This is a genomic window from Streptomyces sp. PKU-EA00015 (genome assembly GCF_013387495.1).
Lineage (GTDB): Bacteria > Actinomycetota > Actinomycetes > Streptomycetales > Streptomycetaceae > Streptomyces.
Window position 1 is genome coordinate 57,238 of the sequence record NZ_JABZEE010000008.1, and the last position, 115,343, is coordinate 172,580.

Annotated in this window: 94 protein-coding genes and 1 tRNA gene (2 of these 95 only partly in view); 56 read left to right on the forward strand and 39 right to left on the reverse strand. The window is 71.7% G+C overall.

Annotation, left to right across the window (positions count from 1 at the left end; translation table 11 throughout):
* The 6 genes from HW130_RS08180 to HW130_RS08205 all read right to left on the reverse strand — a co-directional run.
* A protein-coding gene (locus HW130_RS08180; RefSeq protein ID WP_177148766.1) for a CaiB/BaiF CoA-transferase family protein crosses the window boundary here: on the reverse strand, positions 1–237 show its beginning. It extends 978 nt beyond the left edge of the window; the window shows 237 of its 1,215 coding nt (coding positions 1–237); it begins with the start codon at positions 235–237; its stop codon lies off the left edge, out of view.
* Positions 234–1,121, reverse strand: coding sequence for a ribokinase (rbsK, locus tag HW130_RS08185; RefSeq protein WP_177148767.1), 888 nt, complete (start codon positions 1,119–1,121; stop codon positions 234–236). Before rbsK ends, HW130_RS08180 begins: the two co-directional genes overlap by 4 nt.
* Positions 1,118–2,575: an ADP-ribosylglycohydrolase family protein gene (locus HW130_RS08190; RefSeq protein ID WP_177148768.1), complete on the reverse strand. Its 1,458-nt coding sequence runs from the start codon at positions 2,573–2,575 to the stop codon at positions 1,118–1,120. The genes rbsK and HW130_RS08190 overlap by 4 nt, the downstream gene beginning before the upstream one ends.
* Entirely contained in the window at positions 2,572–3,795 is a 1,224-nt protein-coding gene (locus HW130_RS08195) for an ADP-ribosylglycohydrolase family protein (RefSeq protein WP_177148769.1), read from the reverse strand. The genes HW130_RS08190 and HW130_RS08195 overlap by 4 nt, the downstream gene beginning before the upstream one ends.
* 75 nt (positions 3,796–3,870) lie before the next feature.
* Complete coding sequence (locus HW130_RS08200) at positions 3,871–5,004, reverse strand: ADP-ribosylglycohydrolase family protein (protein ID WP_177148770.1); 1,134 nt, start codon at positions 5,002–5,004, stop codon at positions 3,871–3,873.
* A 434-nt stretch (positions 5,005–5,438) separates the two neighbouring features.
* Positions 5,439–6,491, reverse strand: a complete 1,053-nt coding sequence (locus HW130_RS08205; protein WP_256355964.1) for an ADP-ribosylglycohydrolase family protein — start codon at positions 6,489–6,491, stop codon at positions 5,439–5,441.
* A gap of 219 nt (positions 6,492–6,710) precedes the next feature.
* Here HW130_RS08205 and HW130_RS08210 point away from each other — a divergent pair, with 219 nt between their 5' ends.
* The 7 genes from HW130_RS08210 to HW130_RS08240 all read left to right on the forward strand — a co-directional run bounded on the left by HW130_RS08210 (position 6,711) and on the right by HW130_RS08240 (position 16,914).
* The gene (locus HW130_RS08210) at positions 6,711–7,439 is read left to right on the forward strand and encodes a VIT1/CCC1 transporter family protein (RefSeq protein ID WP_177148771.1); all 729 of its coding nucleotides are present in this window, start codon (positions 6,711–6,713) and stop codon (positions 7,437–7,439) included.
* A 419-nt stretch (positions 7,440–7,858) separates the two neighbouring features.
* Complete coding sequence (gene gltB, locus HW130_RS08215; RefSeq protein ID WP_177148772.1) at positions 7,859–12,418, forward strand: glutamate synthase large subunit; 4,560 nt, start codon at positions 7,859–7,861, stop codon at positions 12,416–12,418.
* Entirely contained in the window at positions 12,411–13,871 is a 1,461-nt protein-coding gene (locus HW130_RS08220) for a glutamate synthase subunit beta (protein WP_177148773.1), read from the forward strand. The genes gltB and HW130_RS08220 overlap by 8 nt, the downstream gene beginning before the upstream one ends.
* Positions 13,872–14,229: 358 nt before the next feature.
* Complete coding sequence (locus tag HW130_RS08225) at positions 14,230–14,973, forward strand: VWA domain-containing protein (RefSeq protein WP_177148774.1); 744 nt, start codon at positions 14,230–14,232, stop codon at positions 14,971–14,973.
* A complete protein-coding gene (locus HW130_RS08230) occupies positions 14,970–15,551 on the forward strand; it encodes a HutD family protein (RefSeq protein ID WP_177148775.1) in 582 nt (193 codons plus the stop codon). Before HW130_RS08225 ends, HW130_RS08230 begins: the two co-directional genes overlap by 4 nt.
* 122 nt (positions 15,552–15,673) lie before the next feature.
* A complete protein-coding gene (locus HW130_RS08235; protein WP_177148776.1) occupies positions 15,674–16,147 on the forward strand; it encodes a pyridoxamine 5'-phosphate oxidase family protein in 474 nt (157 codons plus the stop codon).
* Between the two features lie 152 nt (positions 16,148–16,299).
* Entirely contained in the window at positions 16,300–16,914 is a 615-nt protein-coding gene (locus HW130_RS08240; protein ID WP_177148777.1) for a TetR family transcriptional regulator, read from the forward strand.
* 255 nt (positions 16,915–17,169) lie between these two features.
* Here the strand turns inward: HW130_RS08240 and HW130_RS08245 are convergent, their stop codons facing one another.
* Positions 17,170–18,012 (reverse strand): hypothetical protein, encoded by an 843-nt coding sequence (locus HW130_RS08245; protein ID WP_177148778.1) that lies wholly within the window; start codon positions 18,010–18,012, stop codon positions 17,170–17,172.
* Positions 18,013–18,227: 215 nt separating this feature from the next.
* On the opposite strand from HW130_RS08245, the gene HW130_RS08250 reads away from it, so the two are divergent.
* From HW130_RS08250 to HW130_RS08265, 4 genes are all read left to right on the forward strand, one after another.
* Entirely contained in the window at positions 18,228–18,431 is a 204-nt protein-coding gene (locus tag HW130_RS08250; RefSeq protein ID WP_020871138.1) for a cold-shock protein, read from the forward strand.
* A gap of 88 nt (positions 18,432–18,519) precedes the next feature.
* The gene (locus tag HW130_RS08255; protein ID WP_177148779.1) at positions 18,520–20,136 is read left to right on the forward strand and encodes a DEAD/DEAH box helicase; all 1,617 of its coding nucleotides are present in this window, start codon (positions 18,520–18,522) and stop codon (positions 20,134–20,136) included.
* A gap of 473 nt (positions 20,137–20,609) precedes the next feature.
* A complete protein-coding gene (locus HW130_RS08260; protein ID WP_177148780.1) occupies positions 20,610–21,002 on the forward strand; it encodes a ribonuclease domain-containing protein in 393 nt (130 codons plus the stop codon).
* 38 nt (positions 21,003–21,040) lie between these two features.
* Positions 21,041–21,427, forward strand: coding sequence for a barstar family protein (locus HW130_RS08265; protein ID WP_177148781.1), 387 nt, complete (start codon positions 21,041–21,043; stop codon positions 21,425–21,427).
* 24 nt (positions 21,428–21,451) lie between these two features.
* On the opposite strand, the gene HW130_RS08270 is transcribed toward HW130_RS08265, so the two are convergent.
* Both HW130_RS08270 and HW130_RS08275 read right to left on the reverse strand, forming a co-directional pair.
* On the reverse strand, positions 21,452–23,080 hold the full coding sequence (locus tag HW130_RS08270; RefSeq protein WP_177148782.1) for an ankyrin repeat domain-containing protein: 1,629 nt from the start codon (positions 23,078–23,080) through the stop codon (positions 21,452–21,454).
* A 23-nt stretch (positions 23,081–23,103) separates the two neighbouring features.
* Positions 23,104–24,012 (reverse strand): hypothetical protein, encoded by a 909-nt coding sequence (locus tag HW130_RS08275; protein WP_177148783.1) that lies wholly within the window; start codon positions 24,010–24,012, stop codon positions 23,104–23,106.
* 258 nt (positions 24,013–24,270) lie between these two features.
* Here HW130_RS08275 and HW130_RS08280 point away from each other — a divergent pair, with 258 nt between their 5' ends.
* Positions 24,271–24,990: a trypsin-like serine protease gene (locus HW130_RS08280; RefSeq protein WP_256355974.1), complete on the forward strand. Its 720-nt coding sequence runs from the start codon at positions 24,271–24,273 to the stop codon at positions 24,988–24,990.
* Positions 24,991–25,129: 139 nt separating this feature from the next.
* Here HW130_RS08280 and HW130_RS08285 read toward each other — a convergent pair whose 3' ends face one another.
* On the reverse strand, positions 25,130–26,884 hold the full coding sequence (locus tag HW130_RS08285) for a beta-galactosidase family protein (RefSeq protein WP_177148914.1): 1,755 nt from the start codon (positions 26,882–26,884) through the stop codon (positions 25,130–25,132).
* Between the two features lie 165 nt (positions 26,885–27,049).
* Between HW130_RS08285 and HW130_RS08290 the strand changes: the two genes are divergently transcribed.
* From HW130_RS08290 to HW130_RS08310, 5 genes are all read left to right on the forward strand, one after another.
* Positions 27,050–27,937, forward strand: a complete 888-nt coding sequence (locus HW130_RS08290) for an AraC family transcriptional regulator (protein ID WP_177148784.1) — start codon at positions 27,050–27,052, stop codon at positions 27,935–27,937.
* A gap of 11 nt (positions 27,938–27,948) precedes the next feature.
* A complete protein-coding gene (locus HW130_RS08295; protein WP_177148785.1) occupies positions 27,949–28,275 on the forward strand; it encodes a chorismate mutase in 327 nt (108 codons plus the stop codon).
* Between the two features lie 115 nt (positions 28,276–28,390).
* Entirely contained in the window at positions 28,391–30,880 is a 2,490-nt protein-coding gene (pepN, locus tag HW130_RS08300) for an aminopeptidase N (protein ID WP_177148786.1), read from the forward strand.
* A 274-nt stretch (positions 30,881–31,154) separates the two neighbouring features.
* Positions 31,155–32,528, forward strand: a complete 1,374-nt coding sequence (locus tag HW130_RS08305) for an aminotransferase class V-fold PLP-dependent enzyme (RefSeq protein WP_177148787.1) — start codon at positions 31,155–31,157, stop codon at positions 32,526–32,528.
* A complete protein-coding gene (locus HW130_RS08310; protein ID WP_177148788.1) occupies positions 32,525–33,958 on the forward strand; it encodes a lysine N(6)-hydroxylase/L-ornithine N(5)-oxygenase family protein in 1,434 nt (477 codons plus the stop codon). Before HW130_RS08305 ends, HW130_RS08310 begins: the two co-directional genes overlap by 4 nt.
* 24 nt (positions 33,959–33,982) lie before the next feature.
* On the opposite strand, the gene HW130_RS08315 is transcribed toward HW130_RS08310, so the two are convergent.
* A complete protein-coding gene (locus HW130_RS08315) occupies positions 33,983–35,794 on the reverse strand; it encodes a bifunctional UDP-sugar hydrolase/5'-nucleotidase (protein ID WP_177148789.1) in 1,812 nt (603 codons plus the stop codon).
* 94 nt (positions 35,795–35,888) lie between these two features.
* Here HW130_RS08315 and HW130_RS08320 point away from each other — a divergent pair, with 94 nt between their 5' ends.
* Together HW130_RS08320 and pyk are read left to right on the forward strand one after the other, a co-directional pair.
* Positions 35,889–36,590, forward strand: a complete 702-nt coding sequence (locus HW130_RS08320; RefSeq protein ID WP_177148790.1) for an SIMPL domain-containing protein — start codon at positions 35,889–35,891, stop codon at positions 36,588–36,590.
* 146 nt (positions 36,591–36,736) lie between these two features.
* A complete protein-coding gene (pyk, locus tag HW130_RS08325; protein WP_177148791.1) occupies positions 36,737–38,164 on the forward strand; it encodes a pyruvate kinase in 1,428 nt (475 codons plus the stop codon).
* Between the two features lie 3 nt (positions 38,165–38,167).
* Here pyk and HW130_RS08330 read toward each other — a convergent pair whose 3' ends face one another.
* A complete protein-coding gene (locus HW130_RS08330) occupies positions 38,168–38,953 on the reverse strand; it encodes a helix-turn-helix domain-containing protein (protein WP_177148792.1) in 786 nt (261 codons plus the stop codon).
* Positions 38,954–39,035: 82 nt separating this feature from the next.
* Positions 39,036–39,118: transfer RNA gene (locus tag HW130_RS08335), tRNA-Leu, on the reverse strand.
* A gap of 93 nt (positions 39,119–39,211) precedes the next feature.
* Between HW130_RS08335 and HW130_RS08340 the strand changes: the two genes are divergently transcribed.
* On the forward strand, positions 39,212–39,868 hold the full coding sequence (locus HW130_RS08340; protein WP_177148793.1) for an ANTAR domain-containing response regulator: 657 nt from the start codon (positions 39,212–39,214) through the stop codon (positions 39,866–39,868).
* Between the two features lie 62 nt (positions 39,869–39,930).
* On the opposite strand, the gene HW130_RS08345 is transcribed toward HW130_RS08340, so the two are convergent.
* From HW130_RS08345 to HW130_RS08380, 8 genes are all read right to left on the reverse strand, one after another.
* The gene (locus tag HW130_RS08345; RefSeq protein ID WP_177148794.1) at positions 39,931–40,647 is read right to left on the reverse strand and encodes an ABC transporter ATP-binding protein; all 717 of its coding nucleotides are present in this window, start codon (positions 40,645–40,647) and stop codon (positions 39,931–39,933) included.
* Positions 40,644–41,681 carry an ABC transporter ATP-binding protein gene (locus HW130_RS08350; protein ID WP_177148795.1) on the reverse strand — a complete coding sequence of 346 codons (1,038 nt, stop codon included), beginning with the start codon at positions 41,679–41,681 and terminating at the stop codon, positions 40,644–40,646. The genes HW130_RS08345 and HW130_RS08350 overlap by 4 nt, the downstream gene beginning before the upstream one ends.
* Before the next feature lie 5 nt (positions 41,682–41,686).
* Positions 41,687–43,417 (reverse strand): branched-chain amino acid ABC transporter permease, encoded by a 1,731-nt coding sequence (locus HW130_RS08355; protein ID WP_177148915.1) that lies wholly within the window; start codon positions 43,415–43,417, stop codon positions 41,687–41,689.
* 5 nt (positions 43,418–43,422) lie between these two features.
* The gene (locus HW130_RS08360) at positions 43,423–44,355 is read right to left on the reverse strand and encodes a branched-chain amino acid ABC transporter permease (protein WP_177148796.1); all 933 of its coding nucleotides are present in this window, start codon (positions 44,353–44,355) and stop codon (positions 43,423–43,425) included.
* 134 nt (positions 44,356–44,489) lie between these two features.
* Positions 44,490–45,722: a branched-chain amino acid ABC transporter substrate-binding protein gene (locus HW130_RS08365; RefSeq protein ID WP_177148797.1), complete on the reverse strand. Its 1,233-nt coding sequence runs from the start codon at positions 45,720–45,722 to the stop codon at positions 44,490–44,492.
* 525 nt (positions 45,723–46,247) lie between these two features.
* Positions 46,248–46,649, reverse strand: coding sequence for a hypothetical protein (locus HW130_RS08370; protein ID WP_177148798.1), 402 nt, complete (start codon positions 46,647–46,649; stop codon positions 46,248–46,250).
* Positions 46,650–46,823: 174 nt separating this feature from the next.
* Positions 46,824–47,282, reverse strand: coding sequence for a PaaI family thioesterase (locus tag HW130_RS08375; RefSeq protein ID WP_177148799.1), 459 nt, complete (start codon positions 47,280–47,282; stop codon positions 46,824–46,826).
* A gap of 51 nt (positions 47,283–47,333) precedes the next feature.
* Positions 47,334–49,613, reverse strand: a complete 2,280-nt coding sequence (locus HW130_RS08380) for an FdhF/YdeP family oxidoreductase (protein WP_177148800.1) — start codon at positions 49,611–49,613, stop codon at positions 47,334–47,336.
* 138 nt (positions 49,614–49,751) lie between these two features.
* Here HW130_RS08380 and polA point away from each other — a divergent pair, with 138 nt between their 5' ends.
* Positions 49,752–52,460 carry a DNA polymerase I gene (gene polA / locus HW130_RS08385; RefSeq protein WP_177148801.1) on the forward strand — a complete coding sequence of 903 codons (2,709 nt, stop codon included), beginning with the start codon at positions 49,752–49,754 and terminating at the stop codon, positions 52,458–52,460.
* Between the two features lie 51 nt (positions 52,461–52,511).
* On the opposite strand, the gene HW130_RS08390 is transcribed toward polA, so the two are convergent.
* Positions 52,512–53,315: a DUF4184 family protein gene (locus HW130_RS08390; RefSeq protein WP_177148802.1), complete on the reverse strand. Its 804-nt coding sequence runs from the start codon at positions 53,313–53,315 to the stop codon at positions 52,512–52,514.
* A gap of 227 nt (positions 53,316–53,542) precedes the next feature.
* On the opposite strand from HW130_RS08390, the gene HW130_RS08395 reads away from it, so the two are divergent.
* From HW130_RS08395 to HW130_RS08405, 3 genes are all read left to right on the forward strand, one after another.
* Positions 53,543–55,249, forward strand: coding sequence for a lytic transglycosylase domain-containing protein (locus HW130_RS08395; RefSeq protein ID WP_177148803.1), 1,707 nt, complete (start codon positions 53,543–53,545; stop codon positions 55,247–55,249).
* A gap of 165 nt (positions 55,250–55,414) precedes the next feature.
* On the forward strand, positions 55,415–55,552 hold the full coding sequence (locus HW130_RS08400; RefSeq protein ID WP_177148804.1) for an SPW_0924 family protein: 138 nt from the start codon (positions 55,415–55,417) through the stop codon (positions 55,550–55,552).
* Positions 55,553–55,562: 10 nt separating this feature from the next.
* Positions 55,563–56,564 carry a DUF3068 domain-containing protein gene (locus HW130_RS08405; protein ID WP_177148805.1) on the forward strand — a complete coding sequence of 334 codons (1,002 nt, stop codon included), beginning with the start codon at positions 55,563–55,565 and terminating at the stop codon, positions 56,562–56,564.
* Positions 56,565–56,621: 57 nt separating this feature from the next.
* Here HW130_RS08405 and hrpB read toward each other — a convergent pair whose 3' ends face one another.
* Positions 56,622–59,273, reverse strand: a complete 2,652-nt coding sequence (gene hrpB / locus HW130_RS08410; RefSeq protein WP_177148806.1) for an ATP-dependent helicase HrpB — start codon at positions 59,271–59,273, stop codon at positions 56,622–56,624.
* 140 nt (positions 59,274–59,413) lie between these two features.
* The gene (locus HW130_RS08415) at positions 59,414–60,244 is read right to left on the reverse strand and encodes a class I SAM-dependent methyltransferase (protein WP_177148807.1); all 831 of its coding nucleotides are present in this window, start codon (positions 60,242–60,244) and stop codon (positions 59,414–59,416) included.
* A gap of 353 nt (positions 60,245–60,597) precedes the next feature.
* On the opposite strand from HW130_RS08415, the gene rpsA reads away from it, so the two are divergent.
* A complete protein-coding gene (rpsA, locus tag HW130_RS08420) occupies positions 60,598–62,091 on the forward strand; it encodes a 30S ribosomal protein S1 (protein WP_031072721.1) in 1,494 nt (497 codons plus the stop codon).
* Between the two features lie 106 nt (positions 62,092–62,197).
* Here rpsA and HW130_RS08425 read toward each other — a convergent pair whose 3' ends face one another.
* Positions 62,198–63,157 carry a nitrous oxide reductase family maturation protein NosD gene (locus HW130_RS08425; protein ID WP_177148808.1) on the reverse strand — a complete coding sequence of 320 codons (960 nt, stop codon included), beginning with the start codon at positions 63,155–63,157 and terminating at the stop codon, positions 62,198–62,200.
* A 247-nt stretch (positions 63,158–63,404) separates the two neighbouring features.
* On the opposite strand from HW130_RS08425, the gene HW130_RS08430 reads away from it, so the two are divergent.
* The 3 genes from HW130_RS08430 (at position 63,405) to HW130_RS08440 (ending at position 65,446) form a co-directional block, all read left to right on the forward strand.
* Complete coding sequence (locus HW130_RS08430; protein ID WP_177148809.1) at positions 63,405–64,343, forward strand: PAC2 family protein; 939 nt, start codon at positions 63,405–63,407, stop codon at positions 64,341–64,343.
* 52 nt (positions 64,344–64,395) lie between these two features.
* Entirely contained in the window at positions 64,396–65,001 is a 606-nt protein-coding gene (gene coaE, locus HW130_RS08435; RefSeq protein WP_177148810.1) for a dephospho-CoA kinase, read from the forward strand.
* A gap of 76 nt (positions 65,002–65,077) precedes the next feature.
* Entirely contained in the window at positions 65,078–65,446 is a 369-nt protein-coding gene (locus HW130_RS08440) for a tetratricopeptide repeat protein (protein ID WP_177148811.1), read from the forward strand.
* A gap of 52 nt (positions 65,447–65,498) precedes the next feature.
* On the opposite strand, the gene HW130_RS08445 is transcribed toward HW130_RS08440, so the two are convergent.
* Positions 65,499–65,756, reverse strand: a complete 258-nt coding sequence (locus tag HW130_RS08445; RefSeq protein WP_177148812.1) for a DUF6343 family protein — start codon at positions 65,754–65,756, stop codon at positions 65,499–65,501.
* Between the two features lie 207 nt (positions 65,757–65,963).
* Here HW130_RS08445 and HW130_RS08450 point away from each other — a divergent pair, with 207 nt between their 5' ends.
* The 3 genes from HW130_RS08450 to HW130_RS08460 all read left to right on the forward strand — a co-directional run bounded on the left by HW130_RS08450 (position 65,964) and on the right by HW130_RS08460 (position 71,378).
* The gene (locus HW130_RS08450) at positions 65,964–67,025 is read left to right on the forward strand and encodes a slipin family protein (protein ID WP_177148813.1); all 1,062 of its coding nucleotides are present in this window, start codon (positions 65,964–65,966) and stop codon (positions 67,023–67,025) included.
* 196 nt (positions 67,026–67,221) lie between these two features.
* Positions 67,222–70,098, forward strand: a complete 2,877-nt coding sequence (locus tag HW130_RS08455) for a DEAD/DEAH box helicase (RefSeq protein ID WP_177148814.1) — start codon at positions 67,222–67,224, stop codon at positions 70,096–70,098.
* A complete protein-coding gene (locus HW130_RS08460; RefSeq protein ID WP_177148815.1) occupies positions 70,095–71,378 on the forward strand; it encodes an SWIM zinc finger family protein in 1,284 nt (427 codons plus the stop codon). The genes HW130_RS08455 and HW130_RS08460 overlap by 4 nt, the downstream gene beginning before the upstream one ends.
* A 30-nt stretch (positions 71,379–71,408) precedes the next feature.
* On the opposite strand, the gene HW130_RS08465 is transcribed toward HW130_RS08460, so the two are convergent.
* A complete protein-coding gene (locus HW130_RS08465) occupies positions 71,409–71,918 on the reverse strand; it encodes a DUF3574 domain-containing protein (protein WP_256355968.1) in 510 nt (169 codons plus the stop codon).
* Positions 71,919–72,541: 623 nt separating this feature from the next.
* On the opposite strand from HW130_RS08465, the gene HW130_RS36575 reads away from it, so the two are divergent.
* On the forward strand, positions 72,542–73,189 hold the full coding sequence (locus tag HW130_RS36575) for a chaplin (protein ID WP_177148816.1): 648 nt from the start codon (positions 72,542–72,544) through the stop codon (positions 73,187–73,189).
* Here the strand turns inward: HW130_RS36575 and HW130_RS08475 are convergent.
* Positions 73,159–73,878 (reverse strand): DUF2293 domain-containing protein, encoded by a 720-nt coding sequence (locus tag HW130_RS08475; protein ID WP_177148817.1) that lies wholly within the window; start codon positions 73,876–73,878, stop codon positions 73,159–73,161. The two genes, HW130_RS36575 and HW130_RS08475, sit on opposite strands and share 31 nt — an antisense overlap.
* Positions 73,879–73,913: 35 nt before the next feature.
* On the opposite strand from HW130_RS08475, the gene HW130_RS08480 reads away from it, so the two are divergent.
* A complete protein-coding gene (locus HW130_RS08480; protein WP_177148818.1) occupies positions 73,914–74,891 on the forward strand; it encodes a D-2-hydroxyacid dehydrogenase family protein in 978 nt (325 codons plus the stop codon).
* 48 nt (positions 74,892–74,939) lie between these two features.
* On the opposite strand, the gene HW130_RS08485 is transcribed toward HW130_RS08480, so the two are convergent.
* Positions 74,940–75,398: a hypothetical protein gene (locus HW130_RS08485; protein ID WP_177148819.1), complete on the reverse strand. Its 459-nt coding sequence runs from the start codon at positions 75,396–75,398 to the stop codon at positions 74,940–74,942.
* A gap of 151 nt (positions 75,399–75,549) precedes the next feature.
* On the reverse strand, positions 75,550–76,761 hold the full coding sequence (locus HW130_RS08490) for a pyridoxal phosphate-dependent aminotransferase (protein WP_177148820.1): 1,212 nt from the start codon (positions 76,759–76,761) through the stop codon (positions 75,550–75,552).
* A gap of 83 nt (positions 76,762–76,844) precedes the next feature.
* On the opposite strand from HW130_RS08490, the gene HW130_RS08495 reads away from it, so the two are divergent.
* Together HW130_RS08495 and HW130_RS08500 are read left to right on the forward strand one after the other, a co-directional pair.
* Positions 76,845–77,483 (forward strand): winged helix-turn-helix transcriptional regulator, encoded by a 639-nt coding sequence (locus HW130_RS08495; protein ID WP_177148821.1) that lies wholly within the window; start codon positions 76,845–76,847, stop codon positions 77,481–77,483.
* A gap of 89 nt (positions 77,484–77,572) precedes the next feature.
* The gene (locus HW130_RS08500) at positions 77,573–78,211 is read left to right on the forward strand and encodes a uridine kinase (RefSeq protein WP_177148822.1); all 639 of its coding nucleotides are present in this window, start codon (positions 77,573–77,575) and stop codon (positions 78,209–78,211) included.
* Between the two features lie 10 nt (positions 78,212–78,221).
* Here the strand turns inward: HW130_RS08500 and HW130_RS08505 are convergent, their stop codons facing one another.
* The 5 genes from HW130_RS08505 to HW130_RS08525 all read right to left on the reverse strand — a co-directional run bounded on the left by HW130_RS08505 (position 78,222) and on the right by HW130_RS08525 (position 83,279).
* On the reverse strand, positions 78,222–79,100 hold the full coding sequence (locus HW130_RS08505) for a PfkB family carbohydrate kinase (protein ID WP_309140363.1): 879 nt from the start codon (positions 79,098–79,100) through the stop codon (positions 78,222–78,224).
* 53 nt (positions 79,101–79,153) lie between these two features.
* On the reverse strand, positions 79,154–80,065 hold the full coding sequence (locus HW130_RS08510) for a pseudouridine-5'-phosphate glycosidase (RefSeq protein WP_177148823.1): 912 nt from the start codon (positions 80,063–80,065) through the stop codon (positions 79,154–79,156).
* 416 nt (positions 80,066–80,481) lie between these two features.
* Entirely contained in the window at positions 80,482–81,714 is a 1,233-nt protein-coding gene (locus HW130_RS08515; protein ID WP_309140364.1) for an MFS transporter, read from the reverse strand.
* A 93-nt stretch (positions 81,715–81,807) separates the two neighbouring features.
* Positions 81,808–82,353 carry a methylated-DNA--[protein]-cysteine S-methyltransferase gene (locus tag HW130_RS08520; RefSeq protein ID WP_177148824.1) on the reverse strand — a complete coding sequence of 182 codons (546 nt, stop codon included), beginning with the start codon at positions 82,351–82,353 and terminating at the stop codon, positions 81,808–81,810.
* Between the two features lie 47 nt (positions 82,354–82,400).
* Positions 82,401–83,279, reverse strand: coding sequence for a glycerophosphodiester phosphodiesterase family protein (locus tag HW130_RS08525; RefSeq protein ID WP_177148825.1), 879 nt, complete (start codon positions 83,277–83,279; stop codon positions 82,401–82,403).
* 285 nt (positions 83,280–83,564) lie between these two features.
* On the opposite strand from HW130_RS08525, the gene HW130_RS08530 reads away from it, so the two are divergent.
* The 6 genes from HW130_RS08530 to HW130_RS08555 all read left to right on the forward strand — a co-directional run bounded on the left by HW130_RS08530 (position 83,565) and on the right by HW130_RS08555 (position 91,825).
* On the forward strand, positions 83,565–84,443 hold the full coding sequence (locus tag HW130_RS08530; RefSeq protein WP_177148826.1) for an MHYT domain-containing protein: 879 nt from the start codon (positions 83,565–83,567) through the stop codon (positions 84,441–84,443).
* A 140-nt stretch (positions 84,444–84,583) separates the two neighbouring features.
* The gene (gene uvrB / locus HW130_RS08535) at positions 84,584–86,704 is read left to right on the forward strand and encodes an excinuclease ABC subunit UvrB (RefSeq protein WP_177148827.1); all 2,121 of its coding nucleotides are present in this window, start codon (positions 84,584–84,586) and stop codon (positions 86,702–86,704) included.
* Between the two features lie 132 nt (positions 86,705–86,836).
* The gene (locus tag HW130_RS08540; protein WP_124277026.1) at positions 86,837–87,415 is read left to right on the forward strand and encodes a TerD family protein; all 579 of its coding nucleotides are present in this window, start codon (positions 86,837–86,839) and stop codon (positions 87,413–87,415) included.
* Between the two features lie 178 nt (positions 87,416–87,593).
* The gene (locus tag HW130_RS08545; protein ID WP_177148828.1) at positions 87,594–89,567 is read left to right on the forward strand and encodes a TerD family protein; all 1,974 of its coding nucleotides are present in this window, start codon (positions 87,594–87,596) and stop codon (positions 89,565–89,567) included.
* Positions 89,568–89,796: 229 nt separating this feature from the next.
* Positions 89,797–90,810 carry a TerC family protein gene (locus HW130_RS08550; protein WP_177148829.1) on the forward strand — a complete coding sequence of 338 codons (1,014 nt, stop codon included), beginning with the start codon at positions 89,797–89,799 and terminating at the stop codon, positions 90,808–90,810.
* A gap of 223 nt (positions 90,811–91,033) precedes the next feature.
* Complete coding sequence (locus HW130_RS08555; RefSeq protein ID WP_375256515.1) at positions 91,034–91,825, forward strand: alpha/beta hydrolase; 792 nt, start codon at positions 91,034–91,036, stop codon at positions 91,823–91,825.
* 16 nt (positions 91,826–91,841) lie between these two features.
* Here the strand turns inward: HW130_RS08555 and HW130_RS08560 are convergent, their stop codons facing one another.
* Entirely contained in the window at positions 91,842–92,498 is a 657-nt protein-coding gene (locus HW130_RS08560) for an MBL fold metallo-hydrolase (protein ID WP_177148830.1), read from the reverse strand.
* A 10-nt stretch (positions 92,499–92,508) separates the two neighbouring features.
* Positions 92,509–93,192 carry a maleylpyruvate isomerase family mycothiol-dependent enzyme gene (locus HW130_RS08565; protein WP_177148831.1) on the reverse strand — a complete coding sequence of 228 codons (684 nt, stop codon included), beginning with the start codon at positions 93,190–93,192 and terminating at the stop codon, positions 92,509–92,511.
* 196 nt (positions 93,193–93,388) lie between these two features.
* Here HW130_RS08565 and uvrA point away from each other — a divergent pair, with 196 nt between their 5' ends.
* Positions 93,389–96,331: an excinuclease ABC subunit UvrA gene (gene uvrA, locus HW130_RS08570; RefSeq protein ID WP_309140365.1), complete on the forward strand. Its 2,943-nt coding sequence runs from the start codon at positions 93,389–93,391 to the stop codon at positions 96,329–96,331.
* A gap of 118 nt (positions 96,332–96,449) precedes the next feature.
* Here uvrA and HW130_RS08575 read toward each other — a convergent pair whose 3' ends face one another.
* Positions 96,450–97,394 carry a carbohydrate kinase gene (locus tag HW130_RS08575; protein ID WP_177148833.1) on the reverse strand — a complete coding sequence of 315 codons (945 nt, stop codon included), beginning with the start codon at positions 97,392–97,394 and terminating at the stop codon, positions 96,450–96,452.
* 137 nt (positions 97,395–97,531) lie between these two features.
* Between HW130_RS08575 and HW130_RS08580 the strand changes: the two genes are divergently transcribed.
* A complete protein-coding gene (locus HW130_RS08580) occupies positions 97,532–97,960 on the forward strand; it encodes a Rieske (2Fe-2S) protein (RefSeq protein ID WP_177148834.1) in 429 nt (142 codons plus the stop codon).
* Between the two features lie 108 nt (positions 97,961–98,068).
* On the opposite strand, the gene HW130_RS08585 is transcribed toward HW130_RS08580, so the two are convergent.
* Positions 98,069–99,001, reverse strand: coding sequence for a hypothetical protein (locus tag HW130_RS08585; protein WP_177148835.1), 933 nt, complete (start codon positions 98,999–99,001; stop codon positions 98,069–98,071).
* A 332-nt stretch (positions 99,002–99,333) separates the two neighbouring features.
* On the opposite strand from HW130_RS08585, the gene uvrC reads away from it, so the two are divergent.
* From uvrC to HW130_RS08650, 13 genes are all read left to right on the forward strand, one after another.
* A complete protein-coding gene (uvrC, locus tag HW130_RS08590; RefSeq protein ID WP_177148836.1) occupies positions 99,334–101,319 on the forward strand; it encodes an excinuclease ABC subunit UvrC in 1,986 nt (661 codons plus the stop codon).
* Complete coding sequence (gene rapZ / locus HW130_RS08595) at positions 101,316–102,257, forward strand: RNase adapter RapZ (protein WP_177148837.1); 942 nt, start codon at positions 101,316–101,318, stop codon at positions 102,255–102,257. Before uvrC ends, rapZ begins: the two co-directional genes overlap by 4 nt.
* Positions 102,254–103,318, forward strand: coding sequence for a uridine diphosphate-N-acetylglucosamine-binding protein YvcK (gene yvcK / locus HW130_RS08600; RefSeq protein WP_177148838.1), 1,065 nt, complete (start codon positions 102,254–102,256; stop codon positions 103,316–103,318). The genes rapZ and yvcK overlap by 4 nt, the downstream gene beginning before the upstream one ends.
* The gene (whiA, locus tag HW130_RS08605) at positions 103,309–104,298 is read left to right on the forward strand and encodes a DNA-binding protein WhiA (RefSeq protein ID WP_177148839.1); all 990 of its coding nucleotides are present in this window, start codon (positions 103,309–103,311) and stop codon (positions 104,296–104,298) included. The genes yvcK and whiA overlap by 10 nt, the downstream gene beginning before the upstream one ends.
* A 171-nt stretch (positions 104,299–104,469) precedes the next feature.
* On the forward strand, positions 104,470–107,418 hold the full coding sequence (locus HW130_RS08610; RefSeq protein WP_177148840.1) for a M14 family metallopeptidase: 2,949 nt from the start codon (positions 104,470–104,472) through the stop codon (positions 107,416–107,418).
* Between the two features lie 223 nt (positions 107,419–107,641).
* Entirely contained in the window at positions 107,642–108,646 is a 1,005-nt protein-coding gene (gene gap / locus HW130_RS08615; RefSeq protein ID WP_177148841.1) for a type I glyceraldehyde-3-phosphate dehydrogenase, read from the forward strand.
* A 124-nt stretch (positions 108,647–108,770) separates the two neighbouring features.
* The gene (locus HW130_RS08620) at positions 108,771–109,982 is read left to right on the forward strand and encodes a phosphoglycerate kinase (protein ID WP_177148842.1); all 1,212 of its coding nucleotides are present in this window, start codon (positions 108,771–108,773) and stop codon (positions 109,980–109,982) included.
* Between the two features lie 6 nt (positions 109,983–109,988).
* Positions 109,989–110,765 (forward strand): triose-phosphate isomerase, encoded by a 777-nt coding sequence (tpiA, locus tag HW130_RS08625; protein ID WP_177148843.1) that lies wholly within the window; start codon positions 109,989–109,991, stop codon positions 110,763–110,765.
* A gap of 170 nt (positions 110,766–110,935) precedes the next feature.
* Positions 110,936–111,166 (forward strand): preprotein translocase subunit SecG, encoded by a 231-nt coding sequence (secG, locus tag HW130_RS08630; RefSeq protein ID WP_177148920.1) that lies wholly within the window; start codon positions 110,936–110,938, stop codon positions 111,164–111,166.
* A gap of 135 nt (positions 111,167–111,301) precedes the next feature.
* Positions 111,302–111,637: an RNA polymerase-binding protein RbpA gene (locus tag HW130_RS08635; RefSeq protein ID WP_003957010.1), complete on the forward strand. Its 336-nt coding sequence runs from the start codon at positions 111,302–111,304 to the stop codon at positions 111,635–111,637.
* Between the two features lie 178 nt (positions 111,638–111,815).
* The gene (gene pgi / locus HW130_RS08640; protein WP_177148921.1) at positions 111,816–113,468 is read left to right on the forward strand and encodes a glucose-6-phosphate isomerase; all 1,653 of its coding nucleotides are present in this window, start codon (positions 111,816–111,818) and stop codon (positions 113,466–113,468) included.
* A gap of 4 nt (positions 113,469–113,472) precedes the next feature.
* Complete coding sequence (locus HW130_RS08645) at positions 113,473–113,973, forward strand: PH domain-containing protein (RefSeq protein WP_177148844.1); 501 nt, start codon at positions 113,473–113,475, stop codon at positions 113,971–113,973.
* Positions 113,970–115,343 carry the 5' portion of a PH domain-containing protein gene (locus HW130_RS08650; protein WP_177148845.1) on the forward strand. The gene runs 147 nt beyond the window's last position, so 1,374 of the gene's 1,521 nt are visible here — the first part of the coding sequence; its start codon is at positions 113,970–113,972; its stop codon lies beyond the right edge, outside the window. Before HW130_RS08645 ends, HW130_RS08650 begins: the two co-directional genes overlap by 4 nt.

A 115,343-nucleotide genomic window follows, 5' to 3' on the forward strand; every position in this document is an offset into this window, starting at 1 on the left:
GGTGACGTTGCGCTTGTTGCGGCCGAGGACCTTCCACCACAGCCCGACGCCGTCCTTGGCGGGACCGTGGCCACGGGACGGATCGGGGTGGGTGGGGTGCTCCACCTTGATGACCTCGGCGCCGAAGTCGCCGAGCAGCGTGGCGCACAGCGGACCGGCGAAGAGGGTGGCCAGGTCGAGGACGCGGAGGCCGGCCAGGGGAGCGGGCGGGGTGTCCGGTGTGGGGGGCGGGGTCATGAGGCGGCGTCGATCTCGGGACGGTACGGCATGGAGGTGGACGCTCCTGGGCGTTGGACGGACAGGGCGGCGGCGGTGGAGGCCCACGCCAGGGCCTCGGGGACCGGTTTGCCTTCCCCGAGGGCGACGGCGAGGGCCCCGACGAAGGTGTCGCCCGCCGCGGTGGTGTCCACGGCGGCGACCTGCGGTGCGGGGACGGCGACGGGTTCGGCGTCGCGGGCGGCGTACAGGCAGCCCGCCGGGCCGAGGGTGATGACGACCTCGGGGACCTGCCGCAGCAGGGCCTCGGCGGCCCCGTGCGGGTCCGCGACTCCGGTGAGCGTGGCCGCCTCGTGCTCGTTGGGCACCAGCAGATCGGTGACGGCGAGGAGTTCGGGCGGCAGCGGCTGTACGGGAGAGGGGGTGAGCACGGTGCGTACGGCATGCCGGTGAGCGGCCTCGGCGCCGTCGAGCACGGCGCTGAGCGGAAGTTCGAGTTGCAGGAGGAGGAAGCCGGCGGTGGCGATGAGGGCTTCGTCGCCGGGGGTGAGACCGGTCACGGTGCCGTTGGCGCCGGGGATGACGACGATGGAGTTCCCGCCCTCGTCGTCGACGACGATGTGCGCGGTGCCGGAGGGGCCCTCGGCGGTGCGCAGGAGGTCGATGTCGACGCCGGACGCGTCGAGCGTGTGGCGGAGCACGTCGCCGAACTCGTCGGAGCCCACGGCGCCGATCATGGTGACGTCGCCGCCCGCGCGGGCGGCGGCCACGGCCTGGTTCGCTCCCTTGCCGCCGGGGATCGTACGGAACTCCCGTCCCGTGACGGTCTCTCCCCGCTTCGGGGCCTGCGCGACGTAGGCGACGAGGTCCATGTTGGTGCTGCCGAGCACCACGATGCCGGTCATGGGCGGAGTGCCTCCTTCAGCGTGAGACGGGCGAGGGTGTCGAAGCCGGTGCCGTCGAATCCGGCGACGGACGTGGACAGCCGGTTCTTCAGCGGGGCAGACCAGCGGTCCGGCAGCCGGTCGGGGTGACCGGCGAGCAGCCCGGTGAGCGAGCCGGCCGTCGCACCGTTCGAGTCGGTGTCGAGTCCGCCGGAGACGGCACGGCAGATGGAGCCGGTGAAGTCGCCGTCGGCATGGGTGAGGGCGGCGGCGAGCAGAGCGGCGTTGGGCAGGGCGTGCACCCAGTGGTACGAGCCGTAGGCCGCGTGGACGAGGTCGACGGCACGGTCGAAGTCGGCTTCCGCACGGGCCGCCCGGACGCCGAACCGCACGGCGCGGGCGAGTCGGGAGCGGGGCGGGACGACGCTCAGGCCGACGGCGATCGCCTCGTGCACGCCGGCGGTGCCGCCGGCTGCCGCGGCGATGGCGGCGGCGGTGAACATCGCGCTGTACACGCCGTTCGCGGTGTGGGTGAGCACGGCGTCGCGGTACGCCTGCTCGGCCGCGGCCGCGGGATCGCCGGGATTGGTCCAGCCGTGCGCGTCGGCCCGGATCGCGGCGCCGATCCATTCGCGGAAGGGGTTGCGGAAGGTGGCGGTGAGCGGGGGCTCGATGCCGGAGAGGAGATTGCGGTAGGCGACGCGTTCGGCGGTGAAGGTCCGCCCGGCGGGCAGCTCGTCCAGCCACAGGGCGCCGAGCTGCGCCGTGGTGAACCCGCGGCCGTGGCGCCGGAGGAGCACAAGCGCGAGCAGGGGGTGGTTCAGGTCGTCGTCCTCGGGCATGCCGTCGATGTTCTCGGCCAGTGAGGTGGCGGCGCTGCGCCGGTTCCACGGGTGGGCGGCGGCGAGTTCGGCGGGCAGGCCCCTGGCGGTGAACCAGGTGGTGAGCGGCCAGTTGCCGGTGGCGCGGCCGATGTCGCGGATGGCGTGGAGGGGCAGCTTCTCGACGGGCTTTCCCAGCAGGCAACCGACCGCCCGGCCGAGCCAGGCGGCGTGCAGGGCGTGCTCGTTCACGGCCGGGCGCGCTGCCCCGCCCGACGGACGCCCGTCTGCGCCGAGGGCCGAAGGGCCTGCCGGACGGGGTGCGGTGCCCGCCGGACGGGATGCGGTGCCTGCCGGACGGGGTGCCGGCCAGTCCGGGCAGGCGGCGACGATCGACGGCCAGTCCGTCGGCTCGTCCTCCGACAACGGCGAGGGAAGTAGGGCCAGTTCGTCGAGCAGCGCTTCCGCGAGCGTCCTCAGTTCCGGGCGCGGGATCGGGGAGGCGCCCGCGCGGGGCGGGGCGAGCATGCCGCCGGCGGCCAGCCAGCGGGCGCGGACGGGCGTCGCGTCGCGGCCGTCCTCTTCCGCCTGCCGCAGCTCGTGCCCGACGAGGTCCTCGGGCTGCACCCAGGACAGACGCAGCAGACCGGTCATCGCGCGTCCGTCAGCTCGGCGAACGCCGCCTCGTGGGCACGCCGGCGTGCCAGGTCCCGGAGGTGGATCTCGCGGGCCACGGCCGTCAGCTCCAGGGCGGGCGCGTGCAGGTCCACGCGGCTTGCCTCGGCGACCCGCTCCGCCCACTCCCGGGGCACCGCCGCCTCGCCGTGCAGCGCGCCCGCGATCGCGCCCGCCATCGTCGCGATGGAGTCGCAGTCCCGGCCGTAGTTGACGCAGGACAGCACCGTACGGCGGAAGTCGCCGTCGCAGACCAGCAGCATGCCGAGGGCGATCGGCAGTTCCTCGACCGCGTGCAGACGGGACGGCCTCCGGGCCCCCAGGGAGGGGGAGCGGTAGTCGGGGCCGACGGTGTCGAACGGTGCCACCGCGGCCCGCAGGGGGCCGAGCGCCGACTCGAAGTCCGAGTGCCCGGCGGCCGTTTCGGCGACGGCCTCGATGGCGGCCTGGGTGCCGTCCTTGGCGAGGTCGAGCGCCGCGTCGACCACGGTGGCGGGTGTCGCCTCCGGCAGGCAGGCCGCGGCGACCGCCGCCGCGAAGACGCCCGCCGCCTCGCGGCCGTACGAGGACTGGTGCGCGCCGGCGATGTCGAGGGCCTCGTGGTAAGCCGCCGTCGGATCGGCGGCGTTGACGAGGCCGACCGGGGCCATGTACATCGCGGCACCACAGTTGACGATGTTGCCGACGCCCGCCTCGCGCGGGTCGTTGTGCCCGTAGTGCAGCCGGTGGACGATCCATTTCTCGGCGAGGAAGACCCGGTGCAGGGGGAGGGTCTCGGCTTCGAGTTCGGGAATCCAGCGGGTGTTGGTGATCAGGTCCGGTACGAGGTGGTCGGCGACGGCGTAGGCGTCGAGGTGGTCGCGGACGGTGGCGTAGACGCGGACCAGGGCGTGGGTCATCAACGTGTCGTCGGTGATGTGGCCGTTGCCCTTGTGGTACGGGGCCAGAGGGCGAGCGGTGCGCCACTCGTCGCCGTTCCAGGGCCCGACGATGCCGTCGATGCGGCCGCCGTGCCGTTCGACGATCTGCTCGGGGCTGTAACCCTCGACGGGGCCGCCGAGCGCGTCGCCGACGGCGGCGCCGACGAGGCTGCCCGTGAACCGGTCGTCGAGTGAGGGGGGCGGGGGAGTCGTCCGCTCTGCCGGGGTCGCGCTCGTTCCGCTCGTCGCGGTCGCCGTGTTCGCCGTCGCTGTCGTCATGTCCGGATTGTCTCCCCGGTGCGGCGGTTGGCGGAGCACCGCGCGCCCGTATTCGGCCGTGCCCCCTCGGCTGCCCTACAGCGCGTCGTCGAGCAGACCGGCGAGTTCGACGAGGTCGGTGCCGGCGAGGTGGGGCAGGGCGCAGCCCGCCAGGGTGCGGCAGGTGTCGCGCCACGTGCCGGGTACGCAGTCGCCGCCGCCGAGCACGCCGGTGAGCGCGCCGGCCAGCGCGGGGGCGGAGTCGGCCACGCGGGAGAGGCAGGCAGCGGCGGGCACGGCCTCGGCGACGCGGCCGCGGGCGGCGGTGGTGACGGCGAGCGCGACGGGGACGGTCTCGGCCGCGGCGATGCCGTAGCTGTAGACGTGGTCGACGATCTGATGCTCCAACAGGGGCACGAGCTCGAACGCGCCGCCGGCCTCGTGGGCGAGTCCGACCGCATGGCGCGCGTTGCGGCCGATCTCGGTGGACTCCGGGAGCTGGGCGAGGGCGGCCCCGACCATGGCGTCGACGGACGCGCCGCCGAGCGCCGCGGCGACGGCGGCGGCCATCGCGCGGGCGCCGTGCACGCCGTCGCCGTCCTGGGTGTAGCGGGCGTCGAACTCGGCGAGTTCGGCGGCCGCGGCCGGGTCGCCGGGGTACACGACGGCGAGTACGGCGGCCCGTACGCAGGCCGCGTCGTCGAAGTAGTGCGGGTTGTCGTGACCGGTGGCGGGCGGGCGCAGTCCGGTCGCGAGGTTGCCCAGTCCGGCGCGTACGGAGATCCGGGCGCGCAGGGGAAGTACGGCGGACTCGACCTCGGCGGCGCGGTCGGCGGCCGCGGCGACCTGGCTGGCGAGGGAGTTCCAGGCCAGGTCCACGGCGGCGCGCAGGCGGCGGCCGGGGGCGAGCCCGCGGAAGTGGTCCCCACGGGCGGTGAGCACGGTCCCGGCGGCGAAGGCGGCCCATTCGGCGTCGTCCGAGGGGCCGAGCCGCAGGGGCTCGGGGGGCTGGTTGAGGGCGATGGGGACGGGGAGGGTGGTGGTGGCGTTGTGCTCGGCGAAGGTGTCGAGCTCGCGGGTGAGCCGGCGGGTCCACTCGGGCATGCGGCCGGCGCGGTGCCGGGCGGCGGGCCAGCCGGCGGCATCACCGGCGGCGAGCCCGAGGAGCAGCCCTTCGACGGGGCGCGGGGAGGTGCGGGTGGCGGGCGGCGGCGCGTGGCTCTCCCCCACCCCGCCTTTTCCCGGAGCCGGGGTCGTGCCCCCGGACCCCCGTTGTCTCCCCGTCGGGCCCGCACCGAGCCGGCCCCCGGGCCCCGGGGAGTGCGTTGCGTGCGCTGCCGGCAGCGGGTCTTCGGGTGTGTGCGTGTCGAGGGGGCCGTCGGGCCTTTGACGGTCGTGGGCGGTGTGCGCCGTCGGCGCCGCGTCCGCGCCGAGCCGGCCTCGGGGCCCCGGGCGCCTGGCGTGCGTCGCCGACGGCGCGCCTCCGGACGCCCCCGCGAGCCGGCCCCCGGGCCCCGGGGGCTTCGCGTCCGCCGCCGACGCCGCGTCCGTGACGGGATGGTTCCCGGGGGCCCGGGGGTTGCGCGCCGGCGGCCCGTCCTCGCCCGGACCGTCCCCGGGGGCCCGGGCCCGTTGCGCGCCGTGTGGGCTGTCGGGCCGGGGTGTCATCGGGCCGGGGGCGGGGTCAGGAGCGTCGCCACGTCCAGGACGTGGTGGCCGCGCATCGACGGGAGGCAGGTGCCGCGGACCGGGCCGATCGCCGACGACCACGCGTCCGGGATCGCCCCCGCCCCGGACACCGCTCCCGCCAGCGCGCCCGCCACCGCCGCCGTCGTGTCTGCGTCGCGGCCCATGTTCACCGCCGTGAGCACCGAGCGGCGGAAGTCCCCGCGCGCCGCCGCGAACGCGCCGAAGGCCAGGCCCACCGCCTCGGGGGCCAGGTCGGTCCAGGGATAGCCGCCGATCACGACCGTCGAGCGGATCGCCCGTTCCATGGACAGCACATCCGGGTAGGTGCGGCCCGCCGCCACGACCGCGCGGCGCATCGAGCGGGCCGTCCACGAGTCCATGGGGACCACCGACAGCGCCGCCCCGATCACCCCGGCCGGGCCCGCCCCGCCCATCGCCGCCGCGACCCCGGCCGCGACCGCCCGGCCTCCGTAGATGCCCTCGCCGTCGTGGCTGACGCTGCCGTCGATCGTCACCAGCCGGGCCGCCTCCTCGGGCTGCCCGGCCGCGAAGACGCCGAACGGCGCCGCCCGCATCGCCAGGCCGTCGCTCCACGCGTGCCGGTGCTGCGCCGAGATCGGGGCGGCGAGACCGCGGCGCAGGTTCTCCAGCGTGCCCCGCTCGCTGAAGCCGGCTCCGCGGAAGGGGCCCTCGTCCAGGTCCGCGATCCACTCGTGCCAGGCCGACTCCACGTGTGCGACGGTCAGCTCCGAGCCGTGCCGGGCGAGCAGCAGGCCCGAGAAGATCGCGTACTCGGTGTCGTCCGTGCCCGCGGGGTCGTCGCAGACGAAGCCCTCGATCCGGCCCCAGCGGCGGCGGATCTCGGAGGGCCGCAGGTTCTCGGCGGGCGCGCCGAGCGCGTCGCCGACCGCGAGGCCGAGCAGCGCGCCGCGCGCGCGGTCGTGCAGGTCCGCGGCGGGAGGCGCGGCGGCGGCCGCCGCGCCCGTGACCGCCGGGGCGGCCGTGTACGAGTCGGTCAGCAACTCCATGGAAGGGGCCCTTTCGCGCGCGCGAGCCTGTTCCCGGATGTCTGCCACGCGTCGGCCGCGAGACAGCCAGAGAAACGTTTCTGTCACCCGGCTTGCCCCACCCTCCCGGTCCGGGTAAGTAAAGCCTGCCTTGCTGGCGCGCCCCTTACATCCTGCGTATTTTCGTGGGTGTTGAGGGGGCGCGGGCCCGTCGGGTCCGCTGTCGGAGAGGGGAGAGCTGTGTCCATCATCGAAACCGAGGCCACGCTTCACGAGGCGCACCGCGACAATCACACGCACCGTGACGTGAGCGGCGGCTGGCTGCGCCCGGCGGTGTTCGGCGCGATGGACGGGCTCGTGTCCAACCTCGCCCTGATGACCGGCGTCGCGGGCGGAGCGGTCTCGCAGCAGACGATCGTCATCACGGGACTGGCCGGACTCGCGGCGGGAGCGTTCTCGATGGCCGCGGGCGAGTACACCTCCGTGGCCTCGCAGCGAGAGCTGGTCCAGGCCGAACTCGACGTCGAGCGGCGGGAGTTGCGCAAGCACCCGGTCGACGAGATGGAGGAGCTCGCCGCGCTCTACGTCGCCCGCGGCGTCGAGCCCGCGCTCGCCCGCGAGGTGGCGATGCAGCTCTCCCGGGACCCCGACCAGGCGCTGGAGATACACGCCCGCGAGGAGCTGGGCATCGATCCCGACGACCTGCCCTCGCCCACCGTCGCCGCCGTCTCGTCCTTCGGGTCGTTCGCGCTCGGTGCGCTGCTGCCGGTCCTGCCGTATCTGCTCGGTGCGAGCGCCCTGTGGCCGGCCGTGCTGGTCGCCCTCGTCGGGCTCTTCGCCTGCGGCGCGCTGGTCGCCCAGGTCACCGCCCGCAACTGGTGGTACAGCGGGCTGCGCCAGCTCGCGCTGGGCGGGGCCGCCGCGGCCGTCACGTACGGTCTGGGCATGCTCATCGGCGGCGCGGTCTGACCCCGACCATGCGGAATCATCCCCACCGGCCCAAGTCAAGGGCCGGTGCGGTGGCATTTTCGGGCTCTATCACGGACCCTGTGACGTACGTCCTCTCCTCGAACAGGCCTCGGGATGAGACACTATGCACAGCGCTACATAAGTAGCCGTTACCCGGCGGTTTCAATGCCGTAATCGCGGGGCATGAGCCGTAGGCGCTGCAGGCAACGAAGCCCGCACCTGCGACGGTCCTCCGAATCCCGATCTGTCCGGTCCGTTCGGCTGTGACCCACCCTTCACCGCTTGGCGCGGTGTCCGCATGCTGGAATGAGCTATTCGCTTTCCGAGAAGCACTCCATCATGTAACCTGCACGAAATTTCGCGGAGGGCCAACGTCGTCCCTCGGCACTGCACATGCCACGACGACGACGGGAGAGCCGATGCGTTCCGACGCCTGGTCGCCCATGGACGGTCGCCCCGCCCCCCAGGGGATGTACGACCCCCGTAACGAACACGACGCCTGCGGTGTCGGGTTCGTGGCCACCCTCACCGGTGTAGCCAGCCATGAGCTGGTCGAGCAGGCGCTGACCGTACTGCGGAACCTCGAGCACCGAGGCGCCACCGGATCCGAGCCGGACTCCGGCGACGGCGCCGGCATCCTGATGCAGGTACCCGACGCCTTCCTGCGGGATGTCGCCGGATTCGACCTCCCCGAGGCCGGCTCCTACGCCGTCGGCATCGCCTTCCTTCCCGCCGACGGCTCCGCACAGGCCGTCTCGCGGATCGAGACGATCGCCGCCGAAGAGGGCCTGAACGTCCTCGGCTGGCGTGAGGTCCCCGTCACGCCCGACCTTCTCGGCAACGGCGCCCGCACCACCATGCCCGCCTTCCGTCAGCTCTTCGTCGCCGACGGCACGAGCAGCGGCATCGCGCTGGACCGCAAGGCCTTCGTCCTGCGCAAGCGCTCGGAGCGCGAGGCCGGGGTGTACTTCCCCTCCCTCTCCGCCCGCACGATCGTCTACAAGGGCATGCTGACCACCGGCCAGCTGGAGCCCTTCTTCCCGGACCTGTCCGACCGGCGCTGCGCCACCGCTGTCGCGCTCGTCCACTCCCGGTTCTCCACGAACACCTTCCCGAGCTGGCCGCTGGCCCACCCGTACCGCTTCGTCGCGCACAACGGCGAGATCAACACGGTCAAGGGCAACCGCAACTGGATGCGCGCCCGTGAGTCCCAGCTCGCGACCGGACTGTTCGGCGAGGGCGCCCTGGACCGGATCTTCCCGGTCTGCACCCCCGATGCCTCCGACTCCGCCTCGTTCGACGAGGTCCTGGAGCTGCTCCACCTCGGCGGGCGCTCGCTGCCGCACTCCGTGCTGATGATGGTCCCCGAGGCGTGGGAGAACCACGACTCCATGGACCCGGCCCGGCGCGCCTTCTACCAGTACCACTCCACGATGATGGAGCCCTGGGACGGCCCGGCCTGCGTCACCTTCACCGACGGCACGCAGGTGGGCGCCGTGCTGGACCGCAACGGTCTGCGCCCCGGCCGGTACTGGGTCACCGACGACGGACTCGTGGTCCTGTCGTCCGAGGTGGGCGTGCTGGACATCGACCCCGCGAAGGTCGTCCGCAAGGGCCGCCTGCAGCCCGGCAAGATGTTCCTCGTCGACACCGCCGAGCACCGCATCATCGAGGACGACGAGATCAAGTCCGCCCTCGCCGCCGAGGCGCCCTACGCCGAGTGGCTCGAGGCCGGCGAGATCGAGCTCGAGGACCTCCCCGAGCGCGAGCACATCGTCCACACCCACGCCTCGGTCACCCGCCGCCAGCAGACCTTCGGCTACACCGAGGAGGAGCTGCGCGTCATCCTGGCGCCGATGGCCCGCACCGGGGGCGAGCCGCTCGGCTCGATGGGCACCGACTCGCCGATCGCGGCCCTCTCCGAGCGCCCGCGGCTGCTGTTCGACTACTTCACCCAGCTGTTCGCGCAGGTCACCAACCCGCCGCTGGACGCCATCCGCGAGGAGCTCGTCACCTCGCTGTACTCCTCGCTCGGCCCCCAGGGCAACCTGCTGGAGCCGACCGCCGCGTCCTGTCGCAGCGTCACGCTGCCCTTCCCGGTGATCGACAACGACGAGCTGGCCAAGCTCATCCACATCAACGCCGACGGCGACATGCCGGGCATGACCGCCGCCACGCTCGCCGGCCTCTACCGGGTCTCCGGCGGCGGAGACGCGCTGGCCGCCCGGATCGAGGAGATCTGCGCCGAGGCGGACGCCGCCATCGAGAACGGCGCGCGCCTGATCGTGCTCTCCGACCGGCACTCGGACGCCGAGCACGCGCCGATCCCGTCGCTGCTGCTCACCTCCGCCGTGCACCACCACCTCATCCGCACCAAGCAGCGCACCCAGGTGGGTCTGCTGGTCGAGGCCGGCGACGTCCGCGAGGTGCACCACGTCGCGCTGCTCATCGGCTACGGCGCCGCCGCGGTCAACCCGTACCTGGCCATGGAGTCCGTCGAGGACCTGCTGCGCGCCGGTACGTTCATCGAGGGCATCGAGCCCGAGAAGGCCATCCGCAACCTGATCTACGCCCTCGGCAAGGGCGTCCTCAAGGTCATGTCCAAGATGGGCATCTCCACGGTCGCCTCCTACCGCGGCGCGCAGGTCTTCGAGGCCGTCGGCCTGGACGAGGCGTTCGTCGAGAAGTACTTCAACGGCACCGCCACCAAGATCGGCGGCGCCGGTCTCGACGTCGTCGCCAAGGAGGTCGCCGCCCGCCACGCCAAGGCGTACCCGGCCTCCGGCGTCCCCTCCGCGCACCGCGCGCTGGAGATCGGCGGCGAGTACCAGTGGCGCCGCGAGGGCGAGCCGCACCTGTTCGACCCCGAGACGGTCTTCCGCCTGCAGCACGCCACGCGCAACAAGCGGTACGACATCTTCAAGAAGTACACGGACCGTGTGAACGAGCAGTCCGAGCGGCTCATGACGCTGCGCGGCCTGTTCGGCTTCAGGAGCGACCGCGAGCCGATCTCCATCGACGAGGTCGAGCCGGTCAGCGAGATCGTCAAGCGCTTCTCCACCGGCGCCATGTCGTACGGCTCCATCTCCAAGGAGGCGCACGAGACCCTCGCCATCGCCATGAACCAGCTGGGCGGCAAGTCCAACACCGGTGAGGGCGGCGAGGACCCGGAGCGCCTGTACGACCCCGAGCGCCGCTCGTCCATCAAGCAGGTCGCCTCCGGCCGCTTCGGCGTGACCAGCGAGTACCTGGTCAACGCGGACGACATCCAGATCAAGATGGCCCAGGGCGCCAAGCCCGGCGAGGGCGGCCAGCTGCCCGGCCACAAGGTCTACCCCTGGGTCGCCAAGACCCGGCACTCCACACCGGGTGTCGGTCTGATCTCGCCGCCGCCGCACCACGACATCTACTCCATCGAGGATCTCGCCCAGCTGATCCACGACCTCAAGAACGCCAACCCGGCCGCGCGCATCCACGTGAAGCTGGTCTCCGAGGTCGGTGTCGGCACGGTCGCCGCGGGTGTCTCCAAGGCGCACGCGGACGTCGTCCTCATCTCCGGCCACGACGGCGGTACGGGCGCTTCCCCGCTCACCTCGCTGAAGCACGCGGGCGGCCCCTGGGAGCTCGGCCTCGCCGAGACCCAGCAGACGCTGCTGCTCAACGGCCTGCGCGACCGGATCGTCGTGCAGACCGACGGCCAGCTGAAGACCGGCCGCGACGTCGTCATCGCCGCGCTGCTCGGCGCCGAGGAGTTCGGTTTCGCGACCGCGCCCCTCGTCGTCTCCGGCTGCGTCATGATGCGCGTGTGCCACCTGGACACCTGCCCGGTCGGCATCGCCACGCAGAACCCGGTGCTGCGCGAGCGGTTCTCCGGCAAGGCCGAGTTCGTCGTGAACTTCTTCCAGTTCATCGCCGAAGAGGTCCGCGAGATCCTCGCCGAGCTGGGCTTCCGCAGCGTCGAGGAGGCCGTCGGCCACGCCGAACTGCTCGACACCACGCGCGCCGTGAACCACTGGAAGGCGCAGGGCCTCGACCTCGCCCCGCTCTTCCACGTGCCCGAGCTGCCCGAGGGCGCCGTGCGCCACCAGCTGATCGAGCAGGACCACGGCCTGGAGAAGGCCCTGGACAACGAGCTCATCGAGCTGGCCGCCGACGCGCTGAACGCGGCGAGCGCCGAGGATGCCCAGCCGGTGCGCGCGCAGGTCGCGATCCGCAACATCAACCGCACCGTCGGCACCATGCTCGGCCACGAGGTGACGAAGAGGTTCGGCGGCGCGGGTCTGCCCGACGACACCGTCGACATCACGTTCACGGGCTCCGCGGGCCAGTCCTTCGGCGCCTTCGTGCCGCGCGGCATCACGCTGCGCCTGGAGGGCGACGCCAACGACTACGTCGGCAAGGGCCTGTCCGGCGGCCGGATCGTCGTCCGTCCGGACCGCGGCGCCGACCACCTCGCCGAGTACTCGACCATCGCCGGCAACACCATCGCGTACGGCGCGACCAGCGGCGAGCTGTTCCTGCGCGGCCGCACCGGCGAGCGGTTCTGCGTCCGCAACTCGGGCGCGACCGTCGTCTCCGAGGGCGTGGGCGACCACGGCTGCGAGTACATGACCGGCGGCCACGCGGTGGTGCTCGGCGAGACGGGCCGCAACTTCGCGGCCGGTATGTCCGGCGGCATCGCGTACGTGATCGACCTCGACCGGGACAACGTCAACTCCGGGAACCTGGAGGCGATCGAGGCCCTGTCCGACGCCGACAAGCAGTGGCTGCACGACGTCGTGCGCCGCCACCACGAGGAGACGGGCTCAACCGTCGCCGAGAAGCTTCTCGCCGACTGGACCGCGAGCGCGGACCGGTTCAGCAAGATCATCCCGACCACGTACAAGGCAGTGCTCGCCGCCAAGGACGCCGCTGAGCTCGCCGGTCTCTCCGAGCAGGAGACCACCGAGAAGATGATGGAGGCGGCGACCAATGGCTGACCCCAAGGGCTTCCTGACCACCGGGCGCGAGGTCGCCAAGACCCGCCCCGCCGAGGAGCGCGTCAAGGACTGGAACGAGGTCTACGTCCCCGGCTCCCTGCTGCCGATCATCAGCAAGCAGGCCGGCCGCTGCATGGACTGCGGCATCCCGTTCTGCCACAACGGCTGTCCGCTCGGGAACCTCATCCCCGAGTGGAACGACTACGCCTACCGCGAGGACTGGTCCGCCGCGTCCGAGCGGCTGCACGCGACCAACAACTTCCCGGAGTTCACCGGCCGGCTGTGCCCCGCTCCCTGCGAGGCGGCGTGCGTGCTGGGCATCAACCAGCCCGCCGTCACCATCAAGAACGTCGAGGTCTCCATCATCGACAAGGCGTGGGACTCCGGTGACGTGACCCCGCAGCCACCGGAGCGCCTGTCCGGCAAGACCGTCGCGGTCATCGGCTCGGGCCCGGCGGGCCTGGCCGCCGCCCAGCAGCTGACCCGGGCCGGCCACACGGTCGCCGTGTACGAGCGCGCCGACCGCATCGGCGGCCTGCTGCGGTACGGCATCCCCGAGTTCAAGATGGAGAAGGTGCACATCAACCGGCGCATCGAGCAGATGCGCGCGGAGGGCACCAAGTTCCGCACCGAGATCGAGATCGGCCGTGACATCGACGCCGCGAAGCTGCGGCAGCGGTACGACGCGGTCGTCATCGCGGCCGGTGCGACCGTCTCGCGCGACCTGCCCGTCCCGGGCCGGGAGCTCAAGGGGATCCACTTCGCGATGGAGTACCTGCCGCTCGCCAACAAGGTGCAGGAGGGCGACTTCGTCGCTCCTCCGATCACCGCCGAGGGCAAGCACGTCGTCGTCATCGGCGGCGGCGACACCGGCGCGGACTGCGTCGGCACGGCCCACCGGCAGGGCGCGGCGTCCGTCACGCAGCTGGAGATCATGCCGAAGCCGGGCGAGGAGCGGTCGGCGGGGCAGCCGTGGCCGACCTTCCCCATGCTCTACAAGGTCACCTCGGCGCACGAGGAGGGCGGCGAGCGGGTCTACTCCGTCTCGACCACCCACTTCGAGGGCGACGAGGACGGCAACGTCCAGTTCCTCCACCTCGTCGAGGTCGAGTTCGTCGACGGCAAGCTGGAGCAGAAGCCGGGGACGGAGCGGAAGATCCCCGCGCAGCTGGTCACCCTCGCCATGGGCTTCACCGGCACGGACCGGGCCAACGGTCTGGTCGAGCAGTTCGGCCTGGAGCTCGACGAGCGCGGCAACATCGCGCGCGACGCCGACTTCGCGACGAACGTCGACGGTGTGTTCGTGGCGGGCGACGCGGGCCGCGGCCAGTCGCTGATCGTGTGGGCGATCGCCGAGGGCCGCTCGGCGGCACGCGGAGTCGACCGCTACCTGACGGGGGCGAGCGAACTGCCCGCCCCGATCCGCCCGACGGACCGTGCGCTCACGGTCTGACGCGGATCCCCTGATCGTCCCGTACAACGGCGTACGGAACTGATCGCGGCGCCTGCCCCTGTCCCCGACCGGACGGGCAGGCGCCGCGGTGCGTCCGGGCCCGGGGCGGTTGCCCCGGGCCCGCTGCGCGGGGGCGCTGCCCCCGCGGGCCCCACCTGCCGTGCTCGGCGCCCGGCCCGGTGCCGGCGGGGCCGTGTGCGCCTGCCGGGGCTCTGCCCCGGACCCCGCGCCTCAATAGCCGGCGGGGCTGGATCGTGCCGGTCGGCCGGGGGATTGGGCGCGGACGCCGGGAAGGTACCCTCGGCACGATCTCCCCGCGCACCTGCCCACTCGCACGGCACGACGAACGGAGCGCCGCATGGCCCTCGCCGGCACCACCCCGGGCCCGGCCATCAGCCTCCGCAAGGTCGAGGAGCGGGCTCCCGCGCTCGTGAGCCTCTACAAGTCCGCCGGCGTCAGTCTCCACAAGCACGGACTGCACGGGCAGCGCGCCGCCGTCTATCTCGTCCTCGACTACTCCGGGTCCATGAAGGAGTACTACCGGGACGGCAGCGTCCAGGCGCTCGCCGACCGGGTCCTCGGGCTCTCCGCCAACCTCGACGACGACGGCCGCGTCCCCGTCGTGCTCTTCTCCACGGACGTCGACGCCGTCACCGACATCGCCCTCGACCGCCACCACGGCCGGGTCGACGAGATCGTCGCCGGCCTCGGCCACATGGGCAGGACCAGCTACCACCTGGCCATGGACGCCGTGATCGACCACTACATCGACAGCGGGTCCACCGCCCCGGCGCTGGTCGTCTTCCAGACCGACGGCGGCCCGATCAACAAGCTCGCCGCCGAACGCTACCTGTGCAAGGCGGCACGGCTGCCCCTGTTCTGGCAGTTCATCGGCTTCGGCAACAAGCGCAGTTCGCAGTTCGACTTCCTGCGCAGGCTCGACGAACTCGCCGTCCCCGCCAGGCGTCCCGTCGACAACGCCGGCTTCTTCCACGCCGGGTCCGACCCGCGCCAGGTGCCGGACACCGAGCTGTACGACCGGCTGGTCGGGGAGTTCCCGCACTGGCTCGCCGCCGCCCGCGCCCAGGGCATCGTCCGGTGACCGTGCGCGTCCTGCGTGCCGCGGGCCGCACCGCCGTGCCGTGGAAGAACGGCGGCGGCGTGACCAGGGAGATCGCCGCCTCGCCCGAGGGTGCGCCGATGGACGCCTTCGACTGGCGCATCAGCCTCGCCGACGTCGCGGCAGACGGCCCCTTCTCCGCGTTCCCCGGAGTGGACCGCACCCTCACCGTCGTGGAGGGCCCGGGCATGGACCTCACCGTCGGGGGCGAGAGGCTGCTCGTCGACGAGCGGTTCGTGCCCCGGGACTTCCCCGGCGACCGCGCCACCGACGGCCGGCTCCTCGGCGGCCCGGTGGTCAACTTCAACGTCATGCACCGCCGCGACCGCGCCGACGTCGTCACCGCGGTCGTGCGGGGCAGCCTGCCCCTCGTCGTCCCGGACGGCTCGGTCGTCGTGGTCGTGGCCCTGTGGGGCACGACGGTGCTGGAGGCCGGGCGCCCCGCAGCCGGGCGCGTCACGCTCGGCCGGTACGACGCGGCCGTGGTGGACGGCCATGCGGGCGTCCTGCGGACGGACGGCGACGCGGCGGTGGTCACGATCCGCGTCCCGGCCGCCTGAGCCCCCACCCGGGCGACCGCTGCCCGCCCGGCGTTCCAGGCCGCCGGGCCGAACGCGGTCCGTCCGGATGACGCCGCCGAAACCCGACAGAAGATGTCCGGTTTCCCTGGTGGGATGAGGTCATGACCTTCGCCCCCTGGTCCGCCTTCCGGACCGCCGAGCCCGCCTTCGCCGAGACCGTCCAGCACCGCTTCGAGCGCTACAGGCACCATGTGCTCGCCACCCTGCGCAAGGACGGATCGCCCCGCCTGACCGGCCTGGAGGTGGACTTCCGCTTCGGTGAGCTGTGGCTCGGCATGATGCCCTACTCCCGCAAGGCGCAGGATCTCCAGCGCGATCCGCGCTTCGCCCTGCATGCCAATCCGGGGGCCGACGACTCCATGGACGGCGGTGACGTGCGCGTCTCCGGGCGGGCGGTCGAGGTGACCGACCCCGAGGAGGTGGCGCGCTTCGCCGCCGAGGCCGAGCCGCCCGAGCCCTTCCACCTCTTCCGGGCCGAGCTAGGCGAGGTGGTGCGCACCTGTGTCGAGGGCGACGAACTCGTCGTGCGGACCTGGCGGCCGGGCGCGGAGGTCAGGACGATGCGGCGTCGCTGACCGGCGTCTTCGCCGGACAGCACCCGCGTCCGGCGCACCGGCGGGCTGCCCCACGCGTCGATCCGGCTACGCGTCGTCCCTGACCGGCGAGGGCGTCTGAGTCAGCAGCCGGCATGTGTAACGGGACGGACGGGCGGGACGACAATGGACGCGTGCCCCCGACGAAGAAGAACCAGGTGAACCCGGCCCCGCCCGAGCGGCGCGCCGAACTCCTCGCCACGGCGGCCGAGGTGTTCGCCGCACACGGCTACAACGCGACCACCGTCCGCCGCATCGCCGACGAGGCCGGCATGCTCGCCGGCAGCCTCTACTACCACTTCGATTCCAAGGAGTCGATGCTCGACGAGATCCTCTCCACGTTCCTCGACGAGCTCTGGGCCGGGTACGACGCCGTGCTCGCCGCCGGCCTCGGACCGCGCGAGACCATCGAGGCGCTCGTCACCGAATCGTTCCGCGAGATCGACCGGCACCGGGCGGCCGTCGCCATCTACCAGAAGGAGTCCCGGCACCTGGCCGCGCAGCCGCGCTTCGGCTATCTCGCCGAATCCCAGGCCAAGTTCGAGAAGGCCTGGCTCGGAACGCTGGAGCGCGGCGTCGCGGAACGCGTCTTCCGCGCCGACCTCGACGTCCGGCTCACCTACCGCTTCGTGCGCGACACCGTATGGGTCGCCGCGTCCTGGTACCGGCCGGACGGACAGCACAGCCCCGAGGAGATCGCCCGCCAGTACCTGTCGATGGTGCTGGACGGTATCGCCGTACGCACCTGATGGAGGCGCGGGGGTCCGGGGGCGGAGTCTTCGGCAAGATCCGGAAGAGAGGGCCTAGTCTAGGGCCTCTCGTTTGGATCATGCCGGGCTCGCGGGCCCTGGCACGCACGCTCGCCGCGTTGTCGTCGGTCGCCATGGCTCCGCCATTGTCTCCCTCCTCCGCCTTGCGATCGCACGCACCAGACCCTCCCCCTACGCCCTGCGGGCGTGGGGGGACCCCCACTCACTGATCCGGCCTGATCCAAACGAAAGACCCTAGGTCCCGGCCGCCGGCAGGCCTATCGGGTTCGGGAAGCGCAGCGCATCCGCGCACGCCCGCGACAGCGGCGTCAGCGTCTTCAGCAGCTCATCGGCCGCCCCCGCCCCCACCGCCGCCCCGTCCGTCGCCGCCTCCACCGCGCGGTGGACCTCGCGGCCGGCGTCCGTCGCCGTACCGTCCGGTCCCAACAGCCCGCGGTCCGTCAGGCGTTGGCAGGCCGCCGACCACTGCTCGTCCGACCACCCGCGGTGCGGCTGGAGTTCGGAGCGCGGCAGGTCGATACCCGCCCGCAGCGCCAGGATCTCGCAGCCGTCGAGCCCCGCTGCCTCCAGCGCCGCCACATGCCCGTCCCCGCGGTGCTCGCGCAGGAGCGTGGCGCAGTGCCACAGCCGGTCGACCGGGTCGTCGGGCCAGGGCAGACCGGCGTTCGCCGCGGCCAGTGGACGGCCCCCGACGTCGAGGTCCCGGGCGTACGGGGTCAGGAGCTCCGCGGCCCGGGCGGTCTCCGTCTCCAGGCCGGCGAGCAGGCGGCGCAGCGCCGCCCGCGCCCCCGAGCGGCGCACGGCGAGCGCCTCCGCGGGGGAGACCCGGTCCCACACGGACGGCAGCGCGCGGGCCGCCATCGCGGGGGCGAACGAGAAGAACGCCGCCACCACCGGCCCCGGGCCGACCGGCCCCAGCGGCGCGGCGCGCCCGGCGAAATAGCCGCGCCAGAATCCGCGCAGCCCGGCCTCCTCGAAGGCGGCGTGGGACTCGGGCGCGAAGTAGGTGACGGCGTGGACGGGTTCGATGAGGGACCAGAGCGTACGGGGGGTGTTCTTGGTCGTGTCCATGTCCATGGAGAGATTCTGCCCGAGGGATCCCGACCTTCACCGCCGATACGTGCTACGGTGAAGGCGTTGCAGTTTTGGTACCCATGAACTTTGTGTGCGCCTGACGGGAATGCTTCCTCAGGCGCATGTTTTGTTTCCGGCACTCTCCGGATGGGGTCAATGCAGCGACAGGGAGTCCACGCAGTGTGGATTCTCGGCTTGCCCCGTTTTAGGAGAATGACATGGCAACTGGCACCGTGAAGTGGTTCAACGCGGAAAAGGGCTTCGGCTTCATCGAGCAGGACGGCGGCGGCGCCGACGTCTTCGCCCACTACTCGAACATCGCCACCTCGGGCTTCCGCGAGCTCCAGGAAGGCCAGAAGGTCACCTTCGACGTCACGCAGGGCCAGAAGGGCCCGCAGGCGGAGAACATCGTCCCGGCCTGATCGCTGGACGTACACCTCGGCCGGGGCCCGCACCGCACGGTGCGGGCCCCGGCTCGTTCTGTCCACAGGGACCAGGAAGGCACTGCCTATGAACCGCTCCGAACGTCCGGTACGCAAGCGACCGGCAGGCACCCGCGCCACCTCGCGTGCCAAGGCCCCGGCGAAGGGCGCCGCGAAGTCCGCCGCCCGCCGGCCGGTCGCGCCGCAGGAATTCACGCTGCCGGAAACCGTCACCCCGGCGCTGCCTGCCGTCCAGGCGTTCGGTGAGCTGGACATGCCGGCCGCCCTGCTCAAGACCCTGGACGCACAGGGCGTCACCGCTCCCTTCCCCATCCAGGCGGCGACTCTGCCGAACTCCCTGGCCGGACGGGACGTCCTCGGCCGCGGCCGCACCGGCTCGGGCAAGACGCTCGCCTTCGGGCTCGCGCTGCTCGCCCGCACCGCGGGCCGGCGCGCCGAGCCGAAGGCGCCGCTGGCCCTCGTCCTCGTTCCGACGCGCGAACTGGCGCAGCAGGTCACCGACGCGCTCGCCCCCTACGCGACCTCCGTGCAGCTGCGGCTCGCCACAGTCGTCGGCGGGCTGTCGATCAACAAGCAGGCGGGATCGCTGCGGCGCGGCGCCGAGGTGCTCGTGGCGACGCCCGGCCGGCTGATCGACCTCGTCGAACGCGGCGACTGCCGCCTCGACCAGGTGTCCGTCACGGTTCTCGACGAGGCCGACCAGATGGCCGACATGGGCTTCATGCCGCAGGTCACGGCGCTGATGAAGCAGGTCGAGCCGGACGGCCAGCGGATGCTGTTCTCCGCGACGCTGGACAAGAACATCGACCGGCTGGTGCGGCTGTACCTCAGCGACCCCGTCGTGCACTCCGTCGACCCGTCCGCCGGTGCGGTGACGACGATGGAGCACCACGTGCTGCACGTCGCCGACGAGACCGACAAGAAGGCCGTCGCCGTACGCATCGCAGCCCGCGACGGCCGGGTGATCCTCTTCGTCGACACCAAGCGGACCGCCGACCGATTCGCCAAGCGGCTACTGGCCAGCGGCGTGCCCGCGGCGGCCCTGCACGGCGGCCGTTCGCAGCCGCAGCGCAACCGCACCCTGGACCAGTTCAAGAACGGTCAGGTCACCGCGCTGGTCGCGACGAACGTGGCGGCCCGGGGCATCCACGTCGACGACCTCGACCTGGTCGTCAACGTGGACCCGCCCGTCGATCACAAGGACTATCTGCACCGCGGCGGTCGCACCGCCCGTGCGGGTGAGTCCGGCAGTGTCGTGACGCTGGTGCTGCCCGAGCAGCGCCGCGAGATGACGCGGCTGATGGCGGATGCGGGGATACAGCCCCGGACGGCCAGGATCAAGTCCAGCGACGAGGAGCTGGTGCGCCTCACCGGGGCGCGGGAGCCGTCGGGTGTGCCGGTCACGATCGAGGTCCCGCAGCCGCCCGCGCCGGCCGCGAAGCCGTCGTCGGCGTCCCGCCGACGCCGCCCCGCGCCGCGCCACCGCACGGACGCCCCACGGGCGTCGCGCGACGACTCCCCGACGACGCGGGCACGCGGCCGCGGACCTGCGCAGGGCGAGACGGGCGGCCACGGTCGTGCGCGTGCGCAGGGCGAGTCGGGTGGCCACGGTCGTGCGCGTGCGCAGGGCGAGGGGCGCGGGCGTGGGCGTGCGCGTCGCGGGGGCGGCGGCGCGGGGGCCTGACGGGACGTTTCCCCACCGCCCTCCCCCCACGGCCCGGCGGCCGTGGGAGGGCCCATCCCGAACCGGGGCTCCGCCCCGGGCTCCTGCACCGCTCTTCGCGCGGTGTCCTCGAAGTCCCCGCGGCCTGGCGCCCGTTGAGGGGAACCCCGGACGGGGCTGGAACATCCAGCCCCGTCGGCGTGTGCGGCGCGAGGTCCGGGACGGAGCCCCAACGGCAGGCGGCCGGGCCCGCCGCCTGCCGTTGGGGCCCGGTGGACGCCGGACGAGGCGGGCGGAGCCGTACGGAAGCTGCTCGCGCAGGCGGCCGAGCCGGCGCCGGAGTGCGGGGCGCGGTGATGCTGTGCGGGGTTCGCGACCGCCCCGCGGACGACGCGTGAAGGCTCGCGGGAGGATAGTCCGGAGCCGGTGAACTCGCGGGAAATTCGGCCCAGTTGTCGTTGACGGGGCCCGGTCTACGCGCATCAATGGTTGCCATGCGAATCCCCCCACGAATAGCCGCGGCCGGCGGTGTCGCCGCCCTCGTCTCGACCCTTCTCCTCGGCGGCCAGGCCGCCACCGCCGCTCCTGCGTCCTCGGCGGCGGTCGGCGAGATCTGCTACTCCGCCCTGCCCTCCCAAGCGCACGACACGCTCGACCTGATCGAGCAGGGCGGGCCGTTCCCCTACGAGCAGGACGGCACCGTCTTCCAGAACCGCGAGGGCATCCTGCCGTCGCAGTCGTCCGGCTACTACCACGAGTACACCGTCGTCACGCCGGGTTCCCCCACACGCGGCGCGCGGCGGATCGTCACCGGAGAGGCGGCACAGGAGGACTACTACACCGCCGACCACTACGAGTCCTTCGACCTCGTCGACCACGGCTGCTGACCGCTGAACGGCAGCCCGCCACCGGTATCCTCCGCCCTGTGACGACCACTTATGTGATCGACGGGGCGGAGGTCACCGACCTGGAGAGCTTCTGGACGGTGATCGGCGAAGCGGTGAACGGCCCCGGCGGATACTTCGGCCGCAGCCTGGACGCCCTGGCCGACTGCCTCGGCGGCGGCATGGGCACCCCCGACGACGGCGACTTCGTCGTCGAATGGCACGACCACGAGCTGTCCCGTCGCGCCCTCGGCCGGGAGGAGACCGTACGGCAGCTGGGACTGCGCGCCAGACGTGCGCATCCCGACAACCGCGCCGAGATCCTCGACCGGCTCGCGCGTGCCCGCGCCGGAGCGGGCCCCACCGTCTTCGACTGGATCGTCGCCGTCTTCGAGGAACGCGCGCCGGGCAGACTCCGGCTGTTGTGAGCCTGCGCGGGCGTCCGGCCGGCCCTACGGCCGCCGTGGCAGCGTCGCCTGCAGGCGCCGCCGCAGCCGGTCGTCCCTGATGTGGCGCACCGCGTCCGTCGCCGTACCGTGCGCGGGACTCTCCGGGTCCCCGTCGGCCAGCAGCCTCACCAGCGCACCTTCGGCGCGCGGATCCTGACGGATCGCCAGCCCGCGTGCCGCCTCCGCGGCGGTGTCCGCGTCGGGGTCGTCGATCCGGTCCGCCAGTGCCTCGCGGATCTCCGGGGTGTCGGTGTCCAGCTCGGCCAGCGCCGTCGTGGACCAGTCCCTGACCTCACGGGCCGCGTCCCTGCTGAGAGCGATCAGCGTCGCGACCGCCTCCGCGTGGTCGCCGGGAACCTGTCCGCACAGCGCCAGCGCCACCCGGTGGCGTACCGCCGCGTCCGGGTGCCCGGCGTGCCGCAGGATGTCGTCCAGCGCCGACGGGTCTGCGTGGTGCCCGAGTGCCGTGACCGCCGCCTGGATCAGCTCGGGGTCGCGCGCCTCCCGCGACAGCTCGCGCAGCAGGGGCAACGCCCGCGCCGCGAACGGCCGCACGATACCGTCCGCGTGCCGGGCGTCCCCGGAGCGGGGTGCGTCGCCGTCCTCCTCCTCCCGCACGCCGTCGCCGGCTCCGTCCGTACCGGTGTAGGCGAACCCCAGCTGGCCCAGCACGTCCGCGGCGAACGCCTGGTGCAGCGGGTCGTCGCTCCCGCACCACGCGGCCGCGGCCTGGAACGTCTCCTCGTCGCCGCGCCGCCACAGCGCCGTCACCGACTCGATCCAGTCGTCCCGGTCCGGGTAGCCCTCGCGCAGCGCCCGTTCGGCGAGAGTCGCGTACGGGGTGAGGATGCCGAGTTCCTCCTCCAGGAGGGTGGCGATGGCCCCGTGCCCGGTCTGCTGCTCATTGCCGGCCGCCGGCCTGCCGTCGCGCAGCACCTCCACCACGACCGTCGTCCCGCCGTCCTCGGTGACGCGCCGCGAGACGGTCTCCGCTCCCGGATCGTGGGCCAGCAGCCCCTCCCGCAGGTGCCGCTCCACGTCCAGCGTCAGCCACCGGCGCGCTTCCGCCAGCGCCTCGGCCCGCGCGCTCGCGCCGTACCGCAGCAGCGCCCGCACGGTCGACGGCGACCCCCGCCTGGCCGCCACGACCAGTGGCGGCTCACCGCTCGGACAGGCCAGATCGGGGTCGGCGCCGTGCTCCAGCAGCGCTTCCGCCGTCCCGGCGTGCCCCTGGGCGACCGCCCAGGTCAGCGCGGTGAAGCCGAGCAGTTCCCGCCGGTCCGGCGTGGCACCCGCGGCGAGCAGGGCCCGCACCACCTCGGTGTGCCCGCCGACCGCCGCCCCGCACAGCGGCAGGTCGTCGCTCTCGGGACCGCTCGCCCGGTCGGGGTCGGCGCCCGCGGTGAGCAGCAGCCGGACGATGCCCGCATCGCCCTCCACGGCCGCCAGGTACAGCGGCGTCTGCCCGTCCTCGTCCACGGTCTCGGCCGGTACGCCCGCGCGCAGCAGCCGCACCACGGCGTCGTCGGCGCCGTCGTACACCGCCGCGAAGAGGGCGCGTGCGTCCGCCGCCCGCTCCGCGTCCGCCGTGCCTCCACCCGTGCGGCCCTCGTCCACGTGACTCTCGTCCATGGCACGACCCTACGGAGGGCGGGTCAGGTGTCGCATTCGAGAATCGTCCGGCACAGGCCGCACCTTGCGCGTACCCGCCCCCGTACGGGCACCCGGATGCGCTGGTGGCACGTGGTGCACGGGAAGGAGACCCGCAGCCCTCCGGGGGCCGGCTCGAAGACGTACGCGCCCTCTCCGGCGTGCTGCCGCGAGGGGTCCTCCAGGGCGTGGCGGCGGTCCTTCGCATAGCGGTGGCGGGCGAGGCGGCCTGCCGTGGTGAGCGGCGGGCGGCGTGCGTCGCGCAGTGCCTCCGCGCGTCCGGCGGTGTAGGCGCGGTAGCCCTCGGCGCTGGTGAACCACGGCGAGGGGTCCTCGCCGAAGGCCAGGGCCCGTCCCGCGAGCACGTACCCGAACTCCTCCGGGGTGAGATAGCCGAGCTTCTGGCTGGACACGCCGTCCTCGCGGAACGCGTCCAGCAGCAGCCAGCCCGCGCCGAGGTAGGTCGTCACCGTGTCGGTGAGGATCTCGTTGTCGCGCAGGCCGGGGAAGGAGAGCCCGAGCCGGTGCAGCAGCACATGGGTGATCTCGTGGGCGAGGGCGGCGCCGATGTCGCGCCGGTGCGTGCGGAAGCGGTCGTTCAGTTCGATGAAGTACTCGGGCCCGGCCGCCAGTTCGACGCCGGCCGCGTGGTGCATCTCGCGGAAGCTCACGATCATGCGGGCGTCGGGGAGCCGCAGGTGCCGCACCAGGGCGCCGGCGACCCGCTGGGCGCCCAGATGCAGGTCGTCCCGGTCGTCGAAGGCCACGTCGGCCGGCAGCACGCTCGAGGCGTAGGAGTGCACGCCCTCCGGTGAGAGCCGGCGGTACAGGGCGGTGACCGCCGACCGCACCGTGTCGAGGTGCGGGAAGCCGTGCACCACCTCGCTGCCGTTCGCCACGTCCCGTACCCCCATGCACGACAGTCGACCGCCTTCAACTCTACGGCCGGGCCACGGTCCGCACGCGAGGGCCAGGGCGGATCAATGGCCGGAATGCACGCCTTGTGGGGTCCGCAACCGGGTGCCCATAATCCGGTCACGACTTGTCGGGCGCATGTCATCCCCGCACTGCCGCATGCGCCCGGATCCAGGGCGTACATCCAACCCCCCACGGAAGGCAGTCAGTTGAAGCTTCTGAGCGTGCTCAAGAGATGCGCCGCCGCCGGCGCCGTCATGCTCGCCGCGATCAGCCTCCAGCCCACCTCCGCGTCGGCCGCCACCCCGCCCGTCGTCGGCGGCACCCGTGCCGCGCAGGGCGAGTTCCCGTTCATGGTCCGGCTCTCCATGGGCTGCGGCGGTGCCCTCTACACCAAGGACATCGTCCTGACCGCCGCCCACTGCGTGAGCGGCTCCGGCAACAACACGAGCATCACCGCGACCGCGGGAGCCGTGGACCTGCAGAGCCCCAGCGCCATCAAGGTCCGCTCCACCAAGGTCCTGCAGGCCCCCGGCTACAACGGCTCCGGCAAGGACTGGGCGCTGATCAAGCTCGCCCGGCCGATCGACCTGCCGACCCTGAAGATCGCCGAGACGACGGCGTACAACAGCGGCACGTTCACCGTCGCCGGCTGGGGCGCGGCCCGTGAGGGCGGCCCGCAGCAGCGCTACCTGCTCAAGGCGCAGGTCCCGTTCGTCTCGGACGCCGACTGCGCGCAGGCGTACGACGAACTCATCCCGGGCGAGGAGATCTGCGCCGGCTACAACGAGGGCGGTGTCGACACCTGCCAGGGTGACTCCGGCGGCCCGATGTTCCGCCGGGACAGCGCGGGCGCCTGGATCCAGGTCGGCATCGTGAGCTGGGGCTACGGCTGCGCCAGGGCCGGCTACCCGGGTGTCTACACCGAGGTGTCGGCCTTCGCCTCGGCCATCAAGTCCGCGGCCGCCTCACTGTAGGCGAACCGCACACGGAGCACCGGGAGGGGCGGGCCGGCGGGCCCGCCCCTCTTCGTCCCCGTCCGTTCCCCGCGTCCGTCCGTACCCGCGGGCCGTGCTCCTGCGGGGCCGGGCCCGTGCACGCCCGCTCACGGGGCCGTCAGCGCAGCAGAACCCCGCGGCCGGCCGCGCAGCCCTCCAGCTCCAGCACCCATACCTCGTTCCCGCCCGCGCGCAGCACCGGGCCGGGCACGTACAGCGCCTGCTGCGGACCGTCCGACCGGTAACGGCCGAGGCCGAATCCGTTGACCCACACGAACCCGCGTGTCCAGCCGGGCAGTTCGAGCCAGGCGTCACCCGGCGACGCCACCTGGGCGACGCCCCGGAACAACCCTCTCGTCCCCTCGCCCGGGGGAGCGTCCCGCCACGGCAGCCGTTCGACCGCGTCCGCCGCCTCGAAGGCGTCCAGGCGCAGAGCTCGCGCCCGCACCCCGTGCAGATACTGCCGCTCGTGCAGCACCCCGCCCGTGACGCCCTTGGGCTCGCCGGTCCTGGGGCCGTAGTTCACCCGGCCCCAGGACTCCACCCACAGCTCGACCGCCGCCGGACCCGGCACCGGCTCGGGCAGCGTGGCGTCCTCCCCGTCCAGCACTGCGGCCCGCTCCCCGTCGACGTACGCCACGGCCCGGTCCCGCAGGCCCGACACCCGCAGTGGATACGGCCCGCGCGGCCCCGGGACGTCGAACCGGTAGCGCACCAGGCCGCGGTCCACGTCCAGCTCCTCGAACGTCGGCGGCAGCGGGCCCGACCACTCCGGGCCGCCGAGCGCGTCCAGCACGTCATCGGGCGACGCCCACGCGTCGAGCACCGCTCGCGCGGGCGCGCCGAGGGAGGCGGGCGGCGGCGGCAGATCCGGCAGCGGACCGTCGTGGTACGCGGCGAGCACCTCGCGGAAGCGCCAGAACTTCTCCGTCGGCCGGCCGGCCTCGTCGACCGGTGCGTCGTAGTCGTACGACGTCACGGTCGGCTGGAGCGCCTCGTCCTGCATCGGACCCGACCGGTTCGCACCCGCCCAGCCCGCGAAGTTCGTCCCCCCGTGCGCCATGTACACGTTCACCGAAGCGCCGGCCTCCAGGATCTCCCGCAGGGCCCCCGCCGCGTCCTTCGCGTCCCGGACGACATGCTCCTCGCCCCAGTGGTCGAACCAGCCGCACCAGAACTCCATGCACATCAGCGGCCCCCTCGGCCGATGACGGCGCAGTGCCGCGAACGCCTCGGCCGCCCCTGACCCGAAGTTCACCGTCGCCAGCACCCCCGGCACCGACCCGCCCGTCAGCATGTGGTCCTGCGGCCCGTCGGACGTGAACAGCGGGACCGTCACACCGCAGCCGCGCAGCAGCTCCACCAGGAACCGCAGGTGCTCGCCGTCCGAGCCGTAGCTGCCGTACTCGTTCTCGACCTGCACCATCACCACGGGGCCGCCCTCCGGGAGCTGGCGCCGCACCACCTGCGGCAGCAGCCGGGTGAACCAGCGCTCCACGTGGCCCTCGTACTCTGCGTCCGACGTGCGCACCCGGCGCCCCAGCCGCCCGGTCAGCCAGTGCGGCAGCCCGCCGTTCTCCCACTCGGCACAGATGTACGGCCCCGGGCGGACGATCGCCCACAGGCCCGCCTCCTGGGCCGCGTCCAGGAACCGGCCGAGCGCCCCCTCGTCCGCGCAGCGGCCCGGCTCCGGTTCGTGCAGGTTCCACGGGACATAGGTCTCGACGCAGTTGAGACCCATCGCGCGCAGCATCGCCAGCCGGTGCGCCCACTGCCCCTCGTGCACCCGGAAGTAGTGCAGCGCACCCGACAGCAGCCGCACCGGCCGGCCGTCCAGCAGGAAGTTGCTCTCACCCACCGTGAACTCGGGCACCGGCCCCCCGTTCGTCCTTCGCTCGTTCATCTCGGAACGATCGCCGTCTGGCGTGCGGCCGGTCCATGGACAAAGATCGGCCTTTCTTGGACTGGGGCCCGAGCGGCGGCCTTCCCGATCGGGCGATCCGGCGGAAGGGTCCTGGGGGAGGGAGCGGAAAAGGGCATGTACCACACCTGGATGCGATATTTCACCCCGAGGCCGGTCCATCACCGGCTGGGCCTCGTGTGCCTCGGCGTCGGCCTCCAGCACGGGCAGCTGCCCACCGTGGGCCCGCGCACCCTCGATCACCACGTCGCCGTCGTGATCAGCGCCGGCAGCGGCTGGTACCGCGGCGCCGACGGACGGCGCACCAGCGTCACCGCGCCCGCCCTGATCTGGCTCACGCCCGGGGTCCCGCACCATTACGGGCCCGACCCCGCCGCCGGCTGGGACGAGAGCTTCGTCGACTTCACCGGGCCCGCCACCGCCACCTACACCGAGCTCGGCTACATCGAACCCGACCGGCCCGTCGTGCCCCTGGCCGACGCCGCGGGCGCCCGCGCCGCCGTCGGCCGCATCACCCGCGCCGCCCGCCGCGGCAACCCCCTCCTGGAGGTCGAGACCGGCGCGGCCGTCCACGAACTCCTCGTCGCCCTGCGCCGCGCCCGCGCCGACACCAACGCCGACGGCGACCCCGTCCTCACCGCCCTCGCCCGCGACGCCTTCCAGCCCCTGTCCGTCGCCGAGCACGCGGCCCGCCACGGCATGACCCCCGCCGAGCTGCGCACCGCCGTCCGCCGCGGCGCCGGATGCAGCCCGAAGGACTACCTCCTCGCCATCCGCCTCGGCCACGCCAAGGAGCTCCTCGCGACCACCGACCTGCCCGTGGCGGCCGTGTCCCGCCGCGTCGGCTACGAGGACCCGGCCTACTTCTCCCGGCTGTTCACCCGCCGCGTCGGCCTCGCGCCCATCCGCTTCCGCGAACAGCAGGGACGCAACGTGCCCGGCGGCTGGAGCAACCGCGTCCCGGACCCTGAACACCCCCCGACCATCGTCGGCACCTGGACGTAAGCTCCATGACCATGACCACGAAGGACATCGACGAGAACGTGCGCGCCGAACTGACCCGCCTGCGCGAGAGCATCGACAACATCGACGCGGCGGTCGTGCACATGCTCGCCGAACGCTTCAAGTGCACCCAGCAGGTCGGCCACCTCAAGGCCGAGCACCATCTGCCGCCCGCCGATCCGGCCCGCGAGGCCCGCCAGATCGAGCGGCTGCGCCAGCTCGCGGAGAGCGCGAAGCTGGACCCCGCGTTCGCCGAGAAACTGCTGAATTTCATCATCGCCGAGGTGATCCGCCACCACGAGACCATCGCGGGCGGGCCGCCGCCGGCGCAGGACGAGTAGGGCCGGGGCCCCGCACCCGGGCGCGCGGTGTTCCGCGCACGGGGCGCACAGTGTGCGCTGACAGCGGAACACGCCCCCCTGTGCCCTCCCGGGGCCATCGGGCAGCATGGCCCCCATGTCCGTATTGACGCGCGACGAAGCGCAGACCCGAGCCCAGCTGATCGACGTACACCGCTACACGATCGACCTCGATCTGACGACCGGCGAGGAGACCTTCGACTCCCGCACCGTCATCCACTTCACCGCGCGCGCGGCCGGGGACACCTTCGTCGAGCTCAAGCCCGCGGAGCTGCGCTCCCTCACCCTCGACGGACAGCCGCTCGACCCCGCGGCGCTCGACGGCAACCGCTACGCGCTGACCGCCCTCGCCGCCGGGGACCACGAACTGCGCGTCGACGCGAGCATGCGCTACTCCCGCACCGGCGAAGGCATGCACCGCTTCACCGACCCCACCGACGGCGAGCGGTACGTCTACACGCAGCTGTTCATGGAGGACGTCCAGCGCGTCTTCGCCGCCTTCGACCAGCCCGACCTGAAGGCCGTCTTCGCCCTCACCGTCACCGCGCCCGAGGGCTGGACCGTCCTCGGCAACGGCATCGCGACCCACGACGGCAACGGCCGGTGGACCTGTGCCCCCACACCGCTGCTGTCCACCTACCTCGTCGCCGTGGCCGCCGGCCCCTGGCACTCCGTCCGCACCGAGCACGCCGGGCTGCCCTTCGGCCTCCATGTGCGCCGCTCGCTCGGCGCCCACCTCGACGCCGACGCGGACGAGCTGTTCGAGATCACCCGCCAGTGCTACGACCGGTACCACGAGAAGTTCGAGGAGCCGTACCCCTTCGACTCGTACGACCAGGCCTTCGTGCCCGAGTTCAACGCGGGCGCCATGGAGAACCCCGGGCTCGTCACCTTCCGTGACGAATTCGTCTACCGCTCCGCCGTCACCGACACCCAGCGCCAGACCCGCGCCATGGTCATCGCCCACGAGATGGCCCACATGTGGTTCGGCGACCTCGTCACCCTCAGGTGGTGGGACGACATCTGGCTCAACGAGTCCTTCGCCGAGTACATGGGCTACCAGACGCTCACCGAGGCCACCCGCTTCACAGACACCTGGGTCGACTTCGGCATCGCCCGCAAGGCATGGGGCTACGACGCCGACCAGCGGCCCTCCACCCACCCCGTCGCCCCCGACCCGGACGCCGTGCCCGACACCGCGTCCGCGATGCTGAACTTCGACGGCATCTCCTACGCCAAGGGCGCCTCCGCGCTGCGCCAGCTCGTGGCCTGGCTGGGGGAGAAGGACTTCCTCGCCGGCATCAACATCCACTTCAAGCGGCACAGGTTCGGCAACGCCACCCTCGCCGACTTCATCGACTCCCTCGCGCAGGCCACCGACCGGGACGTGCACGCCTGGGCCGACGTGTGGCTGCGCACCACCGGCGTCGACACGCTCACCCCGACCGTCACCGAGACCGGGGGCGGCTGGACGCTCGGCATCGACCGCGACGGCAGCCGCCCCCACCGCATCACCGTCGGCGCCTTCGACGCCGACCCGATCGAGCCGGACCGCCTGGTCCTGCGGGACCGCTTCGACGTGGACGTACCGCTCACCGAGCACGACGTCCACCCCGGGCGCCGCCCCTCGCTCGTCGTCCTCAACGACGGCGACACCACCTACGCCAAGGTCCGCCTCGACACCGCGTCCTGGGCCACCGCGCTCCGCTCCCTCTCCGGCATCCCCGACCCGCTGACCCGCGCCGTCGTGTGGAACGCGGCACGCGACATGGTCCGCGACGGCGAACTGGCGCCCACCGCCTACCTGGAGGCCGCCCGCGCCCACCTCCCCCGGGAGACCGACCTCGCCGTCGTCCAGGGCGTCCTGGCCTTCGCCGCCGGGCAGATCACCGACTGCTACCTGCCCGCGGAGCAGCGCCCCGCCGCGCTCGCCACGCTCACCGACACCTGCCGGGCCCTGCTGCGCCACACCGAGGACGGCAGCGACCCCGGCCTGCGCCTGACCGCCGTGCGCCACTTCATCGACGCCGCGTCCCAGCCCGCGTCGATCCAGGAGTGGCTCGCCGACGGCAGCGTCCCCGGCGGCCCCGAACTCGACCCCGAGCTGCGCTGGCGCATCCTCACCCGCCTCGCCGTCCTCGGCGCGGTCGGCGAGAAGGAGATCGCGGCCGAACTGGACCGCGACCCGAGCGCGACGGGCCAGGAGGGCGCGGCCCGCTGCCGCGCCGCCCTGCCGACGGCTCAGGCGAAGGCGGAGGCCTGGTCCCGGCTGTTCGCGTCGGACGACCTGTCGAACTACCTGTTCACAGCGACGGCCCAGGGCTTCTGGCAGCCCGAACAGGCCGCGCTCGTACGGGAGTACGTCCCCCGCTACTACCCCGACGCCGTCGCCCTCGCGGCCCGCCGCGGCCCGGCGATCGCGGAGGCCGCGGGCCGGTACGCCTTCCCGCTCCACGCGGTGGACGCGAAGGCGCTGGCCCTGGGCGAGGACTGCCTGCGCGAGGCGTCCCCGATCCCGGCTCTCCGCCGCAAGCTGGTGGACCAGCTGGACGACCTGTCGAGGGCCCTGCGGATCCGCGGCGCGTGACGCCCCGTCGGGGACTCCGCGCGCGCATGCGCCGGCGCCCCCGTCGGGCTCCGCCCCGAACCCCGCGCCTCAATCGCCGGCGAGGCTGCACTGCAGCCCGTCCGGGGGTTCCTCCCACGGCCGCCAGTCCGCAGGGGGAGTTCGAGGACACCGCGCGAAGCGCGGTACGGGTCCGGGCGGAGGCCCGGTTTCACCCAATACCCCTTCCGCTCCGGATCGTTGAGCCTCCCGGGCGCGCCCCCGCCCCGCCCTGATCCGTTGCGAAGGACCCCGCATGCCCACCCCGCCGCTTCCGCCCCTCGCCGGTGGGCCCGCCGGCCCCGACGCCCTGCGGCCGCTGGTCGGCGTCGTGCTCGGCGCCCTCCGGGAGGGCGCCGAGCAGCGCGGCGGGCCGCTGCCCGGCGGCGGTCCGGACGCCGTCGCCGAGCACGTCCGCGACGCGCTGAAGGACGCCCTGCCCGACCAGGGCCACGGCGCCGAAGAGGCCCTCCACGCCCTCGTCCGCGCCGTCGCCCACGGCTCGGCCGACCCGGCCGACCCCCTGTGCGCGGCCCATCTGCACACCCCGCCCCTCGCACTCGCCGTCGCCGCCGACCTCGCGGCCTCCGCGCTCAACCCGTCGATGGACTCGTGGGACCAGGCACCGGCCGCCTCCGCGCTGGAGAGCGCCGTCACCCGGGCCCTCGCCGCCGAGGTCTACCCGCACGCCCCCGCCCCCGACGCCCTCGTCACCACCGGCGGCACCGAGTCCAACCAGCTCGCCCTCCTCCTCGCCCGCGAACGCCACAGCGCCCCGCTCCAGGTCGTCTGCGCCGACTCCGCGCACCACTCCGTGCGCCGCGCCGCCTGGCTGCTGGGCCTGCCCGGCCCGGTCACCGTCCCGGTCCACGACACCGCCGCCCTGGACGCCGCCCTCACCGAACTGCCCGGTCCCGTCCTGGTCGTCGCCACCGCGGGCACCACCGACACCGGCCGCATCGACCCGCTCCCGGAGATCGCCGACATGACGGCACGGCATCGCGCCGAGCTGCACGTCGACGCGGCCTACGGCGGTCCCCTGCTGTTCAGCCGGACCCTGCGTCCTCTCGTCGCCGGCCTGGACCGCGCCCACTCGGTCACCCTCGACCTGCACAAACTCGGGTGGCAGCCCGTCGCGGCCGGACTCGTCGCGGTGTCCGACACGGCCCGCCTCGCCCCCCTCGCGCACACCGCCGAGTACCTCAACGCCGAGGACGACACGGACGCCGGCCTGCCCGACCTCCTCGGCCGCTCCCCGCGCACCACCCGACGCCCCGACGTCCTCAAGATCGCCGTCACCCTCAGGGCCCTCGGGCGCACCGGACTCGGCGCACTCGTGGACCGGGTCTGCGCCGCCGCGCAGGACCTCGCCGACATGGTCGAGAAGCATCCCGGTCTGAAGCTGTACGAGCGGCCCACCCTGTCGACGGTCCTGTTCCGCCCCGCCGGCGCCACCGACGAGCAGACCGCCGGTATCCGCCGCACCCTCCTCACCGGCGGCCGCGCCGTCCTCGGCCGGGCCCGCGCCGACGGCCGCGTCTGGCTCAAGGCGACCCTGCTCAACCCGCACGCCACCCCCGCCCACCTGCACGCCCTGCTCGCACTCGTGGAAGGCAGCACCCCCCGATGACCGCCACGCCCGCTCCCGAGGCCGCCACGGCGGCGGCCGCCCTCGACCGCCCCCACGACCTCGTGGGCATCGGCATCGGCCCGTTCAACCTCTCCCTCGCCGCGCTCGCCCACGGCGTACCGGGCGGCCTCGCCACCGCCTTCTACGAGCGGCGGCCCGCCTTCCACTGGCACCCCGGCCTGCTCATCGAGGGCGCCACCCTCCAGGTCCCGTTCCTCGCCGACCTGGTCACGCTCGCCGACCCGGCGAGCCCCTGGTCGTTCCTCAGCCATCTGCGCGCCCGCGAACGGCTCTTCCCCTTCTACTTCGCCGAGAGGTTCCACATCCAGCGCGCCGAGTACGACGCGTACTGCCGCTGGGTCGGCGAGAACCTGCCGGGACTCCACTTCGGCCACCAGGTCGACACCGTCCGCTGGAACCCCGAACGCGACCTGTTCGAGGTGGACTTCACCCAGCTCGACGCCGACGGCGAGGCCGCGGCCCTCGGCCGCGCGTACACGCGTGCCGTCGCGCTCGGCATCGGCACCGAGCCGTACGTCCCCGAACCGCTGCGGCCCCTCGCCGACGCGCCCGGTGTGCCCGTGATCCACTCCGCCGACTACCTCGACCACCGCGACGCCCTGATCGCCGCCGAACACGTCACCGTGATCGGCTCGGGCCAGTCCGGGGCCGAGGTCTTCCTCGACCTGCTGCGCGCCCGACCCGCCGGGGCCGAGAGGATCCACTGGCTGGCCCGCACGGAGGCGTTCGCGCCCATGGAGTACTCCAAGCTCGGCCTCGAACACTTCACGCCCGACTACACACGCTACTTCCACGCCCTGCCCGAGCAGGTCCGCAACGACCTCGTCCCGCGGCAGTGGCAGCTCCACAAGGGCATCGACGCCGACACCATCGCCGCCGTCCACGACGAGCTCTACCGCCGCACCCTGCACGGCGGCTGGCCCGAAACCGTCCTGACGCCCGGTGTCACCGTCCGCACCGCCGGCCGCGTCGCCACCACGAAGATCGAACTGCACCTCGAGCACCTCCAGCAGGGCATCCGCTCCCGGCTCACCACCGACGCCGTCGTCCTCGCCACCGGTTACCGCGAACGGCCGCTGGACCGGCTGCTCGCCGGTCTCGACCGGTACATGCGCCGCGACAGCGCCGGCCGTCCCGTCGTCGACGAGCAGTACCGGATGAAGCTCGACCCCTCCGTCACGGGAACGGTCTACGTGCAGAACGCCGAGCGCCACACCCACGGCGTCGGCGCCCCCGACCTCGGCCTCGCCGCCTGGCGCAGCGCGACCATCCTCAACTCGCTCACCGGCAAGGAGCCCTACCCCCTGCCACGCCGCACCGCCTTCACCAGCTTCGGCCTCGAACGGCGCGAGGCGCCCGGCATCCCCGGCCAGCAGCCGCAGCCGGCTCGCCTGGCCCAGGGACGCTGAGCGCCTCCCCCCGTCCCAAAGCGGCTAGAAGACCGGCGCGCCGTCCCGCGTCAGCTTCCACCCCACCGAGGCGAACGACGCCGGGTCGACCGTGCCCTGCGCCTGCACCCAGGAGATGATCGTGTTCCTGATCTCCTCGGAGTTCGCCCACAGCTGCTGGGCGCGGGCGATGTGCGGGAAGTTGCCTCCACCGCTCGCCCGGTAGTTGTTGACGGCCAGCACGAACCGGGCCGCCGGATCGATCGGACGGCCCTCGAAGGACAGGTTCACGATCCGCGAACCGGCCGGCTTCGCGATGTCGACCTCGTACGTCACCCCCGACACGGCGTCGTAGTTGTAGTCGGGCGTACCCCCCGCGTTCGTCAGCTTCGACGTGTCGACCGGAGCGCCCGCGGGCGTCTGCACGTAGTAGCGCGCGGAGAACTCCAGGTACTCCCGCAGCTGCGCACCCGTCACCAGCCGGGCCTCGAGGGTGTTCTCGAACGGATAGAGCCCGGCCGCGTCCCGGATCGTCACGTCACCCGCCGGGATGGCGGCCGTACGGGAGAAGCACGACGCCTGCGACAGCACCGGAAGCGCCGCCCACTGGCCGCCCGCCAGGGCCGCCTTCACCGTCTCGGCCTGCACGTGGTTGATCAGGTCGATGATCGGCTCGTCCTTCCAGGGCGCGTCGGCCGTCGACATCGCGACGGTGGACGTGCCGATGACCTGGTTGACGTACGCGACCACCTTCTCGTGCTCGTCGCCGAGCAGCCGGGTGATCTCCTCGTCCTCCGCGACCGTGTTCGAGTTCAGGACCTGCGCGCCCACCTTCTCGACGGTCCAGCGGCCCTTCTCCCACACCAGGTCGAAGTCGAACAGGGTGAGCCGCTGGCCCCACTTCAGCGGCTCGGAGAGCACGACCTGCTTGCCGGTCTCCTTGTTGGCGACGAAGTACTCGGCAATCTCGGTGTGCGCGTGGCCGACCAGGATCGCGTCGATGCCCGGCACCTGCTCGGCGACCAGACCCGCCGCGTTCTCGATGTACGGCAGCTGGTCACCGTACGAGGAGGTGCCGCTGGAGCCCGAGTGCGCGGAGACGATGACGACGTCGGCGCCCATCGACCGGAGCTTCGGCACCCACTTCGCCGCCTGCTCCTCCAGGCCGGGGAAGATCATCTTCCCGCTGACGTTCTGCTTGTCCCAGATCGCGATGCCGGGGTTGGTGAGCCCGAGGACCGCGACACGCACGTCACGGCCGTGCGGGGTGCGCAGCCGGTGCATGCTGTACGGCGCGAACGCCGGACGCAGCGTCTTCGCGTCCAGCGCGTTCGCACCGAGCAGCGGGAAGTCGCACTGCTCCTCGAACTTCCGCAGCACCGGGATGCCGTAGTTGAACTCGTGGTTGCCGAGCGCCGCGGCGTCGTAGCCGATGGCGTTCATCGCCTGCGCCATCGGGTGCACCGGTCCGCGCTCGGCGGTGATCGGGTCGACCTTGGCGTAGTAGTACGACAGCTGGGTGCCCTGAATGGTGTCGCCGGCGTCTATCAGGAGCGTGTTGCGGCGCCCCTTCTCCTCGCGGACGCGGTTCACCAGCGTCGAGATCTTCGCCAGGCCCACGTCGTTGTGGGCCTTGTCGTCGAACTCCTTGTCGGTGAAGTAGTCCCAGTTGAAGACATTGCCGTGCAGATCCGTCGTCCCCATCACGGTGAACGAGTACCGCTTCGGCGGACGTCCGTGGCCGTGCCCCCGTCCCGGCTCGTCGGCCGCGGCGGGTGCCGCGGCGCTGCCGGCGATCGCCACACCGGCCCCGGCGGCGGCCGACCGCTCCAGGAACGTCCTACGGTTCAGCGGCATTTCGTCTCCCTCGATCATGAGCACAACGCGCGTAGATTCTGGCGCAGGACCGTCCCGTGCGAAAGGGTTCGACCACAACAGTGAGGGAGACCGCATGACCAGCGACAGCGCAGTCCCGTACGGCACACCCGAGGCGCCGAGGGTCTCCGTGCGCGGCGAGGCCAGGCTCGAGTTCGACCCCGAGATCGCCAGGATCGGCGTCCAGGTCAGCGCCCGCGGCAAGGACCGGCGCACCGCCCTGGAGGACCTGACCCGGCGCAACAACGCCGTGCTCGAGCTGATCAAGTCCTACGGCGACGCCGTCGAGAAACTGGCCACCGGCGCCTTCTCCATCAGCCCCGAACTCGCCCAGCACGGCCGCGGCGAGAGGGTCCGCGCCTACCACGGCGGCGTGTACATCACCGCCACACTCACCGACTTCACCGCCCTCGGCGAACTCACCACCCGGCTCGCCGATATGGAGCTGACCCGGGTCAGCGGCCCCTGGTGGTCGCTGCGCCCCGACTCGCCCGCGCACGGCGAGGCCCGCCGCGAGGCCGTACGGGACGCGGTGCAGCGCGCCCGCGAATACGCCGCGGCGCTCGGCAGCCGGCTCTCGGCCCTGGTGGAACTCGCCGACATCGGCGCGGAGAACCCCGTGCCGTACGGCATGCCGGCCGCGTCCGGCGGAATGCGGGCGGCGGCATTCGAGGCGGCCCAGACCGAAATGGCGCCCGCCCTGGATCTCGAACCGCAGCGCCAGACGGTGAGCGCACAGGTGAACGCGCGTTTCACCATGACCCCGCCGGAGTTCTAGACGAGCACATTTTCATGAAGTGGCGAGCGCTCATCGGAGCACCCCTGCGCACAATTCAACACTTGTCAATAACGCTTCACGCAAAGGTTGTTGAGTAGTCATGCCCGGCCAATTCTCTACCGGCCGGTAAGCCATAGGCTCGAAGCATGCGCCGAGCAAAGATCGTCTGTACCCTGGGGCCCGCCACCGACACATACGACCAGATCAAAGCCCTGGTCGAAGCCGGAATGGACGTCGCCCGCTTCAACCTCAGCCACGGCACGTACGCCGACCACGAGGAACGTTACGGGCACGTGCGGAAGGCCTCCGACGAGACCGGCCGCAGCGTGGGCGTCCTCGCCGACCTTCAAGGTCCGAAGATCCGTCTCGGGCGTTTCCGGGAAGGCCCCGTACTGCTCGAACGCGGCGACGAATTCACCATCACCGTCGAGGACATCGAGGGCGACCGCCACATCTGCGGAACCACCTACAAAGGACTGGCGGCGGACGTCACGCGCGGCGAGCGCATCCTCGTCGACGACGGAAAGGTCGCCCTCGAGGTCACCGAGGTGGACGGCACCCGCGTGCGCACCGTCGTCGCCGAAGGCGGCATGGTCTCCGACCACAAGGGGCTCAACCTCCCCGGTGTCGCCGTCTCCGTCCCCGCGCTCTCCGAGAAGGACGTCGAGGACCTGCGCTGGGCCCTGCGCATCGGCGCGGACGTCATCGCCCTCTCCTTCGTCCGCAGCGGCCGCGACATCGACGACGTCCACCGCGTCATGGCGGAGGAAGGCCGGCGCATCCCGGTCATCGCCAAGGTCGAGAAGCCCCAGGCCGTGGAGAACATCGACGACATCGTCGCCGCCTTCGACGGCATCATGGTCGCCCGCGGCGACCTCGGCGTCGAAATGCCGCTGGAGCAGGTGCCCATCGTCCAGAAGAGGGCCGTCAAGCTCGCCAAGCGCAACGCCAAGCCGGTCATCGTCGCCACCCAGATGCTCGACTCGATGATCGACAACAGCCGTCCCACCCGCGCCGAGGCCTCCGACGTCGCCAACGCCGTCATGGACGGCACCGACGCCGTGATGCTCTCGGGCGAGACCAGCGTCGGCAAATACCCCGTCGAGACGGTCAGGACCATGAGCCGCATCGTCGAGGCGGCCGAGGAGGACGTCCTCGCCAAGGGCCTGCCGCCCCTGACCGAGCGCAACAAGCCCCGCACCCAGGGCGGCGCCGTCGCCCGCGCGGCCGCCGAGATGGGGGACTTCCTCGGCGCCAAGTTCCTGGTCGCCTTCACCCAGTCCGGCGACACGGTCCGCCGCCTGTCGCGCTACCGCTCCCCGATCCCGCTCCTCGCGTTCACCCCGGACCCCTCCACGCGCTCGCAGCTCAACCTCACGTGGGGCGTGGAGACTTTCCTCGGCCCGCACGTGGAGTCGACCGACGCGATGGTGGCGCAGGTGGACGAGGAACTGCTGAAGATCGGCCGCTGCCGGAAGGGCGACATCGTGGTCATCACGGCCGGCTCCCCGCCGGGCGTCCCGGGCTCGACGAACCTGGTCCGGGTGCACCGCATCGGCGAGGGCCTCGCGTAAGGCTCAGTGCTTCGGCCCGACGTGCGCGTCCATGAGGGCGACGGAAGCGCGTCGGGCGACGGAGATGTTGTACGGCCGGCCGCCGCGGGTGCAGTGCTTCCACTCGACGCCCAGCTTGTCGAGGGTGTCCGTGTACAGCTGCCGGATGTCGTCCGAGAGATTGGTGAAGAAGTACCGCGGGTACTCGTAGCGCTTGCGCTCACCGCCCACGATCCGGGTGGTCCAGTTAATGTTCCGGCAGCCGTCGGAGTGGATGAGCCCCCGGACGAACTCCCAGGGATAGGCGTCGATGATGTCCTGCTGCCAGGGCTCGAGGGCGATCTTTCGCTCGTGCTTCTTGCCGGGGCCGTGCTGGGGGAAAAGGCACCACAGGTGCTTGGAGTACATCTTCACTTCGCGGCACCCCTGCCGGCGCACTCTGCAAACGGAGTTGTGCGGGAACACCGAACGCATGGCTCTCTCGCATGCCTCCATGACCCCGGGCCACGACTCGTCACAGCTGATGGAGAGGCTCGGGGACCGCATGGCTCGGTTCTGGATGATGTGCCCATCGCCGAGGTACAAGCCGAGGAGATATGCGTAAGCCGGTTGATCCAGCTCTCCGTCGCACCGGGGGCATGCGGGCTGATGCGCGTTTGAGGGCTCTCCCCTCTTGGCGCGGTCAACGTGTTTCCAGTAGCTGATCGTGCCACTGGGTACCTGGAGCTTTCGAGCTACGTCAGTGTTCCTCGCGCCGTCCCGCAGCATCGTCAGGGCCTTCTGTCGCACTATTGTGCCGTGGAAGTTCATACGGCCACTTTGAGTGATGAATCATGGCCGTAAGTAGCACAAAGCGGATGTTCACGAGAACGTGAACATCCGCTTATTCGTGTGCCGGGTGCGGGATTCGAACCCGCACGCCCTTTCGGACAGATGTGTTTGAGACATCAGCGTCTGCCATTCCGCCAACCCGGCGAGGTCGCTTGTCGGAGTGTACCGGGTGATGGTCATCTCCATCAGCTAGGTAGGCTCTAAGGGCAGTGACCTGCCCCGCCCCGAGGAGCCCCCGTGACCGCCCCCGAGTCGCCCCAGCCGATCGCCGATGACGACGACAAGTCGCACGTACCGCCGCTGACGACCCGCGTCGTCATCGCCGAGGACGAGGCCCTCATCCGGCTCGACCTCAAAGAGATGCTCGAGGAAGAGGGGTACGCGGTCGTCGGCGAGGCCGGCGACGGTCAGCGAGCCGTCGAGCTGGCCCGGGAGCACCGCCCGGACCTCGTGATCCTCGATGTGAAGATGCCGGTCCTCGACGGGATCTCGGCGGCCGAGAAGATCGCCGAGGAGTCCATCGCCCCGGTCCTCATGCTCACGGCCTTCTCGCAGCGCGACCTCGTCGAGCGGGCGCGCGACGCCGGTGCCATGGCGTACCTCGTCAAGCCGTTCAGCAAGAGCGACGTCGTGCCGGCGATCGAGATGGCGGTCTCCCGCTTCACGGAGCTGAAGGCCCTGGAGAAGGAGGTTGCCGACCTCTCCCAGCGCCTGGAGACGCGCAAGCTGGTCGACCGCGCCAAGAGCATCCTGCAGACGCAGTACGGGCTGACGGAGCCGGCCGCGTTCCGGTGGATCCAGAAGACGTCGATGGACCGTCGCCTGTCGATGCAGCAGGTCGCGGAGGCGGTCATCGAGGACGCGGAGGAGAAGAAGGCGGCCAAGGGGCAGTAGCCGCCGGACGCGGGAAGGGCCCGCACCCCGTCGGGGGTGCGGGCCCTTCCGTCTGCCGGGAGTCAGTCCTCGCCGAGGTAGGCCTTGCGGACCGACTCGTCGTGGAGCAGGTCCTGGCCGGTGCCGGAGAGCACGACCTTGCCGACCTCCATCACGTAGGCCTGATCGGCCAGGGACAGCGCGGCCTGGGCGTTCTGCTCGACGAGGAGGATCGTCGTGCCCTGGGCCTTCAGCTCCGAGATGGTCGACATGATCTTCTGCATCATGATCGGGGAGAGGCCCATGGAGGGCTCGTCGAGCATGAGCAGTTTGGGCTGCGACATCAGCGCGCGTCCCATGGCGAGCATCTGCTGCTCACCGCCGGACAGCGTTCCCGCCGCCTGCTTGCGGCGCTCGCCGAGGATGGGGAAGAGATCGTAGGCACGCTGGATGTCCTTCTCGATCCCGTCCTTGTCGCTCCGCAGGAACGCTCCGAGGTGGAGGTTCTCGGCGATGGTGAGGCGGGGGAAGATGTGCCGCCCCTCGGGGGAGTGGGCCAGGCCCAGCGACACGATCTTGTGCGCGGGGATGCCGCTGAGCGGCTTCCCGTCGAACAGGATTCTTCCGCCGGACGGCTTGAGCAGTCCGGACAGCGTGCGCAGGGTCGTGGTCTTGCCGGCGCCGTTGGTGCCGATGAGGGTGACGACCTGTCCGGCCTCGACGGAGAAGGAGATGCCCTTGACGGCCTCGATCTTGCCGTAGGCGACCCTCAGGTCCTCGACTTCGAGGAGTGCGGTCACTTCGCCTCTCCTTCCTTGCCGGTGGTACGTGTTTCGTCGTCCGCGGAAGCGGCGGCGGAGCCGTCGCCGTCGGCGGGCGTGTCGTCGGCCAAGTCGTCCGACGCCCCGGGTTCGTCCGACGCGGAGTCGTCCGTCTCGGAGTCGTCCGACGCAGGCGCCGCATCCTTCGCGGCGGCGGAACCCGCCGGCTTGGTCTCCGCCTCGGCGGCGTCGACCTCGGCCGCTTCCGCCTCACCCGGCTCGCCCTCGAACGGCGTACCGAGGTACGCCGCCACGACGCGCTCGTCGCCCTGGACGACGGCCGGCGTGCCCTCGATGAGCTTCTCGCCCTGGACGAGACAGGCGACGCGGTCGCAGAGGTTGAAGATGAAGCGCATGTCGTGCTCGATGACGAGCACGGCGATGCCCATGTCCCGGATGGCGAAGATGAGTTCCTCGGCGGCCCGGGTCTCCTGGGGGTTCATGCCCGCGGTGGGCTCGTCGAGGAGCAGCAGACCGGGGTCGCTCGCGAGCGCGCGGGCGATCTCCAGCTTGCGCTGCTCGCCGTAGGGCAGGTTGCGGGCGAGGTGGTCGGCCTTGTGCTCCAGGCCGATGAACTCCAGGAGTTCCATGGCTCGTGCGTGGGACGCGGCCTCCGCCTTCTTGAAGCCCGGTCCGCGCAGGAGGGCGGACCAGAGACCTTCCTTGGTCCGGGTGTGCCGGCCGACCAGGACGTTCTCCAGGACGGTCATGTTGGCGAACAGCCGGATGTTCTGGAAGGTACGGGCGATGCCCGCCTTGGTGACCAGGTGCGGCTTGGGCGGCAGGACCGTGCCCTTGTAGGAGACGGTGCCCTCGGTCGGGATGTACAGGCCGGTGAGGCAGTTGAAGAACGTCGTCTTGCCGGCGCCGTTGGGGCCGATGAGGCCGACGATCTCGCCCGAACGGACGGTCAGATCCACGGACTTGACGGCCGTGAGACCGCCGAAGCGCATGGTGACACCGCTGGCCTCGAGGACCGTCTGCGTGGTGGTGCTGGTGTTGGTGGTGGTCATGTCCTTCACGCCCCCGCCTTGGCGACGCCGACGCCGGAGTCGGGGAGTCCCTTGTCCGGGACGTCGAGTTGATCGGTCTCGTGGTACTCGAGCTGGGCGCGCCGGTTGGCGATAAGCCCTTCGGGGCGGACACGCATCAGCACGATGAGGGCGACGCCGAAGCCGAGGAGCTGGTAGTCCTGGAGGAACTGCAGCTTGGCCGGGATCATGTAGAGGAGCGTGGCGCCCAGCAGCGGTCCGCTGATGGTGCCCATGCCGCCGAGGATGACGGCCGCCAGGAGGAAGGCCGAGTTGGGCGGTACGGGGCCGGCGAACTGGTACATCTCGGGGACCACGGTGTGCTGGACGTGCGCCTGTACGGTGCCGGCGAGGCCGGCGAGCGTGGCACCCAGGGCGAACGCGATGAGCTTGACGCGGAAGCCGTTGATGCCCATGGCGGTGGCGGCCGTCTCGTCCTCGCGGATGGCGACCCAGGCACGGCCGATGCGGGAGCTGCCGGCACGGCTGAAGACGAGGACCACGAGGACCGTCGCCAGCAGCATCAGCAGGTAGTAGTTGGCGTAGGCGCCGAGTTCGAATCCGAGCACCGTGTGGGCCTGCCCGAAGTTGAACCCGAAGAACTCCAGGTCCGGGATGTTCGGGATGCCGTTGGGGCCGTTGGTGACCTGCGGGCCGGAGGTGCCGTCGAGGTTCAGCATGACGATGCGGAAGATCTCACCGAAGCCGAGCGTCACGATGGCGAGGTAGTCGCCGCGCAGCCGCAGGGTCGGGGCACCGATGACGACGCCGAAGATCAGCGACACGACGGCGCCGGTGAGCACAGCCGCCCAGAAGGGGAAGTGCACGTCGAAGGCGGAGGCTGTCGATCCGGAGACGAGGGCGGCGGTGTAGGCGCCGACGCCGAGGAAGGCGACGTATCCGAGGTCGAGCAGGCCGGCGAGGCCGACGACGACGTTCAGACCGAGTGCCACGGTCGCGAAGATGAGGATGTTGACCGCGACGAGCGTGTACTGGTCCGTGCTCTGGGTGAAGGGGAAGGCCGCGGCGGCGACGAAGGCGGAGAGCATCGTGACCTGGCGGTACTTGGCCGTGACGGCCGAGAGCCGGCCGACGAGGCCGGCCTTGAAGAGCGCGGCGACGGCGAACCCGACGGTGATCAGGTAGCCGGTGAAGAGCTCGGCGTACTCGGTGTCGATGCCGTAGGTGATGACGTACAGCCCGACCGCGAACGCGGCGACGATGATCAGGATCTCGGCCCAGGAGGGCAGTTCCTTGGCCTTGGCGGCTTTGCGGGTGTCGTCGGGCAGCAGGAACGCCGTGACGACGGGGATCGCGGAGGCCAGCACGGCGACGTAGCCACCGGGCTCCAGGTTCACGAGGCCGCCGAGCTCGACGGCGATGGCGATCACGGTGAACCAGGTGGTGGCGAAGCCGCCGAGGGCGAGGAGCCTCAGGGCCTTGGTGGTTCCGGTCGGTGCCAGCCAGCCGAGCCCCTTGATGCCGAGGGACGCGAGTGCGTAGAGAGCGACGAGCAGGCCGGCGACCAGGGTGAGGACCTGCAGTCCGCCGGGGTAGCCGGTGACGGTGAGGTCGCCGGGGAACTCGGCGGTCCAGGTCCATGCCAGGAAGGTGCTGGCGATGGTCGCGGCGCCGCCGAGAGCGGTCGCCCAGCGCAGGGCGGTGGCGCGGGAGATCTCCTGAGCGGCGCCGGCCGTCTTGGTGGTGTCGGTGGTCATCGTTCTCACGCCCGATCCGCGACGCGCTCACCGAGCAGACCCTGAGGCCTGACGAGCAGCACGACGATGAGGAGTACGAAAGCCCAGACGTTGGACCAGGCGCCACCGCCGAGCTGCTGCATGCCGGGGATTTCCTCGATGTAGGCGATCGACAGCGCCTCGGCGAGGCCGAGCACCACGCCGCCGACCATGGCGCCGTAGATGTTGCCGATGCCGCCGAGGACGGCGGCGGTGAACGCCTTGAGGCCGAGGATGAAGCCCATCTCGAAGTTGATCTGGCCCCGGTCGAGGCCGTACGCGACCGCCGCCACCGCGGCGAACGCGGCGCCGATGGCGAACGCCATCACGATGATGCGGTCGGTGTTGATGCCCATCAGCTTCGCCGTGTCGGGGTCCTGGGCGGTGGCCTGCATGGCGCGTCCGCTGCGGCTCTTGGAGACGAAGAGGCCGAGGCCGAGCATGCACAGCGGCGCGAGGATCAGCACGAAGGCGTCGGCGCGCTGGATGGCGAGGTTGTCGAAGATCTTGAAGGATTCCCCGGTGAACTCCGGGAAGCTGCGGGCTTCCTTGGCGTCCGGGTAGAAGCCCCAGACCAGCTGCTGGAGTGCGATCGACAGGCCGATCGCGGTGATGAGGGGGGCGAGCCTGGGAGCGTTGCGGAGCGGCCGGTAGGCGAAGCGCTCCGCGGCCGTGGCGACGGCGACGGAGGCTATGGCGCCGCCGATGATCATGAGCGGTATCGCCACCAGCAGGCTCGTTCCGCTGGGGAGCCAGATGTAGGTGGTGAGGGCGCCGAAGCCCCCGATCATGAAGATCTCGCCGTGGGCGAAGTTGATGAGCTGGACGATGCCGTAGACCATGGTGTACCCGATGGCGATCAGACCATAAAGGGCGCCGAGGGCAAGGCCGTTGGCCAGCTGTTGCGGCAGTTCGTTCACCGCAGGGCCTCCGATGAGCGTGTCGGATATGAGTCCGCGCGAGGGCGCTGTTTGCGCCCTCGCGCGGCTGTGTTCAATTTCGGTGGGGGCTGGCGGAGCGGCTCGCGGCCGGTCCGTCCTGGGTCACTGCTCGGTCAGTCCTCGAAGGTCGCGGACTTGACGTCGGTCCACTTGCCGCCCTTGACCGAGTAGACGGTGAGCTGCTTGTTGGTGGTGTCGCCGAACTCGTCGAACGAGACCTTGCCGGTCACACCGTCGAACGAGACCTTGGACATGGCCTCGGTGACCTTCTTGCGGGCGTCGGCCGGCACCTTGCCGTCGTTGGCCGCGACGACGGCCTTGACCGCCTGGATGATGCTCCACGCGGCGTCGTAGGAGTAGCCGCCGTAGGCCGCGTACGGGTCCTTGTAGCTGCCGGCGTTGTAGTCCTCGATGAACTTCTTGGCCGTCGGGAGCTTCTCGACCGGGTATCCGACGGAGGTCGCGAGGTCGCCGTCGTTCGCCGTACCGGAAGCCGCGATGAACGCCGGGTCGTAGATGCCGTCGCCACCCATGGTCGGGACGTTGGCCCCGGCCTTCTTGACCTGGTCGGAGAGCAGGCCGCCCTCGGGGTACTGACCGCCGAAGTAGACGGAGTCGGCGCCCTTGGCCTTGACCTTGTCGGCGGTGGAGGAGAAGTCGGTCTCCTTCACGGTGACGTGGTCGGTGCCGACGACCTTGCCGCCGAGGCGCTCGAACTCCTCGGAGAAGATCGCGGCGAGGCCGGCGCCGTAGGTCTGCTTGTCGTCGACGACGAAGACCTTGCGCTTCTTGGCGTCGTTGTACAGGTACTGGGCGGCGAACTTGCCCTGGATGACGTCCGTGGTGGCGGTACGGAAGTAGGTGGCGAACGGCCGCTTCTTCTCGCCCTTGGCCCAGTTGTCGCCCTGGCTCAGCGCCGGGTTGGTGTTGGCCGGGGAGACCTGGGTCAGGTTCGCGGAGTTGAAGACGCCCTGCATCGACTGGGACACGCCGGAGTTCAGCGGGCCGACGACGCCGAGGACGTCCTTGTTGCCGACCAGTTTGGTGGCGTTGGCCTGACCGGAGGCGGGTACGGCCTGGTCGTCGAGGGCCTCGATCTTGAACTCGACGCCCGGGACCTCGTTGTTCTTGTTGGCGGTCTTGGCCGCGAGGTCCACGGAGTTCTTGATGCCCTGACCGAGCGCCGACAGGGAGCCGGTGAGCGGCGCGTCGACACCGATGACAACGGTGGTCTTGCCACCGCTCTCGCTGCCGCCCTTGTTGTCGTCGCGCGAGCCGCAGGCGGAGAGGGTGAGCGCTCCCGTGGTGACCACGGTGGTGAGGATGAGCAAGGAACGGTGTCGCACGATTAATCCTTTCCCTGGCGCGGCCCCCTCTGCTGAGGTGCCGTTTTGCCGCCGGGCCGTACTGGGGGATACACGGCCTTCTGAAGGCGCGCCCTTCGGCGCGGTGACTGGCGGTGACTCTAGGCGGAGGTGAGGGGGCCCGGGAGACGGGAACTCAGGATGTGACGCTCTTGTTATGCCGAGGCCAAAGATCTGTGGGGGGAGTATGGACAGATCGGGCTTTTGGATACGGCACGGAATGCCCACATGGTGAGAATATGCAGTTCCGCTCAGGGGCTTGGGTGGTTCTTGGTGCTGACAGCCGTCCGGAGTTTGCTTGGGTTACTCGGAGAACGGGACTGTGAGGGTGCGTGAGGGTGAAACCGAATTCCGGACACGATCTCCGTCACTCAGGGTGACGGACGGGGAGATGTTGATCATGTTGCGGCGGCGTGTCGGGGGCATGAATCGACCGGACATCGCCGCGCTGAGTAATCAGCCACCGTCCGAATTCCGGACGCTTCATCATGCCATGTGGCGCGGGGATCACCTCGGCGGTCGCCAGTTCTCGGAACTGCCCGTCAGGCCGTTCTGTTCCGCGCAGTCCCGCTCCGCCTGCCGGTCGATCAGTTCCAGCGCCTTCTGCCGCCCTTGGCGCCTTTGCTCGGTGCGGGCCGCGGCGACGATTTTCTCGTGGAGGGCGTACTGATCATTGGAGAGCCCCTTTTGTTCCCAGTCGATTCCGGCCCATTTGTCACCCTTGAGCGTCTCTTTGGCCCAGTACGAGACGAGACTTGTGCATATCTGGGCAGGAGAGCTGGGCTGTGGTGCGGGAGTTGGGGTCCGCGGGTGGCCGGGGGAGGGGGTGGTCGAGCAGGCGGCCGCGGCCAGGGAGAACAGGAGGGTGCCGGCGGCGTACATGGCCTGGCTGTGCGGCTTCATGCCCATGGGCAAACGCTAGGCCGTCACCATCGGTGACACAACGGTCCGGAACGCCGATGCATCCGCAAAGCGTGACCTTGGGCCGTAAAGCGGCGCAGGCGGGCACCGGCGGTGTGCGGCGCCCGCCCGGCGGCAGGGCGGAGAGGGTGGCGGCCCCGGGGCCGCGCGTGGTGCCGGCGATCAGCCCTGGGCGTCGCGCAGGAGGCACGTCAGTCGGGCCGTGCACACCCGCCTGTCCTGCTCGTCCGTGATCACGATCTCGTACGTGGCCGTCGAGCGCCCCCGGTGCACCGGCGTGGCCACGCCCGTGACCTGGCCCGAGCGCACTCCGCGGTGGTGCGTGCAGTTGAGGTCGACGCCCACGGCGATCTTGGAGGATCCGCCGTGCAGCATCGAGCCCACCGACCCCAGGGTCTCCGCCAGCACGGCGGAGGCGCCGCCGTGCAGCAGGCCGTACGGCTGGGTGTTGCCCTCCACGGGCATCGTGCCGACGACCCGCTCTGCCGACGCCTCGGCGATCTGCACGCCCATGCGGTTGCCGAGGCTCCCGGCGGAGAAGAGCGCGGGCAGGTCGATACCGAGCTCCGCGTACTCGTCGATGACCTCTTGCGGGAACTTCACGGTGGTCTGCTCGCCCATGGGCCGGCTCCGATCGTCGTACGGCGTTTCCCTGACTGCCTGAGCAAACGCTTAGGCGGACGGAGATTGTTCCAGACGCACGATCACGGACTTGCTGGCGGGGGTGTTGCTGGTGTCCGCCGTGGAGTCCAGCGGCACCAGCACGTTCGTCTCCGGGTAATAGGCGGCGGCGCAGCCGCGCGCCGTCGGATAGTGGATCACCCGGAAGCCGCGGGCCCGGCGCTCCACGCCGTCCTTCCACTCGCCGACCAGATCGGCGTACGAACCGTCCGCCAGGCCCAGCTCGCGCGCGTCCTGAGGGTGGACGAGCACCACGCGGCGGCCGCCCTTGATGCCGCGGTAGCGGTCGTCGAGACCGTAGATCGTGGTGTTGTACTGGTCGTGCGAGCGAAGGGTCTGCAGCAGCAGCCGGCCCTCGGGCACCTCGGGATACTCCACGGGGGCCGCGGTGAAGTGGGCCTTGCCCGTCGCCGTCGGGAAGCGGCGCTCGTCGCGGGGGCCGTGCGGGAGGGTGAAACCGCCCGGCCGGGCGATCTTCTCGTTGAAGTCCTCGAAGCCGGGAACGACCCGGGCGATCCGGTCGCGGATCGTCCCGTAGTCCTTCTCGAACTCCTCCCAGGGCGTCGTCGACGCCGGCCCCAGCACCGCGCGCGCCATCCGGGCGACGATCGCCGGCTCGGAGAGCAGATGCGGGCTCGCGGGCGGCAGATTCCCGCGGGAGGCGTGGACCATGCCCATCGAGTCCTCGACGGTGACCACCTGACGGCCGCCCGCCTGGACGTCCTTGTCGGTGCGGCCCAGCGTCGGCAGGATCAGCGCCCGCCGGCCGGTCACGGCGTGCGAGCGGTTCAGCTTCGTCGACACGTGCACGGTCAGCCGCGCCCGGCGCATCGCCGCCTCGGTGACCTCCGTGTCCGGCGTCGCCCCCACGAAATTGCCGCCCATGGCGAAGAAGACCTTGGCCCGGCCGTCGCGCAGCGCCTCGATCGAGCGGACCACGTCCAGCCCGTGGTGGCGCGGCGGCGCGAAACCGAACTCCCTCTCCAGCGCGTCCAGGAACGCCTCCGACGGGCGCTCGAAGATGCCCATCGTGCGGTCGCCCTGCACGTTCGAATGGCCGCGCACCGGGCACACGCCCGCGCCCGGACGGCCGATGTTGCCCCGCAGCAGCAGGAAGTTGACCACCTCGCGGATGGTCGCCACGGAGTGCTTGTGCTGGGTCAGACCCATCGCCCAGCACACGATGACGCGCTTCGACTCCAGCACCATGGCGAGCGCACGCTCGATCTCCTCGCGCCGCAGGCCGGTCGCGGCGAGGGTGTCCGCCCAGTCCGCCGCCCGCGCGGCGGCGGTGAACTCCTCGTAGCCGTGGGTGTGTTCGCGTACGAACTCCTCGTCGACCGCGCCCTCCGTCTCCAGGATCAGCTTGTTGAGCAGCCGGAAGAGCGCCTGGTCGCCGCCGATGCGGATCTGCAGGAACAGATCGGTCAGGGGGACGCCCTTGACCATGCCGCGCGGAGTCTGCGGGTTCTTGAACCGCTCCAGGCCCGCCTCGGGCAGCGGATTCACGGAGATGATCCTCGCGCCCGAGCCCTTGGCCTTCTCCAGGGCGGAGAGCATCCGGGGATGGTTCGTACCGGGATTCTGACCGGCCACGATGATCAGATCGGCCTGGTGCAGGTCCTCCAGCGAGACGCTGCCCTTGCCGATGCCGATCGTCTCGGTCAGCGCGGAGCCGGACGACTCGTGGCACATGTTCGAACAGTCGGGCAGGTTGTTCGTCCCGAATTCGCGGGCGAACAGCTGCAGCAGGAACGCCGCCTCGTTGCTCGTGCGCCCCGAGGTGTAGAAGAGCGCCTCGTCCGGGGACGACAGCGCGCCCAGCTCCTCGGCGATGATCGCGAACGCCCGCTCCCAGGTCACCGCCTCGTACCGGTCGGCACCCTCGGGGAGGTACATGGGCTGGGTGATACGGCCCTGCTGGCCCAGCCAGTAACCACTGCGGCTCGCGAGATCGGAGAGCGTGTGCGCAGCGAAGAAGTCCGGTGTCACCCGGCGCAGCGTCGCCTCCTCGGCGACGGCCTTCGCCCCGTTCTCGCAGAACTCGGCGACGTGGCGCTTGTCGCCCTCTGGCCAGGCGCAGCCGGGGCAGTCGAAGCCGTCCTTCTGATTGACCTGCAGCAGCGTCTGCGCCGTGCGGCGCACACCCATCTGCTGCCGGGCGATGCGCAGCGTGTGCCCGATGGCGGGCAGGCCCGCAGCCGCGTGCTGCGGCGCCGCGACCTCGGGCGCGTCCTGGACCGGGTCACCTGCGGGCGGCTTGCTGGGCATCGCGCTCTCCTTCGAGCGTCGTTCCTGCTGTACGGCCCGATCCTTTCACGTACCACCGACAGCGGCCCAGGCCCCGGCAGGACCGGGTGCGGCCGACGGCGGTCGGGATTGTCGGTGGTCCGTGGCAGGATCGGGTCCGTGGCTGAGACGGCATCGAAGAAGACGGCAGACAACCGACCGCGCCTGCTCCTCATGGACGGGCACTCCCTGGCGTACCGGGCGTTCTTCGCGCTGCCCGCGGAGAATTTCACGACCGCTGGTGGTCAGACGACGAACGCGATCTACGGCTTCGCCTCGATGCTGGCGAACACGCTGCGCGACGAGGCGCCCACGCATTTCGCTGTGGCCTTCGACGTGTCCCGCAAGACCTGGCGCTCGGCGGACTTCCCCGAGTACAAGGCGAACCGCTCGACGACCCCGGACGAGTTCAAGGGGCAGGTCGAGCTGATCGGCGAGCTGCTCGACACGATGAACGCAGTGCGCTTCGCCGTCGAGGGCTTCGAGGCGGACGACGTCATCGCCACCTTGGCCACCCAGGCGGAGGCCGCCGGCTTCGAGGTGCTGATCGTCACCGGTGACCGGGACTCGTTCCAGCTGGTCAGCGAGCACACCACCGTGCTGTACCCCACCAAGGGCGTCTCCGAGCTGACCCGGTTCACGCCCGCCAAGGTCGAGGAGAAGTACGGCCTCACCCCCCAGCAGTACCCGGACTTCGCCGCCCTGCGCGGCGACCCGTCGGACAACCTGCCCGGCATCCCCGGCGTCGGCGAGAAGACGGCCACGAAGTGGATCAACCAGTTCGGCTCGTTCGCCGAGCTGGTCGAGCGCGCCGACGAGGTCAAGGGCAAGGTCGGCCAGGCGCTGCGCGACCACCTGGAGTCGGTCAAGCTCAACCGCCACCTCACCGAGCTGGTGCGCGACGTGGAGCTGCCGAAGTCCGTCGCCGACCTGGAGCGCGCTCCCTACGACCGCACCGCGCTCAAGGGTTTCCTGGAGGTCCTGGAGATCCGCAACCCGAGCCTGCGCGACCGGCTGCTCGCCGTGGACCCGGGCGCCGAGGCGGAGGAGGCCCCCGCCCCCGCAGCCGGGGTCGAGCTCGACGGCAGCGTGCTGGGCACAGGTGAGCTGGCGTACTGGCTGGACCAGCACGGTCATCAGCCGCTCGGCGTGGCCACCGTCCACAGCTGGGCGCTGGGCGTCGGCAGCGTCAGCGAGATCGCCCTGGCCGCCGCCGACGGCAAGGCGGCCTGGTTCGACACGACGCAGCTGGACGAGTCCGACGAGAAGGCGTTCACCGCGTGGCTCGCCGACGCGTCCCGCCCCAAGATCATGCACAACGCGAAGGAGGCCCTGCGGGTCTTCCCGGAGCACGGATGGGAGCTCGCCGGCGTCACGATGGACACCGCGCTCGCGGCGTATCTCGTCAAGCCCGGACGCCGGTCCTTCGCGCTGGACGCGCTGTCGGTCGAGTACCTGCACCGTGAGCTCGCGCCCGCCGCGGCCGACGGGCAGCTGGCCTTCGGCGCCGACGAGCAGGCCGAGGCCGACGCGCTGATGGCACAGGCCAGGGCCGTCCTCGATCTGGGTGAGACGTTCGGCGAGAAGCTGACGGAGGTCGGAGCGGCCGACCTGCTCCACGAGGTGGAGCTGCCCACCTCCCTGCTGCTCGCGCGGATGGAGCGGCACGGCATCGCCGCCGACCGCGCGCATCTGGAGGCGATGGAGCAGCAGTTCGCCGGCGCCGTGCAGCAGGCGGTGAAGGAGGCGCACGCCGCGGTGGGCCACGAGTTCAACCTCGGCTCGCCCAAGCAGCTCCAGGAGGTCTTCTTCGGCGAGCTGAACCTGCCCAAGACCAAGAAGACCAAGACCGGTTACACCACCGACGCGGACGCGCTCGCCTGGCTCGCCGCCCAGACCGACCACGAGCTGCCGGTCATCATGCTGCGCCACCGTGAGCAGGCCCGGCTGCGGTCCACGGTCGAGGGCCTGATCAAGACCATCGCGTCCGACGGTCGCATCCACACCACCTTCAGCCAGACCGTCGCCGCGACGGGCCGCCTCTCGTCCACCGATCCGAACCTGCAGAACGTGCCGGTGCGGACGGACGAGGGTCGCGCGATCCGCCGCGGTTTCGTGGTCGGCGAGGGCTTCGAGTCCCTGATGACCGCGGACTACAGCCAGATCGAGCTGCGCGTGATGGCGCACCTGTCGGAGGACGAGGGCCTCATCGAGGCGTTCACCTCCGGCGAGGACCTGCACACCACGGTCGCCTCCCAGGTCTTCGCGGTGGAGCGGTCCGCCGTCGACGCGGAGATGCGCCGCAAGATCAAGGCCATGTCGTACGGGCTCGCCTACGGTCTCTCGGCGTTCGGTCTCTCCCAGCAGCTGAACATCGAGCCGGCCGAGGCGCGTGTCCTGATGGACACCTATTTCGAGCGGTTCGGCGGCGTCCGCGACTATCTGCGCCGCGTCGTCGACGAGGCGCGGGCGACCGGCTACACGGCCACGATGCTGGGCCGCCGCCGCTATCTGCCCGACCTGAACAGCGACAACAGGCAGCGCCGGGAGGCTGCCGAGCGGATGGCGCTGAACGCGCCGATCCAGGGCACGGCGGCGGACATCGTCAAGGTGGCCATGCTGAACGTGGACCGCGCGCTGACGGAGGCGAAGCTGAGCTCCCGCCTGCTGCTCCAGGTCCACGACGAAATCGTGCTGGAGGTCTCCCCGGGCGAGCGCGAGCAGGTCGAGGAGCTGGTCCGCCGGGAGATGGCCTCGGCGGTGTCGCTGCGGGCGCCGCTGGACGTCTCGGTGGGCGTCGGCCCGGACTGGGAGTCCGCCGCCCACTGAGCCTTCCGGGAGAGCTGCCCCGGGGCCTTCGGGCCTCCGGGGCGGCCGGCCTCACTCGCGGGTGCGGACGCGAATCGCCGCCCCGTAGAGCAGCAGACCCGCCGCAAGGCCGGCACCCGCACCGAAGCACGCCGTCGGGATCAGGTGGAGCGGTGTCTCGACGCGGCCCCCGTGCGCGTACCAGCGCACACAGCGGTGCACGATCCCCGCGAGCACGCACAGTCCCAGCACCGCCCCGGCGAGGCGGCGCTCGCGGCCGCCGAGTCGCGGCAGTCCGTGGCCGGGCGGCAGCGCCGGCTCCGCGCGGCGCAGGGCCGACACCATGAACCACGTCAGCGCGACAAGGGCCAGGGCCGAACTCCCGTACTGCGCGTACGTGTAGAGCGGGAGCCCGGCGACCACCTCGCCCAGCACGGGCACCTGCCGCACGCCCCACCGGTCGAAGTGGGTGAACGCGTCCCACACCACATGCGTCGTCGCACCGAGCACCGCCGAGACGTAGAACCAGAGCGCGGCGACCAGCGGAGGCCGGTCGCCCCAGGCGCGCCCCTGCAGCACCGTGTGCACCCTGGCCTGCCAGCTGTCCGGCAGGAGCGCGACCAGCGGATCGCGCACCATCAGCCAGGCCGCGAGCAGCACCGCGGTGATGGCGACGTCGATCGTGAGCACACCCACGGGCCTGTGTGTCATGTCCCCGAATGTCATCGCGCCCGGTACGAAACTGCCGGCGAAGTACGTCATGTCGGGCGCGAACGACCCCAGGACGAGTGCCGAGGCGAACAGCGGTCCGCGCGCCGTCCCGTCCGTCCGGATGCCCGGCAGCACTGCCGCGGCGTGGCTCAAGGTGAACGGCATGATGTCAGTCCCCTGTGACGACCGCTGTTGATCAATCCCGCCCATTATGCGTGATTTCCTTGCGCCGCCTTGCCCACACCGGATCCGACATTCGGAATATCGGTAGGTGGCGAACGGGTGAATACCGGTCAGGTGACGGTTTTACGGCGCGCGGAGTTGCACTAGGGTCGCGAGAGACTTCGCGCAGGGGAGCGCGAGCAGCCGCCGACGGGGAGGGGACCAGACGTATGGCAGCGCAATTCGGCCGCCGACTGCGCAGGGGGGCTACGACAACCGCCGTCGCCGCGGCCGCAGTGGCCGCACTCTCCGCCTCCCAGGCGCCGGGCGTCGCGCCCGCCACGTCGGGCGGAAGCCAGGAGGCGGCCGACGCCACCCCTCCGCCCGGGACGCCGGTGACCGGCAACTCCCCGTACTACACGGACCTCCCTCCCCTGAACACCCCTGACGGCCCGGGCACTTCGGGCGATGCTCTGGTGACCGGACCGGGTGAGGCGGGCATACCGGCGACCGTCCTCGCCGCCTACAAGCAGGCGGAGAAGACCCTCGCCGAGACCGATCCCGCGTGCCGTCTTCCGTGGCAGCTGCTGGCGGCCATCGGCAAGGTGGAGTCGGGTCAGGCGCGCGGCGGGCGGGTGGACGCGAACGGTACGACGCTGACCCCGATTCTGGGTCCGGTGCTGAACGGCGTCGGCTTCGCGAACATCTCCGACACCGACAACGGCGCCTTCGACGGCGACACCGTGCACGACCGGGCCGTCGGCCCCATGCAGTTCATCCCCTCCACCTGGGCCACCTGGGGCCAGGACGCGAACGGCGACGGCCGCAAGGACCCCAACAACATCTACGACGCCGCGCTCGCCGCCGGCCGCTACCTGTGCCACGGCGGCCGGGACCTGACGGTCCAGGACGACCTGGACAGGGCCATCCTCGGCTACAACCACTCGCGGGAGTACCTGCGCACGGTGATGTCGTGGTTCGAGTACTACAAGCGCGGCACCCACGAGGTCCCGGACGGCACCGGAGTGCTGCCTGTCGGCGACGGACCCGACAGCGCCGGCCCGCTGCCCACCCCCAAGCCGACTCCCAAGCCGACTCCCAAGCCGACTCCCCCACCGAAGCCCTCGGAGCCCGGGACGACGCCGCCCCCCGGACCCACGCCGCCCGGTGGGGGCACCGGCGGCACGCCCACGCCGACGCCGCCCCCCACCCCCGCGCCCGTCTCACACATCGAGGACGCCGGCACCGGACGGATGACGGCGACGGCCGGTCAGGACTTCGCCGCGCGTGCCAAGGTCCGGGTGGAGAACTCCCGTGGCGAAGGCGTGGCACGGGAGGCCGTACGGTTCTCCGTCATCGGTGACACCGACACCCGCTTCCCGGACGGCAGGACCAGCGTCGTCCTGCTCACCGCCGCGGACGGCACGGTCACCGCCCCGGCCTTGCGCGCGGGCGAGAAGACCGGCACCTTCACCGTCCGCGCCACGGTCGAGGGGCGCGACCTGACTCCCCGCGACTTCATCGCCACCGTGACCGAGCGGGTCGCGGACACGATCGTGAGGACCGGCAGCGAGGCCCAGACGGCCGAGCCCGGCGCCGAGTTCGCGCACGCCATCCAGGTCCAGGCCACCTGCAGGGGTGCGGCGGCCGCCGGCGTCGAGATGACCGCCACCATGATCAGGTCCGCCGACGACCCGGCCGAGAACGACAAGGGCCCCTACTTCAAGGACGCCCAGGGCAACACCCTGCGCACCCTCACCGGCCTGAAGGCCGATGCCAACGGCCTGCTGACGCTCCCGAAGATCTACGCGGACGGCAATCAGGGCACCTACCGCCTGCGCCTCACCAGCCCCGGCGGCGGGTCCCTCGACATCGAACTGCAGGTCGTCGCCCCGGCCGAGTCGTCTCCCTCCCCGTCCCCGACGCCCACCGGCTGATCCCGACGGTCGTCACCGCCCCGCCCCTCCGCCCCTCGGGCCGAGGGGCGGTCGCATGTGTTTCCTCCTGTTCTCCTGTCACCGGCTGTTCTCATCTCACGGCCGCGTTGCTACGGTGCCCCACCCCTGACGCTTCATCAGATCAGACCGCCCGGGAGGCCGAGCATGCGCGCCCTCGCCGCCGCCGCCATCGGACTGGCCGCCGCGTTCGCCCTGGTCCTCACCGTGACGGCGATCGGCGCACCCGCCGGTGAGACCTCGCCCAAGCCGCTGCTGACCACCGTCCCCGGCCCCAAGAAGTAGGGAGAGGGCCATGCGCCGCAGAGCCGGACTCGTACTCCTCGCCCTCGCCGTCTTCTTCGCCGCCCTCGCCCCCCTGCTGCGCTGGTACGCCTTTCCCCGGCTCGCCAAGATCCCCGCCGGGCAGTACCAGGAGATAGTGCTCGAGGCGAAGCCGGCGGCCCTCCTCGACTACGGCACCCTCACGGCCAAGGAGGTCGAGAAGGTCACCATCGTCCAGACCCTCAAGGGCAACGTGGAGGAGTCCGAGCGGATCGAACGCAGCGCGGGCCGCGACGTGGTGGTCTGGGACTCGCTCTCCTACGTCCAGGGCCCCGACGGCAAGATGGTCTCCCAGATCCCCGAGCGCTACATCTTCGACGCCCACAGCCAGGAACCCGTCCATGCCACCGGCGAGTCCGTCGACGGCGACGCGGTGCGACGCGAGGGCATCGAGTTCAAGTGGCCCTTCCTCACCGAGAAACGGGACTACACGTACTTCGACGCCCAGGCCCGGACCTCCGCTCCCATCCACTACAAGGGGACCCGCACCTTCCGCGGCCTCGAGGTCTACTACTTCGAGCAGACCATCCCGTGGACGAAGGTGCCCTACCCCAAGAAGATGCCCATCCCCGGCGTGGACGCCACCACCCTGGAGAAGCAGACCGGCACCACCCGCTGGTACACCACCAAGCGCATGTTCTGGGTGGAGCCGGTCACGGGCGCGCCCGTCAACGGCGAGGAGGTCCACAAGGAAGAACTGCGAGGCGGCACCCTCCTCGGCGGCCGCGAGAAGGTCACGGCCTTCGCCGGTCACGTGAAGATGCGCGACGACTACATCGACTACACGGTCGAGCTCGTGAGCTCCCAGCGCCGGCTCGTGCTCCTGATGACCTCCCGTCTTCCGTGGGGTCTTCTCACCTTGGGCGGCGGCCTGCTGACACTGGCTCTGATCCTCGAGGCCCGGGGCCGGCGTCCTCAGGGCCCCGCTCCGGCGACCTCGACAGCGGACACGGAGCCCGCCCGCACCTCCTGACCCGTCCTGGCCGCCCGCTCGGCCTGAGCGGCGGCCTCCGCCCGATCCGGTCCTGAATCACATCCGCGTCTCGGGCGACGAGCGCGCCGCCCGGGCCTTCGTGTGCCGGGTGGGCTCGGCCGTCGCCGGGTCCTCGGGCCACGGATGCTTGGGGTAGCGCCCCCGCAGCTCAGCCCGTACGGAGCGGTACCCGTCCCGCCAGAACGAGGCCAGGTCCGCCGTGACCGCGGCAGGCCGCCCTGCCGGGGACAGCAGGTGCGCCACCACGGGCACGCCCGCGACCTTCGGTGTCTCCCGCAGACCGAACAGCTCCTGGAGCTTCACGGCCAGCACCGGCTGCTCGCCGCCGTACTCGACCCGTATTCGTGACCCGCTCGGCACCTCGATCCGCTCCGGCGCCAGCTCCTCCAGTCGCACCGCGTCGCCTGTCGCCCACGGCAGCAGACGCTGTAGGGCCTCGCCGGCCCGGATGCGGCCGAGGTCCGCCCGCCGCGCGGCCCGGGACAACTCGGGCTCCAGCCAGTCCCCGGCCCGTGCCACCAGTGCGGCATCCGAGACGTCCGGCCACGGCTCCCCCAGTACGCGGTGCAGAAACGCGAGCCGCTCCCGCAGCCCGTGTGCCTCACGGGTCCAGTGCAGCAGTGCGGGCCCTTCCCGGCTCAGCCCGTCCAGCAGCGCCTGTCGCACGAGGCCCGGATCGGCGTCCCCCAGCGGCCGTACGGACAGCTCCACCGCCCCCAGACGCTCCACCCGCCGGGCGACGACGTCCCCGTCCTCCCAGTGCACCTCCTGCCGTTCCGACAGCAGATGAGAGGCGGCCGCACGCGCCGCCTCCTCGTCGACGACCGCCGCCAGCCGCACTCGCGCGGAGGCCGCATGCGCGGGCCGGTCGGCGACCGCGACGGCCAGCCACGGAGCCCGCCGCAGGCCCGAGGGCTCGCCGACCTCGGCCCCGGTGCCGGAGACCATGAGGAACGACCGCTCACCGCGCGCCCTCGCCACCCGCTCAGGGAAGGCGAGCGCAGCGACGAGCCCCGCGGCGGCGTCCTGCCCCATGGCTCCGGCTCGGTCTCCGGCCGCAGACTCGCCTCCGGCCGTGCCGAGGCCGACGAAGGTCTGCCCCGCTGCCCGCCTCTCGCCCGCCCGGCCTCCGGACCCTTCGGTCGCCTTCCCCGGCTCCGGGCGGTCCGCCGCCGACAGCGACGACATCAGCCGGTCCGCCTCGGCCCGCCAGCGTGCGCCGTAGGCGTCGCCGCCGCGCCGCGCCGTACGCCACGCCGCCGCGAGATCGTCGCCGTACTCGCGCGGCGGCTCCTCGCTCAGTACCGCCACGATCTCCGCCGCGCGCCGCGCGCCGACCTCCGGTGCACCGTCGAGCAGAGCGCGCGCCAGCCGGGGATGGACGCCGAGCCGTGCCATGCGCATCCCGCGCTGCGTCGCCCGGCCGCTGTCGTCGACGGCACCGATGGCATGCAGGACCGACCGCGCCGCGGCCATCGCGCCTGCCGGAGGCGCGTCCAGCAGGGCGAGGCCGCCCGCCTCGGGGTCGCCCCAGCAGGCCGTCCGGAGCGCGAAGGACGCGAGATCGGCGATCTTGATCTCGGGGGAGGGGTGGCGCGGTCGCCGGACGTCGTCCGCTTCCGACCAGCAGCGGTACACCGTGCCGAACGCCTCCCGGCCCGCCCGGCCCAGCCGCTGCGTCGCCCCGGCCACGGACACCGGCACCGTCGCCAGCGAGCCCAGCCCCCGTGCGTGATCGACCCGCGGCTCCCGGGCCAGGCCCGAGTCGACGACGATCCGCACACCGGGCACGGTCAGGCTGGACTCGGCGACCGAAGTCGCCAGCACCACCCGCCGCCGGTCGCCCCCGCGCAGCACCGCTTCCTGCACAGCCGCCGGCGCCCGTCCGTGCAGCTGAAGGACCTCGGCGTCCACTCCGTCGAGCATCCCGGCCGTGCGCGCGATCTCGCCCGTGCCCGGCAGGAAGCAGAGGACGTCACCCTCGTGACGGTCGAGCGCCTGCCGCACGGTGGCCGCCACATGGCGAAGCAGCTGCGGATCGACCCACGTGCCGTGCGCCGGGCGGACACCCGCGGGCGGCGGCGCGAAGCGGACCTCTGCCCCGTGTCCCTGACCCTCGCTGCGGACCACAGGCGCGGGCTCCGAGCCGTCGAGCCGGGTCAGCAGCTCGGACCACGCCTCCGCGTCGCTCGTCGCCGACGCCGCGATCAGACGCAGCTCCGGGCGCAGAGTCGCCCGCACGTCCACCAGGAAGGCGAGGGCGGTGTCCGCGTCCAGATGCCGCTCGTGGCACTCGTCGAGCAGGACCACGTCCACGCCCGGCAGTTCCGGGTCGCGCTGCAACCGCTGGAGCAGCACGCCCGTGGTGACCACCTCGATCCGCGAGTGGGGACCGGTCCTCCGCTCACCGCGGACCGAGAACCCGACGCCGTCGCCGAGCTCCTGCCCCAGCAGCCACGCCATACGGCGCGCCGCGGCCCGCACGGCCATCCTGCGCGGCTCGGCGACCAGCACCCGGCGCTGAGGGCCGTTCCCTATGAACCCCGCGAGGGCCAGCGGCACGAGCGTCGTCTTGCCGGTGCCGGGCGGGGCGTGCAGGACGGCCGTGCCGCGCTCGTCGAGCGCGGTCAGCAGCTCGGGCACGGCATGGCGGACAGGAAGGCGGTCGACAGCTTCGGTTCGGATCACGCCATCAGTCTCGTACGGACCGCCGCGCGCCGTTCCGGGGTTGTCCACAGGCAGCGCCACTCATGCGTTCATATGACAAAAATGGGCCCGCAGCCGCTCCGCCGTGCGCCCGCTGCCTCCCCGGCCGACCGCTCAGCCCCTCAGCCTGTGACCGGCGGGAGCTCCGCCTCGTTCCGCTCGCAGACGAAGATGGCGGTTCCCGGGATCAGGTTCCCCCGCAGAGGCGACCAGCCGCCCCATTCCTGGCTGTTCCATGCCGGCCACTCCGGCTCGACCAGGTCCACCAGCCGGAAGCCGCCCGCGACCACGTCGCGCACCCGGTCGCCGAGCGTGCGGTGGTGCTCGACGTAGACGGCGCGGCCCTCCTCGTCCTGCTCGACGTACGGAGTGCGGTCGAAGTACGAGGCGGCCACCGAAAGACCCTCGGGGCCGGGCTCGTCGGGGAAGGCCCACCGGATCGGGTGCGTCACCGAGAAGACCCAGCGCCCGCCCGGCCGCAGCACCCGCCTGACCTCGCGGAAGACCCGCACCGGGTCGGCCACGAAGGGCACCGCGCCGTAGGCGGAGCAGGCCAGGTCGAAAGCGCCGTCCCGGAAGGGCAGCGTCCCCGCGTCCGCCTCCACGAGCGGAACGTCCCCTCCGATACGCAGGGCGTGCTGCAGCTGGCGGTGGGAGAGGTCAACGGCCACGGGCCGCGCGCCCTGAGCGGCCAGCCAGCGCGAGCACTGCGCCGCGCCGGCCCCGATCTCCAGGACGTCGAGTCCCTTCAGCGACCCGGCGGGCCCGAGCAGTCCTGCCTCCGCCTCGTCGAGCCCCTCGGGGCCCCAGACGAAGCGGTCGTCGCCCAGGAAGGCGCCGTGGTCTTGCTGGTACTCGTCGGCGTTCCGGTCCCACCAGCCACGGTTTGCCCGGCTGCTCTCCGCGTCCCCGGCGTCACGGCGGGTGGCTTCCGGTTCGAATTCTTGGCTCATCGTCACCGTCGTTGTAGTTTGCGTATCGCGCCGTCGGAGGGCTCGATACGAGGCCATTGTGGCCTCGGCAAACATTAGTTGTGCCGGGTATGCGGCGTTCCGCCCCGGGTGTGCGGCTTCGCGCATTGACCGTGTCCGGCTGCCCCCGTATGCTACAAGTTGCGCTGCGGGCCTGCGCGCCTCAGACGGAGCAGGCCGCGCTCGCATCTGTATGTATGTCCCCTCGGTTCACGAGGCGCCTCCGGAATGCTGGTCGGCGCTTCCTAGGCTGTCCGGTCTTCTGCAGCTGCGATACGGGCTCTCGGCGTAGCAGTACCTACGACTTCAATGTCCGTACCGGAGCCCTTTCCCACATGACGAGCAGCACCGAGACCACCGCCACCACCCCGCAGGTTGCGGTCAACGACATCGGTAACGAGGAAGCCTTCCTCGCCGCGATCGACGAGACGATCAAGTACTTCAACGACGGCGACATCGTCGACGGCGTCATCGTGAAGGTCGACCGGGACGAGGTCCTGCTCGACATCGGTTACAAGACCGAAGGTGTCATCCCGAGCCGCGAGCTCTCGATCAAGCACGACGTCGACCCGAACGAGGTCGTCAAGGTCGGCGACGAGATCGAGGCCCTGGTTCTCCAGAAGGAGGACAAGGAAGGCCGCCTGATCCTCTCGAAGAAGCGCGCCCAGTACGAGCGTGCCTGGGGCACCATCGAGAAGATCAAGGAAGAGGACGGCATCGTCACCGGTACCGTCATCGAGGTCGTCAAGGGTGGTCTCATCCTCGACATCGGCCTCCGTGGCTTCCTGCCGGCCTCCCTCGTCGAGATGCGTCGTGTCCGCGACCTCCAGCCCTACGTGGGCAAGGAGCTCGAGGCCAAGATCATCGAGCTGGACAAGAACCGCAACAACGTGGTCCTGTCCCGCCGTGCCTGGCTCGAGCAGACCCAGTCCGAGGTTCGCCAGACCTTCCTCACCACCCTGCAGAAGGGGCAGGTCCGCTCCGGCGTCGTTTCCTCGATCGTCAACTTCGGTGCCTTCGTGGACCTGGGCGGCGTCGACGGTCTCGTCCACGTCTCCGAGCTGTCCTGGAAGCACATCGACCACCCGTCCGAGGTTGTCGAGGTCGGCCAGGAGGTCACCGTCGAGGTTCTCGACGTGGACATGGACCGCGAGCGCGTCTCCCTGTCGCTGAAGGCGACGCAGGAGGACCCGTGGCAGCAGTTCGCCCGGACCCACCAGATCGGTCAGGTCGTCCCGGGTAAGGTCACCAAGCTCGTTCCGTTCGGTGCGTTCGTCCGCGTCGACGAGGGCATCGAGGGTCTGGTCCACATCTCCGAGCTGGCCGAGCGCCACGTGGAGATCCCGGAGCAGGTCGTCCAGGTCAACGACGAGATCTTCGTCAAGGTCATCGACATCGACCTCGAGCGTCGTCGCATCAGCCTCTCGCTGAAGCAGGCCAACGAGTCCTTCGGTGCCGACCCGGCCTCGGTCGAGTTCGACCCGACCCTGTACGGCATGGCCGCGTCCTACGACGACCAGGGCAACTACATCTACCCCGAGGGCTTCGACCCGGAGACCAACGACTGGCTGCCGGGCTACGAGGCCCAGCGCGAGGCGTGGGAGACCCAGTACGCCGAGGCGCAGCAGCGCTTCGAGCAGCACCAGGCTCAGGTCATCAAGTCCCGCGAGGCCGACGAGGCCGCTGCTGCCGAGGGTGGCGCCGCCGCTCCGGCCGCCGCGCCGACCGGCGGTTCGTACTCCTCGGAGTCGGACGACAACTCCGGCGCCCTGGCGTCGGACGAGGCGCTGGCCGCCCTGCGCGAGAAGCTGGCCGGCGGCCAGAGCTGAGGCTCTGACCCCGCGCTGCTGAACAGCTGACGTAAGGCCCGCTCCCCAATGGGGGGCGGGCCTTGCCGCGTTCCCGGGACCACCCGGTTCGGACGAGCGGCGGAGCCTATGGGGTGACGGGGATGTTCGTCAGTCCCTTGCCGCCGGTGACGGTGTTGCTCGCGTGCACCGTGGTCGGACAGCTCGTGCTGCGGTTGGTGACGTTGATCGCCAGCTGCTTCGAGCCCGTGGCACCTGTCAGGTCGGAGCGGTTGCCGCGGAAGACCGTGCCGCACCCCCAGCCCGACTGCTGGGTGTGGGTCTCGAAGCCGTTGTTGGTGGTGTTCTTGCCGGTGTTGTTCTCGACCAGGACCTTGTTGCCCTTCACGTCGACCCAGGAGTCGTCGTAGTGGGCGCCCGTCAGACCCCGGCCGTCGAAGGTGTTGCCGATGATCCTCGCGCCGGTCGTGCCCTCCTTGATGTCGATGGCCTCGCCGCCGACGTCCGGGCCGATGGTGTTGTGGAGGATCTGGGCGTTGTCGCTCCTGTCCGAGGTGCCGCCCGCCGAGCCGACGTAGACGCCCTCGCCCATGCCCCGGCCGTCGTTGCCGGTGTCGTAGATCCGCGAGTTCCTGATCACGCAATTGCGGCTGGAACCGCGGAAGTGGACGCCCTCCATGTCCAGGCCGTGCACGGTCACGGAGTCGATGACCACGCCGTCCGCCGTGTCCGTCATGATGCCCTTCTGGCCGCCGGTGACGGTGATGCCCTTGACCGTCCAGTACGACGCGCCGTTGAGGTGCAGGCCATAGCCACCGCCGGCACTGAGCACGGCCCTGGAAGACCCGGTCAGGGTGATCCGGGCGCCGGAGGAGCCGTCCACGGTGGTCTTGAAGTTGCCGCTGTACGTGCCGTCGGCGAGCTGGATGGTGTCGCCCGGACGCGCGGAGGTCAGGGCAGCCTTGAGCTCGGCCGCCGTGTCCACGTTGATGACCGTGGCTGCCCCGGCGGGCGCGGCGAGCAGGGACAGACCCCCGGCGGCGATGGCGGAGGCCATCAGCGCGGGGAGGAGGTTTCGGGTACGCATGGGGGTGCCTTCCCGTGGGGGACTGGGTCAGAACGTTCTCGTACGTGGACTACGAACGTGTTCGTGAACAGTTGTTGCCCGCAGACGCTAGGGACGGCCACAGGGGGTGTCAAGGTCTGTACCAGAAGCGGAGGCGTTCTGGTGTTCCGTGAACTGACCGGCCGCAGAGCGCCGTTCGCAGGCGGAGCGGGAATGACCGGGCGCCAACAGACGTTCTTCCTCAGGGACACGAGGAGGAGCGGTAATCGTGCTTGATCCGCAAGGTTTGTACGAGTGGGAGCCGAAGGGCCTCGCGGTCGTCGACGTGGCGCTTGCGCAGGAGTCGGCCGGCCTGGTCATGCTCTACCACTTCGACGGCTACATCGACGCGGGCGAGACCGGCGAGCAGATCGTCGACAGCCTGCTCACATCGCTTCCCCACCAGGTGGTGGCGCGCTTCGACCACGACAGGCTGGTGGACTACCGTGCTCGCCGCCCGCTGCTGACCTTCCGCCGCGACCGCTGGAGCGGCTACGAGACGCCTTCCTTGGAGGTGCGGCTCGTCCAGGACGCCACGGGTGCGCCGTTCCTCCTGCTGTCGGGGCCCGAGCCGGACGTCGAGTGGGAGCGTTTCGCGGTGGCGGTGAGGCAGATCGTCGAACGGCTCGGCGTACGCCTCTCCGTCAACTTCCACGGCATCCCCATGGGCGTCCCGCACACCCGCCCCGTCGGCCTCACCCCGCACGGCAACCGCACGGATCTCATGCCGGGCCACCGCAGCCCCTTCGACGAGGCCCAGGTGCCGGGCAGTGCAGAGGCGCTCATCGAGTACCGCCTCATGGAGGCGGGCCACGACGTGCTCGGCGTCGCAGCCCACGTACCGCACTACGTCGCGCGCTCCGCCTATCCGGACGCCGCGCTCACCGCGCTCGAGGCGATCACCGCTGCCACGGGTCTCGTCCTCCCCGGAGTCGCGCATTCGCTGCGTACCGAGGCGCACCGCACACAGACGGAGATCGAGAGGCAGATCGGGGAGGGCGACGAGGAGCTCGTGGCGCTCGTCCAGGGACTTGAGCACCAGTACGACGCGATGGCCGGCGCGGAGACCAGGGGCAGCCTGGTCGCCGAGCCGGTCGAGCTGCCCTCCGCCGACGAGATCGGCCGCGAATTCGAGCGGTTCCTCGCCGAGCGGGAGGGGGACGCGTAGCCGGGGCGGGGGCCCGAGGGGGAGGAACACGAAGCTCGCGTAGGCTGCGCGCATGCTGAAAGTGGGCCTCACCGGTGGAATCGGCGCCGGAAAGAGCGAAGTGTCCCGGCTTCTCGCTTCGTACGGCGCGGTGCTCGTGGACGCCGACAAGATCGCACGCGAGGTGGTCGAGCCCGGCACTGAGGGGCTCGCCGCCGTCGTCGACGCCTTCGGGGCGGAGATCCTGACGCCCGAGGGCACGCTGGACCGGCCCCGGCTCGGGGCGATCGTCTTCAACGACCCCGAGCGGCTCGCCACCCTGAACGCGATCGTCCACCCGCTGGTCGGCGCACGCTCCCGTGAGCTGGAGGCCGCCGCAGGGCCGGACGCCGTGGTGGTCCACGACGTACCGCTGCTCACCGAGAACGGACTGGCGCCGCTGTACGACCTGGTCGTCGTGGTGGACGCGGCGCCCGAGACGCAGCTCGACCGGCTGGTACGGCTGCGGGGTATGAGCGAGGCCGATGTGCGGGCGCGGATGGCGGCGCAGGCGACCCGCGAACAGCGGAGGGAGATCGCCGACCTCGTGATCGAGAACGACGGGCCGCTCGAGGAGCTGGAACCGCAGGTCCGCAAGGTGTGGGACGACCTGAGCCGCAGGGCGTCCGCCGAGCGCTAGCCGCCGCCGCGCGCTGTCCGGAATACCGCTGTCTCAGGCGGTGTTGGAACCGGACAGCAAGGGGAAGGATCGCAGCGTGCCCAACAGCAACCCGGAGACGCACGTCATCGACTACCGCGCGGCCGAGCAGTTGCTGGCCGCGCGAGATCCGCGCGGCGCCGTGAAGCTCCTCGACTCCGTGATCGCCGCCCACCCGGAGAACACCGCCGCCCGGCTGCTGCGCGCAAGAGCCTTCTTCGCCGCGGCGCAACTGCGGCCCGCCGAGCTCGAATTCGAGCTCGTGCTGGAGCGGGAGCCGGACAACGCCTTCGCCCACTTCGCACTGGCCCGCACCTTCGAGCGCTCCGGACGGCCCGAGCAGGCGAAGCGGCATTTCCGTCTGGCGGCGGCGCTGGACCCCAATCCGGAGTACCTCCGGGCAGCCCGCTTCGCCGGCGATTCCTGACATCAGGTCGCTGATTGCCGACGCCTGTGCGCAGCGCCGCCGGCACTGTACGTCAGCCGTGGTCCGGTTCGTACGGAGGGACGTCCCGCCCGGGCTGATAGTGCGGTCCCTGCCGGATGTGCCGGATGATCATCACCACATCCACGGCGACGACCAGGAACAACACGCCGCACGCGGCCGCCCAGCCCGGACGGGCCGCCCAGGCGAAGACAGCGGTGCCGGAGGCCGTCCAGATCAGACCCCAGATGCCGAGCCAGAGCCGCAGACGCAGCGGGCTTCGCGCGGTGATCGGTTCGTTCCCAGTACGCATGGCAGTCGCATCTCCACCTCCAGGGTGCACCCGATCGGCGAAAAGCTGTCAACGCGACGGGCCGGCCGCCGTGACCGGACGGCGCGACTCGTCGCGACGGTGCTGCGCAGGCCGTCGGCCGACAACCTTGGATGAGGGCTCGTCCTCGGGGCATAACGGTCATACGGTGGTAATGCAGTCTGCGGCCCGACGACAGGGGGTGCCCCCATGGTCGAGGAGCTGGTGGTGGCCGGCATCGCCGCCCTGACGGGATGCGTCGCCTACGCGATGGCGGCCGCCCGGGTGGTCAAGCAGTACGAGCGGGGCGTGGTCCTCAGGCTCGGGCGGCTGCGCAGGGAAGTGCGGTCGCCGGGGTTCACCTTGATCGTTCCGGCGATCGACCGGATGTACAAAGTGAACATGCAGATCGTGACCATGCCGGTCCCCGCCCAGGAGGGCATCACCCGGGACAACGTGACAGTGCGCGTGGACGCGGTCGTCTACTTCCGGGTCGTCGACGCGGTCAACGCCGTCGTCGAGGTCGAGGACTACCGCTTCGCGGTGTCGCAGATGGCACAGACGTCACTGCGTTCCATCATCGGCAAGAGCGACCTCGACGATCTGCTCTCCAACCGCGAAAAGCTCAATCAGGGGCTCGAGTTGATGATCGACAGCCCCGCCGTCGGGTGGGGCGTCCAGATCGACCGCGTGGAGATCAAGGACGTGTCGCTGCCCGAGGCCATGAAGCGGTCGATGGCGCGGCAGGCCGAGGCCGACCGTGAGCGCAGGGCCCGGGTCATCAACGCGGACGCCGAGCTCCAGGCGTCGAAGAAGCTGGCCGAGGCCGCGGGGGAGATGTCGAAGCAGCCCGCCGCCCTCCAACTGCGACTGCTCCAGACCGTGGTCGCCGTCGCGGCGGAGAAGAACTCCACGCTGGTTCTGCCGTTCCCCGTGGAGCTGCTGCGCTTCCTGGAGCGTGCTCAGCAGCCCGGTCCGGCGGACCAGGCCGCTGCGCCGAAGCCGGAGGTGACGGCAGGCGGCACCGCGCCCGAGTCTGTCCCACCGGACGTGGTGAGCGGGTCGGGCGCGCCCGAGGACTCTGACGCCACCGACCTCTCTGCTTCCCCCGGCGTCTCCGGCGGGCTCCCCGTGCCGGGTGCGACCGAGGAGCCGACCGACGTGGCCGGCCCGGCGGATGGACAGGTCCAGGAGCAGCGTGGCGTTCCGCCGGCCGAGGAGCCGTTCGGCAGCGAGGCCCCGCCGCCCACGACGCACACCGCTGCCGGCTGAGCGCAGGCACGGGCTCCGGTGGGTGCGGCCCGTCGCGGAACCGGTTGCGGCCCCCGGCGCGCGGGGCACGGCCGCCCGCGCTTCAGGGTGAACGCGCAGGTCAGACCGGTAGCGGCGTCGATTGTCAGACCCCGCCCGTAAGGTCGTAGATCCAGTGACTCCTACGTCGCTGCCGACCTGCGGGAGGAGGTGACCCATGGCCCCGAACCTTGCGCTCTCCACCGAGACGCCCCCTGACCTGGCGCGCCCGCTGCTGCGCTGCGCGGCAGTCTTCCTGCCCGGGGCCCTGCCCCGCGACGGCCGGGTCGCCTTCTGGGATCCGGACGGTGCCGAAGTCCCCGGCGCCGACGGCGAGCTCACCGTCGTCGGAGTGGACAGGGAGGGCAGCCGCACGAACGACGCGGGCGGTGACGGGGTCCGGAGCCGCACCGTCCCCGCGCGGACGCTCTCCGTCGCGGATGCGGCCCCGTTGCTCATGCAGGCCCGCCACGACCCCCTCGCCCACCCCGGAGCCGCCTGCTGGGGTGCCGCCGTCCTGCACGCGCTCCACCTCGTGGCGCGCGGCCGCGTCATGCCGGGGCTGACCGCGACGGACCACGACGCGTGGCGGGCCGGTCCCCTCGACGCGGACGACATCGCCCAGCTGCGTGCCATCGCGGCCGCCATGCCGTATGAGGCGCATGCCACCCCTGTCCCGGGGGTGCGGCCGTTGTCCCTGCCCGAGCCCGAGGCACTGGTGCGGCAGTTCTTCGACGCCGTCGCCGACACCCTGCCGCGCACACCGGCTGCCGCGCACGCCGCGGGCGCGCCGTTCGCCGCAGCCGGGGCGCAGCATCTGCCCGGCGCGCGTGAGTGGGCGGCGGAGGCCGCCGCGGGCATGGACGCGGGCGTACGGGTGTCGCTGCGCCTCGACCTCTCCGCGTTCGAGCTCTTCGACCTGGCCGAGGAGGAGGGGGCCCGGCGCAGCGCCGGGGCCGCGCTGGTGCAGGTGCACAGCCTCGCCGACCCGACCCTCGTCATCGACGCGGCCCGGCTGTGGGCCGGAGGCGGGGACGAGCAGTTCGGGCCGCGGGCACGGATCGACGCGATGCTGGCGCTGCGCCGCGCCGCTCGTGTCTGGGCGCCGCTCACCCGGCTGCTGGAGATGGACGTACCGGACGTCCTGCCTCTCACCGAGGACGAGCTGTACGAACTGCTGGGACCCGGGGCCGCGAGTCTGGACGCGGCAGGTGTGGAAGTGCACTGGCCGAAGGAGCTCGCGCGGTCGCTCAGCGCGGCGGCCGTCGTGCGGCCCGCGCCCGGCTCGGCGACCGACGGCACACCGTTCTTCGACAGCGAGGAACTGCTCAGGTTCAACTGGCAGTTGGCCTTGGACGGCGACCCGCTGACCGAGGGCGAGATGGACGCGCTGGCCGAGTCCCACCGGCCCATCGTGCGGCTGCGCGACCGGTGGGTGGTGGTGGACCCCGACCTCGTCCGCAAGGCGCGCAAGCGCGAGTTGGGGCTGCTGGAGCCGGTCGACGCCCTGGCCGTGGCGCTGACCGGTACAGCAGAGGTGGAGGGGGAGACGGTCGAGGCCGTGCCGACCGGGGCACTCGCCGCACTGCGGGACCGGCTCACCGCGGCCTCGGATCCCGTGAGCCCACCGGACGGTCTCGCCGCCACCCTCCGCGACTACCAGCTGCGTGGCCTGGCCTGGCTGGACCTGATGACCTCGCTCGGCCTCGGCGGCTGCCTCGCCGACGACATGGGCCTCGGCAAGACCGTCACCGTCATCGCCCTGCACCTGCGAAGAGCGCGCAGAGAGGCGACCCTTGTCGTCTGCCCGGCCTCCCTCCTCGGCAACTGGCAGAGGGAGATCGCGCGGTTCGCGCCCGGCGTCCCCGTGCGCCGCTTCCACGGCGCCGACCGCACCCTGCCGGCCTCCGGCGGCGGCTTCGTCCTCACCACGTACGGCACGATGCGCACCAGCGCGGAGCTGCTCGCCGGCCACCCCTGGGGCATGGTCGTCGCCGACGAGGCCCAGCACGTGAAGAACCCCTTCTCCGCGACCGCCAAGGCGCTGCGCACGATTCCCGCGCCCGCGCGGGTCGCCCTCACCGGCACGCCCGTGGAGAACAACCTCTCCGAGCTGTGGGCGCTGCTGGACTGGACGACGCCCGGCCTGCTCGGACCGCTCAAGGCGTTCCGGGCACGGCACGCCCGCATCGTCGAGAACGGCGAGGACGCGGAGGCGGCCGAGCGCCTCGCCCGCCTGGTGCGGCCGTTCCTCCTGCGCCGCAGGAAGTCCGACCCGGGCATCGTGCCGGAGCTGCCGCCGAAGACCGAGACCGACCACCCCGTCCCGCTCACCCGCGAACAGGCATCGCTGTACGAGGCGGTGGTACGCGAGGCCATGGCGGCCATCGAGGGAGCGGAGGGCATGGCCCGCCGCGGCCTGGTGATGAAGCTGCTGACCGCGCTGAAGCAGATCTGCAACCACCCCGCACAGTTCCTCAAGGAACACGCCCCGGGGCACGGCACCGGGTTGCCCAGGCTCTCCGGCCGATCCGGCAAGCTCGCCCTCCTCGACGAGCTGCTCGAGACCATCCTGTCGGAGGACGGCTCCGTCCTCGTCTTCACCCAGTACGTCGCCATGGCCCGCCTGCTCTCGGACCATCTGGCGGCCCGGGCGATCCCGAGCCAGCTGCTGCACGGCGGCACCCCGGTGGCGGAGCGGGAGCGGATGGTCGACCGCTTCCAGTCGGGCGAGGCGCCGGTGTTCATCCTGTCCCTGAAAGCGGCGGGCACCGGGCTCAACCTCACGAGAGCGGGGCACGTCGTCCACTTCGACCGCTGGTGGAATCCGGCGGTCGAGGAGCAGGCGACCGACCGGGCCTACCGCATCGGCCAGACACAGCCCGTGCAGGTCCACCGGCTCATCGCCGAGGGCACCGTCGAGGACCGGATCGCCGAAATGCTCGCCTCCAAGCGGGCCCTGGCGGACGCGGTGCTCGGTTCCGGCGAGGCCGCGCTGACCGAGCTGACCGACCGCGAGCTCGCCGACCTCGTTTCGCTGAGGAGGCCCTCATGAGCCCGCCCATGCGGCCGCGCCCCGGCCACAGGTGCACTGCCCGCACCGACCCCCGCCACGACGACCTGCGCCGCACATTCCCCGCCCTCGATCCCGTTCAGGGCGAGGAGAACGCGTCCACATGGTGGGGCAACGCCTGGGTGGAGGCACTCGAGGACACGGCCCTCGACCGCGCCCGCCTGGAGCGCGGCCGCGCCTACGCCGGCCGGGGCAACGTCGCGTCGATCACCGTCACCCCCGGCCGGGTCACGGCGTACGTCCACGGCAGCAGACCGCGCCCGTACCGCACCGAGATCCGGCTGCGCACCCTCGCCGACGACGACTGGGACGACTTCCTCGCCGCCGCCTCGGCACGCCCGGACCACATCGCCGCACTGCTCGACAAGGACGTCCCCCACGCCCTCGCGGACGCCGCCGACCTGCTGCCCACACCCGGTGACCTGATCCCCGACTGCTCCTGCCCCGACAACGGCTACCCCTGCAAGCACGCTGCCGCCCTGTGCTACCAGACGGCCAGACTGCTCGACGAGGACCCGTTCGTCCTCTTCCTGATGCGCGGCCGGGGCGAGCGGGACATCCTCTCCGCCCTGTCCCACCGCAACGCGACCCGTTCCGCGGCAGAGCGCGCCGCTGCGGCGGCCGAGGTCCCCGTCACCACCGTGCCCGCCCACGAGGCGGTTGCCGAGCGGGCGCGGCCACCGCTCCCGGCCCCGTTCCCGCTCCCCGCCCGGCCCGGCCGTCCGCCCGCCTATCCACACGCTCCCGGCGCCCCCGACCCCCTCGCCCTCGACCTCCTCGCGGGTGAGGCGGCGGCCCGCGCCCACACCCTCCTCGCCACCGGCAAGGACCCCGTCGCCCGGCTCACACCGTGGCAGGACGCGGTCCGCCTGGCCGCCGCGCACCCCGGCTCCGGGCTGACCGCCTCCACCCGCGCGCTCTACCGCGACCTCGCCGCAGCCGCCGACCGCACCAACACCGACCTGGCCAGGGCCGTGGCCGCCTGGCGTCAGGGAGGACTGGCCGCGCTGCGCGTCCTGGAGGAGCCCTGGGACCCGCCCGCCGGACCCTTCGACCGGGCGAGGCCCGCCCTCGCCGCGGCCGACTTCCCGCACTTCCGCCCCTGGCGCAACCACCTCACCTCGCGCTCCCTCCAGCTCCGCCTCGGGCGCGACGGACTCTGGTACGGCTACGAGTCGGACCCCGACCGTGAGGACTGGTGGCCTCGCGGTACCCCCGACACGGACCCCGTCGGGGCTCTCACGACACTGGTGGGCGGATGATCGCCCTCCAGCCGTCACCCGGCCCCGCGCTCAGAAGTCCGCGAGCGTCGGTTCGTCGAGCCGCGCCACCGAATTCTGCGCGTACGCCTTCACGTACGCCTCGCGAACAGCCTCGATGAGCGGATCGCGCTGACGCGCCTCGGTGGCCGGATAGAGCAGGGTCAGTTCGTACGAACGCTCCCGCTCGATCGCGCCGTTGGAGTCGCGCCACTGCCCGCTGCCCTCCTGGATCGTGAGACCACCGGGGAAGCCCGGCGTCACATGGCGGTCGATGAAGGACATGAACTGCGCGTCCGTCACGGCCGGGCCGCCGTCGGGGCGCTCGGTGCCGAAGAACAGCCGTGTCTCGACGTAGCGTTCGCCGCGTTGCACCTGGGTCGTGGCGGAGGAGGCGATGGACACGGTCCGCTCGCCGTCGAGTCCGTCCCGGGCGGTGGGCGCGGCGACCGCGAGTACGGCAATGGCGGTGCCCAGGGCGGTGAGCAGCGTCCGGTGCTTCAGGGAGCGGGTGTGGGGGCGCGACGGGTTCGGGGAGGACAACGGATGATCCCTTCGTTCGGTTCGGACCGCGGCGACGCGGCCGCCGCCCCGTGGCCCGGAGCCGCGGGCGCGGCGCCGCACGGCCCGGCGGCGGACGGCCTCACTGTGGCAAGCGCGCCGGCTGCCGCGGCCGGTGGATCACCTGCCACGGCCGGAAACCACCCGCATGAGCGCAAGGGCCCCTCGACGGCGGGGCGCGACGTCAGGCTGAGGCCGCCGCCCCCATGTCGCGGAAGGAACACCGACGTCCGGAACAGCCGCTGCCGACCGGCAGCCTCGCCGGGATCGCCGGAGCGGCCGGACGATCTCGTGATCTCCGGATGCACCGCGATGACCCATGACGCGGCCGGGGGCTCGTGAGGGACCGCCGGCTGCCGGTGCTGGACGTTCTTGCCGTCGTCGCCGAACTCGCCGCAAAGCGGCAGGAGCTGACGCGTCGCAAGGAAGGACAGGGCATCCAGCGGTACGACACCTGTCGTCGGCGGGCCGTGGGGCATTGTGCGTTCGAAGCCTCACGCGCCCGAATGGGTGAATACCTCAAACGGCAGAACCGATGGGGCCTCGTGACGTTAATTCCGGTGCGGGCGAGTGCCCCGCGATTTTTTCCTGAAGGCAGGGAGCCCATGAGGCAGGTTCACCGAAAGGGCCTGGCCACCGTGATGCTCACGGGTGGCGCGCTGGCCATGGCCACCGGCTATGCGCACGCCGGCTCGAACGCGGACGGCGCCGCCGTCGGATCACCCGGCGTACTGTCCGGCAACGCGGTGCAACTGCCCGTCGACGTCCCGGTCAACGTCTGCGGCAACACCGTCGATGTCGTCGGGCTGCTCAACCCGGCGGCGGGCAATTCTTGTGCCAACGTCTCGTCCCCGGGCGGCGGGCAGTCCGGCGCCTCGCACAGCTCCGGCGGTGCCGTCGCCGACGGCGACGCCGCAGGCTCGCCGGGCATTCTGTCGGGCAACGCGGTGCAACTGCCCGTCGACGTCCCGGTCAACGTCACCGGCAACTCCGTGAACGTCGTCGGCATCGGCAACCCGGCCGACGGGAACACCTCGACGAACGTGTCCGGAAAGCCGCCCGCGAAGGCCGCAACGCCGCCGAAGGCCGCCCAGTCGCAGAAGCCGTCCGACCGCGCCTTCGCCCCGAAGGCGGCCGGCGGGTCGCTCGCCGAGACCGGCGCCGCCACGTCGGCGTTCGCCGCGTCGGCGGGCGCGGCCATGGTGCTCGGAGGTGTGGTGCTCTACCGCCGCTTCCGCCCCGCCCAGGTCTGACGCTCCGCACCACCGTCCGCAGTCCGGGGTGCCTCTCCCGATGAGGCCCGCCACGACTCCAGGACGGCATCGATGTCCGCCGCCACCCGGACCCGTGCCTGGTGGCGGTCGACCCCGGCTGCGAGCAGGGTGTCGTACTCGGTGTCGAGGTGCCGTACCGACGCCCTCACCGCGGCCGTGACCGCTCCTTCGTCCAGAGACCGGCCGGCCGCGGTCCTCCCCACCCGGCCGCTGCCGCGCACCGACGCGTGCGCCGCGATGCCGGCGGCCCGCTCGGGGGGACACAGGGGGAACAGCCGCAGGATCTCTGCCGTCAGGGCCGTCGTGAACCGCACGTCCTCAGCCGCCCGGCGCTCGGCGTCCCGGGCACGCCGACGGGCCCGCGCCTCCGCGTCGGCCAGACAGGCCGACTCCGCGCGGGCGAGCGCCGCCTCCTCGACCAGCAGTCCCTGGCGCTCGTAACGGCTGTGGCGGCGGTTGAGGCGGATCACGACCGCGAACAGCGAACTGCCTTCGCGCGCCCGGCGGGTGAGGGCCGCACTGCCCCGCGGCAGATACACCAGGTGCCCCAGATCGGCGCAGTCCAGGCAGACGGGGACACCGGACTCCAGCACATGCATCTCCAGCGGCCCTTGGCGGCACTCCCCGCAGTGCCGGCCCCTGAGCGGCTGGACGACGACCAGGTCCATATCGGCAGCGTACCCAGCAGGTACGCTCCGCTCCCATGACGCTTCGCTGTGCCGTGCTCGACGACTACCAGGACGTCGCGCTCACCCTGGCCGACTGGTCCTCACTCGCCGGCTCCGTCGAAGTCCGCTCCCTCCAGGAGCACTTCGCCTCGGAAGAGGCTCTCGCCGCCGAAGTGGGCGACTGCGAGATCCTCGTCGTGATGCGCGAGCGGACACCTGTCACCGCGTCGCTGCTCGCCCGGCTGCCGCGGCTGAAGCTCCTGATCACCTCGGGCATGCGCAACGCGTCCATCGACCTCGAAGCGGCGGCGCGCCACGGCGTCACCGTCTGCGGAACGGCCAGCAACTCCGAGCCGCCCGCCGAGCTGACCTGGGCGCTCATCCTGGGGCTCGCCCGGCATGTGACGGCGGAGAGCACGGCGCTGCGGGAGGGCGGACCGTGGCAGTCCACCCTCGGCACGGATCTGCACGGCAGCCGGCTCGCCCTGGTCGGTCTCGGGAAGATCGGCGCCAAGGTCGCCCGGGTCGGTCAGGCCTTCGGCATGGACGTCATGGCGTGGAGCCGCAATCTCACGGACGAGCGGGCAGCGGAACACGGCGTGGAGCGGGCGGCATCGCTCGAAGAGCTCCTCGAGGCGGGGGACTTCGTCTCGGTGCACCTGCAACTCTCCGGCCGCACACGCGGGCTGATCGGTGCCCGTGAACTCCGGCGGATGCGCCGCACCGCCTACCTGGTCAACACCTCGCGGGCCGCGATCGTCGACCAGGCGGCCCTGGTGCAGGCGCTGCGTGAGGGGTGGATCGCCGGCGCCGGCTCCGACGTCTTCGCCCAGGAGCCGCTGCCGGCCGACGACCCGCTGCGCACCGCGCCGAACTTCCTGGGCCTGCCCCACCTCGGATACGTCACACGGCGCAACTACGAGGGGTACTTCCGGCAGGCGGTCGAGGACATCGCCGCCTACCTCGCCGCCAGCCCCGTCCGAACGCTGGCGGAACCGGCGGCGCGGGTCTGAGAAGCGACCGGACGGGCCGCGTCGCCGCCCGCCGTCCGGGCGGGTCCTCTAGCGCACGCCGGGTGCCGCGGCGCCGATGAACTCGGACAGCGTCTCGCGAGCCTGCTCCGAACGCTGCGCGCGGTCCGCCTCGTCCGGCGCCTCGTGCATGCAGTTCGTGACCTCGAAGGCGGCGGCGGCCAGGTCCAGCGCCTGTGCGTCGTCGCACACCAACTGCACCCGGATCAGCGCCTGATGGGCGCTGGAACGCAGCCGGTACGAGTCGATGCGCGCCTCCTCGGCGGTGGCGCTGCCCGGGGCCTCCTTCGCCCGGTGCCAGCGGTCGTTCTGGCCGCGCCGGTAGTCGACGAGGGCGCCGGCGAAGGCGCTGTACGCCGTGATCCGTTCCTGGCGCAGCTGCTCCGCGCGGGCGAGAGCGGCGCTGCGCTCGGCCGTCTGGCGCTGGAACAGGTGCGTCGCCACCGATCCGAGCAGAGTGCCGATGACGGCGATGACGGCTGTCCACATGTGCGCGCTCCAGAGCTGCGGTGAATCGTGGGGCGGGCGCGGGCCGTGGTGGCCGGCTTCGCCCGGGGGCGGAGCCCATCAGATCATCGCAGTGGAGAGCGGCGTCAAGAGCGGGTCCGGCCGTCACGCCGCAGCAGTCGTCGCCCTCGGCCTACTGGCGGTAGCCGCTCAGGAAGCGGCCGATGCGACTGATCGCGGCGTCCAGGTCGTCGGCGTGCGGCAGGGTGAGGATCCGGAAGTGGTCGGGGCGGGGCCAGTTGAAGCCCGTGCCCTGGACGACCTGGATCTTCTCGCGCAGCAGCAGGTCCAGGACGAACTTCTCGTCGTCGTGGATCGGGTGGACCTTCGGATCGAGCCGGGGGAAGGCGTAGAGCGCGCCCTTGGGCTTGACGCAGGAGACGCCCGGGATCTCGTTCAGCTTCTCCCACGCACGGTCGCGCTGCTCGTGGAGCCTGCCACCGGGCGCCACCAGCTCGTGGATGGACTGCCGGCCGCCGAGTGCGGCCTGGATGGCGTACTGGGCGGGCGCGTTGGCGCACAGCCGCATCGAGGCCAGCATCGTCAGGCCCTCGAGATAGTTGCGGGCGTGCTGCCGCGGGCCGGAGACGACGAGCCAGCCGGAGCGGAAACCGGCGACGCGGTACGTCTTGGACAGGCCGCCGAAGGTGAGGACGACGAGGTCGGGGGCGAGCGCGGCGGCGGGGTGGTGCACCGCGTCGTCGTACACGATCCGGTCGTAGATCTCGTCGGCGAACACCATCAGCTGGTGGCGGCGGGCCAGGTCGAGGATGCCCTCCACGACCTCGCGCGGATAGACCGCGCCGGTGGGGTTGTTCGGGTTGATGATGACGACGGCCCGGGTGCGATCGGTGATCTTGGACGCCATGTCGTCGAGGTCCGGGTACCAGTCGGACTCCTCGTCGCACAGGTAGTGCACCGCTGTGCCGCCCGCGAGCGTGGTCACGGCGGTCCACAGCGGGAAGTCCGGGGCCGGGATGAGTACTTCGTCGCCGTCCTCCAGGAGGGCCTGGACGGCCATCGAGACCAGTTCGGAGACGCCGTTGCCGAGGAAGACGTCGTCGACGTCGACATCGGCGAGCCCCATGGCCTGATAGCGCTGGGCGACCGCGCGGCGGGCCGAGAGGATGCCGCGCGAGTCGGTGTACCCGTGGGCCTGGGGCAGCATCCGGATCATGTCCTGGACGATCTCCTCCGGCGCCTCGAAGCCGAAGAGCGCGGGGTTGCCGGTGTTCAGCCGCAGGACGCTGTGGCCCGCTTCCTCCAGCGCGTTGGCGTGTTCTATCACCGGACCGCGGATCTCGTAGCAGACCTCGCTGAGCTTGCTCGACTGCCGGAACTCCATGCCGTGCCTCCCGGGCTCAATGGTGTACTTGGTTTTACCAAGTACGAGCTTGGAAAGTCCAACGACATGTCTAGACTCGTCGCATGCCACGTGAGACGCGCCGCCGGAGCTATGACCAGTACTGCGCCGCAGCCCGCGCCCTGGACGCGGTCGGCGACCGCTGGACGCTGCTCGTCGTCCGGGAACTGCTGGCCGGTCCCCGCCGCTACACCGACCTGCACGCCGACCTGCCGGGTGTCAGCACCGACGTCCTGGCGTCCCGGCTGAAGGACATGGAGCGGGACGGCCTGGCGACCCGACGCCGGCTGCCGCCGCCGTCGGCCGCGTACGTCTACGAACTGACCGAACGGGGGCGGGGCCTGCTGCCCGTCCTGACCGCGCTGGCCGGATGGGGCGCACCGGCCCTCGCCGAGCGCAGACCCACCGACGCCGTCCGCGCGCACTGGTTCGCCATCCCGCTGCTGCGCGCTCTCCAGGCGCGCGGAAGGGCAGGGGTGGTCGAAGTGAGGCTGGACGAGGGCGTGTTCCATCTGCGGCTGGGGGACGCCGAGACCTCCCCGTACGGTGACGGGCCCGCCGACGCGCCCGACGTGTGCCTGACCCTGGACGCCGAGACCTGCGTCGAGATCGGCAGCGGGGACCTGACGGTCGAGGAGGGCGTACGGGCCGGCCGGATCAAGGCGGAGGGCGACGCGGCGCTCGTCGGGGTGCCGGGGGCCTGAGGGAGACGGGGCCGGCCACGCCGCTGCCGCGTCGCACGATGCCGCGACCGCGCCGACGGTCCGGTTCTCGCCCGGGTGATGATGGGGCCGTGCGACTGGAAGCGATCACCTGGGAGCGTCTTGCGGAGGCCGTGGCCGATCGGGTGCTGTCGACCACCGCTCAAGACGGCAGCCCCTGGCTGCGCGTTGGCGTCGACGGCGCACCCGCCGCCCGGCCCGGTGAACTGGCGGAGCGCATCGGCGACGTGCTCCGGCTGCGCGGACGCGGCGTGCTCGTCGTCGGCACGGGCGGGTTCCTGCGGCCGGCGTCGCTGCGCTACGAGTACGGTCGCGAGGACCCCGACGCGTACTACGGCTCCTGGTTCGACACGGGCGCGCTGTGGCGCGAGGTCTTCGGGCCTCTGGAGGCGGGCGGCAGCGGGCAGGTGCTGCCGGACCTGTGGGACCCGGCGACGGACCGCGCGACCAGGTCGGCGCCTGTCCGACTGCCCGCGGGCGGTGTGCTGGTGCTGCACGGGCCGTTCCTGCTCGGCCACTGGTTCCCGTTCGACCTGACCGCGCATCTGCGGCTCTCGCCGGGCGCGCTGGAGCGCCGCACCGACGAGCGGGAGCGCTGGACGCTGCCGGCGTACGCGCGGTACGAGGACGAGGTCCGACCCTCCGAATCGGCCGACGTCCTCGTACGCGCCGACGATCCGCGCCACCCGGCCTGGGGCGGTCTGCCCTGAGACCGCTCCGTCACGGGCGACCGCCGACCAGCGTCACCGCCCTGGAACCGGCCCGGCAGCCCTCCGCCGCTGCCGTGGCGGCGTCCGCTCCCGCGAGGCGCGCGGCGAGGAAGGCGCCCGTGAACGCGTCCCCCGCCCCCGTCGTGTCCACCGCCTCGGCCGGTTCGGCCGGGACGTGTGCCGTGATCCGTCCCGACTCGGCGACCAGGGCGCCCCGTCCGCCCAGCGTCACCACTGTGATCGGCACGATCCGGCTGAGCTTCGCCGCCGCCTCCGCGGCGTCGGGCAGGCCGGTGAGGAGGCGGGCCTCGTCCGCGTTGGGGAACAGGACGTCCGCGCCGTCGAGGGCCGACAGCACGTACTCGACGCCCACTTCGGCGATGAAGCCCGCCGATGCCGGGTCCACGCTCACCGGGATGCCCCGCTCCCGTGCCGAGCGCATCGCCAGGCCGGCGGTCCGCCTGCTCGCAGCGGAGAACAGGAGGTAGCCCGACAGGTGCAGATGCCCGACCCCGTCGAGCAGGGTCGGCGACCAGTCCTCCGGCCCCAGACGCAGCACCGCGCCGCTGTCCGTGAGGAAGGTGCGCTCGGCGCCCTCGTCGACGAGGGCCACGACGGTGGCGGTCGGCGCCTCGGCGTCGGGCACCAGAAGCGGACGCACGCCCGCCGCCGTCAGCCGCTCGGCGTGCCATGCCAGGTCCGCATCGCCCGCGCGGGCGAGCAGCCGCACGTCGGCGCAGCCCCAAAGGGCGGCCCAGCAACAGACGTTGGCCCCCGCGCCGCCCGGCAGGATGCGGATACGGGCGGCCGTGTCCGTGCCCCGCGCGAGCGGCGTCCGATGACGTGCCACGACGTCCGTGACGACGAGCAGCCCCGGCGAGCCGTCCACCGGCCCGGCTCCGTCCGCCTCTCCCGTCCGGCCGGGCGCCCTCGTGCCGCCCGTCACGCGTACGCCGCTGCGATGCGTGCGGCGAGCCGCACGTTGCCCCGCACCGCCGCCAGGTTGGCTTCCAGCGAGGCGCCCTCGGTGTAGCGCATCAGCCGTTCCAGCAGGAAGGGGGTGACGGCCTGTCCGGTGACGCCCTCCTCCCGCGCCTCGTCGAGTGCCCGTGCGAGCACCCGGTCGTGCAGCGCGGGGTCCAACTGCTCATGGACGGGCACCGGATTCGCCACGACGAGTGCGGAGTACGGATCGGCCAGCAGGTCCTTGGCGTGCATCACCGCGGCGACCTCCTCGGGCGTGCGGAGGGTCCAGTCGACCGGTTCGCCCGAGGACGTCAGGTAGAAGCCGGGGAACCGGTCGGTCCCGTAGCCGACGACGCCCACCCCGAGCGTCTCCAGTCGCTGGAGGGTGGCCGGGACGTCCAGGATCGACTTGACGCCCGCGCACACCACGGTGAGGCCGACCTGCGCGAGCAGTCGCAGGTCGGCCGACTCGTCCTGCGTCTCGGTCCAGCCGCGGTGCACACCGCCCAGCCCGCCCGTCGCGAAGACGGCGATGCCTGCCCGGTCGGCGAGAAACGCCGTGGCGGAGACCGTCGTCGCCCCGCTCGCCCCGGTCGCGAGGGCGGGGGCCAGATCGCGGTGGCCCAGCTTGCGCATGTCCGGATCGCCGGCGACGCGCTCCAACTCCGCCTTCCCCAGGCCGATGTGCGCCCGCCCGTCGAGCACGGCGATGGTGGCCGGCACGGCTTGCTCGGCCCGTACCAGCGCTTCCAGTTCTTCGGCCACGGCCAGGTTGCGGGGGCGCGGCAGTCCGTGCGCGATGATCGTCGACTCCAGGGCGACGACGGGCGCGCCGGCGTCGAGCGCCTCCCGTACCTCTTCGGACAGCGTTATCGCGGTCTTCACCATGTCCCCATCCCTGGCACGGCGGCGGGCCGCCCAAACGTGGGCCGCGGGGCGCACGGGTGCCCCGGCCGTGCGCCGCGTGCTCCCGTCCGATCTGTTCGCTCGCGGCGACAACCGGTTCTACGCGACCGTCTCGAGTCGCGCGGCGTGGACGACCGGGCGGCGTGGCTGGAGGACGGCACGGGTGCGCACGGGCTGTCCCCGGGTGACGTCCGGTCGGTCCTGGCCTCCGGCGCGGGCCGTCCGCACCTGCTGATCCGCCGGGGGGACGTCACCGTCTCGGGTGCGGTGACCACTCACTGGGGCTCCGCGCCAGGGGCGCATTCAGCCCGTCGGCGTGCGAGGCGCTCGGGGTCCTCCCCGCCCCCAGGGTGGAGGGCGGCCCCGCGCAGCGGCCACGCCCCGCTCCGGGCGCCCGCTCACGCCCGCGTCATCGCCCGCCGTACCGCCAGCGCGGCCATCGGCAGCAGCAGCGCCGCCCCGATCGCGTTCAGCCAGCCGTACCCGGCCTGCGCGACCACGAGACCCGCGGCCGCCCCGCCCAGACCGGCCGCCGTGTTCATCGTCAGGTCCGACAGGCCCTGGACCGCCGCCCGCGCCGGCTGCGGCACGGAGTCCGTCAGCAGCGTGGAGCCCGCGACCAGACCCGCCGACCAGCCGAGGCCCAGCAGGAACAGGCCGAGCGCCGTCCGGCCGTGGCTCGGTCCCGCCGTACCGGCCAGCAGCGCGGCCGTGCTGAGCAGGCCGGCCGCCAGTCCGATCACGGCCAGCCGCCCGATACGGTCCGCCAGCCAGCCCATCAGCGGCGAGAACGCGTACATGCCCGCGATGTGCCCGCTGATGACCAGGCCGATCAGCTGGATCCCCGCACCGTGGTGGCTGAGCGCGACCGGGGTCATCGACATGATCGAGACCATCGCCGTGTGCGAGACGGCGACCGTGACCAGAGCCAGCCGCGCCATCGGGGAGTCCTGCACGGCCCGCACCCCCGCACGCAGCGAACGCCCCTCGGGAGAGCGGTCGGCGGGCGACAGCGCGCGGGCGGTCAGCAGCGGGTCGGGGCGCAGCAGGACCAGGACGAGCACCGCCGAGACCAGGAAGACGCCCGCCGCCCACAGGAAAGGGCCCGCGGCCGCCGGTATGCCGATGCCGGACACACTGCGTCCGGCGGGCGAGGCGATGTTCGGCCCCAGCACCGCTCCGATCGTCGTCGCCCACACCACCGTGGAGATCGCCCGCCCACGCCGCTCCGGCTCGGCCAGGTCGGCGGCCGCGAACCGGGCCTGCAGGTTGGCCGAGGAGGCAGCGCCGAAGCCGGCCATGCCGATCAGCAGGAGCGGGAAGCTGTCGATGACGGCCGCCAGCACGACCACACCCGCGCCGAGCGCCCCGAGGAGATACGCGAGGACCAGGCCCGGCCGCCGCCCCCGGGCGGTCATCAGGGCGGCCAGCGGCACCGAGAGCAGCGCGGTCCCGGCCACGGTCGCGGTCGGGGCGAGGCCGGAGAGGGCTTCCGTACCGCTGACTTCCTGCGCCAGGACCGCGGCGAGCGCGATTCCGGTGGCGACTCCGAGGCCGCCCAGGATCTGGCTGGCGATCAGCACGGCGTTGACACGGCGCCGCAGCGCCGGGAGCTCGGCGGCCCCGATCACCGGGGTCTTTGATATGTCAGGAGCGTCAGGGCTGGTGGTCACTGACGCAGTGTGCCAGCGACCGCGCCGGTGCGAAACCGCGCCGGCGCCCGGTCAGAACAGCGGCTCCGGCAGCACGCCCTCCAGCGCCAGCAGCCTGCGCTTCGTCTCCAGGCCCCCGCCGAAGCCGCCCAGCCCCCCGTCGCTCTCCACCACCCGATGACACGGCACGACGACCGGCAGGGGATTGGAGCCCATCGCTGCCCCGACCGCCTGGGCCGCACCCGGCTGGCCGACCCGTGCCGCGAGATCGCCGTAACCGACGACCGTCCCGAACGGCGCGGCGGCCGGCAGTTCTCGCAGCACCTGGCGGTTGAAACCCGCCGACAGCGACCAGTCCAGCGGAAGGTCGAAAGCCCGCAGCCTGCCCTCGAAGTACGCGTGGAGCTGGCGTATCGGCTCGGCGAGGCGCCCGGTCGCCGTCTCGGCGGGCGGCGCACCGAGCCGGTCCGCCAGCTGCTTCAGCGCCCGGTCCCGTATCGCGGGCCGCGCGTGGAACACCACGCTCACCAGGCCGTCGCCGGTCGCGGCGAGCAGCAGCGGCCCGATGTCCGTGGCGACGACGCTCCACTCCAGGGTGTTCCTGCCGGTGGTGTTCATGCGGACCACGGTACGACCGGGCACTGACAGTCCGTCGGGAGCGGACGTCAGCTCACCGCGTCCCGCACGACGTCCGGGTTGTTGGTGATGATCCCGTCCACACCGAAGGCGTCCACGCGCGCAGCGCCCGCCGCGTCGTTCACCGTCCAGGTGTTGACCCGCAGCGGCTTGCCGTGCGCGCCCTTGAGCGTGTGGACGGCTGCCACGTACTCAGCGGTCAACGACGTGTGCGTGGGGTTGATCTGGTCGGTGAACGCCGCGTACGCCGGCAGGTCGGCGACCGCCGGCGTACCGAGGAAGCCGGTGGTGAGGTCCGGCCGCTGCTGGTGAACGGCCTTCACGCTGTCCGCGCCGAAGCTCTGGATGACGAGCCGGCCCGCCACGTGCCGGCGGTCCAGCCAGCCCTCCTCGCCGAGCACCCGGAGGGTGTCCTTCTCGATGCCCGGGTACAGCTCCGGCTTCTTGATCTCCAGAAGGAGCTTCTGGTTGTTCTCGTCGACGCGGTTCAGGTACTGCTTGAGCGTGGGTACGCGCGCGCCGGCCCACTCGGTGCCGCGCCAGCTGCCCGCGTCGAGGCGGGCGATCTCGGCGGCGGTGAAGTCCTTGACCTTCCAGGGCGCGCGGTCGGGGAAGACCTGCTCCACGTCGGTGGTCCGGGCGAGTGAGTCGTCGTGGACGACGACGAGCTCGCCGTCCTTGGTGCGCTGGACGTCGTTCTCGACCCAGACGAAGCCCATCCGGTCCGCCAGGTCGACCGCCGCGAGCGTGTTCTCGGGCGCGTAGGCGGAGGCGCCCCGATGGGCGATCACGAGCGGTTCGTCCTGCTGCGCGGCGGCTTCCGGGGTGCCGGAGGCCGAGCCGGGCGCGAGGAACACGGTGATTCCGAGGGCGGTGGCGGCCAGGGCTGCGACGGGGCGTGCGTGCACGGGGGACTTCCTCACGTCGTCGGATCACGGACGGGCCGAGAGTGACAGTTGTCGGCCAACGCGGGACAGGCGAAGTATGGCCGCGACGTGAACGGACGGCCCGCGGGGAGCCACCCGTGTCCCGCATGTCGACAAATCGCCGCCCCGGCGTTTGCATCCCGTTCCCCGGGCCGTACTCTCGCCAGCAACCGGACGTTCGCTCCCGGATGCGCGGGGGGCGCGGGGATCACGGAGCAGACGGGGGCACCGGGCACAGGGGATCACACGGGGCGAAGGGCACAGGGGATGCAGGGCACGGTGGACGGTTTCGGCTACGGCCTCGTCACCCCGGTGGCGGCCTATCTCATGGCCTGCCTGGGCGGCGCCCTGGGCCTGCGCTGCACCACGCGGTCCGTGCGCCACGGCCGCGGCTTCAAGGCGGCGTGGCTGGCGCTCGGCGCCACGGCCATCGGCTCGGGGATCTGGACGATGCACTTCATCGCAATGATGGGGTTCACCGTCCGGGAGGCCCCCATCGGCTACGACAGGCCGACCACTTTCGCGAGCCTCGCCGTGGCCGTCGTCATGGTCGGCATCGGGATCTTCATCGTGGGCTACCGCGGCGCGACCGTGATGGCGCTGGTCACCGGCGGGACGCTCACCGGACTCGGCATCGCCTCCATGCACTACCTCGGCATGGCCGGAATGCGGCTGCAGGCCGTCCTGGAGTACGACACCCTCACCGTCGCGCTCTCCGTGGTGATCGCCGTCGTCGCGGCGACCGCCGCGCTGTGGGCGGCGGTGTCCGTGCACGGCTTCCTGGCGAGTATCGGCGCCGCCCTCGTGATGGGCATCGCGGTGAGCGGGATGCACTACGTCGGGATGGCGGCGGTGAGCGTCCATCTGCACCCCACGATCGACCTGACCGCCGCCGGCGACTCCCCGGTCGGCGTGCTCGCACCCGTCCTCGTGGGACCCGCGGTCTTCCTGCTGCTCGCCGCCGTCGTGGTGATGTTCGACCCGCTCCTCGTGCTGGGCGAGCCGGACCACGGGTGGCACGCCCGCGACGAGGGCCGGCGCGCGGGAGTCCCGGCCCGGGCAGGGGCGCCGGAGGGGCGTCGCCCGGCCTCCTGGGCCGCCGACCGCGCCCGCCGCCGGCGCTTCGCGGACCACGACAGCCGTTGAGCGCGGTTCCGCAAGGCCACCGGACCACGGGCAAAGCTGCTGGTCACAGTGGCTTCGGCCGGTGGCCGGGGCCCAGCGGGGACCCCGCGTCCGCAGCGGTGCACCCCCGGCTGTCAGTGGCGGGTCGTACGGTGGATTCCATGCGGCCCGTTTCCAAGATCGAACGTACGGTGGCGCCTTTCGAGGTCGTCAGCCCCTACCAGCCCAGCGGCGACCAGCCGACGGCCATCGCCGACCTGGAGCGGCGTATCCGCGCGGGCGAGAAGGACGTCGTCCTGCTCGGCGCGACCGGCACCGGCAAGTCGGCGACCACCGCGTGGATGATCGAGAGGCTTCAGCGCCCCACCCTGGTGATGGCGCCGAACAAGACCCTGGCCGCCCAGCTGGCGAACGAGTTCCGGGAGCTCCTCCCGAACAACGCGGTGGAGTACTTCGTCTCGTACTACGACTACTACCAGCCCGAGGCGTACGTCCCGCAGTCGGACACCTACATCGAGAAGGACTCCTCGATCAACGAGGAGGTCGAGCGCCTGCGCCACTCCGCGACGAACTCGCTGCTGACCCGCCGCGACGTCGTCGTGGTCGCCTCCGTCTCCTGCATCTACGGCCTCGGCACCCCGCAGGAGTACGTGGACCGCATGGTCCAGCTCAAGGTCGGCGACGAGATCGACCGCGACCAGCTGCTGCGCCGCTTCGTCGACATCCAGTACACGCGCAACGACATGGCGTTCCAGCGCGGCACCTTCCGGGTCCGCGGCGACACCATCGAGATCTTCCCGGTCTACGAGGAGCTCGCCGTCCGCATCGAGATGTTCGGCGACGAGATCGAGGCACTGTCCACCCTCCACCCGCTCACCGGCGAGATCCTCAGCGAGGACCAGTCGCTGTACGTCTTCCCCGCCAGTCACTACGTGGCCGGCCCCGAGCGCATGGAGAAGGCGGTCAACGGCATCGAGGCCGAGCTGGAGCAGCGCCTCGCGGAGCTCGACAAGCAGGGCAAGCTGCTGGAGTCCCAGCGGCTGCGCATGCGCACGACCTACGACATCGAGATGATGCGCCAGATCGGCTCGTGCTCGGGCATCGAGAACTACTCGATGCACTTCGACGACCGTGAGCCCGGCTCCCCGCCCAACACCCTCCTCGACTACTTCCCCGAGGACTTCCTGCTCGTGATCGACGAGTCCCATGTGACGGTCCCGCAGATCGGCGCGATGTACGAGGGCGACGCCTCCCGCAAGCGCACGCTCGTCGACCACGGCTTCCGGCTGCCGTCCGCACTCGACAACCGCCCCTTGAAGTGGGAGGAGTTCAAGGAGCGGATCGGCCAGACCGTCTACCTGTCCGCCACTCCGGGCGCCTACGAGCTCTCGCGCGGCGACGGTTTCGTGGAGCAGATCATCCGGCCCACCGGTCTCGTCGATCCGGAGGTCGTCGTCAAGCCCACCGAGGGCCAGATCGACGACCTGGTCCACGAGATCCGGCTGCGCACGGAGAAGGACGAGAGGGTCCTTGTCACCACCCTCACCAAGAAGATGGCCGAGGACCTCACCGACTACTTCCTCGAACTGGGCATCCAGGTCCGTTACCTCCACAGCGACGTCGACACCCTGCGCCGCGTCGAGCTGCTGCGTGAACTGCGCGCCGGCGAGTACGACGTCCTGGTCGGCATCAACCTCCTGCGCGAGGGCCTCGACCTCCCCGAGGTCTCGCTTGTGGCCATCCTGGACGCGGACAAGGAGGGCTTCCTGCGCTCGGGCACCTCCCTGATCCAGACCATCGGCCGCGCGGCGCGCAACGTCTCCGGCCAGGTCCATATGTACGCGGACAAGATCACGCCCGCGATGGAGAAGGCCATCGACGAGACCAACCGCCGCCGCGAGAAGCAGATCGCGTACAACACGGAGAACGGCATCGACCCGCAGCCGCTCCGCAAGAAGATCAACGACATCGTCGCGACCATCGCGCGCGAGGAGGTCGACACCGAGCAACTGCTCGGCACCGGCTACCGCCAGGCGAAGGCCGACAAGGCGGGCAAGGCCGTCAAGGCCCCGGTGCCCGCGCTCGGCACGCCGGGCGCCAGGAAGGGCGAGGTGGTCAGCGACCGTCCCGCGGCCGAACTGGCCGGAATCATCGAGGAGATGACCGAGCGGATGCGCGCGGCGGCGGCGGAGCTGCAGTTCGAGGTGGCCGCGCGACTGCGCGACGAGGTGAGCGAGTTGAAGAAGGAGCTCCGCCAGATGAAGGAGGCGGGCCTCGCCTGAGCCGGCGGCGGACGCTGTGTTGCAAGACCGACACAAAAACGGGCGGACGGTCCTGCTCCGCCGTCCCGACTGCGTAGGGTGCAGGTCAACCGCACATTTGGGCGGTGGCAATTCTCAAGAAGGGGACAGCGCGTGACGGTCAACATGACCAAGGGTCAGGCCATCAGCCTGCAGAAGAGCGACGGGGGCACCCTCACGGCTGTGCGGATGGGGCTCGGCTGGCAGGCGGCCCCGCGCCGTGGTCTGTTCGGCTCGCGCACCCGCGAGATCGACCTCGACGCGTCGGCCGTGCTGTTCGCCGACAAGCAGCCGGTGGACGTGGTCTTCTTCCGCCACCTCGTCAGCGACGACGGCTCGGTCAAGCACACCGGTGACAACCTGGTGGGCGGCGCCGGTTCCGGCGGCGACGACGAGGCGATCCTCGTCGACCTGCAGCGGGTGCCGGTCCACATCGACCAGATCGTCTTCACGGTGAACTCCTTCACCGGCCAGACGTTCCAGGAGGTGCAGAACGCCTTCTGCCGCATCGTCGACGAGACCAACGGTCAGGAGCTCGCCCGCTACACGCTCGACGGCGGCGGCCAGTACACGGCGCAGATCATGGCCAAGGTGCACCGCGCGGGCGGCGGCTGGCAGATGACCGCCCTGGGCAACCCGGCCAACGGCCGTACGTTCCAGGACCTGATGCCGGCGATCCTGCCGCACCTGTAGGCGTTCACCGCAGGCCCGGACCGTATCGACGGACCCGCAGCTCCCGGAGGCATCGCCGCCGGGAGCTGCACCGCTTGCACCGCACGACGCGAACCGCCGGCCGCCCGCGCACCGGCGACGCCGCACGACATCCGACGCACACACCACGCGTACCGCAGAACACCGAGGGGACAGAGCGATGACGGCCGAGCTGGTCCGGGGGCAGAACCACCCCCTGCCGCACACCCGGCTGGAGGTACGGGTGTCGGCCGGTCATCCGGTCGTGGCCTGCGCCAGCTACGTCGACGACCGCGGCACAGGGCGCGAGGAGTGGGTCGCCCATCCCGGCGCCCGCGCGCTGCCCGGCGTCGAGGTGCCGGGACAGGCCGACCGGACGCCCCGGTTCGTGCTCCAGCTGGACGCCGTGCCCGAGGCGGTGCAGCAGATCAACGTGCTCCTCGCGCTCGCGGGCGGGGGCGGTCCCGACCGATTCGGCGCCACCGCCGCGCCCTTCGTCGCCGTCGTCGGCGACGACGGCGACGAGATCGCCAGTTTCACCATCACCGGCCTCGACACCGAGACCGCGCTCGTCGCCGTCGAGGTCTACCGGCGCCAGGGCGCCTGGAAGATCCGGGCGGTGGGCCAGGGCTACGAGGGCGGCCTCGCGGACCTCCTCGCCGACCAGGGCCTCGCCCGCGCCCGGGAGGTCGCCGCCGGCATCCAGGCGACCGTGGCCCTCCCGGCCCCCCGCACCGAACCGGCGCGGCTGGCCACGAGCGCCGACGCGGGTCCGGCCGCCCCCGCCGCCCCCGACCAGTCCTCGGCCCCCGAGGCGACGCCGTCCGGCGGCCGTTCGCTCTCCGACGGGCTGTCCGTGCCCGCGGCCCAGGCCGCGGCGGCCTCCGCGGGCCCGCAGCACACCCCGGGGCCGGACGCGCCGCAGGTCCCGAGCGGCCCCGTCGACTACACGCACCCCCGGCGTCAGTCGGCGGCCCCGCCGCCGCCCCCGGCCGCACCGCCGGCGGAGCCCGGCCGCCCCTCCGCGCCCGTCGCGGGCGACGCCACCGGCTGGTCGATGGAGGAGCGCCTCTACAACCAGATCTGGGGCATGTTCGAGGACCTGGCCCGGACCGTCGCCGCGTACCGCAGTGCGGTCGAGTTCGCCGAGAACCGCATGGACAAGGAGCTCGACCAGGTCCTGTCCGACCCGCGCAGCCGCATCGGCAGCGGCGGGGACGCGGCGCGGGCCGCGGCCCGCGCCAAGTACGAGCAGCTGACCGATCAGGCCCGGCAGGTCCTCGACCGCGATCTGGCCCAGCTCACCGCCGAGGCGGAGGTCGTCGAGCCCGCGCTGCCACCGGCCTTCGCGCGCTGGGACAACCCGGTCTGGCACGCCTACCGCGTCCCGATGGAGATCCCCATGGCGCTGCGTATCGGGGACATCCACCTGCCCGAGAGCCCAGAACTGCGCCTCCCGCTGCTCGTACGGCTGCCGCTGGAGCGCGGGTTGTGGGTGGACAGCGGACGGTCGAGCTCGGACGCGGCCATGGCGCTGGACGAGGGAGTGCTGCGCCGGCAGGCCGCCGACACGGCGGTCGCGCTCGCGGCCCGGCTCGTCGCGGTGTACCCGCCCGGCGAGTTCTCGGTGCATGTGATCGACCCCGCGGGGTCGGCGGCCGGGTCCCTGGCCCCGCTGGTGGGCTCGGGCGTGCTCGCCGGGCCGCCGGCGGCGGGAGCCCAGGGTGTGAGTTCCGTCCTCGCCCGGCTGACGCAGCGGGTCGACCTCGTGACGATGGCGCTGCGCGGTGACGCGGCCGACTCCCTGCCGCCGGATCTCGACCGGGCCGAGCAGCTCCTGATCGTCAACGACTTCCCGCACGGCTTCGACGACCGGGCGGTCACCCAGTTGCGGTACCTCGCCGACGAGGGACCGGCCGTCGGAGTCCATCTGCTGATGGTCGCCGATCGCGAGGACGCCTCCGCCTACGGCCCGGTGCTGGATCCGCTGTGGCGCTCGCTCCTTCGGATCACGCCCGTGCCCGACGACCACCTCGCCGACCCCTGGGTGCGGCACGCGTGGACGTACGAGCCGCTGCCCGTGCCGCCGGGCAGTGCCGTGCTGCGTCAGGTGCTGGACCAGGTGGCCGACGCCCGCCGCTCGTGGGGCCGCTGACCTGGGCACTTGGTAGCCGCTTTACCCTTCGCTTTACCTTTCCTTGGTCTTTCCTGTACTGTTCCTTGGGCGGAGGGGAGTACTCCCGACTCGCGGCGTGCCCGTCAGTACGGACCGACAGAGAAGGTCCCGGGGCGCCGGCCCGTGGTGCGGCACGACACCGCACGGGGTGGAGGAGACCTCCGGCAGCGACGACGCTGATCAGTAGCCGTACGAAGCCGGAGGCACAGTGGACGTTTCCATGACCCTTTGGGCGCTGACCATTCTCGGTCTCAGCGCCCTGATCGCGGTCGACTTCTTCATCGGGCGGAAGCCCCATGACGTATCGATCAAGGAAGCCGGTATCTGGACGGTCGTCTGGATCGTGCTGGCCGCGCTCTTCGGCGTGGGCCTGCTCGTGTTCGGCGAGAGCCAGGCGTCCGGCGAGTTCTTCGCGGGCTTCATCACCGAGAAGTCGCTGAGCGTCGACAACCTCTTCGTCTTCGTCCTGATCATGGCGAAGTTCTCGGTGCCCTCCCACCTCCAGCAGCGGGTGCTGCTGATCGGTGTACTGATAGCCCTCGTGCTGCGGGCGATCTTCATCGCCGCCGGCGCCGCCATCATCGCCAGCTTCTCGTGGGTGTTCTACCTCTTCGGCGCCTTCCTCATCTACACCGCCTGGAAGCTCATCCAGGAGGCGCGCTCGGACGAGGAAGAGGAGGAGTTCGAGGAGAACAGGCTCCTCAAGTCCATCGAGAAGAAGTTCGGCGTCGCCGACAAGTACCACGGCACGAAGCTGTTCATCCGGAACAACGGCAAGCGCGTCCTGACTCCGCTGATGGTGGTCATGCTCGCCATCGGCACCACCGACGTGCTCTTCGCGCTGGACTCCATCCCCGCGATCTTCGGTCTGACCCAGGACCCGTACATCGTGTTCACGGCCAACGCGTTCGCGCTGATGGGTCTGCGCCAGCTGTACTTCCTCATAGGCGGACTGCTGAGGAAGCTGGTCCACCTCAGCTACGGCCTGTCGGTGATCCTCGGCTTCATCGGCGTCAAGCTGGTGCTGCACGCGATGCACGAGAGCGGGGTGCACGTGCCCGAGATCTCGATCCCGTTCTCGCTGGCCGTCATCTGCGGCGTGCTGGTCGTCACCACGATCACCAGCCTGATCGCCTCCAGGAAGCAGGCCGAGCGAGAAGCGGCCGAGGCCGGGCAGGCCGCCGGCGACGACCGTGCCGAGAAGGACAGCATCGACGCCTGAGCCACCAGGCCCGGTCATCCGCGGTGACAGCCCGGCCGGGGCGAGGACGAAAGCCCTCGCCCCGGCCGGCTGCGTATCCCGCCTCCGGACCGGTTCTTTTCCGCGGACTCCGGGGCTGGTGAGTCCGCCGGATGCCCGGGGATTTCCGCAGGGCCGGTGCCGCCTCCACGGCTCCCACCGGCTCGGCATACCGTGGCGTGCGACAGCCCCGAGCGCCGAGGACGTGAGAGCCATAGCCGTACGCCGAGACCAGACCGCGTCCTCCGCCCTGGTGCCGCTGCGCGCCCTCGAAGCGCCCCGGGGTGCCGTCCTGCTGTTGCACGGCGGCCGGGCCGACGCCCTGGAGCCGCCGCCGGTCGTCAATCTGCCAGCGGTCCGGATGCGTCCCTTCGCCAGGTCCGTCGCACGAGCCACCGCCGGCCACGCCATCGCCCTCGGCCGGGTGCGCTACGTCCACCGCGGCTGGAACGGGGAGCGCGCCGACGCGGCGCGGGACGCGACGCGAGCCCTGGAGGAGCTGTCCCGGGTGACCGGTCACGTACCCGTCGTCCTGGTCGGCCATTCGATGGGGGGCCGGGCCGCCCTGCGCGTCGCCGGGCACCCCCTGGTGTCCGCCGTGGTCGGGCTCGCGCCCTGGTGCCCCGCGGACGAACCGGTCGGTCACCTGGCAGGCCGGCGTGTCGTCCTGCTGCACGGCGACCGGGACCGGGTGACCGACCCGGCCGACACCTGGGCCCTCGCCGCCCGTGCCCGGACCGCGGGTTCGGAGGTCTGCACCCTGCCCGTGTCCGGCGGTGACCACGCCATGCTGCGCGGTGCCGCCACCTGGCACGCCCTGACCACCGCGGCGGTCACCGGCCTGCTGGGCCTGGGGCCGCTGCCGACGCGCGTCGCAGAGGGCTTCGCCGCCCACGCGGCCGCCCCGCACGTGCCCGTTCCGACGCCGGAGCCGTCCGGAACCGCACCCGCTCAGGCGCCGGAGCCGCCAGGAACCGCACCCGAGCCGGCGGCCTGAGCGGGAACGGCGGGGACTACCAGCCGCGTTCGCGCCACTCCGGCAGCTTCGGGCGCTCGTCGCCCAGCGTCGTGTCCTTGCCGTGGCCCGGGTAGACCCAGGTCTCGTCGGGGAGCCGGCCGAAGAGTTTCTCCTCGACACCGTTCAGCAGATCGGTGAACGCCTTCGGATCGTCATGGGTGTTGCCCACACCGCCGGGGAAGAGGCAGTCGCCGGTGAACACATGGGGATGCCCGTGCGGGTCGTCGTAGACCAGCGCGATCGATCCCGGGGTGTGGCCCACGAGGTGACGGGCGGTCAGCTCGACGCGGCCCACCCGGATCGTGTCCTCGTCGTCCACCAGGACATCGGTGGGCACCGGGATCCCCTCGGCGTCGTGGCGCCCCGCGTAGGTCCGGGCGCCCGTCGCCGCGACCACCTCGGCGAGTGCCTGCCAGTGGTCGCCGTGGCGGTGCGTGGTGACGACCGACGCGATCGAGTCGTCGCCGATGAGCCGCAGCAGGGTGTCGGGCTCGGCGGCGGCGTCGATCAGCAGCTGCTCGCCGGTGGCCCGGCAGCGCAGCAGATAGGCGTTGTTGTCCATCGGGCCGACCGCGACCTTGGAGATCATCAGGTCCGTCAGTTCGTGCACGTCCGCGGGCCCGCCGACCTTCACCACTCCGCTGTAAGTCATAGGTCTCAGCCTATAGCGGGGGCAGTACGGGCAGCGGTCCTCCCGACACCTCCAGCGCCGCGCCTTCCCGCCGTCCCGCGAGCCAGCCCAGCACGTCCGCAGGCGTCCCGGACACCGTCACCTCGGGTCCTTCGTCGCCACCCGTGCGCCACTCGCCTCCGGTGGTGCGGACCCGCGTCGGCGGGACGTTCGCGGCGCCGCGGAAGCGCTGGGCGAGGAAGTCGGTCTCCCGCTGGGTGAACTCCTTCGACAGGTCCTCCAGCTCGTAGCCGATGCCCAGGTCGACGTGGTGCAGTTCCACCTCGATCAGGCGGCGGAACGGCACCCGCGCCGCCCGGTCGGTGATGCCGTTGCGCAGTTCGACCGTGCGGTCCCAGTCCGCGGGCACGGAGCCGGCGTCCTGGAATCGTGCGGCACTCTCCCGCAGGTCGTCGAGCTGCCCTGCGAGGGGCCGGGGTGCGTCGCGCTCGATGTCGGCGTTGCGCGCCTCGCCGCTGACGTACATCGGGCGGCCCTGGAGAACATTCACGAGCGCGTCGGCGTTACGGGAGAGATGGGCCAGTACATGGCCGAGCGTCCAGCCCGGCAGCCGTGACGACCGTGCCACGGCGGCGTTGTCCAGTGCGGCGACGGCGGTGAGGAGCCGGTCGGTCGCTTCACGTACGGAGCGCAGGTCGTTCAGAGGATCGATCACGAGGCAGACCCTAGCCCTCGGTACTCGTTCGGGTGAAGGAATCGACGGGCGTCCATAAATCGAATGCGCGTGCTATACGCTCGGTGGAGGCATCCTTGAAAGTCAGGCATTCATCCATCTGGCGGCCCCCCTAGGCTTGGAACAGTCTGGGACGGGGGCCGTGCCCCCGCTTCTCTCAAGAAAGGTGCGGACCGGCGTGGCCGACCGTCTCATCGTCCGTGGCGCGCGCGAGCACAATCTGAAGAACGTCTCGCTCGACCTCCCGCGCGACTCCCTCATCGTCTTCACCGGGCTCTCGGGGTCGGGCAAGTCGTCCCTCGCGTTCGACACGATCTTCGCCGAGGGGCAGCGCCGCTACGTCGAGTCCCTCTCCTCGTACGCCCGGCAGTTCCTCGGTCAGATGGACAAGCCGGACGTCGACTTCATCGAGGGCCTGTCGCCGGCCGTCTCGATCGACCAGAAGTCGACCTCGCGCAACCCGCGCTCCACGGTCGGCACGATCACCGAGGTCTACGACTACCTCCGTCTGCTGTTCGCCCGCATCGGCAAGCCGCACTGCCCCGAGTGCGGCCGTCCCATCTCGCGCCAGTCGCCGCAGGCGATCGTCGACAAGGTCCTGGAGCTGCCGGAGGGCAGCCGCTTCCAGGTGCTCTCGCCGCTGGTGCGCGAGCGCAAGGGCGAGTTCGTCGATCTCTTCTCCGACCTCCAGACCAAGGGCTACAGCCGTGCCAGGGTCGACGGCACGACGATCCAGCTCGCCGAGCCGCCCACACTGAAGAAGCAGGAGAAGCACACCATCGAGGTGGTCGTGGACCGCCTCACCGTCAAGGACAGCGCCAAGCGCCGGCTGACCGACTCCGTCGAGACCGCGCTCGGCCTCTCCGGCGGCATGGTCGTGCTCGACTTCGTCGACCTCCCCGAGGACGACCCCGACCGCGAGCGGATGTACTCGGAGCACCTGTACTGCCCCTACGACGACCTGTCCTTCGAGGAGCTCGAGCCCCGCTCCTTCTCGTTCAACTCGCCGTTCGGCGCCTGCCCCGACTGCACCGGCATCGGCACGCGCATGGAGGTCGACCCCGAGCTGATCGTCCCCGACGAGGAGAGGTCCCTCGACGACGGCGCGATCCACCCCTGGTCGCACGGCCACACCAAGGAATACTTCGGGCGCCTGATCGGCGGGCTCGCCCAGGCGCTCGGCTTCTCCACCGACATGCCCTGGGCCGGTCTGCCGCAGCGCGCCAAGAAGGCCCTGCTGTTCGGCCACAAGACCCAGGTCGAGGTCCGCTACCGCAACAGGTACGGCCGGGAGCGCGCGTACACGACCCCCGCCTTCGAGGGCGCCGTCCAGTTCGTGAAGCGGCGGCACTCCGAGGCCGAGAGCGACTCCAGCAGGGAGCGCTTCGAGGGCTACATGCGCGAGGTCCCGTGCCCGACCTGCGAGGGCACCCGCCTCAAGCCGATCGTCCTCGCGGTCACCGTGATGGAGAAGTCCATCGCCGAGGTCTCCGCGATGTCGATCAGCGAGTGCGCCGAATTCCTCGGCCGCCTCAAGCTCAGCGCCCGCGACAAGAAGATCGCCGAGCGCGTCCTCAAGGAGGTCAACGAGCGGCTCCGCTTCCTCGTCGACGTCGGCCTCGACTACCTCTCCCTCAACCGTGCGGCAGGCACCCTCTCCGGCGGCGAGGCGCAGCGCATCCGGCTCGCCACCCAGATCGGCTCCGGCCTGGTCGGCGTGCTGTACGTGCTGGACGAGCCGTCCATCGGCCTGCACCAGCGGGACAACCACCGGCTCATCGAGACGCTGGTGCGCCTGCGGGACATGGGCAACACACTGATCGTCGTCGAGCACGACGAGGACACGATCAAGGTCGCGGACTGGGTCGTCGACATCGGCCCCGGCGCGGGCGAGCACGGCGGCAAGGTCGTCCACTCCGGCCCGTTGAAGGAGCTGCTGGGCAACAAGGAGTCCATGACCGGGCAGTACCTCTCCGGCAAGCGGTCCATCCCGACGCCCGAGCTTCGCCGCCCGGTGGACCCGACGCGCCGGCTCACCGTGCACGGCGCCCGGGAGAACAACCTGCGGGACATCGACGTGTCCTTCCCGCTCGGCGTTCTCACCGCGGTCACCGGTGTCTCCGGCTCCGGAAAGTCGACCCTGGTCAACGACATCCTCTACACCCACCTGGCGCGCGAGCTGAACGGCGCCAAGTCGGTGCCGGGACGGCACACCCGCGTCGACGGCGACGACCTCGTCGACAAGGTCGTGCACGTGGACCAGTCGCCGATCGGCCGCACCCCGAGGTCGAACCCGGCGACGTACACCGGCGTCTTCGACCACGTCCGCAAGCTCTTCGCCGAGACGATGGAGGCGAAGGTCCGGGGCTATCTGCCCGGCCGCTTCTCCTTCAACGTGAAGGGCGGCCGCTGCGAGAACTGCTCCGGCGACGGCACGATCAAGATCGAGATGAACTTCCTGCCGGACGTGTACGTCCCGTGCGAGGTCTGCCACGGGGCGCGGTACAACCGCGAGACGCTGGAGGTCCACTACAAGGGCAAGTCCATCGCCGAGGTGCTGGACATGCCGATCGAGGAGGCGCTGGACTTCTTCGAGGCCGTCCCGACGATCTCCCGCCACCTGCGCACGCTCCACGAGGTCGGCCTCGGATACGTCCGGCTCGGCCAGTCCGCTCCGACGCTCTCGGGCGGTGAGGCACAGCGCGTGAAGCTGGCCTCCGAGCTCCAGAAGCGTTCCACCGGGCGCACGGTCTACGTGCTGGACGAGCCCACGACCGGTCTGCACTTCGAGGACATCAGCAAGCTGATCAACGTGCTGTCCAACCTCGTCGACAAGGGCAACTCGGTGATCGTCATCGAGCACAACCTGGACGTGATCAAGACGGCCGACTGGGTCGTCGACATGGGTCCCGAGGGCGGCAGCGGCGGCGGACTCGTCATCGCCGAGGGCACCCCGGAGCAGGTCGCGGGCGTCCCGGCGAGCCACACCGGCAAGTTCCTGCGCGACATCCTGGACGCGGAGCGCATCAGCGACGCGGTGTCGGTGCCGGCGGCGCGGAAGCCCGCGCGGAAGGTGGCGGCGAAGAAGACGACGGCGGCGGCGCGAGCGCGTCGCGCCTGACGGGGGCGGCCCCGCCGTTGCGGGTGCGGTCTTTCCGGGGTTCCGGCCCCGGAAGACCGCCCTCGAGCACCGGGGGGCCGGTGCGTCCCACGCACCCGTCGGGCTCAGACCTCGCGCCTCACGCGCCGGCGGGGCTCGAGTGCCCCGGCGCAGGATCTGCGGCTGCTCCCTGGGTCAGCTCCCAGGCGTACGGGGGTTCCGCACCCGTACGGGAGCACGTCACCGCCGCCGCGCGCGCCGCGAACGTCAGCACCTCGGTCCAGGCAGCCGCGTCCAGCGCGGACAGCGCGGCGGGTGACAGCGCGTCCCGGGCCGCGAGCCCGTGGAGAAGCGCCGCGTTCACCGTGTCGCCCGCCCCGATGGTGTCCGCGACGGTCACCGGCGCGGCCGGGACCGAGACCTCGACACCGGCCCTGGTCCGCACCGTCAGCCCCGAGCCACCCCGGGTCAGCACCACCGCCTCCGGCCCTTCGGGCACGCCGCCCAGCCACTCGGCGTCGTCCTCGGAGAGCTTCAGCAGTGAGACGAACGGCAGCCACCCCGCGAACCGCGCCCGGTAGGCGCCCGCATCGGGGATCAGAACGGCCCGGATGTTCGGATCGAGCAGCGTGAAGACCCCGCGCGCCGCTTCCCGCCGCAGCAGCGCCTCGTACGCGGTCGCGCCCGGCTCCAGCACCAGCGAGCACGTGCCCAGCGCCAGTGCCCGCACGGACTCGGGCAGAGCGCCGGGCAGTTCGAAGAGACGGTCCGCGCTGCCCTGCGCGTAGAAGCCGTACCCGGCCGAACCGTCCGAGCCGATCGCGGCCACCGCCAGCGTCGTCGGCTCCGGGCCGCGCTGGACCAGGGAGACGTCGACATCCGCCGCGCGCAGCCCGCCCAGCAGGGCCTCGCCGAAGGCGTCCGTCGACACCCGAGAGCAGAACGCCACCGGGGAGCCCAGCCGACCGAGCGCCACCGCCGTGTTGTAGGGCCCGCCGCCGAGGCGGGGCAGCAGCGCGGGCAGGGGAGCGGCGGCCCCCTGCGGGACCAGGTCGATCAGGGACTCACCGGCGACGACGATCACGGGCCAGAAGGTAGCCGATGCCCGCGCGCCCGACCAGGGAGCCCGCCCCGGGCACCGCCGATCTCCGCCGGTATCGTCGTTTCTGTCACCGACACGCGCCCTCGGACGCCCCCGACGCCCTGAACAGTGGAGTTCCCATGCCCGGCCAGCCGCCCGCCCGTCGTACCGTCCTGAAGGGCGCTGCCCTTGCCGGGGCCGCCGGGCTGGGCGTCGCCGCCTGCTCCACCGAGTCCAAGGTCGGCCACGCGGAGAACCCGACGCCCACCGCGCCCGTCGACCTCGGCGCCGCCGACGCCGTCCCGGTCGGCGGGGCCAAGCTCTACCGCGAGCAGCGCCTGGTCGTGCACTGCCCGGCGAAGGGGCAGTACAAGGCGTTCAGCGCCCAGTGCACGCACGCGGGCTGCGTGCTCGACAAGCTGGAGGGTACGGAGGGCAACTGCCCCTGCCACGGCAGCCGCTTCGACGTGACGACCGGCAAGGCGCTCGTGGGCCCGGCCACCGTGCCGCTGCCGGAGGTCCCGGTCAGGACGGAGGACGGCAGGCTCGTCGCCGGCCCCGACGCCTGACCTCGGCCCCGACGCCCGAACCCGTACGCACTCCCCGGCCGCGGCACCACGCGCGGTCGGCCCACGGGTCGGCCCTGTCCGGCCCGGCCCGGACGGGTCCGTGCGCCGTCAGTCCCAGTCCCAGTCGATCCCGAGGATCCCCGGCCGCACCCCCTGCTCCACCAGGTGCACCGTGCGATGGCGCCCGCTCAGCGCGAGACGCGTCCGCGCTCCCCGCGGCGCACCCGTCGTCGCGTGGGCGAACCGGTGGCAGCGCACCGGCAGCGCGCCTTCGTCGAACCGCACCTGGAGCAGGTACTGCCCGCCCGCGCAGCCGAAGCCGCGCACGTACTCGCTGCCCGGACCGCCGGTGCCGTCCTCGAAGCCGTAACCGAAGACGTACGTCTCTCCGGCGCACAGCCGGGTGTCGAAGAGGAGCTCGGCGACCACCACGCGGGTGTCGGTGTCCCACCGCACCCGGCCCGTCCGGCAGTTCTCCAGCGCGCTCACCCGCACGCGCGCCGGGTCGCAGCCGGGATCGCCTTGGTGGACGGCCAGATAGCGGTCGACGCCGTCCCGCTGGGCGCGGACGACGTGGTGGGAGTCGCGTCCCGCGAGGCGCCGGTCGGCGTCGATGCGCACCCGGTCCTGGTGTCCGACCGTGTGCAGTCCGCCGTCCCCGGGCGGCGTGAGACCGGCGAACAGCCGTTCCGCCGTGCCGGCGGCCTCCGCGAGCGAGCGGTAGGAACGTGCCCCGGGACGGTCCGCGCCCGCGGGGGCGCTGTCCGTCCCCGGGCCGAGCAGCCGGACCAGTGACTGCGCGGGCAGCTCCAGCACGTCCTCCAGTGCGCGCACGGCCCGCAGCGACTCGGGGCGCTGGGGGCGGCGCGCGCCCTGCTGCCAGTAACTGAGGCTGGTCACCCCGACCTTGATCCCCCGGTGGGCGAGGTGGTGCTGGACGCGCTGGAGCGGCAGGCCGCGCGTCGCGAGGGCGGCGCGCAGGGCCAGGTGGAACGGGCCGGTGGTCAGCACCTGTGCCAGGTCTGCCTCGGTGTGGCCCATGGACTCCTCCGGGGGCTCATGGCGTGCGGTGAACGATCACGGAGCGGTGGCCGCCGCTGGGGGTGGGCGGCGGCCTTCCGGGCGGGGAGGGACGGAGGTCTTCACATCCGGGCCGTACCGATCACAGCGCCGCGTCACTCCGCATTGAAGCGTGTTGATCTTCCCGCGACAAGGATGGATGCAGGGCTCATGGCCGGACCGGGGCCCCGGCCGCCGTCGCGGCCGGCCTCCGCGCCGCACGCTCGTCCTGCCCGCGGCGTCCCGCGCAGCGCTGGTCATGTCCCTGTCGGGAGATGACCACGCTGTCACCGCCCGCCAGTAGGGTGGGCGGCATGGCAGACCCCTCCAGCTACCGCCCCAAGCCGGGACAGATCCCCGACTCGCCGGGGGTCTACAGGTTCCGCGACGAGCATCGCCGGGTGATCTACGTCGGCAAGGCGAAAAGCCTGCGCCAGCGCCTCGCCAGCTACTTCCAGGACCTGGCCAATCTGCACCCGCGCACCCGCACCATGGTCACCACCGCCGCCTCCGTCGAGTGGACGGTGGTCTCCACCGAGGTCGAGGCGCTCCAGCTGGAATACTCCTGGATCAAGGAGTTCGACCCCCGGTTCAACGTCAAGTACCGCGACGACAAGAGCTATCCGTATCTCGCGGTCACGCTGAACGAGGATTTCCCGAGGGTCCAGGTCATGCGCGGCGCCAAGCGGAAAGGCGTGCGCTACTTCGGTCCGTACGGGCACGCGTGGGCGATCCGCGAGACCGTCGACCTGATGCTCCGCGTCTTCCCCGTGCGCACCTGTTCCGCGGGCGTGTTCAGGAACCACGTGCAAAAGGGCCGACCCTGCCTGCTCGGCTACATCGGCAAGTGCTCCGCGCCGTGCGTCGGCCGGGTCACCCCCGAGGAGCACCGCGAACTGGCCGAGGAATTCTGCGACTTCATGGCCGGCCGCACCGGCACGTACATCCGCCGCCTGGAGAAGCAGATGACGGCGGCCGCCGAGGAGATGGAGTACGAGAAGGCGGCCCGGCTGCGCGACGACATAGAGGCGCTCAAACGCGCCCTGGAGAAGAACGCCGTCGTGCTCGCCGACGCGACCGACGCCGACCTGATCGCCCTCGCCGAGGACGAGCTCGAAGCCGCCGTGCAGATCTTCCACGTCCGCGGCGGCCGGGTGCGCGGCCAGCGCGGCTGGGTCACCGACAAGGTGGAGAACGTCGACACCGCCGGCCTGGTCGAGCACGCCCTGCAGCAGCTGTACGGCGAGGAGAGCGGCGACGCCGTGCCCAAGGAGGTCCTCGTCCCCGCGCTGCCCGAGGACGACAGCGCCGTCACCCAGTGGCTGAGCGGCCGCCGCGGGTCGCAGGTGTCGCTGCGCGTCCCGCAGCGCGGCGACAAGAAGGCGCTCATGGAGACCGTGCAGCGCAACGCCCTGCAGGCCCTCGGCCTCCACAAGACCAAGCGCGCCAGCGATCTGACCACCCGCTCGCGGGCCCTGGAGGAGATCGCGGAGGCCCTCGGTCTCGACTCGGCGCCCCTGCGCATCGAGTGCTTCGACGTCTCCCACCTCCAGGGCGAGGACGTGGTGGCGTCGATGGTGGTCTTCGAGGACGGCCTCGCGCGCAAGAGCGAGTACCGCCGCTTCCAGATCAGGGGATTCGAGGGCCAGGACGACGTCCGGTCCATGCACGAGGTGATCACCCGGCGGTTCAGGCGGTATCTCGCCGAGAAGGACAGGACAGGGGAGTGGATCGGCGGCGACGACCCCGGGAGTCAGCCCCCCGAGGACGACGGCCGTCCCAAGAAGTTCGCCTACCCGCCCCAGCTCGTCGTCGTCGACGGCGGAAAGCCGCAGGTCGCGGCTGCTCAGCGAGCCCTGGACGAGCTCGGCATCGACGATGTGGCCGTCTGCGGCCTCGCCAAGCGCCTCGAAGAGGTCTGGCTGCCGCACGACGACGACCCGGTCGTGCTGCCCCGGTCCAGTGAGGGCCTCTACCTCCTCCAGCGGGTCCGTGACACGGCTCACGATTTCGCCATCCGCTATCAGCGCTCCAAGCGGACGAAGCGGATCAGGACCAGCCCGCTGGACGCCGTGCCCGGCCTCGGGGACACCCGGAAACAGGCTCTGATCAAGCATTTCGGCTCGGTGAAGCGCCTGCGGCAGGCGACAATCGAGCAGATCTGCGAGGTCCCCGGCATGGGCCGCAAGACGGCCGAGTCGGTCGTCGTGGCCCTTGCGCAGTCGGCTCCGGCCGCACCCGCCGTGAATACGGCGACAGGAGAGATCATGGAAGAGAACGACGGGGGCAGAACGACATGACCGAGCACGACGGAGACGGAGCAGCAGACGTGAGTACGGGCAATACGGCCGAGCCCGCCGACGCCGCGGCGGACGTGGCCATCCCGGAGCTGGTGATCATCTCCGGCATGTCCGGAGCCGGTCGCAGCACTGCGGCGAAGTGTCTGGAGGACCTGGGCTGGTTCGTCGTGGACAACCTGCCGCCCGCGCTGATCCCCACCATGGTGGAGCTCGGCGCCCGCTCGCAGGGCAATGTCGCCCGCATCGCCGTCGTCGTGGACGTGCGCGGCCGGCGCTTCTTCGACAATCTCCGCGAGTCCCTCGCCGATCTCGACGCCAAGCAGGTCACCCGCCGGACGGTCTTCCTGGAGTCCTCCGACGACGCCCTCGTGCGCCGGTTCGAGTCGGTCCGCCGTCCGCACCCGCTGCAGGGCGACGGCCGGATCGTCGACGGCATCGCGGCCGAGCGCGACCTGCTGCGCGAGCTGCGCGGCGACGCCGATCTGGTGATCGACACCTCCAGCCTCAACGTGCACGAGCTGCGCGCCAAGATGGACGCCCAGTTCGCGGGCGAGGAGGAGCCGGAGCTGCGGGCGACGGTGATGTCGTTCGGGTTCAAGTACGGACTGCCCGTCGACGCCGACCTCGTCGTCGACATGCGCTTCCTGCCCAACCCGCACTGGGTCCCCGAGCTGCGCCCCTTCACCGGCCTGAACGAAGAGGTGTCGAACTACGTCTTCAACCAGCCCGGAGCCAAGGAGTTCCTGGACCGCTACACCGAGCTGCTCCAGCTGATCGCCTCCGGCTACCGCCGCGAGGGCAAGCGGTACGTGACCATCGCGGTGGGCTGCACGGGCGGCAAGCACCGCTCGGTCGCCACCTCCGAGAAGCTCGCGGCCCGGCTGTCCTCCGCCGGAGTCGAGACCGTGGTCGTGCACCGGGACATGGGGCGCGAGTGACCGGACGAACCCTCCGTCTGCGGCGGGTGCGCAGGTCCACGCGTACCGTGTCGACACGGAAGCGCGGCGCGCAGCCCAAGGTCGTCGCCCTCGGCGGCGGCATGGGTCTGTCCGCGTCGCTCGCGGCCCTGCGCCGCATCACCGGCGACCTGACGGCGGTCGTCACCGTCGCCGACGACGGCGGCTCCAGCGGCCGGCTCCGCGAGGAGCTCGGCGTGCTGCCGCCGGGCGACCTCCGCAAGGCGCTCGCGGCCCTGTGCGGCGACGACGACTGGGGCCAGACCTGGGCCCGCGTCATCCAGCACCGCTTCCAGTCCAAGGGCGACCTGCACGAGCACGCGGTCGGCAATCTGCTGATCGTGGCGCTGTGGGAGCAGTTCGGCGATCATGTGCAGGCCCTCGACCTGGTGGGCAAGCTGCTCGGCGCCCAGGGCCGGGTGCTGCCCATGTCGGCCGTCCCGCTGGAGCTCCAGGCGCTCGTGCGCGGGCACGACCCCGCGCGCCCCGACGAGGTGTCCACGGTCCGCGGCCAGGCGACCGTCGCGCTCACCCCGGGCGAGGTGCAGTCGGTGCACCTCGTGCCGAACGACCCGCCCGCCGTCCCGGAGGCGGTCGAGGCCGTCCTGGACGCCGACTGGGTGGTTCTCGGGCCCGGTTCCTGGTTCTCCTCGGTCATCCCGCACCTGCTCGTGCCCGAACTGCTCGATGCCCTGGTCGAGACCAAGGCACGGCGGGTCCTCTCCCTCAATCTCGCGCCGCAGCCGGGCGAAACAGAAGGCTTCTCCCCGCAGCGTCATTTGGAGGTTTTGGGACGACACGCGCCTAAACTCGCCCTGGACGTGGTGCTGGCCGACGAGGCTGCCGTGCCCGACCGCGTGTCCCTCGACGACGCCGCCAGGCGGCTCGGTGCCGCGGTCGAGCTGGCGCCTGTGGCCTCGGTCGGGGGCCCCTCCCAGGGCGAAGGCTCTGGGGGAGGCGCTCCGAAGCATGACCCGGAGCTGTTGGCTGCCGCGTACGACCGTATTTTTCGGATGCATGGAAGGATCGGCCCATGGCGATGACGGCAGCGGTGAAGGACGAGATCTCCCGGCTTCCCGTCACCCGGACCTGCTGCAGAAAGGCGGAGGTCTCGGCGGTCCTGCGGTTCGCGGGCGGTCTGCACCTGGTCAGCGGCCGCATCGTGATCGAGGCGGAGCTCGACACCGGGATCGCGGCGCGCCGCCTCAAGCGCGACATCCTGGAGATCTTCGGCCACAGCTCGGAGCTGATGGTGATGGCCCCCGGCGGGCTGCGCCGCGGCTCCCGTTTCGTCGTACGGGTGGTGGCCGGCGGCGACCAGCTCGCGCGCCAGACCGGCCTGGTCGACGGCCGCGGCCGCCCGATCCGCGGCCTGCCGCCCCAGGTCGTCTCCGGTGCCACGTGCGACGCCGAGGCCGCCTGGCGGGGTGCGTTCCTCGCGCACGGCTCCCTGACGGAGCCCGGCCGGTCCTCGTCGCTGGAGGTCACCTGCCCCGGCCCGGAGGCCGCCCTGGCACTGGTCGGCGCCGCCCGCCGGCTCTCGATCGCCGCCAAGGCCCGCGAGGTGCGGGGCGTGGACCGGGTGGTCGTCCGCGACGGTGACGCGATCGGCGCGCTGTTGACCCGCCTCGGGGCGCACGAGTCGGTGCTGGCCTGGGAGGAGCGGCGGATGCGCCGCGAGGTGCGGGCCACCGCCAACCGCCTCGCGAACTTCGACGACGCCAACCTGCGCCGGTCGGCCCGCGCCGCGGTCGCGGCCGGGGCCCGGGTGCAGCGCGCCCTGGAGATCCTCGGCGAGGAGGTGCCCGAGCACCTCGCCGCCGCGGGCCGGCTGCGCATGGAGCACAAGCAGGCGTCCCTGGAGGAGCTGGGCGCCCTCGCCGACCCGCCGCTGACGAAGGACGCGGTCGCCGGCCGTATCCGGCGGCTGCTGGCGATGGCCGACAAGCGGGCTCAGGACCTCGGCATTCCGGGTACGGAGTCCAATCTCACCGAGGAGATGGCCGACGGGCTCGTCGGCTGAGCCCTCCCCGGCATGCAGCTCAAGAGCTTTGCTGCCGACGCCCGTTCGGGCGTCGGCAGCGGCGTTTTCGGAGACCGTCCCGGGCATCCCGATGCCCTATTGACATGATCATGGAGAGTCATGAGCCTGGCGCGTGTTCACTCATCGGGCAGACAACAGCAAGGGGGGCGCATGAGACGCAGAGCGAGATCGATCCTCGCAGCGGCTTCACTGCTCGTCGCGGGACTGTCGGCGGCGCCGATCGCGCAGGCCGAACCGGGGGGAGGAGACGGTGACGAACTCTCCGTGTGGCATGCGAAGGTCACCCGGGCGCAGGTGCCGCTGATCCTCGCGGCGGGTGCCGACGGGCACGAACTCACCGAGCAGGTGCCGGAGAAGGGCTCCGCCACCGTCGAGCTGTACCTCACGGAACGGCAGGCGGACGAACTGCGCGCGCAGGGTGTCGGCATCACCGAGCACACCGTCCCCGCCGGGGCCGAGCGGCGCGTCGCCAAGGCGGGCGACGGCGTCTACCGGCCGTACAGCGGCGAGGGCGGCCTCAAGAGCGAGATCCTGGCGACCGCCGCCGCCCATCCCGGCCTCACCAAGGCCGTCAGCATCGGCAAGACGGTCAAGGGCCAGGACATCCTCGCACTCAAGATCTCCAAGGGCGCCTCGAAGCACCGGGACGGCAGCAAGCCGGCCACGCTCTACATGTCGAACCAGCACGCCAGGGAATGGATCACGCCGGAGATGACCCGGCGGCTGATGCACCACTACCTCACGAACTACGGCAAGGACCCGCGGATCACGAGGATCGTGGACTCCACCGAGCTGTGGTTCGTGCTCTCCGCCAACCCGGACGGCTACGACTACACCTTCACCGGGACCGCCGAGCGCCAGTGGCGCAAGAACATGCGCGACAACAACGGCGACGGGAAGATCGCGCCCGGCGACGGCGTCGACCTCAACCGGAACTTCTCCTACAAGTGGGGCTACGACAACGAGGGTTCGTCCCCCGACCCGTTCGACGAGACGTACCGCGGCACCGGCCCGGCGTCCGAGCCCGAGACCCGGGCCATCGACGCCTTCCAGAAGCGCATCGGCTTCGAGTACGGCATCAACTACCACTCGGCCGCGGAGCTGATCCTCTACGGAGTCGGCTGGCAGGTCGCCACACCCACGCCCGACGACGTGCTCTACAAGTCGCTCGCCGGCACCCCCGAGAACCCGGCCGTCCCCGGCTACCGCCCCCAGGTCTCCTCCGAGCTGTACACCACCAACGGCGAGGCCGACGGCCACGCGGCCAACGTCAACGGGATGATGATGTACACCCCGGAGATGTCGACCTGCGCCACCGCGTCCCGCATCGACCCGAACGACCCCTGGAACGCGGCCGACTGCGCCTCCGTCTTCACCTTCCCCGACGACGAGAAGCTGATCCAGCAGGAGTTCGCGAAGAACATCCCGTTCGCGCTCTCCGTCGCCGAGACCGCCGCCCACCCCGACCGGCCGTCCTCCTCGCTCGGACTCGACGCGGCGGACTTCACCCCCGACACCTTCACCACCTCCTACGCCCTCGGCGGGGATCAGGAAGTCTCCGTCGTCGCCCGCAAGTCGCTGTGGGGCAAGCGGCTCAAGTACCGCGTCAACGGCGGTCGTACGCACAGTCAGGTGCTGCGGCCCTGGAAGGGCGGCGAGACCTTCGGCGGCGACGACAACATCCGCTTCGACGAGTACCGCGCCGGCATCCGGGACGGCGACGTCGGCGACACCGTCGAGGTCTGGTTCACCGGCCGTACGAGGGAGGGCAAGCGCACCTCCAGCGAGCACTTCACCTACCGGATCGCCGAACGGCCGCGTGCCTCGACCCTCGTGATCGCCGAGGAGGGCGGCAGCGCACCCGCGCGGCACACCGCCGTCTACACCGGGGCGCTCGCCGACAACAAGCAGCGCAGCGCGGTCTGGGACGTCGCCACGCAGGGCGCCCCGCATCCGCTCGCGGTGCTCGGCCACTTCGACACGGTCGTCTGGTACACCGGGGCGAAGGCGCCCTCCTGGGCCACCACGCGGGCCGTGCGGGCCTACCTCAACGAGGGCGGCAAGCTCGTCACCACCGGTGAGGGGGCCGGCGGGTCCGCCGACCTCGGCGGCGCGCTGAGCGACGACTTCTCCCAGTACTACCTCGGCGCCTCGGGCCGTGCCTCGCTCGCCGGAGCGGGCGGCTTCCTCGGTGCGGGCCGCCTCGGGGGAGCCTCGGGAGCGCTCGCCGGCGCGCCCGGCAACCCACTGGACGCGGCCGGTGCGTACACGATCACCTCGGACACCCTGCCGTCCGACGAGTTCCCCCAGTTCAGCAGCGCGGCCGCGGGTGACTACCCCGGCGTGAAGATGCCCTTCTCGCCGTACGAGGGCGACTGGTACGCGGCGGCGAGCCACCGCAACGCCTCGTGGATGCGGCTCACGCGCACGCTCGACCTGAGCGGCACGAGCGCGGCCGACGCGCCCGCGCTGAACCTGCGCCTGAGCTACAACACCGAGCCCGGCTACGACAACGCCGTCTTCGAGGTCCACACCGTGGGCCAGGACGACTGGACGACGCTGCCCGACACGAACGGCTCCACCTCCACCACCGTCCCCACCCAGTGCGACGGCGGCTTCTACGTCGCCATGCACCCCTTCCTGCGGCACTACCTCACCGTGGGTTCCGGCGGATGCACGGCGCGCGGCTCCACGGGCGCATGGAACTCCTTCACCGGGGCCTCCGACGGCTGGCGGGCCGCCTCGTTCGATCTCAGCGCCTATGCGGGCAAGCGCATCGAGGTCGCCGTCTCGTACATCACCGACCCCGGCGACGGCGGCCGGGGCGTCTTCGTCGACGACACCCGGCTGGTGACGGCGGGCGGCGAGCAGGGCGCCGAGGGCTTCGAGACCTCGCTCGGACCCTGGGCCGTCGCGGGACCGCCGCAGGGCAGCCCCGCTCTGCGCGGGAACTGGGCACGCAGCCAGGACCTGCATCCGTCCGCCGCGGCGGTCACAGCGCGTGACAGCGTGCTGATCGGCTTCGGCCTGGAGCACGTCCCCTCCGCGGCCGACCGGGCCCGGATCATCGGCAGGGCGCTCGCCGCACTGCGGCGCTGACACGGTCGGACCGGCCGGATCCGGGCCGTGACCCGATCAGAAAACGGCCGGAAAAACAGCGGTCCGTACCCCTACTGGTGGGTACGGACCGCCTTGCCGTACACGGCCCGCTCTGGATGTCACTACGAGCACTCCGGAGAGGTAGGGTCGTAGGCGGTCGGGGACATCCCAAATAAAGCTCGCCGGCGTCGAAACCCGGCGTACCAACGAGGAGATCGGTTTCGTGACGATCCGCGTAGGCATCAACGGCTTCGGCCGCATCGGTCGTAACTACTTCCGCGCGCTGCTGGAGCAGGGTGCAGACATCGAGATCGTGGCTGTCAACGACCTGGGTGACACCGCGACCACGGCCCACCTGCTGAAGTACGACACCATTCTCGGCCGTCTCAAGGCCGACGTGTCCCACACCGCCGACACGATCACCGTCGACGGTCACACCATCAAGGTGCTCTCCGAGCGCAACCCCGCCGACATCCCGTGGGGCGAGCTGGGCGTCGACATCGTCATCGAGTCGACCGGCATCTTCACCAAGAAGGCCGACGCCGAGAAGCACATCGCCGGTGGCGCCAAGAAGGTCCTGATCTCCGCCCCCGCCAGCGGCGAGGACATCACCATCGTGATGGGTGTCAACCAGGACAAGTACGAGCCGGCCAACCACCACGTCATCTCCAACGCCTCCTGCACCACCAACTGTGTGGCGCCGATGGCCAAGGTCCTGGACGAGAACTTCGGCATCGTCAAGGGCATGATGACGACGGTCCACGCGTACACGAACGACCAGCGCATCCTGGACTTCCCGCACAAGGACCTGCGCCGCGCCCGTGCCGCCGCGGAGAACATCATCCCGACCTCGACCGGTGCCGCCAAGGCCACCGCCCTGGTCCTCCCGCAGCTCAAGGGCAAGCTGGACGGCATCGCCATGCGCGTCCCGGTCCCCACGGGCTCCGTCACCGACCTCGTCCTCGAGCTGGACCGCGAGGTCACCAAGGACGAGATCAACACCGCCTTCCAGAAGGCCGCCGAGGGCCAGCTGCAGGGCGTCCTGGAGTACACCGAGGACCCGATCGTCTCCTCGGACATCGTGAACTGGCCGGCCTCCTGCACCTTCGACTCCTCCCTGACCATGGTCCAGGGCAAGCAGGTCAAGGTCGTCGGCTGGTACGACAACGAGTGGGGCTACTCCAACCGCCTCGTCGACCTGACGGTCTACGTCGGCAACCAGCTCTGATCAGTACTCTCTGATCCGAACTGCAACGAGAGCACCAAGATGTGAGTGGCAGGGCTCGGGCAGCGCGACGCAGCGCCGTTCGAGCCCTGTCGCGCGTGCAGAGCCCTTCGAGGAGTCGCAGAACATGAAGACCATCGACCAGTTGCTGGCCGAGGGGGTCACGGGCAAGCGGGTATTCGTCCGCGCCGACCTCAACGTCCCGCTCGACGGCACCACCATCACCGACGACGGCCGCATCCGCGCCGTCCAGCCGACGATCGCGAAACTCGCCGAGGCTGGCGCGCGTGTCGTCGTCGCCTCGCACCTCGGCCGCCCCAAGGGCGCCCCGGACCCCGCCTTCTCGCTCGCCCCCGCCGCGGCGCGGCTCGGGGAACTGCTCGGGACCGACGTCGCCTTCGCGACCGACACCGTCGGCGAGTCCGCCCAGGCGGTCGTGGCGGGCCTGGCCGACGGCCAGGTCGCGGTCCTCGAGAACCTCCGCTTCAACGCCGGCGAGACCGCCAAGGACGACGCGGAGCGCGGCGCGTTCGCGGACCGGCTCGCCGCCCTCGCGGACGTCTACGTCGGCGACGGCTTCGGCGCCGTGCACCGCAAGCACGCCTCCGTCTACGACCTCCCGGCCCGGCTGCCGCACGCCGCCGGCTACCTCATCGCCACCGAGGTCGGCGTCCTGAAGAAGCTCACCGACGAGGTGAAGCGGCCGTACGTCGTCGTCCTCGGCGGCGCCAAGGTCTCCGACAAGCTGGCCGTCATCGACCAGCTCCTCGGCAAGGCCGACCGCCTGCTCATCGGCGGCGGCATGGCCTACACCTTCCTCAAGGCCAAGGGCTACGAGGTCGGCATCTCCCTCCTCCAGGAGGACCAGATCCCGACCGTCACCGAGTACATGGAGCGCGCCGAGAAGAACGGCGTCGAGCTCGTCCTCCCGGTCGACGTCCTGGCCGCCTCGGAGTTCCCCGACCTGAAGACCAAGGCCCCGGCCGACTTCACCACGGTCGACGCCGACAAGATCCCCTCCGACCAGGAGGGCCTCGACATCGGCCCGAAGACCCGCGAGCTGTACGCTGCCAAGATCGCCGACGCCGAGACCGTCTTCTGGAACGGTCCGGTGGGCGTCTTCGAGCACCCCGACTACGCGGGCGGCACCCGCGCGGTCGCCCAGGCCCTCGTCGACAGCTCCGCCTTCACCGTCGTCGGCGGCGGCGACTCGGCCGCCGCCGTGCGCACGCTCGGCTTCGACGAGAACGCATTCGGCCACATTTCGACCGGCGGTGGCGCGAGCCTCGAGTACCTCGAGGGCAAGACGCTTCCCGGCCTCGCCGCACTGGAGGACTGAAAACCTGTGAGCACTCGCACCCCGCTGATGGCGGGCAACTGGAAGATGAACCTCAACCACCTCGAGGCCATCGCCCACGTCCAGAAGCTCGCCTTCGCGCTCAACGACAAGGACTACGACGCCGTCGAGGTCGCCGTCCTGGCGCCCTTCACCGACCTGCGGTCCGTGCAGACCCTGGTCGACGGCGACAAGCTCAAGATCAAGTACGGTGCCCAGGACATCTCCGCGCACGACTCCGGCGCCTACACGGGCGAGATCTCGGGCCCGATGCTGGCCAAGCTGAAGTGCACCTACGTCGCCGTGGGCCATTCCGAGCGCCGCCAGTACCACGCCGAGACCGACGAGATCTGCAACGCCAAGGTGAAGGCCGCGTACAGGCACGGCCTGACCCCGATCCTGTGCGTCGGCGAGGGCCTGGACGTCCGCAAGGCCGGCAACCAGGTCGAATACACGCTCGCCCAGCTCGACGGCGGTCTGAAGGACATCCCGGCCGAGCAGGCCGAGTCCATCGTGATCGCGTACGAGCCCGTCTGGGCCATCGGCACCGGCGAGGTCGCCACCCCCGAGGACGCGCAGGAGGTCTGCGGGGCCATTCGCGGCCGTCTCGCGGAGCTGTACGACCAGGAGCTGGCCGACAAGGTCCGCATCCAGTACGGCGGCTCGGTGAAGGCCGGGAACGTCGCCGCGATCATGTCTCAGCCCGACGTCGACGGCGCCCTGGTGGGCGGCGCGGCGCTGGACGCGGACGAGTTCGTCAAGATCGTCCGCTTCCGCGACCAGTGAGCGACAGGTGAGCGACCGGTGAGTATGCGCTAGCGCGGATCCGGCGTACCCTTGCGGGGGCCGAGGCTCACAGCGCCACTCTGCGGCTCCGCCGCGTGGCGGGCCCGGCCCCCGCAGTACATATCGGTGTCAGTCCTGATCAGTCCGAGGAAGTTGGTCCAGCCGTGGTTATGGGGTTCTCGATCGCCCTGATCGTCTTCAGCCTGCTGCTGATGCTGCTGGTGCTGATGCACAAGGGGAAGGGCGGCGGCCTCTCCGACATGTTCGGTGGCGGCATGCAGTCGTCCGTCGGCGGCTCGTCGGTCGCCGAGCGCAACCTCGACCGCATCACCGTCGTGGTCGGTCTGCTGTGGTTCGCGTGCATTGTCGTACTTGGCCTGCTGGTGAAGCTGGACAGCTGACCCGTCTCTTTCCCGTCCCGGCCCGGGGTGTAACTCCAAACACTGGACGAGCGTTGGGCCTTACGTAGACTGGGGCACTCGCGGCGCAGCCGCTGTGAGACGCTGTGCAGCACCATCACGCAGGGAGTTACGACCGTGGCAAGTGGCAACGCGATCCGGGGGAGCCGGGTCGGAGCGGGGCCGATGGGCGAGGCAGAGCGGGGCGAGTCCGCACCGCGCCTCCGCATCTCCTTCTGGTGCTCCAACGGGCACGAGACGCAGCCGAGCTTCGCCAGTGACGCACAGGTCCCCGACACCTGGGACTGCCCGCGGTGCGGGTTCCCGGCAGGCCAGGACCGGGACAACCCGCCGGACCCGCCGCGTACCGAGCCGTACAAGACGCACCTCGCGTACGTGCGCGAGCGGCGCAGCGACGCGGACGGCGAGGCGATCCTCGCGGAGGCGCTCGCCAAACTGCGGGGCGAGATCTAGACGTTGAGTCCGGCCGGCACCGAGGGGTGCCGGCCGGACTTCGTCGTTCCGAGCCCGGCCCGGCCGCTTCTCGCCGTCCCGCGGCCCGCTGGCACGTCATCCGCCCGCCTGATCAATTAGGTTGGAGACGCAGCGGGGCATGCAGGCAGGTACGAGAAGAAGTGGGCTGATGTCCGAGATGAACGCAGAACGTCCTACGAGGCTCCACCAGATGTCGCCATGGGTCGCTCTCGGCAAGCACCGCGAGCAGCTGGGCGACACCCACCTGCGGGAGCTCTTCGCCGCCGACGCGGGGCGCGGCAGCGGGTACACCCTCCAGGTCGGTGATCTGTACCTCGACTACTCCAAGCACCTCGTGACCGACGAGACGCTGGCGCTGCTGCGCGAGCTGGCCGGGGCCACCGGAGTGTTCGAGCTGCGCGACGCCATGTTCCGCGGCGAGAAGATCAACACCACCGAGGACCGCGCGGTCCTGCACACCGCGCTGCGCGCCCCGCGCGACGCCGTCATCGAGGTCGACGGCGAGAACGTGGTCCCCGCCGTGCACGCCGTGCTCGACAAGATGGCCGCCTTCTCCGACCGCATCCGCTCCGGCGAGTGGACCGGCCACACCGGAAAGCGCATCCGGAACGTGGTCAACATCGGCATCGGCGGCTCCGACCTCGGTCCCGCGATGGCGTACGAGGCGCTTCGCTCCTACACGGCACGCGACCTGACGTTCCGTTTCGTCTCCAACGTCGACGGGGCCGACCTCCACGAGGCCGTGCGCGACCTCGACCCGGCCGAGACGCTGTTCATCGTCGCGTCCAAGACCTTCACCACGATCGAGACCATCACCAACGCCACCTCCGCGCGCAACTGGCTGCTCACCGAGCTGGGGGCCGGCCAGGAGGCCGTCGCCGAGCACTTCGTCGCCCTGTCGACGAACGCGGAGAAGGTCGCCGACTTCGGTATCGACACGGCCAACATGTTCGAGTTCTGGGACTGGGTCGGCGGCCGCTACTCGTACGACTCCGCCATCGGTCTCTCGCTCATGATCGCCATCGGCCCGGACCGCTTCCGGGAGATGCTGGACGGCTTCCGCCTCGTCGACGAGCACTTCCGCACCGCCCCCGCCGAGGCCAACGCGCCGCTGCTGCTCGGCCTGTTGGGCGTCTGGTACGGGGCGTTCTTCGACGCCCAGTCGCACGCGGTACTGCCGTACTCGCACTACCTGTCCAAGTTCACCGCGTACCTCCAGCAGCTGGACATGGAGTCCAACGGCAAGTCCGTCGACCGCGACGGCAACCCCGTCGACTGGCAGACCGGCCCCGTCGTCTGGGGCACGCCCGGCACCAACGGCCAGCACGCCTACTACCAGTTGATCCACCAGGGCACGAAGGTCATCCCGGCGGACTTCATCGGCTTCGCCCAGCCCGTCGGCGACCTGCAGCCCGGTCTGGTCGCGCAGCACGACCTGCTGATGGCCAACTTCTTCGCGCAGACGCAGGCCCTGGCATTCGGCAAGACGCCCGAGGAAGTGCGGGCGGAGGGTGTCCCGGAGGAGCTGGTGCCGCACAAGACCTTCCGCGGCAACCACCCGACCACCACGATCCTCGCGGACGAGCTGACCCCCTCCGTGCTGGGCCAGCTCATCGCGCTGTACGAGCACAAGGTCTTCGTCCAGGGCGCCGTCTGGAACATCGACTCCTTCGACCAGTGGGGCGTCGAGCTCGGCAAGGTCCTCGCCAAGAAGATCGAGCCCGTCCTGACGGAGGGCAGGGGCGGCGAACAGCTCGACAGCTCGACCGCAACGCTGGCCGCCCGTTACCGGGCAGTGCGCGGCCGCTGAGCCGATGCGGGGGGAGAACGCGGTGCGGCTGCGGCCGCCGGAGAACCGGCTGAACGAACGCGTCGTCGGCTGGTGGCGTACGCAGTGCCTGCTGACGACGGCCGTCCCCGTGGCCGTCCTGGCCGTCCTGGGCGCGCTCATCGAGCCCGCACGCGCCTGGCTGTGGGGACCGGCTGCCGCGGTGGCCGTCATCGGCCTCACCGGCACCGCGTTCCTCCCCGCCTGGTGGTACCGGGTGCATCGCTGGGAGGTCACCGGCGAGGCGGTGTACGTGCGCACGGGCGCCCTGTGGCAGGAATGGCGGATCGCCCCCATGTCCCGCATCCAGACCGTGGACACGGTCCGCGGGCCGCTCGAGCAGGCGTTCCGGCTCGCCACGGTGACCGTCACGACCGCCTCCTCCAAAGGGGCGATCAGGATCGAGGGGCTCGACCACGAGCTCGCCGCGGACCTCGCCGAGCGGCTGACCCGGATCACCCAGGCGACGCCCGGGGACGCGACATGAGCGAGCCCGGCGGGCCGGACGGCGAGTGGCGCCGGCTGGACGGGCGCACGGTCCTCTTCAGCGCCCTGGTGACGGCGGGCGTCGCCGGCGGAGCCGGACTGCCCGCCCTGTTCGGCCTGCTGGGCGGCATACCGCTGTGGCAGGCCCTCGGCTGGGTACTGGCCGGCGCCGTCCTGCTCGTCGCCGCCGCCACCGGCGCCGACTACGTCCGCTGGCGCCGGACCCGCTACCGCGTCGGACCCGAACGCGCCGAGCTCCACACCGGCCTGCTGCTCGTCAAACGACGCACCCTGGCCCGCGAGCGCATCCGCAGCGTCGACCTCACCGCCGGCGTCCTGCTGCGCGTCCTCGGCCTCGTCCGGGTACGGATAGGCACGGGCGAACAGACCGGCGGCGGCGAGTCCACGCTGGAACTGGACGCCGTCTCCCGAGCGGAGGCCGAACGGTTGCGCACGCACCTGCTGGCCCGCACCGCCACGCCGGGGGCGGACCTCTCGGCCGACGGCGCCCTCGCCGTCCTCGACCCCGCCTGGATCCGGTACGCGCCGCTCTCCTTCGTCGCCCCGCTGCTCGGCGGCGCGGCGGCCGGCGCCGTGATGCAGGTGAGCGAGTGGTTCGGCGCCCGGGCCGAGGTCATCGACTGGATATGGGGACGCTTCCGGGACACCCCGCTGGTCTGGATGATCGTCGTTCTCGCCGGTGCGGCGATCGTCACGGGCGTCGTGGGCGCGCTGGGCCTCTGGACCGAGATGTGGTGGAACTACCGTCTGGAGCGCGAACCGGGCGGGACCCTGCGCGTGCGGCGGGGCCTGCTCACCGCCCGCTCGACGTCGATCGAGGAACGGCGCCTGCGCGGGGTCGACCTCGTCGAGCCGCTGGGCGTGCGGCTGGTCGGAGCGGCCCGCCTGGACGCGGTGGCCACCGGGCTCGTCAAGGACGGCGAGGACGAACACGCCGACCGCCGGACCCTGCTGCCGGCAGTGCCGCGGGCGCTCGCGGACGAGGTGGCGGCGCGCGTGCTGCGCGAGCCGGTCGCCCCGACCGCCGCGTCGCCGCTGACACCGCATCCCCGCGCCGCCCGAGGCAGGCGGCTGCGCTGGGCCCTGACCGGGGCGCTGCTCCCGGCCCTCGTCCTGGTGCTGCTGGGGTGGGGGCTCACGCCGGTGCTGGTGTGGATCGCGGCAGGCTGGACGGCGGTGGCGGTCCCGGTGTCGCTGCTGCTTGCCCTCGACGCGTACCGGAGCCTGGGCCACGGCATCGCGGGGGCTTACCTGCTGACCCGTTCGGGCACGGTACGGCGCAGCACGGTGGCGCTGCAGAGGTCGGGGGTGATTGGCTGGACGGTCCGGCAGTCCGTCTTCCAGCGTCGC

Bases quoted from the DNA above. Each gene is read 5' to 3' on its own strand.
- rbsK (WP_177148767.1), bottom strand. From the start codon at position 1,121: ATGACCGGCATCGTGGTGCTCGGCAGCACCAACATGGACCTCGTCGCC.
- HW130_RS08190 (WP_177148768.1), bottom strand. From the start codon at position 2,575: ATGACCGGTCTGCTGCGTCTGTCCTGGGTGCAGCCCGAGGACCTCGTC.
- HW130_RS08195 (WP_177148769.1), bottom strand. From the start codon at position 3,795: ATGACGACAGCGACGGCGAACACGGCGACCGCGACGAGCGGAACGAGC.
- HW130_RS08205 (WP_256355964.1), bottom strand. From the start codon at position 6,491: ATGGAGTTGCTGACCGACTCGTACACGGCCGCCCCGGCGGTCACGGGC.
- gltB (WP_177148772.1), top strand. From the start codon at position 7,859: ATGCGTTCCGACGCCTGGTCGCCCATGGACGGTCGCCCCGCCCCCCAG.
- HW130_RS08220 (WP_177148773.1), top strand. From the start codon at position 12,411: ATGGCTGACCCCAAGGGCTTCCTGACCACCGGGCGCGAGGTCGCCAAG.
- HW130_RS08225 (WP_177148774.1), top strand. From the start codon at position 14,230: ATGGCCCTCGCCGGCACCACCCCGGGCCCGGCCATCAGCCTCCGCAAG.
- HW130_RS08235 (WP_177148776.1), top strand. From the start codon at position 15,674: ATGACCTTCGCCCCCTGGTCCGCCTTCCGGACCGCCGAGCCCGCCTTC.
- HW130_RS08245 (WP_177148778.1), bottom strand. From the start codon at position 18,012: ATGGACATGGACACGACCAAGAACACCCCCCGTACGCTCTGGTCCCTC.
- HW130_RS08250 (WP_020871138.1), top strand. From the start codon at position 18,228: ATGGCAACTGGCACCGTGAAGTGGTTCAACGCGGAAAAGGGCTTCGGC.
- HW130_RS08255 (WP_177148779.1), top strand. From the start codon at position 18,520: ATGAACCGCTCCGAACGTCCGGTACGCAAGCGACCGGCAGGCACCCGC.
- HW130_RS08260 (WP_177148780.1), top strand. From the start codon at position 20,610: ATGCGAATCCCCCCACGAATAGCCGCGGCCGGCGGTGTCGCCGCCCTC.
- HW130_RS08270 (WP_177148782.1), bottom strand. From the start codon at position 23,080: ATGGACGAGAGTCACGTGGACGAGGGCCGCACGGGTGGAGGCACGGCG.
- HW130_RS08275 (WP_177148783.1), bottom strand. From the start codon at position 24,012: ATGGGGGTACGGGACGTGGCGAACGGCAGCGAGGTGGTGCACGGCTTC.
- HW130_RS08280 (WP_256355974.1), top strand. From the start codon at position 24,271: ATGCTCGCCGCGATCAGCCTCCAGCCCACCTCCGCGTCGGCCGCCACC.
- HW130_RS08290 (WP_177148784.1), top strand. From the start codon at position 27,050: ATGTACCACACCTGGATGCGATATTTCACCCCGAGGCCGGTCCATCAC.
- HW130_RS08295 (WP_177148785.1), top strand. From the start codon at position 27,949: ATGACCACGAAGGACATCGACGAGAACGTGCGCGCCGAACTGACCCGC.
- pepN (WP_177148786.1), top strand. From the start codon at position 28,391: ATGTCCGTATTGACGCGCGACGAAGCGCAGACCCGAGCCCAGCTGATC.
- HW130_RS08305 (WP_177148787.1), top strand. From the start codon at position 31,155: ATGCCCACCCCGCCGCTTCCGCCCCTCGCCGGTGGGCCCGCCGGCCCC.
- HW130_RS08310 (WP_177148788.1), top strand. From the start codon at position 32,525: ATGACCGCCACGCCCGCTCCCGAGGCCGCCACGGCGGCGGCCGCCCTC.
- HW130_RS08315 (WP_177148789.1), bottom strand. From the start codon at position 35,794: ATGCCGCTGAACCGTAGGACGTTCCTGGAGCGGTCGGCCGCCGCCGGG.
- HW130_RS08320 (WP_177148790.1), top strand. From the start codon at position 35,889: ATGACCAGCGACAGCGCAGTCCCGTACGGCACACCCGAGGCGCCGAGG.
- pyk (WP_177148791.1), top strand. From the start codon at position 36,737: ATGCGCCGAGCAAAGATCGTCTGTACCCTGGGGCCCGCCACCGACACA.
- HW130_RS08330 (WP_177148792.1), bottom strand. From the start codon at position 38,953: ATGAACTTCCACGGCACAATAGTGCGACAGAAGGCCCTGACGATGCTG.
- HW130_RS08350 (WP_177148795.1), bottom strand. From the start codon at position 41,681: ATGACCACCACCAACACCAGCACCACCACGCAGACGGTCCTCGAGGCC.
- HW130_RS08355 (WP_177148915.1), bottom strand. From the start codon at position 43,417: ATGACCACCGACACCACCAAGACGGCCGGCGCCGCTCAGGAGATCTCC.
- HW130_RS08370 (WP_177148798.1), bottom strand. From the start codon at position 46,649: ATGGGCATGAAGCCGCACAGCCAGGCCATGTACGCCGCCGGCACCCTC.
- HW130_RS08375 (WP_177148799.1), bottom strand. From the start codon at position 47,282: ATGGGCGAGCAGACCACCGTGAAGTTCCCGCAAGAGGTCATCGACGAG.
- HW130_RS08380 (WP_177148800.1), bottom strand. From the start codon at position 49,613: ATGCCCAGCAAGCCGCCCGCAGGTGACCCGGTCCAGGACGCGCCCGAG.
- HW130_RS08390 (WP_177148802.1), bottom strand. From the start codon at position 53,315: ATGCCGTTCACCTTGAGCCACGCCGCGGCAGTGCTGCCGGGCATCCGG.
- HW130_RS08395 (WP_177148803.1), top strand. From the start codon at position 53,543: ATGGCAGCGCAATTCGGCCGCCGACTGCGCAGGGGGGCTACGACAACC.
- HW130_RS08400 (WP_177148804.1), top strand. From the start codon at position 55,415: ATGCGCGCCCTCGCCGCCGCCGCCATCGGACTGGCCGCCGCGTTCGCC.
- HW130_RS08405 (WP_177148805.1), top strand. From the start codon at position 55,563: ATGCGCCGCAGAGCCGGACTCGTACTCCTCGCCCTCGCCGTCTTCTTC.
- HW130_RS08415 (WP_177148807.1), bottom strand. From the start codon at position 60,244: ATGAGCCAAGAATTCGAACCGGAAGCCACCCGCCGTGACGCCGGGGAC.
- rpsA (WP_031072721.1), top strand. From the start codon at position 60,598: ATGACGAGCAGCACCGAGACCACCGCCACCACCCCGCAGGTTGCGGTC.
- HW130_RS08425 (WP_177148808.1), bottom strand. From the start codon at position 63,157: ATGCGTACCCGAAACCTCCTCCCCGCGCTGATGGCCTCCGCCATCGCC.
- coaE (WP_177148810.1), top strand. From the start codon at position 64,396: ATGCTGAAAGTGGGCCTCACCGGTGGAATCGGCGCCGGAAAGAGCGAA.
- HW130_RS08445 (WP_177148812.1), bottom strand. From the start codon at position 65,756: ATGCGTACTGGGAACGAACCGATCACCGCGCGAAGCCCGCTGCGTCTG.
- HW130_RS08450 (WP_177148813.1), top strand. From the start codon at position 65,964: ATGGTCGAGGAGCTGGTGGTGGCCGGCATCGCCGCCCTGACGGGATGC.
- HW130_RS08455 (WP_177148814.1), top strand. From the start codon at position 67,222: ATGGCCCCGAACCTTGCGCTCTCCACCGAGACGCCCCCTGACCTGGCG.
- HW130_RS08460 (WP_177148815.1), top strand. From the start codon at position 70,095: ATGAGCCCGCCCATGCGGCCGCGCCCCGGCCACAGGTGCACTGCCCGC.
- HW130_RS36575 (WP_177148816.1), top strand. From the start codon at position 72,542: ATGAGGCAGGTTCACCGAAAGGGCCTGGCCACCGTGATGCTCACGGGT.
- HW130_RS08475 (WP_177148817.1), bottom strand. From the start codon at position 73,878: ATGGACCTGGTCGTCGTCCAGCCGCTCAGGGGCCGGCACTGCGGGGAG.
- HW130_RS08480 (WP_177148818.1), top strand. From the start codon at position 73,914: ATGACGCTTCGCTGTGCCGTGCTCGACGACTACCAGGACGTCGCGCTC.
- HW130_RS08485 (WP_177148819.1), bottom strand. From the start codon at position 75,398: ATGTGGACAGCCGTCATCGCCGTCATCGGCACTCTGCTCGGATCGGTG.
- HW130_RS08490 (WP_177148820.1), bottom strand. From the start codon at position 76,761: ATGGAGTTCCGGCAGTCGAGCAAGCTCAGCGAGGTCTGCTACGAGATC.
- HW130_RS08495 (WP_177148821.1), top strand. From the start codon at position 76,845: ATGCCACGTGAGACGCGCCGCCGGAGCTATGACCAGTACTGCGCCGCA.
- HW130_RS08510 (WP_177148823.1), bottom strand. From the start codon at position 80,065: ATGGTGAAGACCGCGATAACGCTGTCCGAAGAGGTACGGGAGGCGCTC.
- HW130_RS08520 (WP_177148824.1), bottom strand. From the start codon at position 82,353: ATGAACACCACCGGCAGGAACACCCTGGAGTGGAGCGTCGTCGCCACG.
- HW130_RS08530 (WP_177148826.1), top strand. From the start codon at position 83,565: ATGCAGGGCACGGTGGACGGTTTCGGCTACGGCCTCGTCACCCCGGTG.
- uvrB (WP_177148827.1), top strand. From the start codon at position 84,584: ATGCGGCCCGTTTCCAAGATCGAACGTACGGTGGCGCCTTTCGAGGTC.
- HW130_RS08545 (WP_177148828.1), top strand. From the start codon at position 87,594: ATGACGGCCGAGCTGGTCCGGGGGCAGAACCACCCCCTGCCGCACACC.
- HW130_RS08560 (WP_177148830.1), bottom strand. From the start codon at position 92,498: ATGACTTACAGCGGAGTGGTGAAGGTCGGCGGGCCCGCGGACGTGCAC.
- HW130_RS08580 (WP_177148834.1), top strand. From the start codon at position 97,532: ATGCCCGGCCAGCCGCCCGCCCGTCGTACCGTCCTGAAGGGCGCTGCC.
- HW130_RS08585 (WP_177148835.1), bottom strand. From the start codon at position 99,001: ATGGGCCACACCGAGGCAGACCTGGCACAGGTGCTGACCACCGGCCCG.
- uvrC (WP_177148836.1), top strand. From the start codon at position 99,334: ATGGCAGACCCCTCCAGCTACCGCCCCAAGCCGGGACAGATCCCCGAC.
- rapZ (WP_177148837.1), top strand. From the start codon at position 101,316: ATGACCGAGCACGACGGAGACGGAGCAGCAGACGTGAGTACGGGCAAT.
- whiA (WP_177148839.1), top strand. From the start codon at position 103,309: ATGGCGATGACGGCAGCGGTGAAGGACGAGATCTCCCGGCTTCCCGTC.
- HW130_RS08610 (WP_177148840.1), top strand. From the start codon at position 104,470: ATGAGACGCAGAGCGAGATCGATCCTCGCAGCGGCTTCACTGCTCGTC.
- HW130_RS08620 (WP_177148842.1), top strand. From the start codon at position 108,771: ATGAAGACCATCGACCAGTTGCTGGCCGAGGGGGTCACGGGCAAGCGG.
- secG (WP_177148920.1), top strand. From the start codon at position 110,936: ATGGGGTTCTCGATCGCCCTGATCGTCTTCAGCCTGCTGCTGATGCTG.
- pgi (WP_177148921.1), top strand. From the start codon at position 111,816: ATGAACGCAGAACGTCCTACGAGGCTCCACCAGATGTCGCCATGGGTC.
- HW130_RS08645 (WP_177148844.1), top strand. From the start codon at position 113,473: ATGCGGGGGGAGAACGCGGTGCGGCTGCGGCCGCCGGAGAACCGGCTG.